We start from the raw sequence: 115,343 nt of genomic DNA, 5'->3' as shown, positions 1-115,343 counted from the left end.
GGAATTTCGCTTGGCTCGCCTTCAATCTGGCCGCGATCCGATGCGTCTCAACGATCCCGGTTGAACCTGGAAACGTCTTTCATTTCAGTCGAGGAAAAGAACATGAGCAGTAGTGTCCAGCCAATCCCAAAAGGTCGTGCAAGTCTGATTCCGCACATCGTGTGTGCCGGCGCTGCCGAGGCAATCGAGTTCTACAAGAAAGCGTTCGACGCGAAAGAACTCAGCCGCATGTCCTCTCCGGATGGTCGCCTGATGCACGCAGAACTGGAAATCGGCGGAAGCGTCGTATTCCTGGCGGATGACTTCCCGGAATACTGTAATGGGAAGTCAGAATCCCCTCTGTCACTGAAAGGAACTCCCGTCACGCTGCATCGCTACGTTCCCGACTGTGACGTGGCGATTGCCCAAGCGGAAAAAGCGGGGGCAACAGTCCTCATGCACCCAGAGAACATGTTCTGGGGCGACCGTTATGGTGTGATCGTCGATCCATTCGGGCACAAATGGTCACTGGCAACGCATCAGCAGGATCTCACCCCGGAACAAGTTCGTGCCGGAATGTTCGAGGCCTTCGCACAGGCACCTCAGGCGCCCGCTTCGACCTGATGTATCTCGCCGGGATATCTGAGAGAGGGCCGAGCGGATTTTGACTTGCTGCCGCAGGCTTTCCGCTCGTGCTCTTTCCAGTCCTGCATGCCTGCTGGTATTAATCAAAGGGGCATCGTTGGAATCACGGACAATTCACTGCATCCTGCGATCGACACGTGAATATGTGGCTCAGCCGTTTATGGTATTCTGAGGCCGCACCTTGTGTCACCGGTCCAGGAGTTCACGGCATGGCAGTTGGTAGTGATTTTACACGCGTTAAAGTGGGTGTCGTGGGGCTTGGTCGTTTTGGTCGACTCCACGCACTGACGCTGTCCGGATTAGCCGAAGCAGAACTGGTCGCTGTCGTGGCCCGTCGGCAGGAGCGTCTCGATCAGCTTCGCGGCGAGTTGCCCCAGGTACCAGGATGGCTTGATCTGGATCGCGCCATCGCCGAATCGGGGGCGGAGGCGTGGGTTGTCGCGTGTTCCACGAGCGAACATGTTTCAGTCACGAAGCGACTTTTACAAGCGGGGCGAACTGTTCTGCTGGAAAAGCCGATTTCATCAGATCTGTCAGAGGCGGAAAGCCTGATTCCTTACGTTAAGCCCAATTCTGCCAATTTAATGCTGGGGCACATTCTGCTCTTCAACAGCGAATTTCGGCAGCTGCGTGATGAAGTCCATCAGCGGGGGAAGCCGGCCTATATTGATAGCGTCCGTCATCGGCCCGCCTCGATCGTGAAAGATTTTCCGGGCGAGAACCCTCTGGTCGCAGCCATGATCCATGACTTGTACTCGGCTCAGGTACTGATGAATTCCGAGGAGCCGTCACGGTTTACGTGCCAGTTTCACCGAACTCCCGAAGGTGCCATTGATCTGGCATTGGCTCAATTGCAGTGGCCGAGTGGCACTCTGGCATCCATGGTCGCATCGTATCTCACCCCCGGTGGTATGGCGCCGCGAGGGTTTGATCGATTGGAAGTCTTTGGCAGCGGCTGGGTGGCGCGGATTTCCCCCAATCCCCGTCCCATTGAAGTCTGGGACGATCGGGCACACTGGCCGATGGCTCTGGAGATCCGAACTGATACCACAGGTCCGACGGGGATGATGGCAGAAGAACTGCGCTGTTTCTGTCGGGTTGCCGGCGGCAGAGAAGCCGTTCCTGCAGGAGCCACTTTTGAGGACGGGCTGCAGGTGCAGCGCTGGATGCACAATCTGGAAGCCGCGGGACTTTCTCGGGGGTGACTTCAGGTGGCACGTTGGCGACAGGAAAAGGTTTGAACACTTAAAAAAACACCGCATGAACTTTTGAAGGTTCATGCGGTGATGCTGAATCAGGCTGCTGAAACACCGCCACTTGGCGGTCGATCAGATCGAAATCCGATCAGGGATTCCAGTTCTGTGCATCGATCCATGTATCCGTGCGGAATGGAGAGGCGGGGAGACCGGCTCCGTTGGCCAGATTGGGTTCCGCAAGTTGGTGCCAGCCAAATCGAACCGCGACTGGTGTGGTCACTCCATCAGCGCTCACCACGACCGTTTCACCTTCGATCTTCGCAGTTGCTTTGACAAACTTCTTGTCGTCGCCAGCGATCGACCACCAGGAAAGTTCTTTCCCGTCCTGGGACTTCAAACCTGCTGCGTGCGCGAAGGTCACGATCGCTTTGTTGCCGTCAATCTTCACCGACTTGTAGAGTGGTCCCGAGAACTCAAGGTTCTGCTGACCATAGGTGTTGGCAAGAGCCCACAGCGACAGTCTCCGGCCGACTTCCTGCTTGTTGGGCGGATGAATGTCGTTCAGAGTTGTGATGTCGGTCAGAACCGCCATGCCAGTGTTCTTTACGGCCAAAGTTGCCGTTTGAGCTTCCCAGATTCCGGCCAGACGGGTTGGATCGCCGTCGTATTTAAACGGGGCAAGCTGTGCGAACAGGAACGGGAAATCGCGGTTACCCTCCTGATTCCAGACCGAGCGCCAGCCTTCGATCAAGGCTCGCTTCAAGTGATAGTACTGCATTCCCTGGCCATTGTTGGATTCACCTTGGTACCAGAGGAATCCACGAATCCCGAAGGGAGCGAGAGCGTGGATCATTCCGTTGTAGAGACCGGTGTACTGGTAGTTGCTGTTCAGGGGATGTCCTGGAGGGCCTTGTTGGACTGGTGGAACCGCCTCACCGGGCTTGGCTTCAGAAATCTGCTTGGTATAGGCCTTGATTGAGTTGGAGAAGTTAGCGAGCTGGTCGGCGTAGGCATTGACCATGTTCACCATGTCGTTTTTCTCAGCGGCCAGCTCAGGGATCGCGGTGTATCCGACAGGAGGAATCCATGGCTGAATTCGCGTCCCACCCCAGGCGGTCGTAATAAGACCGACAGGTACGTCGAGCTTCTGATGAATCTCGCGACCGAAGAAGTAGAGCACTGCGGACGAGCCAGCGACGGTTTCGGGAGAACATTCGACCCAGCGAGCGTTCACATGCTCAGAAGGTGTTCCAGCAGGAACAAGCGGAACGATGAACAGGCGGATCTTGGGAAACTTCGCATTGGCGATTTCCTGGACGCCATTGAGCGACGCACTGACAGGCCATTGCATGTTGGACTGGCCCGATCCGGCCCAGACTTCACCGATCAGGATGTTGGTGACCTTGATCTCATTCTTGCCTTTGACGGTCATTTCGAAAGGACCGCCGGCTGTCTTGATCGCAGGCAGCACCACCTTCCATTTCCCCGAGGCGTCTGCTTTGGTCGACTGACTGGCGTCGCCCAAGGTCACGGTCACTTCTTCGTTCGCAGCAGCCCAACCCCAGATCGGCAGAGGGATATCCTTCTGCAACACCATGTTGTTACTGATAATTTCCGGAAGCTGGACGTCCGCCCAACTGACTGAGGAACTCATCAGTAAGGCCACAATGGCCACCATCAGACGCGATCGCTCGTTCTTCATACTCAGTACTCTTCAGGTTTCGGTGGATGATTCGATGCCTGTTGCATCAGGATCGACGAATGGTAACGCAACCGTGTGGACTTTTTCAGTCATCGATCCTGAGAAATTTGAAAATGAAATTCGCAGTCGCAGGCGATTTTATGCGGTCGATTCGCACTGACGATTGCTCAATCGGACAAGACTGCTTCTCATCGACCACGTCAATGACCCTGGTTGACGTGGCCGGCCTGGTGGGAGCATTCGCTGCTCTCATTCCTTCATCGTTGTCTTTTAAAATCGATGAATCCAAGTTCGACATCGGTCCGAACCAGTTGGACTCGCAGTCTGCGACCGACATCCATTCCTTCCTGACCTGTGATCAGTCGGCCCTCGATCGGAGGGTGCAGGATTCTGACCCAGGTTTCCTTCTGATTTGCGCCAGTGACGATCGCGTCAAAGACAGAGCCAATCCGTGATTCCAGCAGGAGTGCCGCTGCGGATTTACGGACTTGTCGTTCAACCTTTTTGGCTGCGTCTTCTGCCTCGGTACAGCGTTCGGCCAATTGTTTCAGTTCTTCATCGCTATAGGGAACCGGACGCTGATCGAGTGCCGCCTTCAACAGTCGCTGCGTGATCACATCCGGGTATCGTCGATTCGGAGCGGTCGAGTGCGCGTAGTCACCGACCGCCAGTCCGAAGTGACCGGGAATGTGGCCATCGACGAGTTGGGCAGCATACTCACCCGGTCCCAGGAGCTTAATTACACTGAGTGATAAGTCGGGAAATGTGGTCGGATCAGTGGCTTGCGCCCAGACGAGGAAATCTTCCAGCGCTGTGGAACTGGGATCCCGGGGGAGGAGATGACCTGCCTCCGCGGCAAGATCGACAATCCTGTTCCATCGCTTCGGCTTGCTGACAACTCGACGAAGGGACGGAAACTGGTGTGCCTTCAGGAATCGGGCCACGACACCATTGGCAGCGATCATGAAGTTAGAGATGAGATCCTTCGCACGATTGCGGCGATCGAGCACCAGATCTTTTAACGTATCTCCCTCGAATACGGGCCGCGTCTGGATCGTTTCGAGGTCGAGAGCCCCGTACGCCTGCCGGACGGCCTTCAGTTGCTGTGCCATCTGGTCCTGAAGTCGAATGTTCTCATCAAGCCCGGGGACAGCCTGGACGGGAACGGGAAGTGGCCCGCTTCCGTCCAGCCATGCGGCAACGCTGTCATACGCGAGCTTCGCGTGATTTCGAACCGTGGCCCGATAGATGTCCGAGTTGCACAGTCGGCCATCGGAATCAAAATCCATCTCGACCACAATAGCCTGCCGGTCTTCGTGCAGGTTGAGTGACGTCAAGTCGGTCGATAGCCGCTCGGGCAACATGGGGAATATATGACCGACGGCATAGACAGATGTCGTATTCGCCTGGGCGTGCTCGTCAAGTGGAGATCCTGCTTTGACGAGCGCATCGACGTTGGCAATAGCGACCAGTACCTGAACTCCACCCTCAGGAGTTTGTTTCGCAAACGTCAGTTGGTCGAGGTCGCGCGAGTCGTCGTTGTCGATCGAACACCAGGTGAGATGACGCAGATCGCGAGTCGACTCGGTCTCGACCCCGGCGGGCCCCGGTATCGATTTCACTTCGTCGAGGACGCGCGGAGGAAATTCGGGCACCAACCCTCTTTCATGCATTATCCGATATGCAATCTGTCTGAGGCGGAAGCGATGCGGTCGAGCATCAACATGGGGCATAAGGATTTCCAATAAGCACTTTGCGCTAATAGCGAGTCTTGTTCTGATTCGAGAATTGGCGGTGAAACATTACCATACTGACATACCGCAGAATACGCGTGCGACTTGCGACAACCTCCGCGTGGACAAGTGGAACAGGTGATCACCCGGTCGGCGAGCCTGACCCGTGTAGATTGGCGTCAACTTGCTTCACCTTGTTATAGTCCCCTTCCCAGCCCCACGTCGGCACTCAAGGCCATCGGCGATGTCGGTTCCGCTTCGTGTGCGATGAGATCCTCAGTCATGCAGGTGGCACTTTCATTGTCACTACCGAAGAGGGGGAATCCGGTCACCCGTCAGTGCACCGTGCTGGACAGGTTTCGTGAAAATTGGCTTCCTTTCACAGTGATGACGCTTATGAAAATTGCTCTGAGTCTGTTGGCCGTCCTGCTGACTTCCACACTGGCCAACGCCGAAATCGGAATCATCTCGCCTCAGGAAGCATTGAGGTTGATTGAGTCGACCGAAGCCTCGAAGAGGCCGCTCGTGATCGATACGCGAGGGGGGTATAAGGACTACTTTCGCGGTCATCTCCCGACAGCTCACCATTTGAACTTTGACACGCTGCGGGGCACTGACAAGGGAGTTCCGGTCCAGTATCTGCCGGATGATCTCACGAAGGCATTGCTCGTCAGGGCAGGGGTTAATCGTGATCGTACTCATCTGATTTACGCGACCGGGGACAAGCTGCCAAACGATGAAATTCTGAGCGCAAGCATGGTCGCGTACGTCCTCGAGAAATTTGGTGTGAAAGACATTCGGATTGTGGACGGCGGTCTTCCCGCCTGGCAGCAGGCGAAACTGCCAGTCACGCAGGAATATTTCGGCAACCCGTCAGGTATTCTTCCTGAGAAGGGAGCCCCCGAAATTGGCGTGACTGTTGAGGAAATCTTGCGATTGAACAATCAGCCTGGAACGATTCTCGTCGACGCACGACCACCCAACGAGTACCTCGGCGATGACGACGTGTGGTTGCGAAAAGGACATATTCCCGGTGCCGTCAGTTTCCACTGGGCTCGTCTGATGGATTCCGACAACACTCATCAATTTCTGCCGTTCGAGAAGGTGAAATCGAACCTCGAAGCTGCAGGAGTCACCCCTGACAAGGACGTCATTGTCTATTGTGGAACCTCGCGTGAGGGAAGTCTGTTGCGGTTCTATCTGAAGCACGTTGCGAAGTACCCCCGTGTCCGGCTTTATGAGGGATCGTGGAAGGAGTATTCCTCGCTGAAGCACTTGGAAGCCGAGACTAAACCCAATCCGGTTCGTTGAGGTTCCTGTCGTGCTTATTCTGATTCTTGTACTGGCCGTTGGTTTCGTCGCTTTTACAAACGGGGCGAATGCCAATTTCAAGGGCGTTGCGTCGTTGTACGGTAGCGGTACAACGACCTTACGCACCGCGCTGTGGTGGGGAACGGCAACGACATTTGCCGGGTCCATCGCAGCCGCCTTTATTGCGGAAGGCTTGCTCAAAAAATTCAGCGGCCGGGGCATCGTTCCGGACACGTTAATCGAGTCGCCCGAGTTTCTTGCCGCCGTCGCTATCGGAGCGGCACTCACCAGCTTCTTCGCGACGCGACTGGGTTTCCCCGTCTCCACGACGCATGCACTGGTCGGAGCACTCATGGGAGCGGGACTGGCGGGAAACGGCACGGAAGTCCATTTCGAGGCCCTCGGAAAGAACTTTTTGTTTCCACTTTTTTTCAGTCCTGCTGTCGCAGCATCGCTGGGGGGAGTTTCGTATCTCATTTTAAAATGCCTCCGTCTCGCGCCCGATCATCGGACGCGAACCCTGGACGTCCTGCATTATCTCAGCGCCGGTGCAGCCAGCTTTGCGCGAGGACTCAACGATACGCCCAAAATGGCCGCACTGCTTTTGACCGTTCCTCATCTGGACATGCGCTGGGGCTATCTAGCGGTCGCAGTCATGATTGCGCTGGGAGGGTTGCTCGACGCGGACAAGGTGGCGGAAACGTTGGGGAAAAAGGTGACGGCTATGAATCCCGGTCAGGGCTTCGCTGCCTCGCTGGTCACTGCAGGCCTGGTCACGACAGCAAGTTTCCACAGCTTGCCGGTGAGTACGACGCATGTCAGTGTTGGGTCGTTGCTGGGGATCGGTGTCGTGACTCGACAGGCCCACTGGCGCAAGGTGGTGGAAATCCTTGTCGCCTGGGTCAGCACGGTCCCCTGCGGAGCCCTCCTCGCGGCTATTGCTTACTTGATGATCTCTCGCGTCTAGGCGAGCGGTGGGCAGACGTGCTTTTGTTTGTCTTTCGGCAGCGGCGTGTCGGTATGTTGTTATGCAGCTTTAAATCTATGTCCTTTTTTCTGCTTTCTTCTCGCAATAGAATTGCGTTCCGTGGCCACTTCAATTTCACCGGACAGGAAGAATGCAATGTCAGTCATCAATGCATGGGTCGGTAAGTCAGCAGGGCAGAAGTTCGTTCGCGAACAGATCGATATCGGCTCACTCGGGGCCGAAGAGGTTGAAGTTCAAGTCGAAAACTGTGGAATCTGTCATTCTGACCTCTCCGTATTGAATGATGAATGGGGGATGTCGCGATATCCGGCGATCCTGGGGCACGAAGTCATCGGTCGTGTCGTTGAAGTCGGTTCGGCGGCCAAAGGACTGAAAGTGGGGCAGCACGTTGGCATCGGCTGGAATGCCGGAAGCTGTCAGCACTGCCGATCATGCAAGTCGGGTTCACATCATCTTTGTGCACAAGCTCAGCCAACGATCATCGGCCACTATGGCGGTTTTGCGAGTCGAGTCCGGTCGCACTGGTCTTGGGCAATTCCCTTGCCGGAAGGGCTCGATTCAAAAGAAGCGGGCCCCTTACTCTGTGGTGGTATCACTGTCTTCAATCCCTTGGCGATGTATGCCAAGCCTACTTCTCGTGTCGGCGTGGTTGGCATTGGCGGGCTGGGGCATCTGGGACTGAAGTTTGCCAAGGCGTATGGTTGCCACGTGACGGCTTTCACATCCAATGAAAGCAAGTTCGACGAGGCCCGCGGATTCGGTGCCCACCAGGTGGTCTCCAGTCGCGACGCCGCTGGCATCCAGAAATTGGCCGGAACGCTCGATCTGCTGATCATCACGACCAACGTTCCTCTGGACTGGGACAGCCTTATCGGAACGTTGGGCCCGAATGGCCGGATGCATTTCGTGGGCGCCATCCAGCAACCGGTTCCTGTCTCGGCCATCCGGTTGATCTTCGGACAGCAGCAGGTTTCTGGCTCCCCTACAGGTTCGCCAGGGGCGATCGAAAATATGCTCGAGTTTGCGGCTCGCCATAGTATCACTCCGCAGACGGAACATTTCCCGATGGCCCAGATCAATGAAGCGTTCGACAGACTGAAAGCAGGTAAGGCGCGCTATCGCATCGTGCTGGACGCCGATTTCTGATGAATCGCTTTTTGATCAAGGTCGAGTTCCTTCACAGTGTTCCTTCGCAGCGTTGCATCGACGGAATCGTATTTTGGGCCTGCGAATTCCGACAGGGTGCATCGGGTAAACGCTCACACGAAGGCTCTAAAGCTTCGGAACTTGCATAGACGTTCGAGATATCGTTTCCCGGTTGTACCGCGCTCGTATAACCGCATCTGGCGAAGGATCTCACGGGGAATCGGCGACGGCTTCGGGCTTCGTTGATCTGCTCATCCGATTGGGGTGAACCCATTTGATGACAGTTGCATCGTGGACAGCCTGGATCGAAGTCCCCCCGCCTGTATTCCATTCAGACTCCAGTTTTACCCTGAACCGTAAGTGGCGAATCGCCGGCTGACGGCGTGGTGAGGATTTGCGCATTCCCTTGTTTTCGATAGAATTGAGTCTCTCTCATTAGTTGGACTGTCAATTGATCGAAGGCTCATGAACCGGGCCTGCGGCACTGCGAGAACACTCGAATGAACCGACCCAGGCATACCCGGAACCGCTGTCGTTTGCCTGCCGACTTTCGTTTGGCCCGCCCTGCATTGGTCGTCGGAATCCTCATCTTCACGCTTCGTGGTGCATTACTATTTGGCGCAGATGCAGAGTCCGAACAAGTCGATTTCGTTCGCGATATCCAACCAATCCTTGCTTCACGATGTGTTGATTGTCACGGCGAAAAGTCCTCTAAGAGCGGTCTTCGCCTGGATGTGAAATCGACTGCGCTGGCAGGAGGGGATTCCGGAACGGTCATCCTTCCAGGTGAGAGTTCCCGCAGCCAGTTGCTCGAGCGAATCCGCAGCACGGAGGCCGACCGGATGCCTCCGGAAGGTGACCCGCTTTCTCCGGCGGAAATTGAACTGATCCAACGCTGGATCGATCAGGGAGCAGCCTGGCCGGACGGCGTGGACAAGGCAAAACTGGCTGACAAGTACGACTGGTGGTCGCTGAAGCCGCTCGTCCGACCCGGGATTCCGTCCGCGGGCCAGCAGACCCGTTTCAGTTCGCCGATTGATGCGTTCATCGTCGCCCGGCTGCAGCAGAAAGGGCTGCAGCTTTCCCCTGAAGCAGATCGCCGTACACTGGCGCGACGCCTTTATTTTGATTTGACTGGGTTGCCTCCTGATCCCGACGAAGTGGATGCATTCGTTGCCGACACGGATCCGAACGCCTACGAAAATCTGGTGGACCGGTTGCTGGCTTCTCCGCACTACGGCGAACGCTGGGCTCGGCACTGGCTGGATGTCGTGCACTACGGTGATACCCATGGCTACGACAAAGACAAACCCCGACCCAATGCATGGCCTTATCGCGACTACGTCATTCGTGCATTCAATACGGATAAGCCGTATGCCCAGTTCATTCAAGAGCAGCTGGCTGGCGATATCCTGGCCCCGTTTGATGCCGATGCTGTGACAGCCACCGGTTTCATCGCCGCCGGACCGTGGGACTTTATCGGCCACGCCGAAGTCCCGGAAAGCAAAACCGACGGCATGATCGCGCGAATGCTCGATCGCGATGATATGGTCTCGAACGCGTGCAATACATTTCTCAGCCTGACAGTGCAGTGTGCCCGCTGTCATAACCACAAATTCGACCCTGTCGTGCAGGAAGACTATTATCGCCTGCAGGCGATTTTCGCGGCCCTCGATCGAGCCGACCGGGCGTACGACATTGATCCCCATGTCGCCGGAAAACGAACTGAACTTCAGGCTCGCCAAATTGCTGCGAGAACTCAGCTCCGTCAGCTGGAAGCGAATGTGAAGGAACTTGGCGGAGATGAACTGGAGCAGCTTAATGCACAGATTGCGACGGCGAGCCAACCAGCAATACATCCCCTCGCGGCTCAGTTCGGCTATCACAGTCAGATTGAATCGACTGCGGATCAATCCAAATGGGTTCAGGTTGATCTCGGGCAATCCGAATCGATCAATGAGGTACGAATCGTTGGCTGTCACGATGACTTCAATAACATCGGTGCGGGATTCGGCTTCCCGCTGCGACTGAAAATTGAAGTCAGTGATGACGAATCTTTTTCCGGGTCTGTCATCTGTGTTCGAGACCACACACAGGATGACCTGAAGAATCCAGGCGTCACACCGCTGCGAGTGACCTTCCCCGAAGTGCAGGGGCGATTCGTCCGGGTGACGGCGACACGGCTTGCAGAACGTCAGAATGACTTCATCTTTGCGCTGGCGGAATTGAGTGTCTTCGACGGGACGGGAGCCAATCTCGCTCAAGGCAAACCGGTGCGGGCACTCGATTCCATTGAAGCACCTCCTCGCTGGCAAAAATCCAATCTGGTCGATGGCTATTTTGTGGGTGTCGAGCCGTCGCACGAGAGTTCTCTGGCAGAACTCTCTCAACTCAGGGAAGAATTGCTGAAGAGTAAGATTGATTCGTTGATGCGGAAGCGACTCTCGGACGTTCAACAGGAAGTGGCTGAGACAACCTCCCAGCTTGCCACGCTGCCCGCACCGCATCAGGTGTATTCGGGGATGGTCTATTCGGGAAGCGGGACGTTTACGGGGACCGGACCGTCAGGCGGGAAGCCACGCCCGATCCACGTGCTGGCCCGTGGTGATGTTCGTAAACCCCTGAAAGAAGTCGTACCCGGAGTCGTCCCGCTTCGTCAGGATCAACCGGGAGAATTGGTCCTGCCCGAAGATCATTCCGAAGGTCAGCGGCGGGTGGCGTTCGCCCGGTGGATTACAGCGAATGAAAATCCGCTCACCTGGAGATCAATCGTCAATCGCCTTTGGCTCTATCATTTTGGACGGGGAATCGTCGATTCTCCCAATGATTTCGGACGCATGGGCCAGCTTCCTTCTCACCCGGAACTTCTTGACTGGCTGGCTGTCGAATTTCGGGATGGGGGACAGAGTTTCAAGCGATTGCATCGGCTCATCCTGTGTAGCGCCACGTATCGACAGAGCAGTGGACTTGATCAAGGGGACTCTCAGCCGACCTCTGCTACGCACCCCGGCGCTACGGAACCGGTGAACCCTGCGGCGGTGGATGCCAGCAACATCTACCTCTGGCGAATGAACCGGCGCCGACTGGAGGCGGAATCGGTTCGAGACGCGGTATTGCACATTTCGGGCAAGCTGAATCCTCATCTGGGGGGACCTGCCTTTCAGGACTTTGTCGTCGAAAAGCCCGAACATTCGCCTCACTATGAATATCAGCTTCATGATGCAGAAGATCCCAGGATTCATCGGCGTTCGGTTTACCGTTTTCTGGTTCGTTCCCAGCCCCAACCCTTCATGACGACACTGGATTGCGCCGATCCATCGATGAGTGTCGACAAACGGAACGAAACCGTCACCGCCCTTCAGGCACTTGCCATGTGGAACAACCGCCTGATGCTGACGATGGAAAAGTATATGGCACAACGCGTGGCCAGCGAGCAGCACGACCTGACAGGGCAGGTCCGGACGGCGTTTCGACTGGCACTTTCCCGTTCGCCAACTCCAACGGAACTCGACGAACTGGTCACCTATACGGAATCGCACGGATTGGACAGTCTCTGTCGCGTCCTCATGAATCTCAACGAGTTTGTTTTTATCGATTAACGCCGATCAAAATCAGGTCACTTTTTTCGATCATTCTCCAACACTCTGCGTCACAAGTTCGTAGTCACAGCGGAGGATGACTGATTGCGAAACACAATGACGCAACCGGACAACAGTCTTTCCGGACTGGAAGACGCCGCCAGTGCGACTCAAGAGTCGCGGCTGGTGGAAGAGGCGCGCCGTGGGAGTCAGTCCGCATTCGGTGAACTGGTTACTCGCTACGAAAGAAGGCTGATTCGGGTCATTTTGCAATTTGTCAAAAGTCAGGAACTGGCAGAAGACCTGGCTCAGGAATCCTTCCTGAAGGCCTATCAGCGATTGGCTCAGTTCGACCCCGCTCGGCGCTTCGGTCCGTGGTTGTTTCGAATCGGTGTGAATCAGACATTAGATTACCTCCGCCGGCGAAAGCGGCGCGGGTGGTGGTTGCTGTTTTCCGAGCGAGGGACGGAACGAGATCCCGATCCTGCCGTTGCTGATCCGCGGCAGCAGCTGGATCTCGAACAGGAAGTCGCTGCGATCCTGGATCAGATTCCGGAAAACTACCGGATCGTTCTGATGCTGCGAGAATTGCAAAACTTTTCCACTTCGGAAATTGCAACGATACTGGAACGTAAGGAAGCGACTGTCCGCTGGAGGTTGGCTGAGGCCCGCGCACTGTTTCACGACTTGTGGGTCAAACGACGGGACGGGCAGGGTGGAGATGCGAACGCTGCTGAAGGACTTCGCCCACCAGTGGAGGGCGGCATTCAGACGGTGAATCGCTCGGAAAAACAAGACAAATTTGACGGTAAAGAATTGCCAGGTGCATTCGATCCCCCTCCGAAATCCGGGGGGCAGAAACGACGAAAGGGTAAGGAATAATGGATTGTCGGCGTGCAAAAGAACTGCTTTCCCTTTGGGTAGGTCAGGACCTGCCTGATGCGGCGAGTAATGCCGATGTCGCCAGTCATTTAACGCAATGTCGGGATTGCGACCGGCACTTGAAGAGTTTGCAGGCGAGTATGGACGTGCTGCAGGCGTGTTCATCTCAGGCACGTGCTCCCGAATCCCGATCTGCCAGTCTGTGGCCGGGACTGGTCACAAAAATCTCTGACTGGGAAGGATCGCGTCGACGGGATCGTTTCAATGGTTGGGTCCCGGCGACCGTAATGAGTCTGGCCGTGATCCTGATGGTCGCTGTATCGATTCCTTCGATTCATCAGGTCTTCTTCGGCGAAGACGTCGCCGAGTATTCGATGCCTGATCGATTTCTCGATCCAGAATTTGACATGTTGCGAGATCCTGAAGGGACGATTTCCATCCAGAAAACGCATCAGGTCACGCCTGTCAACTACGAAAAAGAGTCCTGGTGAACACCTCCTCGATCGCGGGCGTCGAAAACGGGCCGCGATCACTTCGTTTCTACCGGTGCGGGAACTGATGTCCCACCGGTTCCCGCCTCTGAATGACCCCGCTCTTTCTCCTTCGCACGACAGCGTCAATACCCGTGCCTGTCTCCGTGACTCAGGGTTTTCGCTGCCTAATGAGAGGACCTGTTCCTCCGCCGCTCAACGGGGCAGCCAACTTTGAACCTCGTCGTTCCGCCGTTTGAATTCTTTCAAACGCGGTGTCGCTGGGCGACTGTTGTCGACAGAAATCAACCGACTCGCCTGGAGCGCGCCCAAACATTCCAACCCTGCTGTACCGCGCTGTCAGGAGAGGTGAACTTGCGATGCACCTCAAGGGGAACCTCACAACCCCAATTAACAACTCGTTCATCTTCGTGAGCATTGCTCGCCAGCGAAGTCCTCCATTCCACTGAGAACGCGGTAGAGGAGCACGATCGATTAACGTGGTATATATCCCGAAGAGCACTTTGAGCAGACGACGACACCATCAGCCCCCCGCAGCGACCTCGCGACGTTCTGGTTCCGGCTTCTGTGAAGGGGTGGGCGATGGAAACACGTTCCGCGGTGACAACGCATCGGCGGGACCTGGTTCTGGTGGTGCTTCAGGTTCATGTGGCATTTGAATGTAGGTGGGGTAAAGCAACCGCTTCGATTCCGCCAGCAGGAAGTCAACATTCATAAACGGATCCGGGCCGACATCGTGCCACCGGATCTTTCCATCCGCATCGATCAAGACCGTGGCGTGAAGAGGAGCTTCTTCGAAATCATCAAAGGCATGATAATTCTTGAAGGTTTCCAGTGAGCCATCGGAGAGAAGTTTGAACGGCATCTCCCCATCGGATTTGTAACGCTCCTGCGATTTCTTCAGGTTCACAACATTGTCTGAACTGATGGCAATCATCGAAATCCCGGCCGCCTCAAAATCCTTGTACTTGGGAGCGAATGCCTTCAGCTGTTCGGCACAGTGCAGGCAGCCATAGCCCAGGTAAAAAATGGCGATGAAGGGCTTACCTCGGAAGTCGGCCAGCGAATGGAGTTGTCCTTCCCCGTCGGGCAGAGTCCACGACGGTGCCGCACTTGGTTGCCATGTAAAGGGGCCAAGTGTCGTCAGGTCGGGCAATTCGGCGGCGTTCCGAGCGACGGGTAACTTCTGTCGCCAGTCAGTACCAAACCCGAACTCGTGGGCGATGGGCTGTAGGCGAGCGAAGGGAGGCAAGTCGAGATCGATCGCTCCGGAAATTGCACGGAGTGATTCAAATGTCTGCCGGGCCTCGTCTTTCATCCCCTGCCGCCACAGTAATTGAGTCAACGCCGCCAGAGGTCGGACCTGATTCTTGCTCTTTCCGACCCAGTCTCGCAGTCGCTTCAAGGCGGCTTCCGTTTTTCCGGCCAAGACCTCGATGTCCGCGAGATAGGCTTCGTCAACGTCGTGTGCTTTTGTCAGCCGTTCCAGACCAGCGGTATACTTCGCCTGTAAGACCATGATCAGTCCCTGCAGCTCGTCGACGGCTCGTTCGAGGATGCGCCGTCGCTCTGCAGTGGGTTGCATTGCCTCTTTCTTCTTCGCTTCGATGGCTTTGGCGTCGGCCCCTTCGAAGCGAGCCTTCGCGACCGCTTCATCGGCTGCCGTGTCTGCTTCATGTCGCAGTTTCTGCAGGCGTCGCTCGAGAATTGCCAATTGGATTCGGCCGTTCTCGACATCATCTTTTCGCAGATAAGCCCGCCCCAGGTGACGGAAATATTTGATCTGTTCTGTTTCGTCTTCGGTGGGGGGAAGTTTCTGTGTCTTCGCGTCAGCGATCAGTGCGTCCCACAGTTCGAACTGGGAATAGATCTGAAACAGTCTCATTCGTCCGAAGTGAGCACTCTTGCCGCCGGGAAAACTGTTGTATTTCGGATGCTGTGGCAGCTCGATGGTGTTGCGGGACAGCGTGATTGCATCATGCACCCGGCCGATGTACTGCAGGTTTCTGACGAGCCACTCATTGTTGTGGGCGAAGTTGTGAATCCGGTCGGGGAAGATCATGTCACGCATCATGTAGGCATGATCGGTGCGAGCCGACGCTTCCTGGTGCCAGACGGCGTCGAAATAGCGATTCAGCTCACTGAACGTGTGCCCGGACATGTGCCACATATGGGCAATCCCCGGTGCTGACAAGCCACACCGTTCCGCCGAGTTCACCGCCAGGGTTGCTTTATCATTGTCCCACAGATGAACCCGGTAGTGATGGACCGGGTGATAGGGATTCTCGGCCAGCACCTCTTTCAGAACGGCGTCAATTGCGAAAAAGCTCGCTGCCTCCAGATCCCCTTTGTTCTGCCACAGTGCCTGACCCAGCATCGCTTTGGCTTCCAGGTCATCCGGGTAGCGATAGATGATTTCCTCGATCGCGTGGACGTAATTCCTGGCACGGTCCTTCTTCTTTTTCTCGTCCCCGGCGTCAGCCTTGTACCAGGCGTCGAGGGCGTCGATGTAGCGCCGTTCGCGATCGGTCGCTTTCTCTTTCCGTTTGACGGCCTCGGCGATGAACCCTTTCGCACGGCTGGCATTGTTGGTGTTGGACAAAGCCATCCCGAAATAGGTCATCGCACAATCGGGATCGAGCATCGCCGCCTGCCGGAACGAGCGTTCGGCTTCGAAATACCAGAATCCGTGCAACTGCCCAATCCCCTGATTGAAGAACTGCTGCACGCGCGGCTGAGCCGTTGAAATGGGAAAGGTCACCCGACCGGTGGTCCCGAGTAGCGTTGCGGCCCGCCGGGGGCCTTCGTCGAAGGCTTCGCCGTGCATGGAGTGACCCGGAGCGGTGACATTTGCGGGGGCCAGAGCATCCGAGGGACCGGCCGATTCTGCATTCGACAGAGCGACGACTGCAAAAACGACGAACGCATTGATCGACATAGCGGACCCTCCTCAAACTGCACGAGCCTCTTGCTGATTTCTTCAGCGACTCCGCCGCCGATCACATCGGGAATCAATTGCACCAGGCGCGAAACAGAGGGGCGGAGATCGCTGTCCCAACCCGTCTCACGTTTCGGAGTCCCTCTCGGTGAAAGCCCCAGACGGCCAACCCGAACACGTCAAGAATACCTCGCACCGCTCTCGAATTGCCAGCCCCGGACCCGAATTGCGTGCTCTGCCAGGGGCTCTTTGGCAGGACAATTCGTACTATCCCGGATTTCTGAATCGAGTAGTCGAGAGGAAAGGCAAATCTTTTCCCGGCAACGATTTCAGAGTTGACTCACCTTTTCATCTGGGTTGTCTAGAGGAGGTCAAACGACAAGAACCCAGAACCGTCCTGAATTTGACCCCTGCAGAGGTGACCGCCAACGCATGATCCCTTCGCAACCGTTGTGAAAGCGACTTTTCAGCGATTGCTGGACCCCCCAGTTGCGGATCTTCGGCCTGCGGCTGACGTGGGGGAATACGCTGAGTCACCCTTTCCAGCTCACCTGCGATGGGAGGGGGAATTCGTCCGGTTCAGGGGCCGGAAAAAACGACCCGATCGTAGAAGTTTGCCAGGTCATTGAAAATCACAAGAAAACAGTGTGAACCTTGCGACAAACCCAAGTCTCGCTATACTGTCGCCCCGCTCCTCGCACAACACGAGGAACCCAGCCCAAGTGGCGGAACTGGCAGACGCGCTAGGTTGAGGGCCTAGTGGTAGCAATACCGTGCAGGTTCGATTCCTGTCTTGGGCATCTTGAAGACCCCTTCGCTGTAACACCTGTTGCAGCAAGGGGTTTTTTCATTTCTGAATCGATTCTTGCTACCTGTCGGGCTGGCACGACGGTGCTGCTCGAAACCAGCAATCGGTTCCAATCTGGAACCGAAACCAGGAGGGTAGCGCCATGGCAAGACCTCGATCGGCGATTCCCCAGCTTTGCATTGATAAATCAAGAAATCGCGCCTGCTGCAAAGTGAATGGGCGATTCGTCATCTTGGGGCCAGCGGGCTCAACCCAAGCTCGCAGCAGAACAACAGGGATACAGCATATTCTGTTGACTCAAAGAAGTTCTGGGCAAGCTGGATCTGAACACCAATACGTGGCTGTGTCTGGTCAGAAAGTTCGGCAGGCTGTTCTACAATGTGGCCGGTCGTCCGCAGACGATCGAGCTGACGCGCACCCGCATCGGCCAGCACCGACACTACGTTCGCCGCGAAACACGCGAAGTTTTCTCCTGACGCAGAAGTAATGCGCCACAGAGTTCTCGATTTGAAGCGATCGTTTCTAGCGGTCGCCGAAGTGCTTGCGCTGCAAGTGACTCGGGGCAGGCGAGCGTGAACTGCAACCGTAACAGCACGTAGGCTGCCATCAATTTGCGGAGTGCGCCTGGCGTCCGTTGACGTGCCAACGGTCGTAATCCTGAACGTTTCAGACTGATAGCATCCAGTATTCGGCTCTTGCCCCAAAAAAGCAGTGTCCCAATACTGTTCGGCACGAGAATTGATGTGGCTCGTCTGTATCCTGGATTCGTTCTTTCTGTAGCTGTTCACGCCCGGTCAATCCCGCGAAGCAAGGAGTTCGGCGCGACGTGAGACTAGTATTTAGTGGTTGTCGATTAGGATGTTTATATAGGCGCGCACCCGTTCTCATCGCGGAATGTAGTTCACGCGGAACGGATCTCTTATCAAAGACTCACGTCAGGAAGACGCGGTCTTAAGCTTATCGATGTGTCCTTGGATCTCATCGAAGTCGACCCAGCCGATCAGGTAAAAGCACAACAGCTCAAACGTCCGCTTGGTCGGCATGCGTCCGGTGTAAAGCAGAATCAAGAGGCAGGCGATGAGCGCGGAGTAAATCTGAATCTCGACACCTTGCTGTCGGGTACTCAGCAGGTGGCGGCAGCCCAGCAGGTGCTTGAACATGCGGAAGAAGAGCTCGATCGTCCAGCGAAGCTGATACATCTCTGCGATCAGTTCTGCGGGGACGTCCAGCAGATCCGTGGCGATTCTCAGGGTTCCATCGCTGCTGGGGGCTGTACTGGAGAACTTGCGTCCCCGGCGTCGACCGCGGCTGGTGTGAGCGGAGCAGCGGACGGAGATCAGCCTCAAGGTATGGTTGGTTCGTGTCTTCTTGTGTCGCAATTCGATGATTTGGTCAGCCTGAACTCCAGCAGCCGTCGCTTCGGGCGTGAGCGGTCGTTCTTCAATTGTCTCATACGCCAGCCTGTCACGGACTCGACAGACATAACTGCTTCCAGCGTTATGGATCTTATTCCAGAGTCGGAACGTCATGTAACCACGATCGATAACATAGCAGTGGTCTGGTTCGATTGTCCGCTCCAAAACTTTTCGTTCGTCCGCATCTCCCTTCGGGTTGGCTGAGGTGGCTTCAATCCGCTTCGGAAGACCACGCAGGATTTCAAAATGTGTATGCAGGCGATAGCCGCACGTTGGTTTCTCGGAACAGTTGGTGATCCAGGCGAGTCGGGCGATCCGTGCCAAGGTGGGAATCACTGAACCATCCACAGCGACCAGAGTCTTACCCAGCCCTCGGAAGCGCTCCGGGGCTGGTGCGTCGGGCAACTGGTCAGCCAACTCGCGAGCAATCTTTTTGAGCGGTTCAGGATCAAAGAGCTTCACCGATTCGGAGAGGGAGCCCAATGACGTTCGAGGGATCTTGAGTCTCTGCTGGATCTTCTTCAGCTGCGACACCTGCTGCAGGCCACGCAGCGAGTCGACGATGGGAGAATAGAACCAGAGCAGCACCAGCGTGCAATACTGGTCCATGTGCAGCTGTCGATTTCCCGCTGTATCCCGTGCGGTTCCAACCGCATGTAAACGCTTCAGGAAGGGCCTCAGCACCCGAAAGTACTTCAGACCATGAATATTCTTGGCCGAGATCTTCGGCGCTGGTTCGTCATCCGAGTCGGGAGCTTGCTCTTTTGGCATCCGGGCACGCTGACATGGCAGATAAACTGACCAAATGACGGGCAAAAATGCCCCTCTGGCATCTTGCAATCAGTATCTTGGCCATGCGCAAATGGCGTGCCGAACAGTATTGGCAGTGTCCCTATGCGGGCGACCCGCACTTTTCAGGGGAAAGCCTGGTCCCATGGGTGTAAGTGAAGTGACGCGACAAGTCACCACGCTACGGTGCACGCCAAATACTCACTGAGGACCATCCTGACAGCAATGGTAGGATCGAGGTCAACTCGATATCGGTAACGTCGTTCCTGGATTACTTCCCAACCGTTCACGGTAAAACGATCATGACCATCGCCAACGGCCCGCATGAATGCTCGACTTCCAATCTCTGGCCACCGTGACAGATTCGTCGACGGTGATTCAAAGTCCGCATATTCGTCGTCAGACATCAGACATAATGGCCGAAGTGTTAACATTTCCGGCTCCTCGAACATTGGATCGCAATTCTCGTAGGCTACATGTGCGCGTGCGAGTTTCATGATGACATTGGATGCACGTGGAATGTCGACTTCCCAAATTAGTGCCCCTTCGTGATTTGCTTTGCACTTTGCGCGGATTTGCGTAGCTAGAGCTGGCTTGCGTGACAAGATCTTCTTGATTTTTTCTCTATTAAGCTTCTCCGGTTCTGTTGTGCCGGAGATTACACATTCAATGCAACAAGCCAAGTATTCTTCGTCCAGTGAAAAGCTACTATTGCAAGACAAACACGCGTCGACCCCAGGGAGGCAGTCTGGATATGGTTCGTCCAGTAGGACTTTAGACGGAGCGTGGTCGAACGTCGCCGCTGCACACCCGCAGAACGCGCAAATACCTACGAAACGCTGATCGGAAAATAGTTTTCTTGGGTCCATTCAACTGTTCTCACGTGTCCCTAACAACTGCTGGCGAATTTAAGTTTGGGCGATAATCTCATTTGAAACCAGCTCGGCCATCTCTGGCAGAAATGTCTTGCAATGGTTGCAGAGTTCACTGCAAAACGCCGGGGAAATATCAATTTCGTCCATCGGGCAACTCAAGTTATCAATGCCAGTCTTGATGCGATCCCAGATGAACTTGCGAACCCGATCTTTTCTATCGTTCAGCTTCTGATCGTTTTTGTCGAGGTCGCCCTTTGACGGTCGGATATCGCCATTGTAGTGGACGATCATGTTTCGCACTTCGCGGATTTCGTCGAGAACTTTCCATGTCTGAGGCATCTCGACTTTATTTTTTTTCCAGAAAGCTTCGACTTTGGTTACATCTCTCAAAACCTTCAGTTCGTTCTCAAGAGCCTTTTGGTCCTTTATTGTTTTCTCCGCAAAGGTCTTCGCCAATTTGATCATTTCAAGTTCGAGTGCTGACCAAATCGCCACCAAAAAACCGCGATAAGCCAAGTCAGGCAAACGATTATTCGCCAGCCACATTGAAAAGCGCGATGCTTCGAATGCCGGTATGTTGTCTTCGTAAGATCCCGAACTGAACATTTCTGCAAATTGGTTAGCCGCATGATCGCCAGCTTGGTCAATGGAAGGTGCGATTTTCGTAATGCACTCTGCGATCCCATCGAATTCAAGGCCGACTGACCATTCGTAGGATTTAAGTTCTGAGGGGTTCATTCCCAACGATTCCTATATTGCCTGTTGACTGAAGACACGCGATGGCGCTTCCGTGTTCGATGAAATCCTACCACAACAGCCAGGGCGTGCCGCTCTTGGACTCTAAGAAGAAGCGTTACATGGCAAAGCCCGCTGCCGAAGGGGGCGGTGCAAGAACAACAGGGATACAGCATATTCTGTTCAGCATATTCTGTTGACGATTGCTACACAAGCTCGATAGCCTTGAAGTCGTTGGAGTGAATTGCTCGGGTTTTGCGATTGAATTGGAGGCGATTACATGGCTCGGTTAGCGCGTGCAGAGGTCTTTGCGCCTGACGAGGTGGCGGTTGTGCATGTGATGAACCGGGTTGTCCGGCGGTGCTTTCTATTGGGAACTGATTCCCTGACCGGCAAGAACTATGACCACCGGAAGGGGTGGATTGAAGATCTACTGAAACGCTATGCCGCCTGCTTCGGGATCGATCTACTGGGCTTTGCGATTCTTTCAAACCATTTTCATCTGATATTGCGGTCTCGGCCGGATGTGGTGGCGACCTGGAGTGATGAAGAAGTTGCTCGACGATGGTTACTCCTGTGTCCGATCCGGAAGGATGATCACGGGAATCCCTTGGAGCCGAATCAGGCCGAGTTGGATTTCATTCAGAACGATGACCGCAAGCTGGAACTTATCCGCTTGCGGTTGTCAGACATCGGCTGGTGGATGCGGTTGTTGTGTCAGACGGTAGCGATGCGCGCTAACCACGAAGATCAGGAGATCGGCCGATTTTGGCAAAGCCGTTTTCGGGCGGTGCGGTTACTGGACGAAGCTGCTCTCGTCGCGTGCGCCGCCTACGTCGACTTGAATCCGATTCGTGCGGCGATGGCCGACCGGCTGGAGACCAGCGACTACACCTCTGTGCAGCGCCGGCTTCAGGCTCAACAACCTCGGTCGGCCTCACGAGAGACCACCAAACCGAGCGATGCCTCAACAGCGGAGAAGAATCAATCCCGCAGTTCGGCCAGCAAGTCTGACGACACGACAAAAAAGCACCAGTCGTCAGTCGATCAATTTCTGGCGCCGCTGCCACTGAAAGAGCGGGATGGCAAGATAGGTCCGGTTGCAAACCGTACAGGAGCCCGCTGCAGTGACAAAGGCTTCTTGCCGATGACACAGGACGATTACCTGCGGTTACTCCGCTGGACGGCAAAGCAGCTTCCGCTTGATAAACGGTCCCGGTCATCACCTCAACTCAAAGAAGTTCTGGGCAAGCTGGATCTGAACACCAACACGTGGCTGTCACTGGTCAGAAAGTTCGGCAGGCTGTTCTACAACGTGGCCGGTCGTCCGCAGACGATCGAGCTGACGCGCACCCGCATCGGCCCGCACCGACACTACGTCCGCCGCGAAACACGCGAAGTTTTCTCCTGACGCAGAAGTATTGTGCCACAGAGTTCTCGATTTGAGGCGATCGTTTCTAGCGGTCGCCGAAGTGCTCGCGCTGCAAGTGACTCGGGGCAGGCGAGCGTGAACTGCAACCGTAACAACACGTAGGCCGCGACCAGTTTCTGGAGTGCACCTGGCGTCCGTTGACGTGCCAACGCTCGTAATCCTGACCGTTTCAGACGGATAGCATCCAGTATTCGGTTCTTGCCCCCGAAAAAGCAATGTCCCTATGAGCGTTTCCTGTGCTGGCGCACAGTGTCCCCCTTGTCCTTCTCCCCGACAAAGTCTTTACACCTATCAATCGACGCGCCAAAGTCGAGGCCCGACCGTTAACTACTGAACCCGCCCCTGTTTCCATTCCCCTTCGTTTCAGTTTCCCCTCTGGTGGGAAGGCCTATTCAAGTTTCCGAATCGATTCCAGCAATATTCGATCGAGTATTTTCGACTTTCCAATTTTCGCTCGCAGTAATGGTAAAGCTTCTCTCGCAGTTGGCCCAATGTTTCCGATTGCTTCAGCGGCAAACCATGTCGTGTCAACATCCGCACGTCCATTTTTGACAACATCCTTCAACTCTCCGAGAACTGGAGCACTCAATGGGCCCAAACGAGATAGCGCCCTCGCTGCCTCGCGAGACACGAAGTCATCCGGGGATTTCAGCAGCTCTGCAAGTGGGACTAGCACAATGCTCGCAGAGTTCCCAATTTCCCCCAGACCCACCACAGCATTCGTCGCTGCAAAACTATACTTGCTTTGGGCTATGACTAATAGCTCATTGGGGTAGCAAGCATTCAACGGATCTTCTTTGGCTGCTCGGACCAATTTCTTAATTCGTGCATGAACGAGCTGGCGTTTTATTGGTGAATCAACAACAAACACCAAAAGTAAAACTAGTGCACTGCCAACAATCAGCGCAACTAATGACAGTATTACACAAGTTCGACGGCTCATTTGTCAATCCGATTCGAATATGTTGACGAGTTTGTGCTATAGTCGTAGTGGATAGGGCGTCCTCCCTGACGGCCATATGAAGAACAACAGGGACTCAGCATATTCTGTTCGCGAAGAACTGCGTCGCTTTTTTTAAAATGTCACGTTCCATCCGTAGGAGCTCGACTTCGCGGCGCAGTCGCGCCAGTTCGGCTTCCTGGGCCGTCTGCTGGCCTTGACCGGGAAAGGCCTGCTCGCCTTGCGCAGCGAACTGTGCTTTTCACTTGTAGAGCAGCGTTTGACTGATACCCAGGCGGCGCGACACCTCGGCCACGGACAACTGTTGACTGCTGATCAGATTCAATGCCTCACGCTTAAACTCCGGCGTGTGCTTCCGACGTTCTCTCGACATACTCTGGACTCCTCTTGGGAAAGAATACTCGCTTTTCCTCGCGCCCACATTTCATGGGCAAGTCCAATGCGGTTTTTGAATGGTTGCGCCAAGGAGGTTTTGACGCGGGCATTCTCCAAAGATAATTTTGATTCGATGACTTTTTGGATAAAAGGTAGAACATAATGCGCACAGATCGGTGGGTTGGCGTGGTACTCATCTTGTGGGTTGTCTCAATAGGAATCTATGCTTTTCTGAATCAAGTCATGATGAGTGAGTTGAAACCGCATCAACAACCACCGTGGGCGAAGTCTTTTGGCGAATTCCTCGATTCATCGGGCCTTGCGCTACTAGGTGTGTTTGTCTGGTTGGCCGCTGCATTCTACGCATATGCTGGCGGACCCTTGACATTGCTTGTCATGGGTATTGTGTACATTTGGAGAATGTTCGGCCGCAATTGAAATGCGCACCATGTCGGTGGATGGCCTAGAGGCAGTTTCAAAACCGGTTCAAACATATCATTACGCAGGCGAGGTGGAAAAGCCTTCGAAGAGATGTGGGTAGTATTCTTGCCGGACAAGAAGCCTTCTTTGATAGCCTGGCCAACTGATCGTGCGTTCCACTTTCCAGCGACTCGCATATCTCCTCAGGCTTCGCCCGTCTTGTCGAGACGGCTTCTTCCGGCCTTTTCGGTGGGGTGTGATCTGCTCGATACCTCGCAGTTTGGGGGGGTCACGAACCCCATCCGCATCGGCAGCCATGTCGTACAAAACAGCCATATCGTACAGCAGCCTTTCCGGTCTCTGGCCAGCAACTTGAATGTCGACCATTGTCTCGATCGTGTTGCCTTCGGCGACCTGTGCAGAAATGGTGAACCCCGAGATGGGGACGCCGTTACCGTCCGTCATCAGCATGAGCTTCATTCCTTTGCCCTTCTTGGTCTTGCCAACCTCGGCGCCCTCTTTATTGCAGGCGAAAAGGCGCCATTCACCCATTGCCTGCGACCAGTTCAGCCGTTTCTGTCGATCAAGGGACTTCAGCAGACGCTCCCACGTTTTGACCATGATTCCTCTTTCCGTCCACTCCTTGAGCCTTCGCCAGCATGTTGCAGGAGAGGGGTATCGCTCTGGTAAATCTTGCTATCGTCCTCCGCTCTTCAGGACCCACAGAATTCCCTCCAGACAGGGTCGAGGCTCGACTCGTGGTCGGCCTCCCAGTGGGGATGGAAGAGGGTTCGCAAACAGATCTTTGATGGAATTCCACTGGGCATCATCGAGAAAAGGCTTTGGGACCGTCCTGGACCCTGTCGTATTCGGCCGCCGTCGTTGGGGCCACATGGACAGGGTAATTCGCATGTAAGGGACTCCTTTCTCCCTTACCGGTATGCAAATTGCCTGCCAGAGTCGTTATTGCAAAAATAGGGTTTTGAAACTGCCTCTAGTCGTTGCTACGCCTTCTGTGCCGACGCGCGAAGTTGCCCTGAACGACATCATCGAACGGCCGAGCGATGCGGTGACACGTGCCAAGCCCTGCGCACCATTTGAGGGGTCGAGCGTTGCGGACGATACCTCCAGCATGATTTTCGGCGTGAGTCCGCCTCACTAAGAATTCATCTCCCAAACTTCGTGACAGTGGCCATGCGCGATGACTCACAGACTTCCACTGTGCGTTGAGTCTGGTCGAAAAGTCTCACGAAGTCGTGAAAAGTTGCTGATGACGTTACACATGCATACGAACTTACCTGGTCAATCTTGTGGTACTGTGGGGTTTTGCCAGTTTTCGTCGAAGAAGCCTGCTTGTTGGCGTTCTTCAGGAAAATCGCCGGACCCCGGGTTCCAGTCCGCCGCATTGGCTGTCATCTTCATGACCCCCCAGTCCCCTAGTCGAGGGAAGAGCAGGTAATTGAGTGAGGCGAGTTCCCGTTCGTGGAAGCTATGGCCACTGTTGATGACCAGATAGCGATCACCGGCATCGGGTAGTGGGTTGGCAGTGATCAAGACTGGTGCATGGTCGGTGCTCGAGTAAGTTTGTCCGGCGATCTGAAGTTGGGTCGGGGTCCAAGTCAGCGGCAGGGAGGGGAGCGCCTGGCGAAGCAGCGAATTGCTGCCTGGATCACCGAACAGGATTAGATTCTTCGTCCGAAGATCGTCTGCCGTGATGTCGGTATCGTCCTTAATCGGAAGATCTCCTCGCATGTAGCGGTCCCACTCGTAACGAAATCTTCGTAAGCTGGCGTCACACCATGCTGCGACGGAAGGGTTCCAGCTTTTTCCGGTCCCTCGCACGCAAATGAAGGGAGTGGTGAAGGCGTCATCGATGGGCCCCTGAACACCAGGACGCTTCCCGGTCAGCACGACATCTTCGCGATTGCCATCACAATTCCAGCGACCAGCCGTCTTGGTAAGCATTAGCTTACGACTTTGGCCAACGGACGTGATTAAGGGCAATGCGATATCCTGACCGTCGATCCGCAGCGTAGACGCTGCGTCTTGAAGCATCGGGGGGCCAATCGCCAAACGACGCACGTTGAGCAGTTTGCTCACTTCGACAGAACCATCCGGGCTGGCGGTGGCTTGAACTTCTGTACGGCGATAGTGCTCGTCCAGCGCAAGAATCTCGAGCCAGTGGCAGCGAGAATACTTCAGCGTCCAGGTCACAAAACGGAGGTCAGGGAGGCCACTTCGACGTCCCGCATTGACAGCGATTTCAATCTGCCGCATCTGTTCACGGAACGTCACCGGATCCCGCACATGTCCCGTTAATGGCGAGATCAGATTTGTGAGCTGGAGCCCTTCGAGAGCGACCGCTTCGTTCATTCTGACATGAGTGAAGAAACCGGGGTCGAGGCCGCCAATTGCCGCGACTGTGGGGACGACTCCGATGTTGGCGGCGAAGTCGACCGAGTCCAGCATATGCAGTGTTCTCTCCTGCCACGGAGGTAAAGGATCGACTCTCACCCAATTCGGTGAAATCCCTTCGATTCGGGAAAGGGTATATGTATCAACGTAGCCCGCGTACGGGGCGATGGCGGCAAAATAACCCGGGCGTTTGAGCCCGAGATGCCACGTCCCCGAGGCCCCCATCGAAAAGCCACGCAGAACAATCCGGTTCCGGTCGATTCGGTAGTTTTGGCAGGCAGACTCGATTGCTTCAAAGACGTCACTTTCTCCGGCCCACCGGTAACCATTCTCGACGCGACCCAGGGGGAAAATTTCGATATATTTGTTTGTCGACGCTGTCGCAGTCTCGCTATCTCCTGCATCAAAATGTGCCTGAAGGCGAATTTCACTCATCCCGACCGGCTTCGAACTGCCATGCAACACGACGTCCAGTCGCATCGGCGTCGTCCCGTCGTCGCTCTCTGGAACAACGACGCCATAGGTTTGGACCGAGTCGTCGATAGCGGAGACGAACCCTCGCAGCACTCGTCCCTTTTTTGCCGCCCATGGCTCCTGGTTCGAATGCAGGAAATCCATGCGCTCTTCAGCGCGTTGAAGCCACTTCTTGATGGTTGAGACATCTTCAGCGGAAGCTGTTTCCGTTTCGTGTCGCAGTGCCTGAGAGACACCTTTTAGAAACAGCTCAGCATCGACGGTGCGATCACGGGCCTTCTTTCGCGAGTCAGGTGCCAGACCTTGCTGCAGGCGGGCGAGTTTCGTTTGAAGACGCTGCAGTTCTTGAACGATGAAAGTTCGGTCATCGGCGGGCAGTTCAGCAGGGAGTTTAAACGGTTGGTTCTGTCCGTACAGGCACGCTGCAGAGAGGATGAAAAGTATGCACGCCAGGGCGATGGCTCGGTAGGAATTGTGAGAAAAGAATTGAATTGCATGACTTCTCGGCGGGGCTGAAAAAGTTGTGGAGCGACGCTGCACGATGGACGTGGGCTGAGTGTGATCCGCCGTTTCGACGTCGTGGCGACTGAAGACCGGCTCTTTGTACGGTTTGCCAAATTCACTGAAACTCACTGTCAGGTTCCTTATCCCGTTCGATGATAAGTTCGTCGAGAAACCCGCGTTGCTTCTGAATCTGAGGAGTCGCCCAATTGACGATTCAGACTGCGTTAAACATTTTTGACGCGATACAGCCATGTCAGTCAGGCTGACAACGAGCAAAGATTGATGCAGCGCGCTGCGATTGGCCCAGGCAAAACTGAGAGGTTTGAGAGTGCGAGGGTGATCACGGCCCGATTTTAAGGTGACCTTTGAGGTATGTGTCGCGGATTTTGTGGAGTTCTTTCCAGATTTTGGCTTTTCTGGTTTGGGGTGAGACGCAGGCGAACAGGTAGTTGCGGTTGCCACTGGTCCAGGTTTGGATTTCGATGTTCAGCGTCTGGGGAGCGCGGGTGGCGAATGGTTCGACCCAAGTGAGTTTGCCCTGGTAGACGTGCGTGCCGGCCGGAAAGGATCCGTCCTCGGCCTTGTTGGCGTCCGGCTCCTCGTTCTCGAGGTCGAATGTGAACTTTTCCGGATCGACATCCGGACGTGCGCCGTTCAGAACGGCGGTGCACAGGCCGCGGTAATACTTCAGAAACTCGTCCTTGATCAGGTCGTCCTTCAGTTCCGGCTTCTTCTCGAGTTCGAATACGAACGCGTAGGTGAAAAAGGTGTCCGAGGAGGCCTTCATCATGCCCGGAGCGAACCGGATGTGCTCTTCCCCTTTGAGGGTCATTTCAGGAGCGAAGCCTGGCGGGAGGGAAATCGTTTCGCCACCCCATGAGTCCGGTGCAACCAGTTTGAACTCGGCCGATTCATCAGCGGCAAGCAGTGTTCCGACCAGGACGAGACTGAGTGCCAGGTAACGCAGCATGGAAGATTCCTCGGGACGGGTTCGATCTCATCGACTCATGGTGAGGATATGTGATCTCGGATCTCATGTCATGTGCCGACTCGCTACGTGGCGCACTACCCTGGAAGTGGGGCAGAAGGATTTTTTCCTCAGTGCTGCATTTTCCGAGAAGTGTCATCGAGGCTGAGCTATTGCGTCAGCCCGTTCGGCAACTCGGTCAGGTCGTGATAACCGATGATCTGGACGACATCCGAGAGTTCGTTGTTCAGGCGACGTAAATGGCCGAGGCTGACTCGACGGGAGTGATCATCATCTGCTCGAGCGGCAGCCAGTGCAGAGACGGGGTGGTCATCGGTGGTGAGTTCTGCCCGCAGGTAGTAGGCGTCACCCGCATGGAGCATCCACTGCTTGTCCTGCCTGATCGCGACGCCACAGTGGCCAGCAGTGTGGCCGAAGAGAGGGACCAGCAGGACCTCGCTCGAAAACCCGAGAGGAACAGATCGAGCGGAGAGTCCCAACCAGTCGTGTTGACTCTGCGAGACTGGTTGCCAGCGGGGAGAATGTGCGAATTGAGTTGGGACATACCGGAGTGACCCTGATTGCACATTCGCCAGCTCTTCCTCCGCGAGATGCACGGTGGCATGCGGAAAATCAGCAAGGCCCCCCGCATGGTCCGGGTCACAATGAGTCAGGATAATGTGACGCACATCGTTGGGGGAGAACCCAAATCTCTCAATGCGCCGTACGGCGGTGTCGTGCTCGTTGAACTGAAATCCCGCCATCTCGATCAACGGTTGGCCAAGTCGTTCGAGCGGACTTTGAACGTCGAGCAGTCCGATGCCCGTGTCAACGAGAGCCAGTCCGTTCGGGTCTTCCAGTAACAGGCAGTGACAGACGACGGTTGGATAGTTGGCGACGAGGAGTGTGCCGCAATTGAGATGGTGAATTCGGATCATCTGACTCACTCGAAAGATGTTGAGTAAGGCTGTGTTAAACACTACTCGGAAGAACAAGAAGCCCCATGGCCTCGACGGTCGTGGAAGATCGTGGCTCAGGCACGACAATAACTACCGGTCATCGCACCAGGAGCATTGCTTACGGCAGGCGAGTCCGCTTGTCAAACGGCTGCGGGAGAAATGAATCGGAGCAGATCGATCGGTTAGTGATGCGGTCAGCCATGCCGGGGTTCCGAATGTTAGACGTGTCTTCGGGTGGTGGGTAAGGGGGATGGGGACACTGCATATCCTGTTCTCTTCGCTACGCTGTCGCCCTCCAGAAGATCGAGGACGATTCGATAACGGATCTTCAATTGTCCGTTACGGCATCTCCGCATGTTCTTAAGGATTCGCCGCTTGTCATGACAACTCGAGCTATGAATAACTCCTTCATTGGGAACCCCTCCTCGAATAATTGGTTCCAAACCAAGCCCAATTATACCCTTGGAGCGATTCCACTTATCAATTACTGACCGAGCATATTCGCGCACGGTGATTTGTCAGTCAGTCACCGCCATCGCTGCTTTCGGAGTTGCCAACGGTTACCTTACGACACTCGCACACATACGAAATGAATTCGTTTCTCCACCAATACTCTGTGCTTGCGTTGTAAACCATTTTAATGCTACAACGCGAATTCTCCTTAAAGAGATCGCACTCCCAACAATCGTGCCCGTAAACCGGACACCCGAACCCAACAACAGAAGGGGGAGACACTGAGATCGCGTATCTACAGTCCACTCCAGATTGAGTATCTGACCAGAGGTACGGTAAGTAAATGCGGTTAACTATGTGATCCCAATGCAGCTGCCCTAAATCCGTAAGAAGCAAGAACGGGCTCTGATTCCTGTCGAATTCGAGTTCAGAGACTCTCGCTGTAGTTAACTTTCCATCAATTAATTTAAACCAATAGACTTTACTAAGATCTGCTGCTGTTGCTGGGCGAATAAAGCCACGATCAGTTAGAGGCAGTTTCAAAACCGGTTCAAGCATATCATTACGCAGGCGAGGTGGAAAAAGCCTTCGAAGAGATGTGGGTAGTATTCATGCCGGACAAGAAGCCTTCTTTGATAGCCTAGCCAACTGATCGTGCGTTCCACTTTCCAGCGACTCGCATATCTCTTCAGGCTTCGCCCGTCTTGTCGAGACGGCTTCTTCCGGCCTTTTCGGTGGGGTGTGATTTGCTCAATGCCTCTCAGTTTGAGCGTATCACGAATCCAATCGGCATCAGCCGCTTTATCGTACAGCAGCCTCTCGGGTTTCTGGCCAGCAACTTGAATGTCGACCAGCGTCTCGATCGTGTTGACTTCGGCGACCTGTGCAGAAATGGTGAACCCCGAGATGGGGACGCCGTTACCGTCCGTCATCAGCATGAGTTTCGTTCCTTTACCTTTCTTGGTCTTACCAACCTCGGCGCCCCCTTTTTTGCAGGCGAAAAGGTGCCATCACCCATTGCCTGCGACCAGTTCAGCTGTTTCTGTCGATCAAGGGACTTCAGGAGACGTTCCCACGTTTTGACCATGATTCCTCTCTCCGTCCACTCCTTGAGCCTTCGCCAGCATGTTGCAGGAGACGGGTATCGCTCTGGTAAATCTTGCCATCGTCCTCCGCTCTTCAGGACCCACAAAATTCCTTCCAGACAGGGTCGAGGCTCGACTCGTGGTCGGCCTCCCAGTGGGGATGGAAGAGGGTTTGCAAACAGATCTTTGATGGAATTCCACTGGGCATCATCAAGAAAAGGCTTCGGGACCGTCCTGGACCCTGTCGTATTCGGCCGCCGTCGCTGGGGCCACATGGACAGGGTAATTCGCATGTAAGGGACTCCTTTCTCCCTTACCGGTATGCAAATTGCCTGCCAGAATCGTTATTGCAATAAAGGGGTTTTGAAACTGCCTCTAGGCTTCTCACAGCAGTGATGGCATCATCCTTAGTAATGCTTGACACAGACAGATCCACTGCACAATTGCTTTTTTTAAAGACATCTCCTTCGCCGGTCGAGACCCTATCATATGCCTCCAAAAGATCTTCTGTAGTAACCATTTCGCATGCGATCACCACCAATGTAGCATATTGCAGTGGACTAAGATTGCTCAAATGTAAATAGACGCTCATGCGGAATGCATATTCATCACCTTGCTCTGCACCATAGATGAAGACAGGATTCATGGTGTCAGTGGGCGCCCAAACAATACCAGTGAAGGGCGCTTCAAAAGGTACCAGTTGAAGACAAAGGGGCTTTTGTTGTCTCGTGACTCATTTTCTTCACAGAAAACGAGTGCATGGGGACGCAATGGCTTATCAACTGGGCATGGACAAGATCTTATCTATTCAGCAGTTACACGCGAGCGGGATGTCGGAGCGTGGAATCGCATTGGCTCTGGAAGTTTCTCGAAACGCTGTTCGGCGTCATTTGTCGGAAATCGGGGCAAACGATACCAAAGCGCCCACCGGCAAAGCGCCCACCGGGTCGGAAGGTTCAAACGATACCACGGCGCCCACCGGGTCGGACGAGCCGGCCAATCACGTTGCAGAGGGCGTTTCCCGGAGCCGTTGCGAGCCCTTTCGTGATGTCGTTTTGTCGAAGCTGGAGCAGGGTCTGGACGCTCAGCGGATCTATCAGGATTTGGTGGAAGAAAACGGCTTTGAAGGAAAATACTGGTCGGTCCGTCGCTTTGTGAAGCGTCTGGGAACGTCACGGGAATTGCCGTTTCGGCGAATCGAAGTCGATCCGGGCTGGGAGCTTCAGGTCGACTTTGGAGCGGGTCGCCCGTGCCCTGATCACACAGGAACGTTACGCAAGACCCATGTCTTTCGGGCGGTCCTCAGCTATTCGCGAAAGGGCTATACAGAAGCGGTGACGCGTTTGACCACCGAGAGCTTCATACGCAGTTTGGAGAATGCGTTTTGGAGACTGGGAGGTGTTCCGAAAACCGTCGTCTTCGATAACGCCAAATGTGTCGTGCTGAAGGCCGACTGGTACGATCCGGAACTGCATCCCAAGATCAACGAGTTCTGCAAACACTACGGCTTCGTGCTACTGCCCACCCGACCAGCGACACCTCGGCATAAGGGGAAGGTCGAACGCGGCGTGGACTATGTGCAAGAGAATGCCTTGAAGGGAAGAACCTTTGAAAGCCTGGCACAGCAGAATAGCCACTTGGATCATTGGGAGAAGACGGTCGCCGATACGCGGATTCATGGAACGACGAAGAAACACGTCGGAGTGGCCTTCGAGAGTACCGAGAAGCCTTGTTTAAAACCGCTTCCGAAAGATCGATTCCCGTTTTATCACGAGGAACAGCGCAAAGTTTCTCGCGACGGTCACATTGCGATTGAACGGGCCTATTACTCGGTTCCACCGGAGTACCTGGGTCACGATGTCTGGGTCCGCTGGAATAGTCAGACGGTTCGGATCCTGAATCAACGCATGGAAAGCATCACGGTCCACTGCACGAAACCAGCTGGCCGATTCAGCACATTGAACGAACACATCCATCCTTCGAAGACTCACATGATCGAGCGCGGGCTCGAATATACGCTACGAAAAGTGCGATTTTTAGGGCCTCACGCAGCGCGTTGGGCGGAAGCCACGATTGAGGCTCGCGGTATTCCCGCAGCTCGAGTCCTTCAGGGATTGTTGAGTCTCACGAAGAAATATCAGACGGAACAAATCGATCGAGCGTGCGACACGGCCTGGCGCAGCCAGGCGTTCAACTATCGCGTGATCAAGCGGCTGCTGGAGAACCAAACAGCCGCCCAACAGCAGACCATGGAGTTCGTGGGCGACCATCCGATCATCCGATCGGTGTCGGAGTACAGCGATTTTATTCAACGTTCCCTTCACGGAGACTAAGATGATGTCTGATGGTTTAACAAACATGCTCAAGAAGCTTCGACTATCGGGATTGGGCGATTCCCTGGAAATTCGATTGCATGAGGCCTCGAGTCGTGGCCTCACGCACCGCGAGTTCTTAGAGTTGATCCTTCAAGATGAATTACTCGTGCGGGATGGCCGACAGATCTCACGCCGAATCACGTCAGCCTGTTTTCGTGATGTGAAGCGGTTGGAAGATTTTGATTTTGGTTTCAATTCCTCGATCAAAAAGAACCGAATCTTCGATCTGGCGACCTGCCACTTCATTCGAGACAAACGTGATGTACTCTGGCTCGGACCTCCTGGGACAGGGAAGAGCCATCTCTGCCAATCGATTGGTGTCGCTGCGATCCGATCCGGCTTTACAGTGTACTACCGCTCGATCTTTGACACGGTCCGCGACTTCCTTCACGACGAGGCGATGGAGGGCCACGAACGGATCCTGCAGCGATACCTCAAGCCCGATCTGTTGATCGTTGATGACATGGGAATGAAGCAGTTGCCGAAGCGATCCGGCGAGTACCTCTTCGAGATCATCATGCGCCGCCACGAACTTCGTTCGACCATGATGACGAGCAATCGCCCCTTGGATGATTGGGGCAAGTTGATCGGTGATGTCCCCAGCGCCACGGCCATTCTTGACCGCTTCCTTCATCGCGCGGAGATCGTGCAAATCACCGGCAAAAGTTATCGATTAGAGAATTCTGAAAAAGGTTCAAAAAGTACCAAAGCGCCCACCGGGTCCAAGACCGAAGAATAAGAGGGCAAACGGAACCATTTCAGACAGAACCACTCAAAATGGTATCGTTTGAGGCGCCCACGACTGGTATCGTTTCAAGCGCCCATCGACACATGGCGAATACTTCCAAGAGGCTGATTGGAGGGGATCCACAGGGGTAACCGTTCACGGCCTGTGACGGCCGTGTTCAGTGTTTGTCGAAAAGCGATGGTGCTTGTTGACCAGAGAGACTTGCTTCGACAGCCTGTGTGAGCCACTCATAGACGGATCGTTTCTGCAGGCGGCAGGTTTCCGAAACGGTCAGCATTCGTTCGATGAAGCGACTGCCCTTTTCGCTCTGCGTTCCGAACGAGAGCTTTCTGTAGATGACTGCGGGCCGCAGTGCGCGCTCCGCGACGTTATTGGTCGGTTCGATGCCTTCGACTTCAGTAAAGGTCCACAGCCACTTGTGGTGATTGGACAACTCGCGGCACGGTCCGACCAAACGCTTGTTCCCGCTGGAGACTCCGCGAAGCAATAGGCTGTTGACCTTTTTGCGGAGGGGCCGCACCTGAGTTTGAAAGGTCTTCCACGAAATGGAACCCGACTGATACTTGTGCCAGATCAGGAACATGTGATCGACCCGTCGCATTAAGTCATGGCCGAGACGTTTGACCTGGTGGTCGTGATGATCGATCAGCGACTGGAAGTCTCGCTTCAAATGAGCCCAGCACCATTGGAGCCGCTCCGCTTGCTAGTACATCTTTGCCCGGTCGCAGTTGATGATCCCTTTGAACTGATCGCCGAGAAGTTTTGGCAGCGCCGTTGCCGCTCGGCTGGCGAAGATGGCAAACACGGCGAACGTCGAAGAGACCGCCGTCCACAACCAGGCTTTCTGATTGGCCTGTTTCGTCGGAGACTCGTCCATGTTCAACTGTTTTTCGTTCGCCAACAACGCCTTCAGGTCCTCGTACGGCCGTTCGAGAGCCTGTGACACGCGGTTCTGCATTTTCACGGTGGCTGCTGGACAGCATGGCATGTTGAGCAGATCCGAAAGAAACAGGGCCGCACGGCGTTTACTCTGTCGGAAGTGCCCCATCAACAATCCCGTGAATGCGAGCAGCTTTGGACCAAACTGGCCGCTTGGCACACCCGCAGGCAATGCGGCACATGTGCTCGTTCCGCAGCGGCGGCATGTCCGTCGATGTCGCTGGTATTCCCAAATCATCGGTTCGATCTTCGGCAGTTCCCAGACTTGATGGCGAATTGGTTCCGAGTCGGTTCCGTCAAGGTCTTCACCGCAACGTCGGCAGCTTTCGGGAAGCAGCGGAATGACTTCCTCACAACGTTCGATCGGAACAAGCTCGCGAACAACACGCTTGTGTCCTGATTGACCACCCCGCTTTTTCTTCGACTTTGGTCTCGGCTTCGGCGTGGGCCTGGCATGCGGATGCTGAGTCGACGGAGGAATCGATGAATTCTGAGGAGACAGTCGATTTACTTGCGATTTCAGATCATCAATCTCCGCTTGCATTCTCGCAATTTGAGCCTGTTGAGCGTCAATCGTCGACAGCAGTCCCGCAACAAACGCTCGCACTGCGGGCGTCATCTCGGCTAAAAGCTCAGCAGGTATCTCGGGCGTCGGATTCATGAGAATGGTGTCTCAAATTCTCAACTTCCTGGAAAGAGCAATCCCGCCCCGTGAACGGTTACCCACAGGGACACAGCATATTCTGTTGATAATTGCTACACAAGCTCGATAGCCTTGAAGTCGTTGGAGTGAATTGCTCGGGTTTTGCGTTTGATTCGGAGGCGATTACATGGCTCGGTTAGCGCGTGCGGAAGTTTTCTCGCCCGATGAAGTCGCGATCGTGCATGTGATGAACCGGGTTGTCCGGCGGTGCTTTCTCTTGGGGACTGATTCCCTGACCGGCAAGAACTATGACCACCGGAAGGGGTGGATTGAAAATCTACTGAAACGCTATGCCGCCTGCTTTGGGATCGATCTGCTGGGCTTTGCGATTCTCTCGAACCACTTTCACCTGATCCTGCGGTCTCGTCCGGATGTGGTGGCGACTTGGGATAATGCGGAAGTCGCCCGACGGTGGTTGCTCCTCTGTCCGATCCGGAAGGATGACTGCGGGAACCCGCTGGAGCCGAATCAGGCCGAGTTGGATTTCATCCAGAACGATGCCCGCAAGCGGGAGCTGATTCGCCTGAGGTTGTCCGACATTGGCTGGTGGATGCGGCTGTTGTGTCAGACGGTGGCGATGCGCGCCAACCACGAAGACCGGGAGATCGGCCGATTCTGGCAGAACCGATTTCGGGAGGTGCGCCTTCTCGACGAAGCGGCCCTCGTCGCCTGTGCTGCTTATGTTGACCTGAACCCGATTCGCGCGGCGATGGCGGATCGACTGGAGACCAGTGACTACACCTCTGTGCAGCGCCGGCTTCAGGCTCAACAACCTCGGTCGGCCTCACGAGAGACCACCAAACCGAGCGATGCCTCCACAGCGGAGAAGAATCAATCCCGCTGTTCGGCCAGCAAGCCCGGCGACACGCCAAAAGAACACCCGTCGTCAGTCGACCAATTTCTGGCACGGTTACCGCTGGAAGAGCGGGAAGGGAAGACAGGTCCGGTTGCAAACCGTACAGGAGCCCGTTGCAGCGACAAAGGCTTCTTGCCGATGACACAGGAGGATTACCTGCGGTTACTCCGCTGGACGGCGAAGCAGCTGCCGCGTGAACAACGGAGCCGAACATCGCCTCAGCTCAAAGAGGTTCTGGGCAAGCTGGATCTGAACACCAACACGTGGTTGTCACTGGTCAGAAAGTTCGGCAGGCTGTTCTACAATGTCGCCGGTCGTCCGCAGACGATCGAGCTGACGCGCAGCCGCATCGGCCAGCACCGACACTACGTTCGCCGCGAAACTCGCGAAGTCTTCTCCTGACGCAGGAGATTCCTCGAATCCAGTCGTCGCCGAACAGCGATCGTCTCTGCCAGGTTGAGAGAGATCTGTGCAGCACAAGTCTCTGCGCAGAAGAGACCATACCCATTGCGCGAAAGCAGTGTGATGATCCACTTTCAGGGCACTGACGGGAGCACCTTAATTTCAAGGCGGTGACAATCACAATGAGCCCTTCAGCCCGTGGAAATACTCGGGTCCCTCCGCGCCTCGGTCTCACCGATTTGAATGACTTTGAGTGAGTTTGGTCCGCAGATTTCGCGGATTTTCGCAGATGAAATTCTGTTCTTGGAATTTGCGACAACTGCGGATGTTGTCATTGGCTTGAGGAGTGGCAATGGATGCGTGTCACTCGCCCAAGAACGGCAGTGTCCCCATGGGCCTGTGCCCCGGATATGATCTGGTTGCGGTTCGGCATATGTTCGAACGGTCGGCCCTTCAGGCCTGGTGATGTTTCGTCGAATCACATCCCAGCCCGATGGGCTGGGCTATGGGAATGGATGGCCCTTTGGGCCGGATGTGGACATGGGGGCTGGAACACAGCACGGGGGCTGGAGCACAGTCTACTCTGTTGCGCTCGATGCGGTTCAGCGTTTGATTCTGATGCCTGAAAGGCATCCACAAGCCAGCCCAGGGCAGAGCGTCGCGGCAAAGCCGCAAGCGCCGCCCTGGGTCAGGGGCTGTGTGTCTGGGGCAAGGTCTTTCATTTCGAACGTCTTGTTTCGTGGGATTCGGTGGCGTTCATTTTGAATGGTGATTGTGCCCTTAACAGGGCGGAGGAGGCGCTACTCATCACCTACTCAGGGCGGCGCTTTGCGGCTTCGCCGCGGCGCTCTGCCCTGGATTGATATCTGATGGCCGTTCAGGCCGGGGACGGGGAGGCCGCATAGATCCTGTACTCCGCGGTTGTACCGGATTTCATGTTTTGCCTGGATCGCTGCCCATCTCTGAAAGAGGTCACGTGTTGCGGGGAGACTGGTTCCGGTCGGGGTGGGCTGATTGGCTTCGCGATGAATCGGTTGTTTGTTCCAAAGGTTTGGATACTTGGACTCGCCGGATTGCTGTCTGTTGCTGACACTGCTTCTGCTCGAAGATCCGCTGTCAGCGGGTGAGCAACGCCGAGACAGAGCTCCAGCGGTCTGGAGTCTGCGCGCGAAGGATTTAGATCCGCACCTTGGTCAATGAGTTCAAAGGATTTTTTGCGCAGGAAAACGGTGATAAGACGGCACAGGGGAACAACACCCACCTGTCGGAATCTGAGGCGGCAATGAGAGGGGGGTGGAAAGGCTGATGTACTGTGGTGACATTTCGTTGGATTTTGAGTGGACGAGATGAAGCGATGGGACGCCGCAGGTATGAACGCCACGGTCACCTGCAGAGGAGTCATGGTGACGAGGGGAACGGGGTGGCCAACTGGCCAAACCTTGGCCAGTCGGCTGGCCAGTCCCATGTAATTATGGTTAAACGGTTTGAGTGCTTTGAGGGGGACTGGCCCGGCTGGCCAACGTTTTTCGAGATGTGGCTGACCATCCCCTTCAGGTCATCGGGAACAGATTTGGGAAGTCGGCACCCTGAGACGGAGCACGGACCAAGCACAAGATCGGTTGGTGCAGGGGGCCCCCGAAGGGGGGGGACTCTTATCTCGGCTTTATACGGAGCCGGAGATTGAGTCGATTGACGTTTCGCTCTTTGACAATTCGTAAAGTGTGGAAAAAACGGAGCAGGCACCTCAAATCAGACGAGTTCTTCGGTGAATTCAGGTGAGCCCGGAGCCAGTCCCCGTTTTTCAACAGGCTGCTACGGCTCACGGTTCCGGTCATCACGGTCTGTAGAGAACTTGCTTCTTCGAGATTCGCAACATGCCAGGTAAAAAAGGGTCGAGCCACGTTCGCGGGAACGTGGCTCGACGGAATCATCAGTTGATCTTCGGTTGTGGCTTCCTTTTCTGACTCGGTCGTGCCGTTGTCAGAGGACCGGGAAGTTGCACTTCACGTGAAATCAGTCTTCGTAGTGAACCACGACGTGTTTTCCGACAGAGCGGACGGACACGGAGTACTTGCCGAAGTCATAACGGAGTCGGCTGCCGTCGCGGGAAACCTTCACGCGCTGTGGGTCACAGGGGGGGACGCAGATCTGGACGTTGACGCAGGTTTTGCAGCAGGCGTCTCGGTTACAGGGATCGGGGACCTGAACGATCATGGGGACCGCACCCGGAGCGATGTTCCGGACTGCGCGGTAGCGGACGTTCTGGTAGATCTCGGCGTTCGGGGCGGCCAGCATGAAGGCAGGTTCGCTCACAACCGAGGCTGGAGTCCCATACTGAACGGTGCCGGGGATCGGGTAGTTACCGGTGGCCGGTGCCGAGTAGGGGCTGGGGGTATAGTTGCTGGAACGGTTTGGGGCGTAGGCCGGTGGGACGGTCTGATTGAACTCAGGGTCCGGAACGGGCGTCAGCGGTTCAGGCATGGGGATGCCGCCCGACTGTCCCAGTACCGACGGGGCCAGTGAAAACGGGAAGGCCCCTCGCACGGACCGGCTCTCGCCAGCACTTACGACGGTCGCGGCGAGCGCGACTCCAAGGCTACACAACAGCGCACGATTCATTGTTCTACTCCTTACTCAAAATTCAGCGGATCACCGAGCTGCGGCGGTTCTCAGTACGAGTCAATAAGTTCAACACTCTGTATTCAACTCTCCTTCAATGGCCAGTTTCATTGAAGGATTCAGGATGCCTCGCGAAATACGATTAGTGAGTTCAGGTGGGCTACGCAAGAGGTGCGGCCTGTTCGACGTCCCGCATCAGGCGATGCCAACGCGTTCAAATTCCGACTTCTTTGCATCCTACGACAGCCATTCCTGTCTCGAAAATCGTTCAGTTCGTTCATTCTGTCAGGCTGCAAGTTGTAGTCCAGCAAGGTGAAGCGAGTATCCATCGAAGTTGGCCGATTCACCTGCGGTGATTGCAGGAGTTGACGCTGGTAATCATAATACCGGCGTGTTACACGAGAGAAAATTTTACTTTTGTTCGCAGGAATCTGGCAGAACTTGAGCCGGCCTTCGACGAGGATTCCGTCATGTGGCGTTTTCGAAACATTGCCAGCCCGCAGGGATCGTGGGGGTGGCAATCGCGTGGAGTCTCCGCCATCGCTTTGACCGCGATTTTGAGTCTTGTCATCGGACAGGTGGCCCTGTCTCAGGGTGGCTCGAAGGAGAAGTCAGCGAACGTCCGAGTTGACGCGAAGGGGCGGAAGTTCGTCAACAAGATCCCGTATGACGTCTTCTTCGACGATCCTCTGGATCTGGTTCGGAGCAATTCGAGTCCCGTTGCTCCCAAGTCCGATGCTGGTGCGTCGGACCCGGCACCGAAAACGGGTTCACCCCCTTCGGCGCCCGCAAACTCTGGCACCCCTGCGGCCATCACGGCGTCAGGCAGTCTGGAGTGGGGAAAACTGATTCCCATCGAAGAACTTCAAGGCGAAGTGAAAGCCGTTCGAAACAGCCTGACGAAATCGATGTCGAATCAGGGGAGTTACAACTCCAACTTTCAGGAAATCGCGATCGACGGATCGGAACTGGCCGCCCTTGCGGGAATTATGCAGAGTCACCCCGAATCAGTGACGTGGAAGGATAAGGCGCATTTCGTGCGCGAGTTCGCCGGCCAACTGAGCACGTCTGCGGCGGGACTGGGTAAAGAAAATTTCGAAAAGACACGATCGGCGTTTCAGCGGCTGACGTCCGTACTGGACGGTTCGATTCCGCCTGACGCGGGTGAAGTTCCGTCAGCCCGGGAATTCAGTGAGGTGGCTTCTCGCAAACGCTTGATGAAACGGATTGAGCGGGCCAAGAACTTCCTGAAGCAGGACGTCAACAGCGAAGCCAAGTTCAAGAGCTTGTCCGATCAAATCCGGCGGGAAGCTTCTCTCCTCACGGCATTGGGAACAGTCATTACCACGACCGGGTACGATTACACGGGTGAGGACGAGTACCAGCAGCATGCCAGAACATTGATCGACGGCGGGCGGGAGGCCTTCTCTGCCAGTCAGGAAGAAGCTTACGATCGTTTTCAGGAGGCAGTCGACAAAGTCAATAAGTCTTGTACTGACTGCCATGCGTCGTACGGGAACGGGTAAGGCGGTGTCGGCGTCCCCTGCTGTGCGATCCAGCGCGTGTCGGGCGGTTCGGCGCCGAAACAGGCGTTTTCACTGTTCGCGAGTCGGTTTGAAATCGTTACCCTCAGTCGATCAACTCGAACCACGTTTCTGTGAGCACAGGTGACGACTCGTCTTGAATATCTTCGTGATCGACACATCACCGAATCAACAAGAGTAAGGACTACTATGAAATCCGCGATGCGGTTTCCTTTGCTGACAGGGATGGCCTTGGCGCTATGCGTCTCGGTTGCGGTTCTGAGAGCTGATGTGATCGAGTTGAAAACTGGTCACAAGGTGGAAGGGGATGTCCTGAAGCAACAAGCGGAAACGCTGTACGTCGATATCGGGGTGGACGTCATCAAGATTCCGCTGAGCCAGATCAAGTCGCGGGTGGCGGCCGGTGAATCGGCCAACGTGCCCGAACAGGTTCATAAGCACCGGCTCTATCGAACGGCTCAACTTCCCCGCCGCAGCATCAAAGAGCTGACGGAGAAATTTGGAGAAGGGGTGGTCCTGGTCCAGACGCCGGGGGGGCTTGGTTCTGGTTTTATCGTCAACGAGAACGGATTCTGCGTCACGAACTATCACGTGATTGAACGTGAGACCCGGATTGCGACGACCATCTTTCATCGTGAGAAAGACGGGTCGTTCAATCGGCGGCGGATTGATGACGTGCGGATTGTCGCTTTAAACCCATTTTTCGACCTGGCACTGCTGCAAATCCCGGTGCAGAAGGATCTGGCCTTCAAGCCAACATTTCTTGCGGAAGATGATGATTTGCAGGAAGGAGAAGAGGTTTTCGCCATCGGCAATCCTCTCGGGCTGGAACGGTCCGTTTCACAGGGAATCATCGGGACCAAGAATCGAAACTTTCGGGGTCAGGTCTATATCCAGACGACTGCAGAGATTAACCCGGGGAATAGTGGAGGTCCGCTGTTCAACTCTCGCGGCGAAGTCATCGGGGTCACGAATATGAAGCTGTTATTTGCTGAAGGTCTGGGCTTTGCCATTCCGACGCCTTACGTAAAACTGTTTCTGGACAATCATGAAGCCTTTGCATTCGATCGCAACAATCCCAACACGGGCTTTCGCTATCTCGATGCACCTCATCGCAAGGTGGCCGGCGAGCCAAAGGAATCAGAGTAGTCTGAAACCGGCTCTCGCTGGCGAGGGTCATCAATTCTGTCACAAATTCTCTCTTCGCATGTTGTTGACTTCAGACGAACTTGCGAAGATGAGACAGCCTGTATCGAGAATGGGTTTCGTGGGATGAAAGTCCAGAGTAAGCCTGTCAGGATGACTGCACACGGCGACTTTGGCTATTAAAACTCTGTAAGGGATTGGACTTTTCATGAATCGACTATGGTTCCGCTCGATCGCACTAGGGCTAGTTTTCGCCCAGGCCATTGCCTTCGCGTCAGTTTGCCGGGCGATTGATTCTGCTCCGGGCGAAAGGCTGCTTCCCAAAGATACGTTGCTGTTCTTCTCGATTGCCGACGTCCCTGAATTCGGAAAGCAATGGGAAAAGTCGTCGATGGGTCAGTTGCTTCGCGACCCTCAGATGGCCCCATTCCTGGAAGACGTTCATCGGAAGATTGATGAAGCTTCAGGCGAGATGGAAAAAGAGGTTGGGGTATCGATCAAGGATCTGACCGAGTTGCCTCAGGGCGAAGTCACATTCGCAATGTTTGAGACACCGGCTCGCAAACTGGGGTTTGTCCTGTTGCTTGAATACGGCAGCCAGCAGGCGACCATCGACAAGCTTCTCAAGAAAATGGACGAGGCACTGGAGAAGGAAGAAGCCGAACACGCCACCGAAGAATTTGAGCGTGTCAACATTCATGTTTATACCCTGAAGAACCCCGAGCCAGATAATCCCTTCAAGACGATCACGTACTTTGCTGATAAGTCGTTTCTGGTTTTCAGCAATGATAAGGACGCTCTGAAATCGGTGCTGGAACGCTGGGAAGGGGACAGCGAGGAAGTTCTTGCTCAGAACAACGAGTACAAGTACATCCAGTCTCAGTGCAGCGGTGACCGGGCCGATTCGCTGATCAAGTGGTATCTGAACCCGTTCGGCCTGATTCAGACCGGTATTACTGCCGCACAGGCGACATTTCCCCAGGCCGGTTTGGCGGGTGCGTTTCTACCCATGTTCGGGGTCAATACGCTGACGGGCTGGGGCGGGAGTGTCAACTTTGAAGATTCCGACTTAGCCGGTGTGGCCTCCACCTACATCTATACCGGCGAAAAGCCGACCGGGTTGCTGGGCTTGTTCCAGTTCCCCGCAGCACAACTTGTTCCGCCAAACTGGGTCCCGGCCGACATTGGGTCCTATTCGGCTGGAAACTGGAATGTGAATGAGGCTTACCGATCGATCGAAACGCTGGTTGATCAGTTCCAGGGCCGCGGAGCGACCGCTCGATTCCTTGATTCGGTGGCGGAAAAGGGGCCGATGATTCACCCCAAGAAAGACCTGCTCGATCATCTCGACGGCAAGATCCATATCCTGCAGTCTGAGACAAAAGAGAGCGAAGACGACGATGGGGCACCGACTCCGATGATTCTGGCCGGATTTGGTCTGAAGGATGCCGGCAAGATGAAGAAGACGCTCGCCGCGGCAGTCAAGGCGGGTGATTCCAACATCGAATCTCGTGAGTTCAATGGCGAGATCATTTACGAAATTTCGCCACCGAATAGCGATCAACCTGTTTCGATCGCGATCACAGAGGGGCAACTGGTCGTCACCAACGACACCCCACTGCTGGAAGGAATGATGCGAGGTCAGGCGAGCCGCACGACGTTGGTCGATTCGGCCGATTACAAGCAGGTGTCCAAACACTTCCCCGCAAAAGCATCCATGATTTCGTTTCAGCGGACCGAAGCGCAGTTCAAAACCTACTACAACATGCTCAAAAACTCGGACAATGTTCTGGAAGGGATTGATGTCTCGAAGTTGCCTCCCTTCGAAGTCATCGCCAAGTATTTCCCACCAAGTGGCGGTTACACCGTCCCCGATGCCCGTGGAGCAAAGTCTGTGACCTTCTCACTGAAGCAAGCTGACTAACCTGACGAATTTGCAATGAAAATTGGAAAGCCCGAGACAGGTATCGGGCTTTCTTTTTTTTAACGTCGTCGTCATTGTCTCGTCTCAGCGGCCTGATGCTGGTTGAGGACTCACAGCGAGCAACCCAGTCAGATCGAGGTCGTGCAGGAGCGAGGTCGCACGTGTCACTGGTGACCGATAAATCCGAAACCAAGTCTTCCAGTCCCGCCCGATCCGAACCCGCTGCGGCACCGGATACCGTGAGCGTTGCCGATGCGGCACTTGCGACGAAACGGTTTGTTTTTGTGGATGGACTGCGGGGGCTGGCGGCCATGGGGATCGTACTTTTCCACATCTGGTGGTACGAACCCCCGCCGTATCCCTGGTTGGATTCAATTCACTGGATCGTAGACGCCACATTCATTCGGATCCGAGCAGGTGTGCAAGTGCTGCTCGTCATCAGCGGATTTGTGATCGCTTACACGTGCAGGAAGACCTGGGTCACACCGCGCGAGGTCAGTCTGTTCACCCTCCGCCGGTTGATCCGACTCGTTCCGGCTTACTGGTTCACGCTGGGGTGCGTGGTGCTGGTCAATCTTGTCTGCGACGCCGCGGGGGATTTCGCGTCCCCGTATGAAGGGGAACTCACGATCGCGCGTGTCTCGGCTCATCTGACCTTTCTTCAGGACATTCTGGGGCATGAGGCGCTTAGTGCGGGGATCTGGACGATCTGTATTGAGATGCAATTCTACGTGGTCGCAATTCTGGGGTGGGGGATTGCTCAGCATTTTTTCCCGCGCCCCGTTCCGTCGGAGCCGCGTCCCTCGGCCTTTGCCCTGCTGGCGGTGTTTGCGCCACTTGGCTTCGCCTCACTCTTCTACTGGAGAATGCTGGAAAGTACGACGCCGTGGGTCATTCATTTCACTTGGATGTTTTTTCTGGGGATGGCCACCTGGTGGACACTGGATCGAAGTCTTCCCAGATTCTGTTACGGCATCATCGTCGGAATCGCACTTGTCGAACTGGCCTTCGATGATGAGTGGTGGTACGAGAACAGCGTCGCCCTGCTGACGTCGATTTCAATTTTTGTAGCGGGCTCGTTTGATCGACTTCATTGCTGGCTTAACTGGCCGTGGCTGCAGTATCTGGGCCGGATTTCCTACAGTCTTTACCTGATCCATTTCCCTGTCTGCCACCTGGTGATCACCATGGCGTGGAAGTTGTTCGACGATCAGCCCACCTCGAATCAGGCATCGGCGATACTCCTGTCAGCTCTTGGACTCAGTCTCGTCGCAGCTCATGCGCTTTACACATTCGTCGAAGCTCCCAGCCTGAGACTTTCCGCGATTTTGAAACGCACAGCGACGTGATCGTGCGACTCATTCACTTCCTCAGGATTCGCTTCTTCAAGATGGGTGAAGATCGCCAAAGCTGAATTAATCGTCATAATTGGTCGGATGTTCAGATGCAGGGCCCCATTTTGAAAGGAAAATCGGGGTCGCTTAATCAAGAATCGCACCAACCATCGAGAAACTTCGATAGGAAAAGTTCTGACGGCGGCATAAACTCATGTTCATTTGTCAGAAGCGGTTAGCAACTTCAGAAGGCTCGTCAGATGCAGAGTGCTGCTACGTGCTCAAAACAGCTTGAGGGCGGAATTCAGATTCAGGGACTGCAGTTTGGAGAACTTGAATCAGCCCGCCGTGAGTTCGAGAGATATCTCAAAGATCTGAACCTCCACCAGCATGTCACGACGGTGAATGATCCCAGGTCGCTTGGGGGGCTGCTGGGATTCCATCTGCGGCAAGGCGAGTCAGTCAACCTGGCTCCGTCTGGTGACACATCGCAGCTTTGCCAGAAGTTGCATCTCGACACGGTTACGAATCCGGTCGATCTCGAACGGGAAATTGTGCTGGCGATGCTGCTTTGTCCAGTTCCGTTTCAATTCCCGAGCCTGGACGAACTGATGTCGTCCATACGCATTCGCAAGAACATCGTGATGGCAGCGCGCAAAACGTCGCTCTCGTTCGCGACTGACGTTGCGGAGCGACCTGCAGAGTATTGGACGTATGATGAGGACCATGGATTCATCCTGCGCCCCGGTGTGTCATTGATTGCCGCTTTGCAGAAGACGACTCAACCAGAGGTCTCAGGAGTCCGTTATACATTCTCGTGTCGGCGAGCCGCAGAGTATATCTGCCTGCTGGCAATGACGACCGAAGCAAAACTAACGCATCCGGAGCTGTATCAGGATCTGCATCGACAAGCGGAAAAACGTGCGGTCAAAGGGGCGGAGTTCGAGCGAATCTTTCTGCGGAGAATCGGTTCTCCCAGCAATCCTCTGCCCGTGAAATTTTTCGTTCCTGGTGATCGGACCTGGTTCCGCAATCCTGACCGGGAATCGTCTGAAGTGACCGGGTACGAAGGGAGCTGGACCTTTTACTTAGGGAACGGACTCTTCGCGGATTTCTGGCGTCCCGGACTGGTTTACACTCTCACTACGAAATGTCTGTCGATCTATCATTGGCGCAACTCGACCTACCGTGACCAGAACGGCGAATTGCAAATCGACGAATCTCGTGTCGAAAGTCAGGTCGATGCGACGCTCGCCGACCCCGTCGCCACGGCAAAAATTCTGGACGAGATGCTGCAACTCCATGAACCGATGGACGTCTTCAGCGGGGGCTGTGTTGAACCTCATCGCGAATACGCTCGACTGATCTGCCGGGGAACTTGTGACCTCGTATTGCCGGACGTTCATCGTTCGGATGACGACTGCAGTTCATTCCGCTCCTGAGAAGGCGAGAGTGCGACCGGGGGCGAGTGAGATCTCAGAATTTGCTTCCTCGACGGATTACGGTCCGTTCTAATCCTGGTGGCGTACACATGCTGTGTGGCCGCTCCGCAAAAGGACTTGGAACGCCCCTTTCAGTCGAGGATTCTCTCATGGATGCTTCTTCCTACCGTGCCACTACGCCCTCACACATTTGGCTGTGCCACTTCCTTGAGATGGAACTGCAGAACGCGGAACTCGTCTCGCTCCGGAGAAATGGTCAAGCTGGCTTAGATGCGTTGAAGGGGGATTTGCGCTACGCGAATGCTCTCGCACTATTGGACGCATTGAGTGCTGAGCAACAGGATCGCGCCAATTTCATGATGGCAGCCAACGATGTCAAGCAGAGTTGACATGTGGCAATAACGCACGGTCGGAACTCACGATCGCATCTACGGTTGGGTGCCGAAATGACAGTTTTGGAACACGCGGGCGATAACCTATACACAGGAAACAGCTTCTGAAATTCAGTTTGGCCTAGCAAGAAATTTGAGAATCCATTAGACGACTGCCACAAAGGTGATTTTTCGTCTATCAATCTCTTCTCGACTGAGGCCATGATCAATGAGCGGTGACACCAGTACGCTAGCCGGGGGCGCGCAAAGTGACGCCGTAGATAACAACAAATGGAAAGACGGGCTGGAATGGTCAGCCGTGCTCTGGATCGGGTTTCTGCACCTGGGAGCGTTGCTGGCGCCGTTCTACTTCTCGTGGGTCGGACTGACGTTATTTGCATTCCTGAGCTGGGTGACTGGCAGTCTGGGAATCTGCATCGGTTTCCATCGTCTGCTCACCCATTCCAGCTTTGAGACATACCGGCCGATTCGCTGGTTCTTCGCACTCTGCGGGACGCTGGCCGGGGAAGGCCCCCCAATCATGTGGGTGGCAGCCCATCGAAAGCACCACCGTTTCAGTGATCAGGAGCATGATCCCCACTCGCCTCGTGACGGCGCCTGGTGGAGCCACATGAACTGGATGTTCCCGCGGCACGGATCACAGCACTGGGCTCAACTCTATCGCCAATATGCTCCGGACCTGATGAAGGACCGATCGCTGCGGCTGCTGGATCGAGGTTTCCTCTGGATTCATCTCGGCCTGGGAATCATCATGTTCGGTGCTGGTCTGCTGATCTGGGATCTGAACACAGCGATTTCTCTTGTTGCCTGGGGCATGTTCGCCCGGCTGGTCTACATGCTGCATGTCACCTGGGCTGTGAACTCGGCTTCGCACATGTGGGGATATCGCACTTACCAGACACGTGACAACAGTCGAAATCTGTGGTGGGTCGGGATCCTTGCCTGGGGCGAAGGGTGGCACAACAACCATCACGCGTTTCCTCGCGTTGCCTGCCATGGACACCGCTGGTGGGAAATCGACATGAGCTACGCAATTGTCGGTATGATGAAACGGACTGGATTGGCGTGGAATGTTGTGAAACGCCCAGCCATCTCTCATGAGGCAGTATCGACGGTGCAATTCGACATCGAAAATGAACTGGTCGTCGATGAAGCCGTAAAACGAATCTCGGCTTGAACCGGTAACGCCTGAGAGACACGCCCTCACCAGCGTCCTGAGGATCGGCTGGCTGATCCGTCGAGCGGGCTGAACAGCTCCTTTGTGCTGGAAGCCTCACGTGGTCGTCCCAGATCGCGGGACGACATCGCTTGGCAGACACGTTGTCCAGGTGCCGCGATTACTTTTCTCGAACAACGCGGAAGCTCGAGCCGTAGTCGCGACCCGACGGCAATTCACTATGCCTTCGGGCACATCGCAGGTGAAAGGGGGCATCGTAGAACCCGCCCCCTCGCAGGACATGCGTTTCCCCTTCCACGGGACCGAGCGGGTCTTCGGTTGGTGAATCTTCGTAGTAGTTCTGCTCGAAATAGTCCGAGCACCATTCCCAGCCGTTTCCGTGCATGTCGTACAGACCGAAGTTGTTCGGCTGGAACCGTCCGATGGGGGCTGTCCAGACGAACTTGTCGTCTCCCGACACGAAACGGGAACGCACGTCCGCATCGGTCGTCCCTGGATAGAAGAATTTCAACCGACTGTTGTCGGCGCTATTGGCGTGCTTTACGAGTTCTTCCGGGTTATCCCCGAAGGAATATTGAGACGAGGTTCCAGCCCGACAGGCGTATTCCCATTCAGCCTCGGTCGGAAGCCGGTACAGGTGCCCTTCTTTCGCCGTCAACCAGTCACAAAAGGCGACCGCGTCGTCCCAAGTGACATAAATCACAGGATGGTTGAGTTCGATTTTCCAGGCGATCGGATCCCAAGGGCGGAATCGCAACGACTCAATGAGGTTGCCCTCTTTGTCGAATCCCCAACTGGGGTTTCCATCGATTTCCGCGTCAATTTTGTATTTGGAATCGTGATAGAACTTCAGGAACTGGTTGAGCGTTACTTCGTACTGCCCCATGTAGAACGGCTTGGTGATCTTCACCTTGTGTCGGGGAAGTTCGGCCATCATCCAGGTGCGATCACAGTCGGGGAATTTACGGAGCGTTTCTTCGATATCTGCTTCCGCCCCCATTTCGAACTCGCCGGCGGGGATTTCGACCAGTTTCATATTGATCGAATTGGAGATGACGTTTTTGTCTGGCGCCTGAGCCGTAAGTTCAGTCGACACAAACAAGCAGGCGATTGTCGCGAGCACCCCGGTAGCTCCGCGTCTCAGATGATTCCGCATGTGCGGCGACCTTCCAAATGAAGTACCAATACAATTTGACAGCAGTTCCAGCGAGGACGCCGAATTGTCTCGCCGCTGAGGATGGCGTCAATGGGCAGAAACTTTCGGCCGCTCAGTATCCGACTTCGTCTCAACGAGTACAATTTCCAGCCGAAAGCCTGCACGACTCTGGTCAGAAAGTCCACCGTTCCTCATTTATCGTCAGCACGCGAACTTATGTCGCTTTTGCATCCCGCATTATTGTTTGGATTGGGACTGGCTGCAATTCCCATCGTGCTTCATCTCCTGTTGCGCGCCAAACCCAAACGGCTGATTTTTCCTGCATTGCGACTCATTCAACAGAATCGTCGACAGAACGTCCGTCGGTTGCAATTGCGACATCTCTGGCTGCTTTTGTTGCGAGTGCTCGTCATTGCGATGATCGTCTTCGCACTGACGCGCCCCTCTCTCCCGCCCGCCAACTACGGCTTGATCTGGCGCGAGTGGCTCACGTTGCTGCTGGTAGCCGGACTGGCACTGACGACGTACTTTGCGGTCCTGCATCGCTGGAAGGGCCGGAACTGGTCGCGGAATGAGTGGCTGACTCGGCGTACCTTCCTGCGAGGTGGCCTTGGTACCGCCGTGGTCCTGGGGTTGCTGCTGGGGGTCGGCGTCCCCTACGCGCGGCGAGTTTCAGCCGAAATCAAAGATCCGGTGCCGAAAGTCGCCGATCAGCTTCCCGTGGCCGCGGTCTTACTCTTCGACAATAGCCCGAGTATGAGCTATCGACAGGGGAACCAGAGCCGACTGCAGGCGGCTCAGCAAATTGCGTGCGATCATCTGAGTCGACTTCCCTCAGGAAGCAAGGTAGCTGTGACGACATCTCATGACACAACGGCGCCCGCTTTCTCGCTTGACCTTCAGGCGGCTCGGAGCCGAATCGATGCCACGGAAATCAAGACGACCTCTCTGTCGTTAAACGAGCGTCTGAGAACCGCGCTGCTGGGGCAGGAGGACGACCGACGTCGCATCACGGGAGAACAGTCGTCCCTTCCCGCAGATAAACGGCAGGATCGATATCTGAGAGAGATTTACCTGTTCACGGATCTGACCCGTTCCGCGTGGCGCGAGGAAACTTCGACTGCGTTGCTGGACGAACTGGAACGGCTCAAGACGGTCGCTGTGTATCTGATCGATGTGGGTGAGCCGACGCCGTCCAATGCGGGAATCACCGGGGTGAGGCTGTCCCGCGAAACGGTTCCCGCCGGGGGCCCCCTGCGACTGGAGGTCATGCTGTCCGCCGTCGGGGCCGTGAAGTCCGATCTGACAGTTGAGTTTCTGGTGGGAGGTCCTGACGGGAAGCTGCTGAAGCGGGGTCAACAGTCCGCCCAACTCGAAAAAGGTGTCGAACGGCAACTGACGTTTGAGATTCCCCAGGTTGCTCCCCCCTATCAGCAGGGCGAGCTCCGTATCGTGGGATCTGATCCGTTGGCCATCGATGACATGGCGAGTTTCACCGTCCGAACGCTGCCCCCTCTGAAGGTGCTTGTCGTCGCTGGATCCAAAGATGCGGCATTCTACTGGCAGTCTGCGCTCGACTACGTTGCGTCTGCCCGCATCAGTGACTTTCGGACAGAGTTTCGTCCGGTCAGTCAGCTCGGCGGCATCGATTTCAAAACCTTTGACGTGATTTTTCTGATCAACCTGCCGTCACCGGATCAGGCACTGTGGAAGCGGTTCCAGAGTTATGTCGACGCCGGCGGGGGATTGGGAGTGTTTCTGGGAGCTCCCAGTTCTGTATTGAGTACTCGCCCCGGTTCCAACCAGATCGATCCAGTTTCATATAACACTTCGGAAGCGCAGAGTCTGCTTCCGGCAAAGCTTGTGGCCGTGACGACTGCGGGGGCCAAGCCTCATTACATGGACTTGCGGCAGACGCAGCACGTACTGCTGAAGCGGTTGGAAGAAACAGGAGTATTCGCCGAATTCGGTTCGATGGAAATTCGCCGTTACTGGAGGGTTGATCCTCACGGTGCTGCGGTGACGGTGGCGCGGTTGGATGGGCAGCAGGGATCACCCGTGTTGTTGGAACGACGCGTGGGCCGCGGCCGGGTGATGCTCATGTCGACCTCCATAGATAACGAGCAGTGGAATGATCTCGTCGGGACGGCGTTCTCGTTTGTGTTTGCCGACCAGTTGACTCAGTATCTGGCTCAGCAGGCTTCGTTCCGGTCGAATTTTGTCGTCGGTGACGAAGTTGCTCTTCCCTTGGAACGGGATCAATCTCCCCAGAAAATCGTCGTCCGCATGCCCGACTTCAAGCAGCGAACAGAGGATGCGACGGCAACAGCAGGGATCTTGAATCTGAAGGATCTGACCACGATTGGTTCCTACCAGGTTGATTCTGCCGCAGGGCAGCCCGACTTTCACAGTGGATTCAGCATCCGCCTGCCGGCCAGCGAAAGCGATTTGCGACGGCTGGAAACGAACGATCTGGACTCAATGCTCGGACAAGGGCGTTACGCGGTCAGCCGCGATCCTCTGAGTCTCGTTCGCACAGTCGCCACCGGACGCATGGGGCAGGAAATGTACAGCTTTGTTGTAGGATTGCTGGTCGCTGTTTTTGCGTTGGAACAGTTCACGGCTACGTATTTCTATCGAACGGATGAAGTCTGACGAGGGAGACAGGGGCCTCAAAGCGGGTTTCCCTGTTCCGCGACGCGGACGACAACTTGATAAGGGGAACGGAACTGGTGCTCCATTCGAGCTTGGCTGTGTCTGATGGACAATGCGGCAGTTGAGATGGCTGAGAAGACCCAATAGCAGACTGAAATGCAATTCCTGCCGGAGTTGATACGGAATCCCCAATGGCCTCAGTCTTAACGGCGACAATTGCGACAATCGATCTTGCTCGCAACTTTTTTTGCGACTATCACCCGTTTCTCCCGTAATTCAAACTCATGTCAAACTTTCGGCAGTCCACCGGAGCCCCTGTCGGGAACGTCGGTCGAGCGGTTCTGCTCGCCATGGCGCTCGCCCTGTCAATCGGTTTTGGTGCCGCCATTCTGCTGGATCCCGATCCCCGAGGTTTCGGGACTCATCAGCAGTTTGGGCTGCCTCCATGCACATTTCGACTGTTATTTGGTGTCCCATGTCCCGGCTGTGGAATGACAACCTGTTTTTCTCACTTCGTCAGAGGTCAGTTCGCGGGTGCGGTTCGCGCCAATGTGGCCGGAACCGTGCTGGCCATGGTCTGCGCGTTACTGATTCCCTGGTCAGTCTGGAGCGCTGTTCGAAGCCGTCTCTGGATGGTGGATGAACCGGTCACTGTGGTCAGTGTGTTGATGCTAACGGTTGGCGGTCTGACGGTTGTGGTATGGATTGCCCGCCTGCTTCCGCTGATCTGAGAATGCTCTGTTCAGGGCAAGTTCAAATAGACAACGGGCATTTGCCCTGCAGGAAATCTGTAATCAACGGATCTCGCTTCGGGAACGAAGTCATTCGGCGAAGGATCGCAAATGATGAATGAAATCTCGTCCTCTCCAGATCGGCGCGAAGCCCTGAAACGGCTCTGTCTGATCGGCGCAGCAGGCTCGCTTGTTTCCGTCGCAGGTTGTTCGAAACTGCTGCTCGGCGGCGGCAAGATTCTGTTCGGTGATCCCAAGATCACTTCCGAATTCACGACCCTCACACGGATCGACCTCAGCAAAGGCGAACATACGGTCGCGGTGGTCTGTTCGACTCCCGAGTCAGTCGAGTCCAACGCATCGGCACTGAAGCTCGATGTGATCGACGGCGTTTCCCGGCGACTCAAGCTGAATGGCGTCAAGATCATCAATCCCGACCGGGTTGCCGACTGGGTGGAAGCCAATGGCGGCATCGGTTCCGATCTGACGCAATTGGCACAGGACTTCGAAACGGATTACATCGCCTGGATTGATATTCAATCGTTCGGACTGCGTGAACCCAACAGTCAGAACCTGCTGCGGGGCCAGACGACGGGATTCATTCGTGTTGCGAAAGTCGAAGATGTGAGTGGATGGCGACGGCCCATGATGGCGTACACACGTGAGTTCGCTCTGACCTACCCGCAGCATCAGCCAATCTCTGAGACCGGTCGATCCATCATCGTATTTCACAAGGAATATGTGGCGCGACTGTGCGATATGCTCGCCGAACGATTCTACAACCACCGACCCGGGAAGAGCTTCTAATTGGGGGGGGCTTCAAAGTCGTGCGAACTTTGACTTCTTCTTTGGGTTCGGAGTGCCAGGCTCACAGCACCGGTGGATCAATCGCTTTTCAGACTGCGACACATTTCGAATTGATATCAAACCCGTCAACACAAACGCCATGAACAAACTGGAATCGCCGTGCACGTCAGTGCTCGGGAGTGGTCCGACGAGTTTTCTCTCAGACCACTCAATCGTTCGGTCCCCCGAAAATCGGGGATCGAAGAAACACGATCATTACCGCACGGTCATTTAGTAACTCAAAGGCAACCTTATGCGAGCGATCCTCAATCGATTACCGACGTTGGTGGCTGCACTACTGCTGTGTTGTGCCGTCAGTGGCTGTAATTACTTCGTTGTCTTCGGTTACCTGCTTGGCGGTCCTCCCTCGATCGAACCGAAGTTTGATGAAGAAACAAAGGAAAGCATGACCGACAAGGATGTCCGCGTGGCGGTCGTCTGCTTTGCCCCCAATGACATCAAATACAGCTTTGAAAGCATCGATCACGAGGTGGCTCAGTACGTGTCGTGGCAGTTGCACGCCCACAAGATCAAGGTCGTTCCCCCCGATCTCGTGAAAGGCTGGCTGGAAGAGAACAAGGATTGGGATAAGCCCGAGGAAATCGGAGCCGCTTTCAAGACGACCTACGTCATCTACATCGATCTCAACGAGTTTACGCTGTACGAAGAAGGGAGTCCTAACCTGTATCGCGGACGGGCCGAATGCATCGTCAACGTCTGGAAGATGGACGAAGACGACCACGCAGAACAGATCTTCAGCGCGGAAAAGACTTCAAAGTACCCCGTGCATCAGCCGGTCAGTTCCAGCGACAAGACTTACATGACGTTCAAAGGTGAATACCTGACACGTCTGAGTGATGAAATCGGTCGATTCTTCTACGAATACTACGTCGCCGATGAAATCGCGACAGCTGGCGGTTGATCGACTGACCCGACCACACATCAGGTACCGAGAAAGCAGCCAGGGAAGTTTTCCCGGGCTGCTTTTTATTGCGCCTGAACGACGGCGACTTTGCGGTGCCGAACGCAACAGAAGATCGGTCGTTTCACCGAGAACGGGCCTCACCGACCCGTCGGGTTGCTTGCGGGGATGGCCATCATCTCACGGGCAAATTCATCTAGCAGTTTCAGTGTTGCATCCCGCTTCTCACGGCGAAGCCACGTGCCGTAAGAAACTCGAACCGCAGGGGCAGGGAGTGGCTTCGCCCACGCCAATCCGTCTCCGCTGATCATCACTGTGGTCTTGTCCGCGAGAGCCCTCGCACGCAATTGAACTTCTGCTTTTCCCTTTGAGCAGGTCACCAGCACATACTCATCGCTGATGACACCCGATTTTTCTCGTTTCCATTCCGACTTCGACAGATGTTCCACGAACGAGTCGGCCGCTTTGGGGGGCGAGATACCGGGTAGATCATACGTGATCTGTTTTTGATCGGCGTCAAATTTGACATTCGTTGCTTCTTTCGGGACCGGGATATCCGCCGCTTCAAAAAGCGTCTGCGCCGAGGTGGAAGCTTCGCCGGACTGTTCCTTCAATTGCCATGAGTTTCTTTCCGCATCGCCAACGATGACTCGCGTTTGTCCTGCGGAGAGCGACTTAAGACGCACAATCACTTCCTGCTGCCCACGCACATAAGGCAGCCATGCCCTGTCTTCCTCTTTCGCTCTGCCTGTCAGCCGCTTCAACCATCCCTCTCGAGCCATTTCGCGGTCATAGAATTCGATCGATTGATCCAGGTTCATGGTGGTAGTGGCGACCATCTGCAAGTCGGTGGATGAATCAAATTCGATCCAGCCAGCATCAGGAGGGATCGGCAATGACTTGGGCGTGACCGAAACATTCATCTGAACGGCCAACTGGTCGGGCGCATCAGCAGAGTATCCAATCATCAGCGAGAGCGTACTTCCACGATTGAGCAATGAGTACAGGCGCAAGTCCGGTTGCTCAAGACTGGAGGCGTTCAACCGATTGAAGGGAGTCCATCCCTGCTCGTGCAATTTTTTGAGCAACTCGACTTCCAGCTCGGTCATATCCGCTTTGGAGCGGTACGAAACGAAAGAGAACGAATTCCAGTCACTCGGGGAAGGGATTGCTGAGACCCGCGGCAGTGTGCGAACGTCGAAGTGACCCGCAAAATGCAGATTGACCGACAATGCCCCCTCCGGTCCGGGTACCTGTCCCGGTTGAAACGCGACGGAAAGTCGACAGTGATCTTTGGTAAAGCTGAGTCCCGGCTGTGTCTCGTTCGCCTCAGTCGACTCCGTCCAGCCGAACAGGGGTAGTACGTATCGGTAAAACTGCTCGACTTCTTCCTGGGAAGCGGTGACCTGATAAGCGGCGATTCCAAAGTCGCTCCATTGAGGTATGCTGCCGGGAAAGCGGGGGAAGGATCGGATATCGATGACATTCTGCAACTGAGCGGATGAGGCAGGGGTTTGGCTGTCCGCCGAGATTACCGCGACTTCAGGAAGCGAAAACGGTTCAATTTTCAATATCGTTGCCGACTCGTTCGTTCCCCAGATGCGAACTCGACCGGTCTCAGACGCAACAATCAGTGCACCTGCGGGATGCCATTTCAAATCTGCCGTCCTGCTACCAGTCGCGTCCAGGACCTGCACCGTCTGACCTGTGATGGCGTCGAAAATCCGCACGGTCGAGTCCTGGTCCACGACAGCAAGTTGTTTCCCATCGGCCGAAAACGCGATCACACGTGGCGCCGGGTCGTGCAGGACCAGCGGCGAACGTTCTTCTTTGTCGATCTCCCAGAAATGAGTTTTCGAGTCGGCGTCAGCGAATGCGACAATTTTTCTGTCCGGCGATAGGCCGAATGAGGAGTGAACAACCGGGCCTGTTGTGAGCAGAGATTTCCGCTCGCCGCTGGGAATGTCCCAGAGGCTGACTTCGCTTCCGGCAATGGCGAGCAAGTCATCGGTGACGAAGCCAAGGGCCGACAGCTGGCGATCACTGACTTTCAGTTTTTTGACGCTTTTCCCCGTGGCAGTCTCCCAGAGCCGCACTTCGCCATCGTAACTGGTTGTGGCAACCCTCTGCGACGAGGGAGATACTGCCAGTTGCATTAACCGTCCCTCATGTGCGCGGATCGCGGTCGTCTCGGATTGTTCGACGAGCTTCCAGATGCGGAGCATCCCTTTGTGATCCCCGGCGGCGAGGAAAGATCCGTCCGGTGAAATCGCTGCAGAATGGATTGGGCGATTCCCCTCTTCTCCTTTGACCTCGGCGAGCAGATCAATTGTCGGCTCGGTTTCTGATGTGTTCCAAAGGGTCAGCTTTGCTCCTCCAACGGCGAATCGGCTGCCGTCGGGGCTGAGGGCGATGCATTGGACAAGGGGATCCCCAAAACCGTCTCGACACGCAAGCAGACGAAAGGGTGTGCGCTGAACGTTACCCCAGCGTGCGATTTGATCGGCGGAAGGGGGGTGAAAAGCCTTCCTTTGCGTGGCTGCCGTGGCCGCACTCGACCCCGCGACGGGGAGACTGTGGACTTCCGATCCAGACGCCTCAGGTGTTCCTTCGGCGACTTCGTTTTCCTGTTTGGTTAAGGGATCAGGCCCGACTCGCCCCGATCGTTCTTCTTTACTGTTCTCAGCCGTCCCGACAGGAGTGGAACTGGGGGAATCGTTACCCGTGCTGGCCGTTGTTGGGACAGACGCCGGTGCATCCGCTTGAGTTTCGCTCTTGCGTACTTCGGCGGATTGAGAGGCGGGCGCAGCTCCCTGCGGCGCTTCTGTACTGCAGCCCGTCACTCCGAGTACTACACCAGAGAGTCCCAACAGACTCAGCAGAACGGCCGCCGGCTGGAGAACGAGAAAGTCGCATACACGCATCGCAAAACGCCCCTCACCACGGAATACCACAGACGGCCCCCTCCGAACCATTACTGGTTACGTGCAGGCGACGCCTGTCTTACTTGGACGCGACCACATACAACAAGGTGGTCGAGCTGATCACCCTATCGAAGTTCGATGAAATCTTACTTCGGTTGCGAAGCAGATTCTTCTCAGTATGGCTGTCAAACGAAGGGGTTACGTTGCTTATCGAGACATCCTGCGGGGGTTGTCGACAAGAATGCGCGTGAGATGCTGGCTTTGACGAGTGGTGGAACTGTTCCGAGAACGTCACCTGCTCGTACGATGAGGGCCTATTGGACCCAGGAGAGGATCTTAAGTCGAAGACTGACCCTGAATGGATGAGTGAGTCGGGAGTGGAACAAAAGACAATGACTCAGTGTATTCAACCGTGTCATTGTCTTTGAGTGGTGCTCGGGTGGGTTACCGTCGTGCTTACTTGTTTCCGAGCTTCGTCGGTTGAGCTTTGAGCGGCGGCAGTTCGAAGTCGAACTGGCCCCCTTCGGACGGGACTGTGACTTCACAGGCTGGTGCTTTCCCCGTTTCAAATTCGGGTGCTACGAATTGGACTGCGCCCAGTTCGTTGGGATGCTTCGGATCCTGCTCATCCGATTGGTCAGGTGCGGGGGACCCGTCCGGCATCTGATAGAGCGAAAACATGACTTTGTACTCGCCCGGTTCCAGTCCGGGCTTTCCTTTGAAGAATTCGATCTTGTATTTCCCCTCGGCGTCTGTCACTGCCTCGCGGCTGTTCAGGTTGGTGCCGGGCTTCGGGACGAATCGAACCAGTCCTCCTTCGAACGGTTCATCTCCCGCGGTGACCACACCGCTCACGGGGGCGAGTTTCGGGCCAGCGGAACCGCCGCACCCAATGGTAAAGACGAGGCTGGCCATACAAGTCCAACGTACGGCCAAGGTTAACGGTGTCATTTCCGACTTCTCTCTCGTGGCAGGTCATCGCCTGCAAGGACTGAAAAAAAGGCCGGCCGAAATAGATTGCTATTCAGCCGGCCCAGATCGACGTCACCCACTTTCAATACCGGTCCCAATAGAGAGACGAGCATCTTTTGTGGTACTTCGTTCTAATTAGAATTCGCCGACCACATTGCCATCGTCGAGGACGGCAAGGTTACGTGTCAGCCAGAAGTCCATGTTCTCGCTCAGGAATCGGACCGAACCATCACCGAATAGAGCCTGAACGCCACCAATGTGCTGGCTGAACGGTTCGTCGTTAGGGCCGCAATTGTTGGTGGTCCAGGGACAGTTAGCTGGCCCGCCGCGTGGCATCTTGTTGTTATTGATCAGAGGACCACGGTTGGCTGGCGGACCGGAAATGCCGGAACCGCTATCTGGATCGGCCCAGCGTCCAGGAACGGACGAGGGAGCACCCCCTGCTGTTCCGCTGGTCTGTGTGGTGTCGGTTCCGGGATAGATATTGTTACCCGTTCCCCCAAACACGGCTCCCAAGGCGTAGCTGGTGGAGTAGACCGTTTCCGTACGACCGTTGGCTTCGATGATCGCCATCGTGTTGCTGAGACCGTCGGTACATTCCGAAATCTTATTGTGGAAACCGAGCAGTGAGTCCTTTTCCCAGGTCTGCTTACACTGTGGTCCCGGACAGGCGGTTGAGTTGCCACGCAGGTTGCTGTCGGTCACGTCGGAATAGGCGATCGGCATATAGTCTGTCAGCCCATATCCGAACGGGTCAGCCTGTGTCGACCCGTTACTGGGGCAGAGGAACGCCCCAATCTTGGTGCTGGCCAAGGTCTTGTTCACGGAGTTTGCAGAGTTCGTGTAGTGCAGATTGAGGTTCATCGCGTTGTAGACGGTCGACTGATCGATGAACGGCAACATCTGCGTGAAAGTCGAGGCGGGGGTAAATGACCGGAAATTGGCGCTGGTAAAGACAGTGAATTCGCCGGACGAAGGGAAGCACTGGAACGTGGATTCATAGTTGTGACATGCCAGACCCATTTGCTTGAGGTTGTTCTTGCATTGGGTGCGGCGAGCAGCTTCACGAGCCTGCTGAACGGCGGGCAACAGCAGTGCGATCAGGACGGCGATGATGGCGATGACAACAAGCAACTCGATCAGAGTGAAGCCAGCCTGCTTCGTCCGTCGACCAGACGGTGCGCATCGAGCATACGACTCAGACATCAAACGAGGCATTCAAAAAACTCCATAGGTACATTCGGATAAAACACAATCGCAATCGGCGAATGATCGTTCCCATGACTGTGTGACTGGTCACCCTGAGTCCCTCTCGAGGCGCTTCGTCCGTTCAGTCGCGATACGTGACAGTTCTGATTCCTGCTTCAAAGATCGCCGTAACGCGTGTTCATTGGTGGTCAGTCAGTCAATTGCGTGCGGCAGCTTATTCCTGCAAAAAGAAAGCTCGATGAATGAACTGTGAATAATTGAAGAATTGTGGTTTCCGTAGTGTTTCTTCGTTTGGAGCCTGTATTGACGATCTCGTCACTCGCAGACAGCTACTGATCTTCATGGCTTTTTCACAATCTCGGGCGGTGTCTCTACTGCCGCTTGGAAGCAAGAGTTATGCTCATCGGAGTGTTCGAGTTGGTTCAAAGAGAGCGGAAATTGTCGAGGGAGCAGTCGGAAGATGCTGGGGAAGCTCATCTTCGGAGGGCAGTCATGGCTGATCGTGTCCATGGGACTCTTTCTGTTGGGACTCATCCTCGTCATCTGGCGGTATGCACAGGGCAGTACAGACGGGGTGACTCGCTGGCTAGCGCCCTTATGCAAAATCATGGGACTCCTGCTGCTCGCGGTCTGTCTGCTTGATCCCCTCTGGAATGGTCAGCGGGTTCGACCTGGCGCAAATCTGTTCGTCGTTCTGGCAGACGACAGTCAAAGCCTCACCATGCGCGATCCCGGTGCGAGCACCACTCGGGGGGAGCAACTGAAGCGTCTGCTCAACGTCGAGCAGGAAGGCTGGCAGGTCCGTCTCGGACAGGATTTTGACTTACGGCGGTATCAGTTCAATTCCCGTCTGCAAGGCGTTCCGGATTTCTCGGGACTGGATTTCCAAGGCTCGCAAACGAGTCTGGTTGCCGTCCTCAATGGGCTCAAAGAACGTTTTCGCGACCGGCCTCTCGCGGGAGTCCTTCTGTTTACCGACGGAGTGGCGACCGATGCGAACGACCTGAACCTTGATCTTGGCGGATTGCCCCCTGTCTACCCTGTCGCGCTGGGGATGCCCTCGCTGTCAAAGGCGATTCCAGACCTGTCCGTGTCGCATTTAACTCTCAGCGAGACGGCGTTCGAAGATGCGCCGATCACGATACAGGCCGATGTGACGTCAACCGCGATGCCGACCGCCAAGGTCACTGCGGAAGTCATTGACGAAGGGGGAATCGTCGTCCAGCAGCAGACACAGGCCATCTCCAATGACTCGGGAACTCTTCCGTTTCGGTTTCAGATCCGACCGACAAAATCGGGCGTCTCGTTCTATGAAGTCCGGGTTCGAAAAGAAGATGAAGCAGGCAAAGGTCGCACTGGAACTCCTGCAAAAGAGGAGGGGGCTGCCCAGGATCTGCTCGTACCTCTCGAAGACGCGTCCTCGATCGAGCCGACACTGGCCAATAATCGCCGTCTGATCGCCGTCGATCGTGGCAGTACGAAGTACCGGATTCTTTATCTGTGCGGTCGACCCAACTGGGAATACAAGTACCTGAAACGGGCGATTGATTCGGACGAACAGATCCAACTGACGGGTGTCATTCGGATCGCTCGCAAAGAGCCGAAATTTGACTGGCGCAGCAAGGCGGGTGAAGTCAGTAATCCGCTGTTCCGTGGCTTTGAAGGAAAAACAGAAGAAACAGAGCGGTACGATCAACCGGTTCTTGTAAGGCTGAATACAAAAACCCCCGAAGAACTTGCCGATGGATTTCCCAAGACTCTCGAGGAATTGTATGAGTTTCACGCCGTCGTGATTGATGACCTTGAAGCCGAGTTTTTTTCTCCTGACCAACTGTCACTGCTGGAACGGTTCGTCAGTGAGCGCGGGGGGGGGCTGCTGATGCTCGGAGGAGCCGAGTCGTTCAGACAGGGGGGATATGAGCGGACTCCGGTCGGTCGGATGTTGCCGATCTCGCTGACGCAATCTTCCGCCGCCACAACGTCGACCGGCTATCGTCTGTCGCTGACTCGCGAAGGTTGGCTGCAACCCTGGGCGCGACTTCGATCGACTGAAACAGAAGAGCAACAGCGACTGCTGGAACTGCCCAACTTCCTCACGCTCAATCGCGGCGGAAACGTCAAGCCAGGTGCCACGGTGATTGCAGAGGCTGTCGATGCGTCAGGTCAGCAGCTTCCCGGGCTGATCGTTCAACCGTTCGGACGAGGTCGCAGTGCAGCGATGATGCTGGGTGATCTGTGGAGGTGGCAACTCGACCGTACAAATGATCAACGCGAGAAAGATGATCTGGGGAAGGCGTGGCGACAGACAGTGCGCTGGCTGATTGCTGACGTGCCCGAGCGGGTGGAACTTCGGCCCGTTCCCAAGGCCGATCTCGGTGTCCCGCTGATGCGGCTTGAAGCTCGAATTCGCACGAAAGAATTTCTGCCACAGGACAATGCTTCCGTGACGGTCACCGTGAAGTTGCCCGACGGTACCGTCGCGTCTCAACCGGGTGAACCTTCGCTGCAGGAACCGGGATTGTACGAGGCGACCTTCGCCGCAAGGCTCGCAGGCCGGTATCGAGCGGAAGTCGAAGTCATTGACCAGGAGGGGGAACGGCTGGCGCGAGCGGAAACGGGGTGGGCCGTTGACCCGTCGGCCGACGAATTCGCACAAGTCACACCCAATGTCGCATTTTTGAAGCGAATCGCCGAACGGACGTCGGGTGAAGTCGTCCCTCTGGATGGACTTGAACGGTTCGTGGCATCGCTGGCGGGCCGTAAGGCACCGCTGACGGAAGCCTACACGATCCCCTTATGGCACCAGCCCTGGATGCTGGGGCTGATCGTCGCCTGTTTGTGTGCGGAATGGGGGCTGCGACGATGGAAAGGACTGCCCTGATGGAGAACTCATTCGGTCATATCGTCTCAATTGTGAAGACAACCGCGGCAAGGTTGCTCCCATTCCAATGGCTGCTCATGATCGCCCACGTTCGGTCGTCAGCGTACCGTATGGATTTCTGCACTGCGGCCCTGACGGGAATGTTGTTCCTGACGCTGTCGACAACGGAAAAAGTGTGGGCGCAATCGACTGAGAACGTCCAGCCACACTCTCCTCCACAGTCTCTGATTGTCGTGATCGGTGCCTCTGGAACACCTCAGTTCGAGATCTCGTTCTACCAGTGGTCCGAACGCTGGGTGGCTGCTGCCAGGGAAACGGGGGTCTCGGTGACCGTGATCGGCCGGCATCGAGGGGAAGTGGCGAATGAGGTCTCCGACTACGACCGCCTTCGCGATGCGATCCACAAAGAGAACAATGATTCACAGAGCGAACTGTGGATTGTCCTGATTGGCCACGGAACGTTTGACCGACGCGCGGCAAAGTTCAATTTGCGTGGGCCGGATCTTTCGGCGGATGAACTGAATGAGTGGCTGAAACCGATTCGCCGACCCATTGCGATCATCAACTGTGCCTCCGCCAGCGGTGCATTCATTCCCGTCCTGGCCAGCCCTAACCGAATTGTGGTGGCGGCCACGAAATCGGGAACCGAGGTGAATTTTTCCCGCTTCGGTGATTACATGTCGCAAGCCATCGCAGATCCCGCGGCGGACCTCGACAAAGACAATCAAACCTCTCTGTGGGAGGCATTTCTGATGGCGTCTCGACGGACGGCCGAGTATTACGATTCGGACGGACGGATTGCCACCGAACATGCGTTGCTCGACGACAACGGAGACGGCAACGGCGTGCGTGCAGACCAGTTCCGTGGTCTGAGCGCGATCGTAAAACCCAGCGAAGCACCGCCGCAGGACGGACGACGGGCCCACCAGTGGCACCTTGTCCCCAACTCACTTGATTCCGCGTTGCCTCCGGAAGTGAAGGCGGAGCGGAACAGACTTGAGCTGGCGGTTGAGCAACTCAGGGACCGGAAGGGCGACTTGCCCCGGGATGACTACCTCGCGGAACTCGAACGACTGTTGGTGGAACTGGCCGAACTGAATGAGCGACAAGAAAACAACGGTTCGCAGTAATGTCGCGTCCGGTGACAGAGCCGTCTCTCGGAACAGGTTTCACGACAAGACGTTCGTCGTTTTGAAGCGAATCAACTCGTGAGATCCGAGCCTCGATATTGACGACTCACGAGTCTTGTGGCCCACCCGATTCGTATCCTGTGAGTCATTTGCGCATCGGACTGTCCGCGCTCGCTGGGGGCGATGACAAAACTTAGGGAGTTGTCAGGTAGACGAACAGCTTTCCGTCTTTGGACCAAGTCTGGTTGATATTGTTTCGGTTTCGCGGCTGCTTGACGTACCGCCGGGCTGGCTCGTCGCCATCAACCGGGATTTCGAAAATCTGTTCGCGCCGGCCGGGAGCCGCAAACCTTGGGAACATGATTCGTTTCCCGTCGGGATGCCATGCCAAATTCGTCCGCACATCTTTGCCACTGCACCGCACACGAAGTGCGGGGCCGTCCTCCATGATCGATGCGATACAGACGTCGATTGTTCCATCCGCTTTTCGAGCTTTGAAACAGACTCGCTCAGAGTCCGGGGACCAGACGAAGTTCCATTCAATGTACGAATATTCAAATTTATTAGAGTCAAAGAGCATTCGCTTTTCGTGCGTCTTGTGGTTGAGCAGGACCAGGTTCCCTCCCTTGGTATAGGCTGTATATTTTCCGTCCGGCGAGAAACAGATCGACCAGCCTCGCGAATCGATCAGCTCTTCGTCATCTTCGATCGCTTCGACGTTACGGATGTAGACCCCGCCAGAGTATTTGGAGTATCCGATTCGGCGGCCGTCGGCCGACCAATGAGGAAGGCATCCCGATCCCAGGTCGAGCACTTCATCAGATGCCAGATTGATCAAAAGCACGTGCGCTGCGGCGTCATTCTGGCCCTCTTTTGAACCATCCACGGCCAGCCACTTCCCATCTGGAGACAACTGAGGCGACCCAATGTTCGGATACTCAGGGATCGTCACAAGCAGGACGCTTCCTTCGGAATTTTCAACTCGAAGTTCTCGTTGTCGATCCGAAGTGTTGCTTGTCTCGAATTCGAATTCATCAAGTGAGAGTAAACGGTCGTGATTCGTATCCAGCCGCTGGAAGTACTCCGCACACAGTGCTGTCAGGACGATTCCTGAATCGTAGCGGAATTCTTCAAAACTCAGCTTGCCATCTTCATTCTTGTCTCTAGCCTGATTCCAGATCACCAGCAGATTATTAACGGGGCTGAACTGGAACTCAGATAAAGAAAGCGAACCATCCCGGTTGTCATCGAAGGCGGGGATCAGGAAATTCGCTACGGGAAATCGCTCTGCGGGCAGCAGTTCCAATTCGTCCACTGAAAGCACGCCGTTGAAGTCCTGGTCACAATTCAGAAAGACTGTGACGGGGTCCGTCGAGTGATTGCTCTTCGAGAATTCCTCAAGATCAAACTGCCCATCGTGATTTTTGTCGATGAGGTCAAACCAGATCTCTCGATCAGCGAACCCTGGACCGAGCACATTGAAGTAGTCGGCTTTGCTGACCATTCCGTTCTCGTCTTTCTTCAAACCGCGGAACATGATCCAGTCCAGAATTCTGCCGGTGTTCGACCGGAGCTGAATACCGTTCGGTGTACAAACCCCGAATGCGATATCGAGAACTCGTGCCACTTCATCGCGAGAAATAAACTGATCCCGATCTAAATCCCAATCGACGAACGTCGTGGAGTTCATTCCTCGCACTAAGGATGCAGGAGTCCCCTTCGTAAATTCGGCGCTGCTGAGTCGGTCGTCTGAATCCGTATCCCACTGGTTCCATTGATGGAGAAGCAATTCCCTTTTTTCCGCCGACAATTGAATGATAGGATCCGGAGTCATCCCACGCTGTTGATCCGCCTGTCCGAAGGGGACCGTCACGAACTCGCTCAGGTTCAAACGTCCATCGCGATCAAAGTCAAATATGCGAAAATTACGTTGAAGTACCTTCTTGTCCGCACCACCACCGGAAACAAATTCTTCCTCTGAGAGTGCTGCATTCTGATCTCGGTCTCGCTTTCGAAATTCACCAGCCCGGGGATGGTCGTCATTCGCGATGAGTGAGGGGTCAGGCTGGAAGACCTGCGCGCAACAGTGACGCGGCGCCTCACTGAAAGCGAATAAGAGCGCGAACAAAAGTGTGAAACTCAAACAACCTCGATAGTTCACAGCGAATGGCGACGTCAGAAAGTCCAATGGCTGTACTCGACCGTATCGCATCACGCTGCCACTTCCGTTCATGTTCTATCCCTGCTGGAAAACGATGATTCTGACTGAACGCAGGATTGGAAGATATCGCCGCACGTAGTAATTAGATAGCCTGGTGGTGTTCGAGGGAATAGTGAGATGAACTTGAGGGATTATATGAGAAGTTGAATGCGCTAATCCCACCTTATAAGTAGCGCCATTATCTCTGAATGGTCTACTATTGGGATTTTGTTCGATTAAATCACCGTTGCACAAGTCATTCAGAGGCATGAACGGGGAAAAGGATGATCGCCTTGCGGACGATGATTGAGAACGGAGCGAATGGCTTGTTGTTCTTGAGGGGCCCCGCCTACGGATGCTTCCGGGCCGGTCGATGCGAAGAGGCCTCAAACGTGGCGACGCGAAAGTACCTATGGGGCTGATTCGTATCAGGTGATTTAGCGGGATCCCCACCCGAAAATTCGAGCACGAATTGATTTTGGCTTTAGAGACTCAATTTCACGCCGTCGATCGTGGCTGCGGCGAACGGATGCTGATTCCGCTGGACGGGATTCTTCGGTGTTGGAAACGACACGAATCGTCGAACGTCGTCCGTCTGCCGAAGGGGCATCGGGGACGGGGGCATCGTCATCGTTGTTCGTATCGGGTTCGGGCGGAACGTCGTCGATACTCTCTTCCAGGGTCGGCAATTGAATCTTGTCGTAGTCGATCGCGGGGGGCTTGTCCCGAAGATCCTTTGGACGTTTCAAATCAAACTTTTCTTCTGCGGGCTTTTCTGACATGGGGTAACGTTCACCGTTCTCGCCTGGGCGAGTCTCCGCCGCATAGCATGAATCGACGAAGAAGCGTCCCAGCGGGCCAATCGAGCCGTAGCGTTCTTCGTAGAACGTCACTCCGTGGGTTTCCAGAATGGTTCCACTCTGCCGTTCCAGTGTGGCCAGCGTCGTGTTGTAGTTCGCGAGTGAATTGGCTTCGTTGGAGATGGCGTTCCCCCAGTCCGTCACCGCTTGCAGCACGTTGATCAGAATTCCGTTCCCGGTTCGGTACTTGGCAAGTTGATAATCGAGGTTCGTCTTGGCCGCTTCGCGGACCTCGCGGTAAGCAAGATAAAGCTCGTAATACTGGTCGAGACTACGGATGTTCGTGGCCAGAATATGAGCCGCGTTGTGCAGGCCCTGGTGAAGGTTAATCCGGTCGCGGGCAATGATCAGTTCCCGTTGCCGCAGGGTGGCGCGGGCCTGACGCAGGCCCAGCGGAACAGAAAAATTGACCCCCAGTGTCCAGTCCGTATGCTCCCCGGCCCCCGTCCGAATCGGAGGTCCGGCGGGCGTGGTTCCTTCCAGCCCGTTCCAGCGGTACAGGGCGACTCCGTCTAACTGAGGCAACGCCGAGTTCCTGGCGAGAGTAATCTGCTGCTCGTCTGCTTCGATGATCAGTTTCATCTCAACCAGATCAGGCCTGCGCTCGGCGGCGATCTCGAGAAGTTTCGACCAGTCAGGATGGAATCGTTCGTCCGTGGGGGGCGTGTGCGGAATGAGCTGCTTGCCATCCGACGGAGGCATCCCGATGAGGTTTCGCAGTGCATCTTCGCGTTGAATCATGTTGGCGCGCGATGTGACCAGGTTGGCTCGCGTGTTCGCCAGTGTCACCTGCACCTGAGACAAGTCGGCTCGATTAACGATGCCCAGCTTCATCTGAGTCTTGATGTAGCGCACCGTCTCTTCCAGTTGTTCGATCTGTTGTTCCTTGGACCAGACGTCGGTTCGGGCGGCGACCAAGGTCCAGTACCCTTCGATGACGCCACGCACCATCTCCTGAACGGAATCTTTCAGCACGAAGAAGGAAAGCTCGGTGTTGATTCGCGAAATGACAATCGGAGCCATGTTGGCTTGGATGCCTGCCCCCCGAAGCAGTGGCTGCGTGTAGCTGAGGACCGTATTGGTATCCGATTGCGGGTTCAGCGGGCTGAATTGAGGCCGAAATCGGCGATCATTGACGTTCCAGCCAATTCCCGCAGTTCCCCCTAACGCATTCAGTTTCGTGAGGTTCGTCGAATTGGCGAATCCATCCGTGATGTAGCCGTTCAGCAGCGTCTGTGTCGGATCGACAGGGTCGAAAACGGCCTGAGGATTTTCCAGATGAGTAAATGCACTCTCGGAGGAGAGGACTGGATCGAACCGGGCGTTGTTCTGGTCGATCGTGGTGTTGGTGATGGCGGCGTCGTAAATCGTCTGGCCGCTCGATGTTGCTGTGGCGCCAGTCAGAATGCGCACAACATCGGTTCGGTTCAAGGAAAACCGAATAACGTCATCCAGTGAAATGGGACAGGGTTCCAGCTCTTCTGTCGTGGAGACGGTCGGCGGGGGAGGAGAATCATAGATGCGATATTTGGCAAGCTGGGAAGGATCTCGCACCTGGATTGACCGTTGTCCCGGCATGATTGTCGGAAAAAGGTGCTGCGCCGGGGCAGACTTTGCGGATAAGGCAAAGCTCGACGCCACGACTGCGATCAGCCAGTATCGATGATTGGACTGCATACCGAAGCACTCGCATCAAACGACGAAATCTCTGGTAGTTCATCGTCTGCCGAAGAGGCGCGAAGCGAGGGTTATTCATCAAGTCCGGACTGTAACACTTGTAACGCCTGGCGAAAGTCTGTCGTGTCGCAAACGATGCCCCCATCGCGCAGCACGACGACCCGTTTGGCATTTTTTGCCACATTAGCGTCGTGGGTCACGAGAATGACGGTGATTCCCGCAGTTTCGTTCAGCTCACGGAACAGCGTGATGACTTCGCGGCTGGTTTTGGAGTCGAGGTTCCCGGTAGGCTCGTCCCCCATCAGGATCGCAGGCTCGTTCACCAGAGCGCGAGCGATCGCCACCCGCTGCTGCTGTCCTCCGGAAAGCTGACTCGGGTGATGGTCCAGCCGACTGGCCAGTCCGACCAGCGACAATTTCTCAATGGCACGACGATGGCGTTCGGCGGCCGAAAATCCTTTGGCATACAGAAGAGGCAGTTCAACGTTTTCCAAGGCCGAGGTGCGATTGAGCAGGTTAAAGTTCTGGAAAACGAACCCAATTCGCTGATTCCGAATTCGCGCCCGGTCATCATTGGACATCGTGGCGATCTCTTCCCCTGCCAGCTTGTAACTCCCCGAGGTAGGCCGATCGAGACACCCCAGGGTGTTCATGAGAGTACTTTTGCCCGACCCGGAAGGCCCGATCAAGGCGACATACTCACCCTGCTCAATCGTCAGCTGCGCATCCTTCAACGCATGAACCTGGACTTCACCCAGGTTATAGACCTTGCAGACATCCCGAATCTCAATCAACGCCACGTCAAAAACCTTTGATTCGTTCTGGGCCCAAGCCCACAGAGTTAAAGAGTATCAAGCTGCACAAAGTCAGGAGTGCCGGGTGCGCAGGGGACGGTCTAAACGATATTGGCATCGACGAGTCTCGTGAACCAGTCGCCGAGACATTGACACATCCACGTGAGTGTCCATACGCCAACGCCCGCCGACGGAACAGCCATTCCACCGCAAAGCCACCCAACCGGTCAACTCACGCAGCCTGACGGATGCGGGAAAGGCTGGTGACGTGCGATTCGATCTGTGATCGGAAGCAGTCGTCTGATTCTCGAAAACCGACTCAGAGCGTAGGGTCGCTCCAGCCGTCGTCGATGGCGTAGGCTTCGACTTCGAAGGGGTTGTCGAGGTAGGCGTTGCCGCCCCGCCATTGGATCCAGAAACTGGCCATGATGTAGGCAGGAATGAAGAATGGCCCCCAGCGTTCGTACTGATGGACGTGGACACGTTCGTGGCGGCGAGTGCGGTACAGGGTTTCTTTGTCACAACCGAGAACGACGTGACCCAGGGTGATCGCCGCGATGGGACCGCAGATCCAGAACGGCCGCTGGAGTAGTGCCGTCAGGCGACCCCCGTAAGCTTCGAGCACTCCGTCCACATATTGAACTTTGCCCCCCGTAGCCAGCGCATAAGGAACAAACAGCAGTCCCACAAAGCTGCCGGGAAACGCCCAGACATACAGAAATGGTGACCACCATCGCCTCACAGAGAGACTCCTTGACATCGAACAGGCCGATCTGGAGTGAGTCAGCCTATCATTCTATCTCGTAGCGAGGGACAAGCAGAAGCGACGCTGAAAACCATCGCGTTATTCTGCAAGAACGCCACGTCGTGTCGATCGAATTTCCGTGACTGGTCTATTTGTTCCTTAACATTGAATCCGAGCCGGCCGGGTAAAGCGACGACGAATTGGTCTGGCCACGTTCTTCGCTCATCGTTGACCTGCAAAGACGAACGGCCCGTCACCGGAAATGGGCGACAGGCCGTCGAAGTCGAACGAAAAATCTGAGAGTGGAGCGGAGGGGAGTCGAACCCCCGACCTCTGCATTGCGAACGCAGCGCTCTCCCAACTGAGCTACCGCCCCCACTGACGGCACTGTACGTCGTCGGCGAGGAATGTAGCAGAAACGATTTGGACTGCAAAAGCCATCCAGCAGATTCTTGAGGAATCGGGCGACTCGTGGTGAGGTGACGATGGTCATCCGGGGGGAATCGCCGTGGCGACGGCAGACCAGATGTCGAGTGACGCGGCGCAGTTGGTGGTCTTGTAGATGGGGCAGGGACAGACTGCGTGGATTTCCTGTTGTGGAGAGGCTGAAAGCAGCCGTGAAGCGCGGCGGCAAGGTTGCTCGCATTTGCAATCGCGAGTATCGTTCTGTTTTACTCGTTTCAACAGCGGGACTTTCGGACAATTGTGACCGGCATCAGGCCGCCGCGTGCGGGTTTGGTGTCCGGGTTACGTTGATTTGCAAAGCCTTCCGCGCGGAAACAACCGGCAAAATAGAGTCAGAAAGTTCAGGAACATGAGTGTGACGGAACGAGTTGTGATCATCGGATCCGGACCAGCCGGATGGTCGGCGGCAATCTACGCGGCGCGAGCGAATCTCGAACCGCTTGTTTTTGAAGGCGCGATCACAGACGAAAACCGGATCCGCGGGACATTGCCGCTGGGCCAGCTTTCCATGACGACCGAAGTCGAAAACTATCCCGGGTTCCCTGCGGGCGACCTGAGTCCTTATCTCAAGTCATCGCTTCCCGAAGCGAATGTCCCCTTCCGTGATCCTCACATGACCGGGGTCACCGGTCCTGAACTGATGGAACTGATGCGGCAGCAGGCGAAGAACTTCGGCACGCGGATCGTCACTGATGACGTCGTGTCAGTCGATCTTTCCAAGCGTCCCTTCACGTTGAAGACCCTGGAAGGCCAGGAATATACCGCTCATTCGCTGATCATCGCGACAGGAGCCCGCGCAAACTATCTGGGCCTCCCTTCGGAAGATCTCTACAAGAACCGCGGAGTTTCGGCTTGTGCCGTCTGCGATGGGGCCTTGCCACGCTTCCGCAACAAGTCGCTGGTCGTGGTCGGGGGCGGTGACAGCGCCATGGAAGAAGCCACCTATCTGACCAAATTCGCTTCGACGGTGTACCTCGTTCACCGCCGGGGAGAGTTCCGTGCCAGCAAGATTATGGCTCAACGCGTTCTCGAGAACCCCAAGATTACGGTGAAATGGTTCACCACCGTCGAAGAGGTGCTGGGAGACGAGAAGAAGGGTGTGACGGGCGTTCGTCTCAAAAACCTGCAAACGTCGGAGACAGAAGTTCTGGAGGCAGGGGGGATGTTCTGTGCCATCGGACATACTCCCAACACCGACTTCCTCGCGAAGCAGGTAAAAACCGACGACAAAGGTTACATCGTGTATTCGCTCCCCTTCCGCACGAACACCAGCGTGGAGGGCGTCTTTGCTGCAGGCGACGTTGCCGACAGTTACTACCGTCAGGCGATTACGTCGGCGGGCACGGGATGTATGGCGGCACTCGACGCAGAACGATTCCTTGCGACGCAAGGGGTACACTAGAGTCGGTTCTCCGGTGCTCACAAGTGGTGCCGGAGGAGGGAAGACTCCATGCCCGATCCGCAGAGAGTTGCATGTCACGAGTCACGCCGGCCGACGCCGATCTGTGTTTTCCACGGCGGCCGGACAGCCGGCTCAGTGCCCGGACCCAATGCTGCTCTCTCTCTGCTGCCTCGATTTGAGGCCACTGTGGATGATCGTTTACAGGTAAGGTTAAGGCCGCGTTCGCGAAAACGTTAATGGAAAGTGATTGCTCATGTTGACAGAAGCAGGTTGTCGGGCACGTCGCGCTCAGCTTTGGAAAAGCGTTCCTTCCGCCGTGGAGTGGCTGTTGATTGCTGATCCGCGCCATGTGCTGTATCTGACCAACTTCTGGATTCATCCGAATACCTTTTCGTCAGGCGAGCGTTGCTGGTTATTGCTGGAACGTGAAGGAAAAGCGACGCTGCTCGGCGACAACTTCTCGTTGCGGAGTCGCGCTGCGGATCCTTTCATTGACGACGAAGTGATGGTGCAGTGGTACGACCATCAGCATTCGGTCATCAACCGTGACCATGCTTTGCTGAAGGCCGCCGAACAGATCGCCGACCGTCTTTACGGCCGCAACGGAGTGGTCGAGGCAGAGTGGCTCGCCGTCGGTGCTTTCGAACTGCTGGGGCTCGACCATGAGCAGCATTCGGTCAAGCGAGAAGCGAAGGATCTCCACAAACCGGGCGCCGTGGATTTGGGAACAACACTCCGTGCTTTACGACGTCAGAAGCATCCCGACGAAGTCGCTGTACTGAAGGAGTGTATGCGCGCCGGGGAAGCGGGGATGAAGCGATTGCGAGAGATTGTCCGGCCTGGGATTTCTGAGTTCGAAATCTTCTGCGAGGTTCAGAAAGCAGCGACCGAAGCGGCGGGACGTCCTGCCACAATTTACGGAGACTTCCGCGCAGCGTCTGCGTCGCAGCCCAAGGTCGGCGGCTTGCCGACGAATCACAAGCTGGAAAATGGTGAAATGTTCACTCTGGACTACTCGGTGGTTCTGGAGGGGTATCGATCCGACTTCACGAACTGCCTGACAGTCGGTAAGCCCAACGCCGAGCAGCAGCGACTGTTTGATCTGGTTTCTGCCGCGCAGCGGAACGGTGAAACGGTCTTGAAGGCAGGGACGCGAGCGAGTGCTGTCTTCAACGCGGTCAATCAGCCGATTCTTGAGGCTGGTCTTGCGGACAAGTTCGCTCACCATGCCGGGCACGGGATTGGACTTGCCCATCCGGAAGCACCGATTCTGGTTCCTCAGGGGGATGATGTACTGGTGGCAGGCGATGTGGTGACGCTGGAGCCAGGGCTTTACGTTGATGGAATCGGCGGGATCCGTATCGAGCACAACTATCTGATCACAGACACCGGCTACGAACGATTAAGCCAGCATGAGATTTCACTGACCTAGGGAAGTGCAATGTCAGTCCCTCTGATCCGGTTCGACTGCGTGTCAAAACAGTTTCACGCGGTGAAGGCGCTGAGCAGCGTCAGCTTTGATGTTCGACAGGGTGAGTTCCATGCCCTTTGTGGCGAGAATGGTGCTGGTAAAAGCACCCTCATGAAGATCCTGTCGGGCGTCATTGGGGATTACGAAGGACAGATTGAACTGGCGGGAAAGCCCCTCCGGCTGCGGGGGACGCGCGATGCCGAGGAACTGGGGATCAACATTATCCACCAGGAATTAAATCTGGTGGGGGAACTCTCGGTCGCTGCCAATATCTTTCTGGGACGGGAACTGCGGACGGGCCTGGGGTTCATTGACGACCGTGAAATGGAACGCCAGTCGGCGCGGATCTTTCAGCAACTCGATTGTCGAATCGATCCTCAAGCGTTGGTTGGATCACTGCGGATCGGTGACCAGCAGTTGGTCGAAATTGCCAAGGCGTTGTCGCAAGGCCTGACGAATCGCCCTGCGGTAGCCTCGGCAGCGCGGCCAGCAGAAAAGAACGATCCGAAAGCTCAATCGCCAAGCGATCACGCTTCTGAGGCCACTCCACGAGACTCATTTCCGGAGGATACGGCACATTCCCCGATTCTGATTATGGATGAGCCGACAAGTGCCCTCACCGAGTCAGAAGTCGAGCGACTGTTTCGGATCATTGGGCGTCTGCAGAGTCAGGGCGTCACGATCGTCTACATCTCGCATAAAATGGACGAGATCTTTCAGCATGCCGACCGCATCACGATCCTGCGTGATGGCCAGGTTGTGAAGACGCTTGATCGTACCGCCACTCATCCTCGCGAGGTCACGCATTTGATGGTCGGTCGGGCGATTGAAGCGAGCGATGTCGGAAAGAATCGGACGGCAGGAGACGATGTCCTGCGTGTCGAGAATCTTTCACTCCCCTGGCGAGGACACGTCAGGCAATGGCGACTCAAGGACGTGAATCTGTCGGTGCGGCGAGGTGAAGTCCTGGGCGTCGCAGGTCTGATGGGGGCTGGCCGGACCGAACTGCTGGAATGCCTGTTCGGGGCGAGCAGTGAATCGCCTCAGGGACGGATCGTGCTCGACGGGCGCGACGTTCAGTTCTCGCACCCGGACGAAGCTTTGTCCGCAGGAATCAGTCTGGTCACTGAAGATCGAAAGCGCTACGGCATCTTTACCGAGCTGACGGTGCGTGATCATATTACCTTGTCGTCGCTGGACGATGTTGCGGCGATGGGTTTTGTGGGACAGGCCGCAGAAAGAAAGGCCGCGGACGATTCGATTTCGGCACTGAGGGTCAAAACCGCAGGGCGCGAAGCGTCGATCATGAGTCTGAGCGGGGGCAACCAGCAGAAGTGCATCATTGCCCGAGCACTGAGGACCCGACCGAAGTTGCTGCTGCTGGACGACCCGACGCGCGGGATCGACGTCGGTGCGAAGGCCGAGATCTATCGACTGATTGATGAGCTCTGTGGACAGGGGCTGGCCATTATCATCACATCGAGTGAATTGCCCGAACTGATCACGGTCAGTGATCGTATCCTCGTGTTGTGCGAGGGACGCGTGACTGCGGAGTTCTCCCGGGGGCAGTTCACGGAACAAAAACTGATGGAAGCAGCCACCGCATTGGCAACGTGAGCGGTCTGCTGGCTTCTCCACCCTCAAGCAATCCGCAGCACCGTTCGGCTGTGATTCCATCTTCTACGGGGCATTTGCGCGACTCGACTCCTCCGCGGCTTCCAGTTTACGTCGGAGCGGATCAAGCTCAGAATTTGCCGGTTCCAATGAAAAACGCTGCATGAAGTTGAGTTCATGCAGCGTTCAGAGAATCAGTCACCGGCACAGAGCTGTCCGGGAATCAGGATTCGACGACGAGTCGGAACGAATCACCCAGCAGGTTGACCAGTTTGCCGACGAAGCGGGCGGCGTCGGCCCCGTTGATCACGCGGTGATCGTACGAGAGTGACAGCGGCAGCATCAGGCGTTCGACAACTTCGCCGTTGCGGAGCTGCAACTGCTTCTGGCTGCGGGACATTCCCAGAATGGCGACTTCTGGATAGTTGACGATCGGAGTAAAGGCGGTACCACCGATACCACCGAGGTTCGTGATGGTGAACGTGCCACCCTGCATCTCGCTGACCTGGAGCTTACGATCACGGGCTTTGCCTGCGATTTCTGTCAGTTCTGCTGCGAGCTGCAGGACGGTCTTCTTGTCCACGTCGCGGATGACAGGGACAACCAGACCGTTCGGCGTGTCGACAGCAACACCGATGTGGTAGTACTTCTTCAGAACGAGTTCCGCCTTGGCGGAGTCGTAGCTGGCGTTGAACGCAGGGAATTCTTTCAAGCAGGCGACGACCGCTTTCAGTGCGAGGGCCGTCATGGTCACTTTGGGTGAACCCTTCGGGGCCGATTCGACGAAGTGCTTGCGTGCGGATTCGGTTTCGGTGATATCCGCGAGGTCATGCTGGGTGACATGCGGAATAATCTGCCATGCGAGACTGAGATTGTTCGCGACGGTTTTCTGCAGCTTGGTGTACGGCTGACGTTCGGTCGGACCAAACGGGGCGAAATCAGGCAGTGGTGGTTCCACAAGCCCGCGTCCACCACCCGAACCGCTCCCAGCCACAGCACGGGCCACGTCTTCGAGTGTGATTCGGCCGCCGGAGCCGGTGCCGGTGATTTGTTCCAGGTTCAGTCCGAGTTCTCGGGCCAGTCGGCGAGTCGCGGGACCGGCGGGGAACGGGATGTCACGCCGCGTTGAAGGTGTACTCGTCTTTGATGAGACGGCCTTGGCGATGGCGGCTTTGTCGCCACCGTTTCGGTTGGCGGCACTGGAGGACGCTGCACCCTGATCGGTCTGGAGGACCGAGGCCAGCTCGTTGGCCACGCTCGGCTTTGCCGAAGCGGAGGTCGATCCTGTTGGAGTGGTTCCCTTGGAGTCGAGGGTCAGGACGGCCTGTCCCGGCTTCACGGTGTCTCCCTTTTTCACCAGAATCTTGGTGACGGTACCTGCATGCGGACAAGGCAGTTCCATGACTGCTTTTTCCGTTTCCAGCTCCATCACGATCTGGCCCGCTTCGATTGTGTCGCCGACAGCGACGATCACAGAGGCAACATCGGCACTCTTGATGCCGTCACCCAATAGTTGTTGTTCGACTTTGAATTCGATGGTCATCGGAAGTCTCGTGATCTCTATAAGTGGGGCGGTGCCCATGACAACGTATTTCAGACATCTGGCGCACAAAGGTCATGTGCACTTCAAAAAATTTAGCAACCGGGCGTTCTGTGGATTTCAGCATTGAGCGGGATGAAGCGTCCCAACCTGCTGAGCCCGTCGAAGCGGGCTCAGCAAGGGGTGTCTCACTCAATCCGATCAAGCGATGGCGGGGTCGATCTTATCAGGATCTACTCCCAGGTCTTTCAGAACCTGGGGCAGTTTCTTGGCATCGAACTGACCTTCGCGGCTGAGTGCGACCAGGGTGGTGTAGACCACACACTCAGCATCGATTTCGAAGTGCCGTCGCAGCGTAACGCGAGTGTCGCTGCGGCCGAATCCGTCAGTGCCCAGGACGATATACTGTCCCGGCATGTAGGGCCGAATCTGTTCCGCGACCAGTTGAACGTTGTCGCTCGAAGAGATGAATGGACCCTTGAGACCTGCCAGCGTCTGTTCCAGGTAACTGGCCTTAGGCTTCTGATCGGGATGCAGGCGATTCCAGCGTGCGGCTGCCTGGGCATCTCGTTTCAGCTCGTTGTAACTGGTCACGCTCCAGACGTCGGCTTCGACACCGTAGTTCTCTGCGAGAATTTTCTGGGCTCGAATGACGTCGCGGAGGATCGGGCCACTTCCGAGAAGCTGCGGCCGAGTGGCTCGCTTCTTGGCAGGGACCGCGGGATCCAGCGGGTAGAGACCCTTGACGATGCCAGTCTCGACGCCTTTCGGCATCGCGTCAGGCATCTGATAGGACTCGTTGTAAACCGACAGATAGTAGAGGATGTCTTCCCCTTCGGCGTACATCCGTCGGAGACCATCCTGAACGATGACGGCCAGTTCATAACCGTAGGCTGGATCGTAGGCGAGCAGGTTTGGAACAGTCGATGCGATCAGTTGGCTGTGACCGTCTTCGTGTTGCAATCCTTCGCCGTTGAGCGTCGTGCGACCCGAAGTTCCACCGCAGAGGAAGCCTTTGCAGCGTGAGTCTGCTGCCAGCCAGATCAGATCGCCGACTCGCTGGAAGCCGAACATCGAGTAATAGGTGTAAAAGGGAACCATGTTCAGGCCAATATTGGCGTAAGCCGTTCCTGCGGCGACAAACGAGGCCATTGCTCCGGCTTCGTTGATCCCTTCCATCAGCACCTGGCCTGTGGTCGATTCCTTGTACGACATGGCCGAGCCGGCATCGACAGGGGTGTAAAGCTGTCCCTTGCTGGAATAAATTCCGTAAGTCTGGAACAAGCCTTCCATCCCGAAGGTACGGGCTTCGTCGGGAATGATGGGAACGATCCGCTTGCCGATGTTCTTATCTCGCATCAGCACGCGAAGAATGGTTCCCAGAACCCCGGTCGTGGAACGATCCTTGCCGGCGTCGCTCATCGTTTCGACAAAGGTCGCGACATCGGGAATGGCCAGGCGATCTTTGGTCGGAGTCCGTGCGGGCAGGTATCCACCGAGCTTTTTGCGATGATCGTGCAGGTACTTCATCTCGGGACTGTCTGCCGGTGGTCGGTAGAAGATCGCGGACTTTGCCTGCTCATCGGTAAACGGCAGCTCGAACCGATCTCGCATCGCCAGCAGTGAGGCTTCTGCGAGTCCCTTGGTATTGTGAGCGGTGTTCTTGCCTTCCGCTTCACTACCGAGACCGAAACCTTTGATGGTATGGGCGAGGACAACGGTCGGAGCACCCTTGAATTCGACGGCTGCTCGCAGGCCGTTGTAGACCTTCAAGGCGTCATGTCCACCGCGTCGCATATTACGAATCTGCTCGTCGGTCAGGTTTTCGACCAGCTTCAACAGCTCAGGATGCCGTCCGAAGAAGTCTTTGCGAATAAATTCGCCCGACTCGACGCTGTACTTCTGGAATTGTCCGTCGACAACTTCGGCGAGTGCCTTGGCAAGCAGGCCCTTCTCGTCGGCTTCGAACAGTGCGTCCCATTCGCTTCCCCAGACAATCTTGATGACGTTCCAGCCCGCTCCGCGGAAGATTCCTTCGAGTTCCTGAATGATCTTGCCGTTGCTGCGGACGGGACCGTCGAGTCGCTGCAGGTTACAGTTGACGACCCACGTCAGATTGTCGAGCTTTTCCCGCGAGGCCATCGAGATTGCGCCGAGGGTTTCTGGTTCGTCGATTTCACCGTCGCCAATAAAGGACCAGACGCGTGATTTTGATGTCTCAAGCAGATTTCTGTGCTGAACGTAGCGCAGGAAACGGGCGTGATAGATCGAGCAGATCGGGCCGAGACCCATGGATACCGTAGGGAACTGCCAGAAATCGGGCATCAGCCACGGATGTGGGTAAGATGAAAGCCCCTGGCCGCGAGGAAGTTCTCGGCGGAAGTTGTTCAGGTTTTCTTCGGTGAGGCGTCCTTCCACGAAGGCCCGAGCGTACATCCCAGGTGATGAGTGTCCCTGGAAGTAGACCATGTCGCCCGTGTGGTCGGCGGTGGGGGCATGGAAGAAGTGGTTGAATCCGACTTCGACGAGAACGGCCGAGGATGCGAACGTCGAGATGTGTCCGCCGACGCCGGAACCGTTCTGATTGCCTCGCACGACCATCGCCATGGCGTTCCAGCGGATGATGCTCCGCAGTCGTCGCTCGATATCTCGGTCGCCAGGGAAGGGATGTTCCGCTTCCGGCGGGATTGTATTGACATAAGGGGTCGTCAGTGCCGGCACAACGGGGACGTTTTGTGCCTGGGCTCGTGAATAGAGCTGCGTGAGGAGCTGACTCAGCGCTTCCGGCCCATAGCGATGCAGCAGGTCGTCAACCGACTCCAGCCATTCGTCCATTTCCTGTGGATCGATGGCTGGTACGGTAACGTCTGACACCTCATCCGTGGGATTTGCAACGTCAGCCGCCTGTGGGGATTCCGTTCGTCGAACTGCGGGAGCAGCTTGTAGTGTGCTTGCCATTTTCTACGCCAACCTCGTCTTATTTCAGGCTCGCCGATCAAGAGCGGGCGAATCACTTTCACCAGTAACTCAACAATATCGTTCAGCCGGATAACTGATCCGCGGGTTATCGCTCAAACCCATACGACACCGCATCGTAGCAGGTCATTCCGGGTCTGCACAGATTGCCGTGACAGTTCCAACCCTCTCTATTTGGTCCGTAACGTATTCAAGCAGAAACCGGATCATCATGCCAACCGCAAATTTCGCCGCAGTCTGGAGTAATGACCGTTTCCGCGGCGGAAATGGGCGGCGGCAGACGTGTCCGATGTTGAGTCGACTGTCTTTGAAACGAGCAATGAGTGCCACAGTGGTTCGCTGTGCTGTTCCGATACGTGTGCGGACGAGAGAACTCGAACCGCGAAATACTGAAAATTATTCAGAAAACCTGTCGCGATGGGGGCCGTCGGGGGGACCTGTGCAATGCGAGCCAGCCGGCGCGATTGGTCCGATTCCCGAATCGCGGTAATGGCCTTGAAAAGAGCGATCCGGATTGAACGATGATCGCCGGATCGAAAAGTCGTGCGTTCCGCATGGTCCACAAGATTGGATCGGAACCTTTGAGGGAGGCGTGAATCGGCAGGCGATTGTGGAATTCCGAAATCCAATGACAGACGCCTCCTTCCGACCTTGGGGCGAAAGGAGGCGTCTACGTCGCTGGCTTGTCTTGAGACTCGACCCTCCCGCTCTGGATTCAGGCGAACAGAGGACCACGCGGTCGACTACTTGAAGACGGTTCGCTTCCCACTGAACTTTTTCAGCTTTTCCAGATCGATATCGATCCCCAGACCCGGAGTGGTTGGAATTTCCAGGAAGCCTTCCGCATCGATCCGGAAGGGACTGGTCGGAAGCTCTTCGATATAAGCACAGGGGGTCAGGTACTCGACATACCGTGCCACGGGGATCGCCGCCGAGAACTGCAAGTCGGCTGCGAGGCCGACAGCGGTATTCCAGCCATGCGGGACGACGGTCACATTGTGATCGAAGGCCAACGCCGCAATCCGGCGAGATTCCGTCAGACCGCCGTTCTTGGTGACGTCTGGCTGGATGATGTCGACGGCGCGTCGTTCCAGCCATGGAGCGAACGATTGGCGTCGCGTGAGGACTTCGCCCCCGGCGATCGGCACGGGCGAAACACGTGTCAGTTCAATAAATCCTTCGATGTCATCGGGTGGCAGAGGTTCCTCGAACCAGGTGATATCGTAGTCGGCGAGCATGATGGCGGTTTCACGGGCCCAGTTGGTTCCGTGCGGCCAGAATTGTTCGCTTCCCCCCGCATCAACCATCAGCTCAACATGTTCGCCGACGGTATCACGCGCGGTCTGGACAAGCTTTTCGTCAAACTTGCGGCTGCGGCGTCCGAAGGGCCGCCAGCCCATCTTGATCGCTTTGAATCCACGTTCAACAACGCTTTGCAACGTTGTCTTCAGTGCCTCGGGTTCGTCGAACAGAATGGAGCCGTAGGGCTTGATCCGCTGACGGTAATTACCGCCGAGCAGGCGTGAGACCGGCTGGCCACAGGCTTTGCCCATGATGTCCCACAAGGCGATATCGAGACCGCTGATGGCGTGTTCGACGGATCCCCCGCGTCCCTGCCAGAAACTGGACTGGCGCAGCAGCTCGGAAACGCGTTCTGGCTCGACGGCCGATTGACCTTTCAGGAGGGGCCACAAAAGTGCGACGGCTCCTTCAACCAGCGTGCCGGAGGTAAAACAGCTTCCCCATCCGTACAGCCCTTCGTCGGTTTTGACCTGCACCAGCGTGTGGAGATTTTCCTGCGGTTCATGACCTTGCGGCCATCCACCATCAACCGTCGCACCCGTCAGTGGAACAACTTCAACTTCTACAATCTTCATTGAACTACTTTTTATCATCGAGGTTAAACTTCATCCCCGCACGGAGGACGTGCACTGATAGATTCCGCACCGCTGCGGCTGCTCCCTGGGTCAGTTCTTCACGACTGGCCCGGCGACCGTCAATGACAGTCACATTATTGCTTCCAATCACTTCGAATTCGCGGCCGCGCACGATGGCGGCCGTTTCTTCGTCGATACCAATTCCCAGCAGGTCCGGGTGATCAATAGTCGCCAGAGCCAAACGATTGAATCGGCCCTTTTGCAGGAAGTGCTGATCGATGATGACATCGGGCCACAGACCGAGGCCATTCATCAAGTACGGGGCGGTGCCTACTTTCAGGCTGTCCAGGTCAGATCGACCGCCGATCATCACCTTGGACATCACCGCCGCTCCTGCGCTGGTGCCAGCCACAACCGCTCCTTCTCGATAGCGACGTTGTACCACTTCTTTCAGGCCGGTTCCCTGCAGGGAATTCATGAAGACTCCCTGAAGCCCGCCCGGAATCCAGATCAGGTCCGCATTATTCAGGATTCTCCGGGCAAGGGCCGGCTTTCGGGAGTCGATCAAGTCGACCTGCTGCGCGTTTGTTTCTTGCCACAACTCGACCGAATCAGGACCATTCTCGGGATTTGCATCGGCGATGATGGCCACGCGGGCTTCTTCACCACCCGCGAGTTCAAGAGTTTTCTCACGGATTTCTGCAGTCGTGAAGCCCCCCCCGATGACGACGAGCGTCCCGAGTGGTTCTTTGTCATTGGCGGTCATGACACCGGGAGCCGCGAGCAGCAGTCCCAACAGGAATGTCCACCTCATGCACCGCCTCCTGCAAGTTCCGAACTCTTTACCTCGATCCGGTCACCACCACCGCAATTTCAACGACACATCTCAATCAACCTGAAGCCTGATTCTGCGGCGATTCACCGAACAGGCCATCAAGGCAACTACAGCACCGTGACGACCATTCAGTTGCTGCAATTACGGATGCCTCGATCAATCGTTCGTTCCGCTCCGGCGGGGTCCCCCACGATTGGGTCGCAGGGGGCAGTCGTCGAGGGGTAGATCGCACGCCGCTTCTGCAGTGACTCAGGAGATCTCGACAAGCTTTCCGTTGTTTCGAGCCGATTTTAGACACGCGTCGAGGACTTGTTGTGTCTTCAGTGCGATGTCTGGCCAGCTTTCGTCGATTTTGCCTGACAGCACAAGCTGCGAGAAGTTGCGGAACAGGTTGGTTTCCTGAGAATTCACCCATCCGTCGCTGTATTCGGGAATCGCAACGCGACGAGTGTGGTCTTCCATGTGGAAGTCGCAGCTCTTCTGATTCAGTCCGGCATTTGTCACTGTGAACGCGACTTCGTTGCTGAAATAGGGAACAACAAAGTCCCTGACTTCGACGTAGCCTTTCGTTCCGCCCACGTTCGCCCATTGCTGAGTTTCCGTCAGGAACGAACAGTAGAAGCTGGCAGAGACCCCGTCTGCGAAGAAGAGTTCACCCGAGAACTCGCTGGGAACAGGGCTGCCGCTGTCGGCTCGTTGAGCTTCCGTCAGCATTCTTCCACTGACTCGCTGTGGCATCAGGTAGTTCATGACCCAGAGTGTGAATCGGATGTTGTACCAGCCGAGATCGCCCAGGCACCCCAGGGGCTCGAGTTCGCCGCTCACTCGGATATTGTTCTGAACGAAGTCGTCATTCGCTGTAAAGCTGAAGTGGCTGGCGATCCGTTTCAATTTTCCAATGCTGCTGCCGTCGTTGAACGTCTCCCGAAGTTTGTTCAGCCGCTGGCTGTGCATGAACATTACGCCGTCCATGAACTGGACCTTGTTTTTCTTGCAGGCGGCGAGCATCTCCTCGACTTCCGCCGAATCGATACCGACAGGCTTTTCCGCCAGTACGTGCTTTCCGGCTTCGGCTGCGCGGATGACCCATTCCTTGCGGAGGCCAGTCGGATTGGGGATATAAACGGCGTCGATGTCTGGCCGCTGGAGAAGTTCTTCATAGCTTCCCAGCGCAACGGGCTTCGGAGTTGCCGGTGAGTGGGCACTGCATTCGTCGATGAACTGCTGTGCTTTTTCGACTGATCGACTGGCGACTGCGGTGACAACGGCGTTTTCCGCGTTGTAGATGGCGCGCCAGTTTTTTCGAGCGATATTGGCAGCAGAAAGAATGCCCCAACGACAGACACGACTACTCATGATGCTGACTCCTGTACTCCGGCAGTTTCCGATGATCGGTGCGTAGGATAGCAACCCGTGGCAGTCTTGTGGATGATACAACCCCAGCATTCAGATGAATGCGGAATCGGCGCAGTGGAGGTACGGCCGATGTTCGCCAGGAAGCTGTGTGCCAGGAAAGAGTCGAACCGGAAAAGGTGTCACGTACAATGTATGATCTGATCGGTGATTTGCACGGTCACGCGGATGAACTGGAGCAACTGCTGCATCGACTGGGGTATCGGCAAATCTATGGCGTTTATCGCCATCCTGAGCGAAAAGTGCTGTTTCTCGGTGATTTCATTGACCGTGGACCGAAGATTCGTGAGGTGCTGCAGATCGTCCGGTCAATGGTCGAAGACGATGCGGCGCTGGCGGTGATGGGAAACCACGAGTGGAACGCACTCGCCTATCACACAGAAGATCCCGAGTCTCCCGGCGAATTCCTCAGGCGGCATACGCCAGGAAATGTGCAGCAGATCAGTCGCACGGTGGATCAACTGAGTCCCGCTGAACTTTCATCATACCTCGAATGGTTTCGGACGTTGCCGATGTGGCTCGACCTGGAGGGCCTGAGAGCGATTCACGCGTGCTGGGACGATTCTGCGATTGCGGTGGTGCAATCGGCACTGGCTGAGTCTGGCGGCGTGACAACGGACTTCCTGAAGCCGGCCTCGACGACCGGTGCGGAACTCTATTACGCCGTCGAAGTCATTTTGAAAGGGAAGGAGGCCGCCCTGCCCGACGGGGTCTCATTCCTGGACAAGGATGGTTCTTCGCGCGTGCATGTCCGGACACGCTGGTACCTGTCGCCGGTTGGCCACACGTATCACTCGTATGCCTTCGAAACTGCGGGACTGGACTGCCACCATCCTCTGGAAAACACCACGATCGCGCAATCCATGCCTTATCCGACAACGGCAAAGCCCGTGTTCATCGGCCACTACTGGCTGCCGCACAAGCAGCCTCAGATCCTGACAGACAATGTCGCCTGCCTGGATTTCAGCGTGGCTAAAGGGGGATTCCTCTGTGCATACCGGTGGGATGGCGAAGAGAAGCTGAGTAACTCCAATTTCGTTCGCGTCGATGTGGAGGAGTGAGCCTCCACACAAACGCGATCCGAACTTAATCCTCCGCTCGGCCATCATCACTCATTTTCACGATGAGCGGGTCGAATCGCGCGACCGTTTCCACCAGATCCTGCTGATCCTGCATCACGTCAAGGATATTCTTGTAGGCGTAGGGGACTTCGTCTGCTCCTGCGGACAGAACCCGCACACCTTTGTTCTCCAGATCTCGCTGGACGGCTCGCCAAGAGTATTTCTCACGTGCTGCGGTGCGACTCATGCGACGGCCCGCGCCATGCGAAGCGGAATTCAGACTCGCCGGATTCCCTTTACCACGGACAACAAATGCCGGATCAGCCATGGAACCGGGGATGACTCCCAATACACCTTCCCCCGCGGGGGTGGCTCCTTTACGGTGCACCACGACGTCGCGCCCGTTGTGGTTCTCGATCCACGCGAAGTTGTGGTGATTTTCGACGCCAGCAATGATCTTTCCACCCACGATGAGTGAAACAAGTCGGTGGATGACGTCGTGGTTCGCAGCGGCGTATTTCCCCATTAACGTCATCGCAGCCCAGTACTCCTGACCTGCTTCACTGTCGAGGTCCAGCCATGCCAGCCGACCGAAGTCGACGTATTGGCGAGGCAATAGAGCTCGAGCGATGTTGCTGTAGGTATCGCAAACGGACGCACCGGTTCCGCGGCTTCCGCTATGGCTGAGCAGGGCAACGTACTCCCCTTTTTCCAGTCCTAACTGTTCGTCTCGTTGCTCAAGTGTGAGTCGTCCAAATTCCACAAAATGATTTCCGGACCCGGATGTTCCGAGCTGCTTCCACGCCTTGTCCCGGTTTTCGCGCGTCACTCGAGAAACCGTCCAGTCAGCGTCCATGACCGCGTGCTGCTGAGGCCGCTCGTGGACGGATCCAATTCCAAATCGTGTCCCTTTATCGAGGGCATTCTTGAAGCGATAGAAATTGGCGTCCAATTCCGTTGTCGGAATATCGAGGATCGACAGCTTCATGCGGCACGCGATATCCACCCCGACGGCATAAGGGACCACGGCATTTTCCAGTGCCAGAACCCCCCCAATCGGCAGCCCGTAACCCAAGTGCGCGTCAGGCATGATGGCGGCGCCGACCGCCATGGGGAGTGCACATGACTGACGCATCTGTGCGTGGCATGCCGCATCGATTTCCCGTCCCCAGACTTGATATTCAATGGGGGCGGGGCGAGTGAAATTCGCGTGCTCGATGATTTCCCGGGCGAGCCGACCGAAGTACGGATGTGCGACGAAATCCGATGGCTCCGCCAGCACGCTGCTGATCAACTTCTTGATTTCCCGCCCGCGCAGCGCGTCTTCCTGCACGGCACGTTGAATTCCTTCAATGGCCGCGCCGATGCAGAGGTCAGAGACCCCAAGTTTGCGAAGTTGTGTTGTGTTCATTGCGAGTACTCCCTGATGACGGGTTCGAGACACGACTCGACCGCATCTGGTTACGATAAATTCGTGCGACTTTTCACGACCAGTCAAAAATGTTCAGACCGTCGTCGAATGGTCCCTTGCTAAAAGCTGTTTGAAAATGCTGCTTCAAGTTCGAACGAACTACGCGGCTGTCGATGGATCATTACCGCGATCTTCATTCGTTCGGGTTGGATTAACGGGATTGCGACAGTGAAACATCTCAAGACTGAGAATTCCTTAAAATTCCGTATCTCATCCTGACGTATCAAGCGTTGCCTCTCGGTCTGCGTACGGATAGTTTATGGCGGATCGTGATCATCTTCGAATCATTCTCATCTCAGGATGTACACCGAATGCGGATTGGCCGTCTCACCCCTTCGTTCCCTGACCCCAGCCCAGATTTGATCCGCACAAACAATTTTAGCAAGATTTGGCGGAAGAGTTTTGCGCATTGTGCCCTTGTATTTGTCTCCCTTTTCTTGTTTTCCAGCGGTCTTAACGCCCAGGATGCGACTCATGCAGCGGTGGGGGAAACGGCACATGACGAAGCAACGGAAACCGCTCATCCTGAGGGAGCGGCAGCGACCCATTCAGGCGGCAGCGAAGCCACTCTGGTACTGCCCGATCTCAATGGGGCGAGGTTTCTTTTCAATTCGGTCGGCGGACGAGACCTGCTGTGGCTGGGACTGATCGTCTCCGTGGGAGGGATCGTTTTCGGTCTGGCTGCCTCGTCTCAGCTCAAGAATCTTCCCGTGCATTCGTCGATGCGAGAGGTTTCTGAGCTGATTTACGCAACCTGCAAAACCTATCTTCAGACTCAAGGGAAGTTTCTCTTCACTCTGTGGCTGTTCATTGGGGCGGTCATCATCGTTTACTTCCGTTACGTGGAAATGCTGGAGTGGTCAAAAGTCGCGACCATTCTGGGCTTCAGCGTGATCGGAATTCTCGGAAGCTACGGGGTCGCCTGGTTCGGAATTCGCGTCAATACGTATGCCAATTCACGGACGGCCTTTGCCAGTTTGACCGGCGCTGCGTTCCCTTGCTATGCGATTCCGCTGAAGGCAGGCATCAGTATCGGCATGCTGCTGATCAGCGTTGAACTGCTGCTGATGCTGATCATTTTGATGTTTATTCCCGGCAATTACGCGGGCCCCTGTTTCATCGGCTTTGCCATCGGCGAATCGCTGGGTGCTGCAGCACTTCGCGTCGCGGGCGGGATCTTCACCAAGATCGCCGATATCGGCGCTGACCTGATGAAGATCGTATTCAAAATTAAAGAAGACGACGCAAGAAACCCTGGTGTGATCGCTGACTGCACTGGCGACAACGCGGGTGATTCAGTGGGACCTTCGGCCGACGGATTTGAAACCTATGGTGTGACGGGAGTGGCACTGATCACCTTCATCCTGTTGGCGGTGAAGGATCCGACAGTGCAGATCCAGCTTCTGGTCTGGATCTTCATGATGCGTGTGATGATGGTCGTCGCATCCGGGTTGTCCTACTTCATCAACGAACAGCGAGCTGCCAGGAAGTATTCTTCGCTTCCCAGCTTCAACTTTGAAGATCCCCTCACTTCGCTGGTGTGGCTCACCTCTCTGATCTCCGTCGCACTCACCTTCATTGTGTCGGCGGTGCTGATCCCTTCCCTGGGTGGTGATACGACTTTGTGGTGGAAGCTGTCCATCATCATCACCTGTGGTACGCTGGCAGGAGCGATCATTCCCGAAATCGTCAAGGTCTTTACTTCAACCGAATCGGCCCACGTGAAGGAAGTTGTAACGTCGTCAGGTCAGGGAGGTGCGTCGCTGAATATCCTGTCGGGTCTGGTCGCGGGGAATTTCAGTGCATACTGGCTGGGGATGGTCATCCTTGCCCTGATGACCACTGCGTATCTGATTAGCCTGCGAATCGGTGAGCAGATGATGCTGGCCCCCGCCGTTTTTGCCTTCGGTCTGGTCGCGTTCGGCTTTTTAGGGATGGGGCCCGTGACCATTGCCGTCGATAGTTATGGACCGGTGACTGACAACGCTCAGTCTGTATTCGAACTCTCGACAATCGAGTCGTTGCCTGGGATTTCTCAGGACTTGGAAGCAGACTTTAAGTTCATTCCCGACTTTGAGCGTGCCAAGGAGAATCTCGAGAAGAATGACGGGGCGGGCAACACGTTCAAAGCGACTGCGAAGCCCGTGTTGATCGGCACTGCAGTGGTTGGGGCGACGACCATGATCTTTTCGATCGTACTCAGCCTGACCAATGGGCTTCAACCCGAGTTGCTGGTCAATCTGTCAATACTGTACCCACCTTTCCTTCTCGGTCTGATTGCGGGCGGAGCTGTAATTTACTGGTTTACGGGTGCATCAATTCAAGCAGTCACGACCGGTGCGTACCGCGCTGTAGAGTTCATCAAGCGGAAGATCAAACTCGACGACAGTGTTAAGAAGGCTTCGGTAGAGGATAGTAAAAAGGTCGTCGAGATTTGTACGAAATACGCTCAAGAGGGGATGTTCAATATCTTCATGACGGTCTTCTTCTCAACTCTCGCATTTGCTTTTATAGAACCGTACTTCTTCATTGGATACCTGGTTTCGATTGCGCTTTTCGGGCTGTATCAGGCCATCTTCATGGCCAATGCCGGGGGAGCCTGGGATAACGCCAAGAAACTCGTCGAAACCGAACTCAAGGCCAAAGGGACAGAACTGCATGACGCTTGTGTCGTGGGGGATACCGTCGGCGATCCGTTCAAAGACACCTCGTCAGTTGCCCTGAATCCGATCATTAAGTTCACGACTTTATTCGGTCTGCTGGCCGTTCCTCTAGGCGTGTCGATGAACGCGCAACTCGGCAGCGTGGTAACGACCCTCATCTCGTTGACACTGCTTGCCATTTCGATGGCGTTTGTGTATCGCTCGTTCTATGGAATGCGGATCCACGTCGGTGAACCGATCGAAGAGTAACTTGCAGATCGCATTGGATGAGCGACGGGGGCTGGATTGGTTAAGATCATCCAGCCGGCGGCGGATGTAGAGACGGTCGCAAGGGAGGTTGGCGCAGTCGAAATTCTGAATTTCTGTTGAAATGATTTTTCATTGATTGCTGATCGCCTTAAATCGAGTTGATTCCATGTCCGCCGCATCGTCTGAAATTCCGTTACCCTCCCCTTATGTGCGAGGTCCGCTCTGGTTCACTCTCCAGATGATCCTGCAGAATTTTTTCTGCTTCTGGCTTGGATACCGTGCAACTGGCTATCACGCATTGGAAAAAGAGAGTGGCGCGCTCATTCTGGCGAACCACCAGAGCTTTCTCGATCCCCTGCTGGTAGGACTGCCACTGCATCGTCCCATCGGTTTTCTGGCTCGGGAAACGTTGTTCAAAGTTCCCGTCGTGGGGTTCATCCTGCGAAAAACGCATGTGATGGCGATCAACCAGGAAGCACCGAGTTCCACGAGCTTGCGAGAGACCGTTCGGGCTCTGCAGCATGGCTTCCTCGTGGGAATTTTTCCCGAAGGGACAAGAACTTACGACGGTAATCTGAGTGCATTCAAACCTGGATTTGCTGCGGTGATCCGCCGGGCAAAGCGACCGATTTATCCGGTCGGGATTGCAGGTGCCTATCAGGCGCTACCTATTAAATCCTGGTTCATTAAGCCGACGCGAGTTCGTGTGGTGTTCGGCAAACCGATCACAGTCGAGGAGCTTGAACCGTTTACGCAGCGCGGACAAGATGCCGCACTTGTTGCCCTGGTGCGTGAGCGCATTACGGCCTGCTGCGAGGCGGCCGAAGGATGGCGCAAGACGGGGCAGCCACCGAAATCGCTCCCTTAATCTCCGTCGGCGAATGCGTTCAACTTTCAACTTTCAACTTTCAACTTTCGACTTCGATCTGAGAACCAGAGGATAGCGCGGTTTCGAATGCGATCGTCGAACCTCGGTTTTCTGCGCTCCCTCGATTCTGGTGGATCGGTCGGACGGTCGTCACAACCAAGTCGCCGCAAAATCAATGGCGTACTGGTTGATCATCAGAGTCAGTTCGTGGACGGCTCGTTCAGCGATGCACGCACATGGCTAAGTTTTCAAGACACGCGGCGATGATGCTTTGAATTTCAGCCCGTGCACGAATCTAACCACGTCGATGAGTCAGCTGCTCGATCTTGCCGGTCGTGCTGGTTAGGGAAAATTTACCACAATTCGACTCGCGTCACCCGGCACCCGTTGCCGAACAAACCATTAGGCTTGTTTACGCAGACATTGGTTTAAGCGCCTGCTGGAAGGGGGCTCTCCAATGTGCAAGTCTTGCCCAGTGTCCTCAGTTTTTCTATCTGACTAGATCGCGATGGAAGACTGCAGATATCACGAGGGGGGTATGACGAGGTCGCTGCGGATGGGCGGGGTTCCTCATCTTGACTGGATTGCCTGTTCTCGATACGTTCGCAGCGCGCAGGAATCATTTCGACGGGGGCTGTCGCGGAAGGAGCGTCGCGGTATGGAGCACCGGTTGCTGCCGAGTTAGACCGCTTGGACTCGAGAAAGTATCACACGCTCCGTTGCTTGGAAGCGGGCAAAAGAGCGATCGGTCCACTGAAGCAAGGCAAGGACGCCGATGGCTGGATTTCATACACACATCACCGTCAGCACTCTCGTTGGAGCAGGCTATGCCTACTTCGGAGCGACGGCCCTGGAACTGCCCATCTCGACTTGCCTGATTGGCGGAGGACTCTGTTCCATCTCGGGGATGATGCCCGATCTCGACAGCGATCGAGCGGTTCCCGCGCGCGAGACACTCAGTTTCCTCGCCGCAGTGGCTCCGATGCTGCTGTTCTATCGGTTCGAGTACGAAGGACTTCCCACAGAGCACATTCTGCTGTTCGGTGCACCGCTCTATCTGCTGATCCGATTTGGATTCGGCGAAATGTTGAAGGTGACGGTCCACCGGGGAATGTTTCATAGTATTCCGGCGGCTTTCATCGCGGGGCTGATCGCCTATCTCATCTGCGATACCGGGATCAGTCTCGGACGCGAGTTCAAAGGCTTCGGAGCGGTCATCGGGTATCTAGTCCACTTGATTCTCGATGAGATGTGGGCGGTCGAGGTCCGCACGGGCCGAATTCGCTTCAAGAAATCATTTGGAACGGCCCTAAAACTGTTCGGCAATGTGGGAAGTGCGAACTCAGCCACGTGGGCACTCTTGATTGGTCTGACGATTTTTGCGGCCAATGATCAGGGGCAGCCCGACATTGTGGCTCCGTTCCGGTACGAGGATCCGCAAAAGCTGGTTCCGACGGACACCCCTTTCTATTCCACACAAGCGATTCGAAACGTGAGTGCGCCGCGAAGTTCCCTGATCTTCCGTCAGTCTTCGCAGCCACATCGGGATCAAAGACCTCACCGGGATATTGGATATTAACGGCAGCCTATGGAGCGGGCATCGCAATGACGGCGCTTCCGGGCAGGCCATTGGAGCGATCAGAATCGCCTTCGTCGTGGACGATTAGTCGAGAGCAAGGATTGAGATCATGACGGGATTGGGCGGGGTCACAGTATACGACGGGGTGATGGCGCTAATAGTCTTATTCACCACGGTGCATGGCTTCTGGAAAGGAGCCACATGGCAGATCGCGCCCATTATGTCCCTTGTTCTGGGCTATATGGTCGCAATGCCCATGTCCGTGACGATGGCTCACTACTTTGGTGATCCTCCGCAGAACCGGTTGTTTGCTCTGGTCACGATCTATATCGCCGTCTCAATGGTGGTGTATCTGCTGGTGCGATCCTTCCGTGAAGGGATTGAACGAGCGAAGCTGACGGAACTCGACCGGCACCTCGGGGCGTTGCTGGGGGCCCTGAAAGGGGTTCTGCTGACGCTTTCCATCACCGTAATCCTGATTATCTATTCGACGGTCGCCCGAGACCTGATCCTCAAGTCCGAGAGCAGTACGATCGCCGCGAAGATCATCAACGCCGTCTATCCAATCCTCCCCAAGGCGATGCATCAGATTTTGCGGCCTTATCTGCGTCAGTTGGACAACGAATTGCCGCTCGACCTGAATGTTGATGATGACGGCCAATTGAACAATACGCTTCTGCCGGAGCGTCGTATGTCGTTGACTCCGACAAGTTCGGCGACCGGTACATCGACCGGTTCGGGACGCTCAAGCTTTGATGATTTCCTGCCCGATTCACGCACTCGGGATGAGGGCGACGACGATGACGACTTGTATGGGCTGCCTCCGGCCCGTACACCGCGTCGCTCAATCGTGCCTGTCGAAGAATACGATTCACGAAGTATTCGTGAGGCGGCAACGCGTACCGACCGTCGCCCCGCGAGTCAGTATGACTATGACTTCGTTGAACCCCCTCCGCGCGGGCAGCGACCCCTGGTGCCCACACCGGCCGATGCGGATGACGACGATCCGTTCCTTCCGAAACGGCGCTAACCCAGCCTATTCTTAATTGCTCCGGGCGGTTCACGACGTGAACCGCCCGGAGCAATTTTTTCGTGCCTGGCCACGACCAGGAGCAACGCATGGTCGCGCGCTATTGAAGTGTCCTCGATTTCGTCTGCGGAAGTACTCGGCGATTTAACCGACCAGGCCTGCACGGAGTGCAAGGCATTTTCTTTGCGCACTGTGCAGTCTGGGTTGGCTCTGATCGACGCGTGCAGACGAATTCGAGTGGAGAGTCTACTCAGCGATCGTTGGTCTCTGCGATGGATCGCTGAGCCGACGAGGTTAAGCCCCGGTATCGTAAAACTGCCCTCCAGCACGTAGCGCGAGCATGTGCCGATGTCTACAGCGCGAGTACGGGCGGCGGCGAGCCACAGCGGCTCGCCTGCTACAAGGCAGCTCTCTTTGCGGGCCGTTCTGAGCCCGAAGGGGGTTAGTATTTCCAGATAGCCAAATGGCCGGGCGCAGAGATTTGATCCCGCTGGGCCGCGACACACGTTCGAATGTAGCGGTTGTAACGAATTGGTCGACGGCGAAAGAAATACGCAAGTTGCCATTATCAAACGATTTGGGCAGAAATTTCGGTCGAGCAGGAATTATCGGCCTCGTTGAGTTTGATCGTGGGGTAATCCTGTCTAAATCTACGTGTTGCCCGCGTGCAACACTGCTACGCGACTTCTATACTGTATGACTTCAGATTGGCGCACCCACGAATCAGGGCATGTAGATTTCGAAATGCATCACACTTCACAGGTACCGCTCGGGAGCTGGTCTGCGGCCGGCGGTTCAATAGCGATCGACTCCACGTCAGTTTTGGAGGCGGTAAGTGATCTTGATTCGCCACTGATGATCGTCAACACGGTCCAGGGACTCGGTCTCGCCCGTGGCGGTGACGCCCAGTTCGGCTCGAACGCTTCCAACCCCCAATCGTATCCCATCCTGGGAATCGTGCCTCCCGTTCGGATGGAGATGCTGGGCGATGCCACGTTCCGGCAGGACCATGGGCTCCGTTTCAACTATGTCTCCGGCGCGATGGCTGCGGGAATCGGGTCGGCTGAGATCGCAGAAGAAATGTCCCGGCACGGTATGCTCGGAATTTTTGGCTCTGCGGGACTGGGACTCGCGCGGGTCGAAGAAGCCATTGATCGGTTGATTCCCGCCAGCAGACAGACTGTGGGAGCCAGCGACCACCACTCAACTGGCACGACTCAGCGAGTCGGCTTCAATCTCATTCACAGTCCAAACGATCAGGGGTTGGAGAGGGCTGTCGTGGATCTGTATCTGCGGCGGGCCGTCCGACTGGTCGAAGCCTCGGCGTTTCTGGACCTGACGCCCCACGTGGTCCGTTATCGCCTGCATGGGATTCATCGTCGTCCCGACGGCACGATCCACACACCCAATCGTATTATCGCGAAGGTGTCACGAATCGAAGTGGGCTCGAAGTTCTTCGCTCCCGCTCCCGCCAGGATCCTGTCGCAGCTTGTTGAACGAGGTGAGCTGACGGCTGAGCAGGCATTGCTCGCCGAATCGGTTCCGGTCGCTCAGGACATGACAGCAGAAGCCGATTCCGGTGGGCACACTGATAACCGGCCGGCGCTGACGCTGCTTCCAACCATTCTGGCTCTCCGTGACCGGGCTGCGGCGACTTACCGGTTCTCCCAGCCGCTGCGCGTGGGGGCAGCAGGGGGAATCGCCACTCCCGCGTCGGCCGCTGCCGCATTCGCGATGGGGGCAGCCTACATCCTGGTGGGGTCGGTGCAGCAGGCCTGCGTCGAATCAGGAACCTGCGATTCTGTTCGTCAGATGCTGGCGGAAGCAGAGCAGGCGGATGTGACGATGTGTCCCTGTGCAGACATGTTCGAGATGGGGGTCAAAGTGCAGGTCCTGAAGCGAGGAACCATGTTCCCCATGCGGGCTGCCAAGCTTTACGAAGTCTACCGGGTGTTTAAAGGGATCAACGAGATTCCAGCGGGCGAACGGGAATGGCTCGAGAAGAATCTGTTTCGAATAACTCTGGAAGAAGTCTGGCGGCAGACCGTCGACTATTTCAGCACCCGCGATCCGGCCCAGATTGAAAAAGGGGAGCGTGATCCCAAGCATCAGATGGCGCTTATTTTCCGGTGGTATCTGGGGCAGTCCTCGCGATGGGCGAACTCGGGTGAGCCGTCCCGGAAGCTTGACTATCAAATCTGGTGTGGGCCCGCAATGGGGGCGTTCAATGAATGGACTCGTGGAACATTCCTGGCTAAACCGGCGAATCGAAAAGTGGCGACCGTTGCCTGCAATTTACTTTACGGGGCGGCGGTCATGCAGCGATTGACCATGCTACGAACTCAGGGTTTTGGGGTTCCTCCCGAGGCTGCCCGCGTCGAACCGCAAAGTCCTGAAGTGCTTCGATCGCGTTTCGGATTTTGAGGCGAGGCTGAAAACCTCGCTCTTCACTGCATCTCATTTCCTTCTGGTCTGACAGGTCTTATGAATCGTCAACAATCCCCGAATGAGCCCTCTGCCACTCAGCCGCCTCTCGCGATTGTGGGAATCAGTGCCCTGTTTCCCAAGGCTGCCAGTTCTGAGGAGTTCTGGTCAAATATCCGTCGTGGAGTAGACGCCATTACCGAGGTTCCTGCCTCGCACTGGAGCCCCGATGAGTATTTCGATTCAAACCAGAAGACACCCGACATGACGTACGCGCGACGCGGCGGCTTCCTGTCGCCTCTGGCGTTCGATCCACTGGAGTTCGGTATCTCTCCTAACAATCTTGAGGCGATCGATACAAGTCAGTTATTGGGGATGGTGGGGGCCAAGCGAGCACTGGAAGATGCTGGTTACGGCGCGGGGCGCAAGTTTGACCGGTCTCGGGTGGGATGCATTCTGGGTGTCACGGGAACACTGGAAATGGTGATTCCTCTTGGTGCTCGACTCGGTCACCCTCGGTGGCGTAAGGCGCTCAAAGACGCGGGCGTCGCTGATGACGTGGCCAATGACGTTGTTGAACGGATTTCCCAGAGCTACGTCCCGTGGCAGGAAAACTCGTTCCCGGGTCTGCTGGGCAATGTCGTTGCCGGACGAATTGCAAACCGGCTGGACCTGCACGGAACCAACTGCGTGGTCGATGCTGCGTGCGCCAGTTCGCTGTCTGCCATTCACCTTGCCGCGTTGGAACTGTGGACGGGGCGAAGCGATATGGTGGTCACTGGAGGGATCGACACCTTCAATGACATCTTTATGTTCATGTGCTTCAGCAAGACCCCTGCATTGTCGCCGACGGGTGATTCGAAACCCTTTTCAGACGAGGCAGACGGGACGATTCTGGGTGAAGGGGTGGGCATGGTCGTGCTGAAGCGACTGGCCGACGCCCAGCGGGATGGGGACCGGGTCTATGCCGTTCTGAAAGGGATCGGAACGTCGAGCGATGGAGCGGGGAGTGCCGTCTACGCGCCCAAAGCAGAAGGACAGATTCGTTGTCTCAAGGACGCCTATCGCGTTGCAGGGGTCTCGCCCGACACGATCGAACTGGTGGAAGCACACGGGACGGGAACGAAAGTCGGCGATGCAACCGAGGTCACCGGCCTGATCGACGTCTTTAAGTCGTCAGGACGACAGGGGACCTGGTGCGCCGTGGGGTCCGTCAAGTCGCAGATCGGGCACACTAAGGCGGCCGCAGGTGCCGCTGGGGTGCTGAAAGCGGTTCTGGCGCTGCGTCATCGAGTGCTTCCTCCAACAATCAAGGTCAATCGCCCTCCCGCAGCCATGCTGGAACCCGGTTGCCCGTTTTATGTGAACACAGAAGCCCGGCCGTGGTTGAAATCAGACAAGCATCCCCGCCGTGCCGGTGTCAGTGCGTTCGGCTTTGGGGGAAGCAACTTCCACTGTGTTCTGGAAGAATCGCCGCAGCAATCGGACGAGGCAGAATGGGACGGCGATGTGCAGGTAATTGCCCTCTCTGCCCCCAGCGTCAATGACCTGCTGGGTGAAGTCCGTACGAAGATGGGATCTCTGGACGGATCGGACTGGCGGCAGGTTCGAGGACTGGGTGCCGCGAGTCGAAGTCAATTCCGGGCGACCGATCCACATCGAATTCTGTTTGTCGTCGAACGAGACAAGACGGACCTGAAAGGGGTTCTCGCCAGTGCGCAGACCATGTTTGAGCGTGCACCCGAGAAAGCGAACTGGTCCACCCCGGACGGCGTCCATTACGGTCGTGGTGCCGCGGCCGGAAAGCTGGGAATGCTTTTCCCCGGCCAGGGGTCTCAATACGTCGGGATGCTGCGAGAACTCGCTTGTCGTTTCCCCGTTATGCTGGATGTGCTCGCCGAGGCGAATGAAGTCTTCGCGAATGCTGTGACGCGGAATGATCAGGCCCCCCCGGACGAACGTCTGACGGATCTGATCTATCCGTATCCCGCGTTTTCGCCCGAGGGGCGTTCGCGGCAAGACAGCGTGCTGCGGTCGACGCAAATCGCTCAGCCTGCGATTGGAGCAGTCAGCCTGGCGGCGCTGGCAGTACTGGACCAGTTTGGTGTTCATCCGGAAGCGGTGGCAGGACACAGTTATGGTGAGCTGACCGCGCTGTGCGCATCGCAACGGTTCGGATCCCGTGCGCTTTATCGGTTGTCCATGCTTCGCGGAACGTTGATGGCAGCGGCCCAGGAAGTGGATGGTGGTATGCTGGCGCTGGGGGCGCCACTAACCCAGATCGAGGCGGCGCTCAAAGAACTTTCGGTCGATCTTGTCGTGGCCAATCACAACAGTCCGACTCAGGTCGTCCTGTCCGGTCGCGTTCCCGAAATCGAGCGAGCCACGGAACTCTTCGCTCGTCGAAATATCCGGGGCAAGAAGTTGTCGGTCGCTGCGGCCTTCCATAGTCCGCTGGTGGCGTCTGCCAGCCGAGCATTCCGACCTGTTCTGGATGAAGTCGAGTTCGCGCCGTCTCGCATGCCGGTATATGCAAACAGTACTGCTGCTGAATACCCCGCAGATCCGAATGCCGCGCGGGATTTGCTCGCGGCCCAGCTCGCCCGGCCGGTTAACTTTGTCAGCGAAGTGGAACGGATGCACGCCGACGGGGTCCGCACGTTCCTGGAAGTAGGTCCCGGTGGGGTGCTTACGGGACTGGTGAATTCCATCCTGCAGGGGCGTGAGTACCGTGCCGTCGCAATCGATTCTTCCGGTGGTAAGAGAAGTGGTGTCGTCGACCTGGCCAACGCACTGGCGCAGGTCTCCTCCGTCGGGCACTCCGTTCGGTGGGACCGCTGGGATCCGAACGGCAAAGCCGCATCCGCTCAGACTGAGTCGCGGCGAATGACCGTTCCGATTACCGGTGCCAACTACGTCAAACCACGCGCACCAATTCCGCCCCGAGCGACGGCTGCCTCTGGGGAAACCCCACGACAGCCTGAACAGCCACCACACAAGGATTCCAAGGGATCGGCCACGATCGCTCCGCTGCCAGCGGTGGAAGCGCCGACCTTGCCGCAGCCGACTCCGCAGGCCATCGTCGCGCCTCGCGCGGCAGCCCCCAGCGTACCGAGCCCGGTCCCCGCTGCGGCTCCCGTTTCATCCATGTCCTCTGAAGTCAGTCCGCCGATGAAGTCCACTCGCCCCGCCATTGCAGAGAATCTGTCCAGCGTCGCCAGAAAGTCGCGTGACGCGAGTTCGCTGGCGACGATTCAGCAGTTGCTCGAAGCGATGCAACGGATTCAGACGGAAACCACCCGGTTGCATCAGCAGTTTCTGGAAGGCCAGGAAATTGCGTTCAAGACATTCGAGCGTTTGGCGCTGGGACAGGTCGGCGGTGAGATGGCGTCAAAACAGGCACCGAATTCTCCGCGTCCCGCTGACACCCGTGCTCCCCTGATTCCGACGCGCGCGGAACAGTTGACGAGGGAAGCATCGGCGACGGCCTCGGTTCAGCCACCCGAGGCTCGCACCGTCACGTCCGAACCTCGACCAGCGAAAGTCGAATTGCCATTGCCCGCTGCGGCTTCCCTGCCGCCAGCCGTGCCGCCGGCTTTTGCGGCTCAGCCGAAGAGCGTGACTCCGCCCGTCGGCCAACCGTCGGTCAGTGCATCCGTAGCGGCTCAGTCCGCCCCGGCTCAGCAGTTTAAGGCCGCACCTGAAGCGAAGTCTGTTCCCGTTTCCGCCCCAGTGAACGAACCTGCTGCTCGTTCTCAATCTAATGAAGTGATCTCTCGACTCGGGTCAACGGTCCTCGCGGTTGTTTCCGAGAAGACGGGATATCCGACGGAAATGCTGAATCTGGAGATGAGTCTGGATCACGATCTGGGCATCGATTCGATCAAACGAGTCGAGATCCTGGCAACGCTCCAGGAGCGACTGACCGACCTGCCCTCGTTTCAGCCGGATGAACTCGGGGCACTGCACACACTTCGCGATGTTGTGATTCTTGCTGAAGCGAGAACGTCATCCGCTCTTCCAACCTCACCCGCAGTGGGGCAGCCGCCCACGGTTCCGATGCAGGAACTGGCCCCGGTCGAAACTCCCTTGCCACAGTCCCGATTGATCGAGTCCAGCGGCTCGGACCTCGCATCCCCGTTGGGACAGACAGTCCTGGAAATCGTGTCGGAAAAGACCGGCTATCCGACCGAGATGCTGAATCTCGATATGAGCCTCGATCATGATCTGGGGATCGACTCCATCAAACGAGTTGAAATCCTGTCAGCCCTTCAAGAACGCGTCCCCGATTTGCCCGCATTTCAGTCTGATGAACTGGGGGCGCTGCACACGCTCCGCGACGTCGTCGGACTCGCTCAATCCCGTTCGGCCGGGGAGAAACCGCACGTCGCCGTGATCGAGCCGCACGCTGGACCGATTGAGGCTGCTGTGCCGCAGACCCCCAATGTGAGTTCAGCCGTGTCGGCACCCGCACCGGCGGCTTCGTCCTCTGGATCGCTGTTGGGGCCGGTTGTGCTGGCCATCGTATCAGAGAAGACTGGCTATCCCACCGAGATGCTGAATCTCGAAATGAGCCTTGATCATGACCTCGGAATCGACTCGATCAAGCGAGTTGAGATCCTGTCGGCGCTGCAGGAGCGGATCCCTGATCTACCCGCATTCCAGCCCGACGAACTGGGGGCGCTGCACACGCTGAAGGACGTGGTGACTCTGGCCGAAAACCGGTCAGGGGGGAGCGGCATCCCGTCCGCTGCCGTTGCGGAAAAAGCCTGTGAACAGTCTGAAACCGAGTCCGTTCCGGCGACTGCGGTCTCGCCAGGAAACGCGATAAATTTACTATTGGGACCCGTCGTGCTCGAGGTGGTCTCGGAGAAGACGGGCTACCCGGCCGAAATGCTCAACCTGGATATGAGTCTCGACCATGATCTGGGTATCGACTCAATCAAGCGAGTCGAGATCCTTTCGGCGCTGCAGGAACGGGTCCCAAATCTTCCCGCGTTTCAGCCGGAAGAACTTGGAGCACTCCATACTCTGCGGGACGTGGTGACGTTGGCGGACGCTCGCACGAACTCATCACGCGGAACTGCGCCCGAGACCACGGGGCCTGTCGGCGCAACTGCTTCTTCTGTGAATGTGACTCCACCGGCCACTCAGAAAAGGCCCGCATCAGAGAAACAGGGATCATTAGAACTTGCACCGATCGTGCTGGCTGTCGTCTCAGAGAAGACCGGGTACCCGAGCGAGATGCTCAATCTGGAGATGAGTCTGGACCATGACCTGGGGATCGACTCGATCAAGCGAGTTGAAATTCTTTCTGCTCTGCAGGAACGGGTACTGGATCTCCCCGCGTTTCAGCCGGACGAACTTGGCTCACTCCATACCCTGCGGGATGTGGTCACACTCGCCGATGCGCGGACTAAAGGAGCATCTGTCAGTGCGGCTTCTGCAGACGTGACAGTCACCCCTGCGAATTCGATTGCCGCACCGGTGGAACCTCTGACTTCGGTGAAGAACGAATCCGCATCGCTGTGGCCGATTGTGCTGGAAGTCGTTTCGGAAAAGACGGGTTATCCGACCGAGATGCTGCATCTCACGATGAGCCTCGATCATGATCTGGGAATCGATTCGATCAAACGCGTCGAAATTCTTTCGGCAGTTCAGGAACGAGTTCCCGATCTTCCCGCGTTTCAGCCGGACGAGTTAGGGGCGTTGCAAACGCTGCATGATATCGTGAGCCTGGCGGAAGCACGGGTCGCAGCGAGCAGTACCGCTGTGGCGACCCTGTCGCCTGTATCCCATGCCGCAGTGAACGCTTCCGCTGTTGTCCAGGTCGTGCCCTCTCCAGCCCCGGCCCCGGTGACCGAACGTCCCTTGGCTGAACGCCAGCTTGTGCCAAGTCCCCGGATTCAGCGCAGCGTCGTCCGACCTGTTGCTCTGGCGGCCGCGTCCGCACGACAAAAGCTCAAGCTGATGTCAGGGGGCGAAGTCTGGGTGACAAATGATGGGTCTGACCTGGCGGCGAAGGTCGCCAGCGAACTGGCGCAACAGGGATTTCGAACGCGCCTAATTGAGCTGGACAATTCCGTGCTTCCCGAAGTGCCTGAAACTCTGGCGGGGCTGGTGGTGATTGCGTCTGCGGGAGGGACAACAGACAACCAGTTATGGTCCGCTGTCCGCTGGCTGCAGCAAGTTGGCCCCGTTCTGCGTCGGAACAGCCGTCATGCAGCGACGTTTCTGGTGACGGTTTCTCGCCTTGATGGACGTTTCGGTTTCGCAGGTTCGCGGCCACTGCAGAACCCCGTCTCCGGCGGACTGGCGGGACTCGCCAAGTGCGTCGCACGCGAGTGGCCCGACGTTGTTGCCCGAGCGTTTGACCTCAGTCATGACTGGTCTTCAAATCAGGTGGCCGCCGCGATGCTCGTCGCCGAACTGGTTCACGAGGGACCCGTCGAAGTGGGGATCACTCCCAGCGGTCTCTTTTCATTGAAGATTGCCGAGCAGACGCTGACCGGCGTCCTGCAGAATCCTCCGATTGACCGCGGTGATCTGGTTGTGATCAGTGGGGGGGCCCGCGGTGTGACTGCGGAAGCGGCCTTCGCGATGGCGCAAGCCTGGAAGCCCCGTATTGCCATTCTCGGTCGGAGTCCTGAACCTGCTCCCGAGCCGGAATGGCTGGCTCGCCTGACGACGGAAGCCGAAATTCGTCAGGCGGTGATTGCTCGCGCTGTTCCCGGTTCAACTCCGAAGGTCATCGGACATCAGGTCCAGCAGATTGTGGCGAGTCGTGAGATCGCACAGCAGTTGCACCGGCTTGCTTCGGTGGGCATCTCTGCGGCGTACTACTCGGTCGATGTGCGCGATGAACAGGCTGTGAAGAAGATCCTGTCACAACTGGAACGTGAGCACGGGCCTGTGCGCGGAATCATTCACGGAGCCGGCGTGCTGGCCGATCAGAAGATCGAAGACAAGACGAAAGAACAGTTTGACCGGGTCTATGGCACCAAGATTGATGGACTGAACGCGTTGTTGAAGGGGGTTGATCCCGAAGAGCTGAAGTTGCTCTGTCTCTTTTCGTCGTACACCGCCCGCTTCGGTCGCGTCGGTCAGCTCGACTATGGAATCGCAAACGAAGTCCTCAACAAGCAGGCCCGGCAGTTCGCGATTCAACATCCGCAGTGTCGAGTGGCGTCGTTCAACTGGGGGCCGTGGGACGGTGGAATGGTTCAGGGGGGGCTGAAGAAGCTGTTCGCCTCAGAGGGAGTTGGTCTGATCCCCCTGCGGGACGGTGCTGAAGCACTCGTGTTCGAGTTCCAGCAGGCGACGAGTCTCCCTGTCGAAGTCCTGATTCTCGCTCCCGTTGAAGAAGGCGCTGCTGCTGCACAGAAATCCGCGACACGGGCTGATCCAGCTCAGGCTCCCGCTTTGAACGGTGTCTCTCCTACCGGCGGGAACGCTTCCCGGAAGGGACAGGATGTCGTCGCCCCTCCACAGTCGTTCACGACGGATTCTCCTGCGGAGATGAAGATCGATTTTGAGCGTGAGCTGGACCTGTCGAAGTATTCCTTTCTCGAATCACATGCACTCGGCGGAAAAGCTGTGTTCCCCGTAGCAATGATTCTCGAGTGGCTGGCCCATGCGGCCATCCATCGAAACCCGGGACTGGAACTCCGCGGATTCAGTGACTTCCGCGTCTACCAGGGGATTCGACTGGGGGCACACCAGAAGTACTCCATCAAAGCGCTCTCCGGAAAAGCGGTGCGACGGGGTGATGTGTTTGTGGTGCCGGTTCAGTTGCTCGGCGAACGTGACGGACGCGAAGTGCTGCACGCGGGTGCGAATGTCGTTCTGGCGGCATCCTATCCCGCCGCTCCCGGAACAACGCCGCCACTGGAAGGGGCAGGATACCCCATGAATCTGACAGACGCGTACGAGCGGAGACTGTTCCACGGTCCTATGCTGCGGGGGCTGCAGACAATCGAGGCCTGTTCGGAGCAGGGGATCACTGTGACGACCCGGACGGCTCCCGCGCCGTGGTCGTGGATGACTGATCCTGTTCGCGGCAGTTGGCTGGCCGATCCGCTGGTGATTGACGGGGCGCTGCAGGCGATCATCCTCTGGTCGCAGGAATTTCGTGGGAAGCCCTGCCTGCCCTGCGCCGTGAAGAATTACCAGCAGTTCCGGCGCACATTCCCTAAGGATGGCGTTCGAATTGTGATCCGAATGCACGAGGCCGCCGCGCAACTGGTTCGCTGTGACGTCGATTTTGTCGATCTGGATGGAGTTCTAGTTGCTCGCATGGAAGGTTGTGAAAGTGTCGCGGATGCATCGCTGACATCTGCTTTTGCAAATAACCGACCGGAATAGGAACGCAAATTGATCTGCCATTTCCTCATTCGTCGTATTGGCCTTCCCGCAATCGCATATCTGCTTGTGGGATCGCTGGTGTGTGCTGCCGAGACTACCAAAGGGCTCTCCGATATCTCGCTGGTCGATGTGGATTACCACATCCAAGGGGAATACGTCGGTTCGGCCCCACTGGGTGGATACTGTCAGCCGGTCGGATTGCAGGTGGTGGCACGCGGGGCAGGGGAGTTTGACGCGCTGCTCTATCGCGGAGGATTGCCGGGAAATGGCTACAATGGCAGCCCAACTTTGAAGTTGACTGGAACATGGGCGGGGAACCGGGTCGTGCTGGGGGGAGAAGACCTCGTTATCGACCTGCAGACCGGCTACGCGGGGGTCGTGAAGAACACGGCGGGGCAGCGATTGAGCTATCTGCAGCCGATCAAAAGAGTGAGTGCCACTCAGGGAGCCTGTCCACCACCCCATGCGATTGTTCTATTTGACGGAACTCATACTGACAGGTGGAACAAGGCGACGGTGACCCCCGACGGACTGCTGGAGATTGGCTGCGAAACAAAAGAGACGTATCAGAACTTCACGCTGCACGCCGAATTTCGCACCCCCTACATGCCCCATGCTCGTGGCCAGAATCGAGGGAACAGCGGCTTCTACCTGCAGAAACGCTACGAAGTTCAGGTGCTGGATTCCTTCGGTTTGCAACCGCAGTTCAATGACTGCGGTTCGCTCTACCGGTTCAAAGCTCCCGACCTTAACATGAGCTTTCCCCCGCTACGCTGGCAGACCTATGACATCAATTTCTGCGCCCCTCGCTTTTCCAGTGACGGACAGAAACTCTGCAAAGCCCGCATCACGGTCCGACACAACGGCGTCGTCATCCACAACCAGTTAGAGCTTGAGAATAAGACCGGGGGAGGCAGTGTCGAAGGCCCGAATCCACTCCCGATCCTGTTACAGAATCATGGCAACCCGGTGCAATTCCGAAATATCTGGCTGATCGATCACGACCGGCCTGTACTGACCTGGAGACAACGATGAGTTCGGCTGTAGAAGCTGTCCCCGCCAAGCCCGCATCCGGCCGGCTCGCGTCTCTGGATGCCTATCGCGGCTTTGTGATGATCTGTCTGGCTGCGAACGGGTTTGGTCTGGCCGCGGCGGCTCGAAACTTCCCGGACTGTTCGATCTTCCAGGCAATCGGTTATCAGTTCGAGCACGTCGCCTGGGTGGGATGTGCCTTCTGGGACCTGATTCAGCCCTCGTTCATGTTTCTCGTGGGCGTGGCGGTCCCCTACTCGCTGACGCGACGTGAAGCTCAAGGTGAATCCAGTGGCAAACTGGTGACTCATGTTCTAATTCGTTCGCTGGTTCTGATTCTCTTGGGGATCTTTCTGTCATCGGGCGGCCAACCTGTCACGAACTTCACGTTCATGAACGTGCTGACGCAGATTGGTTTGGGATATCCGTTCCTGTTTCTGCTGAGAAACCGGGGTCTGGCGATTCAAGTTGCGGCTGCGGTACTGGTACTGGTCGCATATTGGGCCTGGTTTGCACTGACCCCAGTGAAACCCGTAGACGATCCCAAAGACATTCATCTGCCGGAGAATTGGACACTGCTCACCGGGTTTGAAGCTCATTGGCAAAAAAACGCCAATCCGGCAGCTACGTTCGATCGCTGGTTCTTGAATATCTTTCCTCCCGCAAAAGATCCTGCCCGGGAAGCACCCACGACGGTGACGGGAACTGAAGGGGAGACGGACGAAGGGGCGAGTGGTGAATCGGCAATCGAGCCAGCCCGGCCGGGATTGTTGGGACAGATCGGGGCTGTCTTGCGGCGGCTGGTCACGCGTCCGGAACCCTATGTGTTCAACAGCGGCGGCTATCAGACACTGAATTTCATCCCTTCGTTTGTCACGATGTTGATTGGACTGATGACGGGCGAGTTCATCAGACGCAATTCGGGTCAACACGCCAGAGTCTTCAAGGCCCTGCTGACGGGGGGGCTGGTACTGTGCGCACTGGGGTGGGGAATTCACGCGTTGGGTGTCTGCCCGCTGGTCAAACGGATCTGGACGCCAAGCTGGACATTGTTCAGTTCGGGTCTGACGCTGCTCATGCTATCGGGCTTTTACGGCATCATTGATGGTCTCGGCTGGAAAGCCTGGTCATTTCCGCTAGTTGTTGCCGGAATGAACTCCATGGTCCTTTATCTGTCGGGGCAATTGCTGCGCGGCTGGACAGCCGATTTGCTGAAGCGGCATATCAATGACGATCTGTTCAACATCTTCGGTGAAAAGTACGCTCCGATTGTGCAGGCCAATCTGGTGCTGCTCTGTTTCTGGTTGTTCGTTTACTGGCTGTACCGGCAACGCGTTTTCATCAGGGTTTGAACTGTCGAATCGCGCCACGCTCTCATCAAAGATTCCGAAATGTATGACGTTCTGCTGAAGGGGGCCCGTGTCGTCGACCCTTCCCAAGAGTTAGACGGCTGCTTCGATGTTGCGATTCTGGGAGGCCGAATTGCGGCTCTCTTAGATCCGGCGTCAACGCCCCTCGAATCGGCTGCGGCCATTCGGGTCGTGGATGTCCGGGGGAAGATCGTCGTCCCCGGCTTGATCGACTTTCATGTCCACGTCTTTCCCGGGGTAAGTCACTTCGGTATCGATCCTGATCCGACCTGTCTGGCACGCGGAGTCACCACGGTTCTTGATTTCGGAACTGCAGGGGGACTGATTTTTGATGGCTTTCGCCAGTTTGTAATTGATGAAGCCCAGACGCGCGTGCTGGCATTACTACACATCGCAGGTCAGGGTTTGATCGGAAGCGTGGGCAGCCCTCCTCTGCTCGGGGAACTGCACGACCTTCGATACTGTGACCTCGATACCCTTGAACGGACGTACTCGAAGCATCGCGACGTGATTCTGGGGGTCAAGATCCGCTGCACTGCGGATCTGGCCGAAGGGGGACGCAATGAGGCGGGTGGACTGGAAATGGCCCGAAAGGGGGCCGACCTGCTGAACCTGCCGCTGGTCATTCACAGCCCGAACTCCAGCCTGTCCATCGAGCATGTGCTTGACCGCATGAAACCAGGCGATGTCCTAACCCATTGTTACCACGGTAAGGATTGCGGTCTGGTTGATCAGAAACTGAAAATTCCTGCTACGATTCGCGATAAGCTGCAGTCGGGTGTGCTGCTGGACGTGGGGCACGGCTTTTCCAGTTTCAATTTCAGCGTTGCTCGAAGTCTGCTGGATCAGGAAGTGCTTCCCGATTTCATCAGTAGTGACATTCACTTCTACAATCTGCACGGTCCCGTGTATGACCTGTTGACGACGATGGACAAGTTTCTGCATCTGGGGATGCCGCTGGCCGAGGTCATCCGGCGGACGACGCAGACACCGGCAAAATTCCTGGGACGTCAGGATGATCTGGGGACGCTGAAGCCCGGTGCCATCGCTGACATCACTGTGCTGGAACTTCAGGAAGGGGAATTTGTACTCGAAGATTCCGAGGGGAACCGTGAAATCGGACGCCACCGACTGGATGCGACGCATGTGTTCCGATCGGGCAGACAGATTGGCGTGCTTCCGAAACCGTCGCCAGCAGTCGCTCGGGCTTGAGTCGGAGATTGTCTGCAGGGGATCCGGGCAGACTGATCGAGCCTGCCCGGCTGTCAAATTGCCAGACCCTTCACGGGGTGCCGGAGTCGCATTCTCTTGATAAGGTGCTTGGGGCCGCCTGTCGCGTTGCAAACGGATGGGGTTCAGGTAATCTTTTCCTCGAATGCCATCGCGCGGACCACTGTGAAAACCTGATCAGAACTGTTCTTCTCGTACTCGTGACTCGCATTCCACTGACCGAACGCCACTTTCCGAATTGCTGCGACATATCTCTGGCTTCAATGCCGGACTGCAGCTGATAACTTCGTCCGATACCAACTGGATCACCATGTCGATTCCTTCGCTGTCATTCGCTACCCAGATCGCCGATGTTACGACTTTTACGAATGCGGAGTTTCTTCAAGCGATCGAATGGGATCGGAACGCATCCGACGCAGTGAAAGAGGCGGCACGCCGGGGCTCTGTGGCGGCCTTTACGAAGGCTTGGCACGCCAATCGCCGGGTGACAGGGGCAGGTCCCCGAGCCAGTGCAGGATACGGTGAAAAATCCATGTGGTCGCGACAGGCCTACCCCGAAGAGTCGGGACTGGTCGCGATCATCTCGCGTGCTGCTGGATTGCCCGCGAAGCGGGCTGGTAATTCTGCACGCCGCCCCGTCAACAAACCGGCCGCGACCTGGCAGCAGACTGTGCAGCCTGTCGTCGGCGAACTGATTGACGCGATCTCGTCTGAGGAAACGCGGCCACTAGCTCTGCTGGCGGCGCTGGAACTGCTGGATCAATCGGGCCATCGTCTTCAAGGAGAGCAGTTCTTCACACTGTGGCGAGCGACCTTGACGGAACTGATGAACTGGCCCGCGGCGAACCTTTCCGATCCAACGATTCCGCCCGACGTGCTGCTGGTGGAAAATGGAGAAATCCCCTTCGTTGGGGGGCTGGTGTTCCGTGACGTGGCCAATTCCGTCAATCTGACCAAATCCGGCCGCAAGCAATTGTCGAAGGAACTGGTCGAGCGCACCGACACGGATGGGACTCCGCATGCTGATATCATTTCCCGGCTTTCGCTCTGGCTGGCTCCGCTGATTCGGTCCACCCTCGCCAGTGAGCGATTTGGAGTGACATTGTGGTCCGATGATCAACGGCAGCTACTGGGTAACGTCGTCGATCGCGCGATTGTGCTTTGTCGGCCTGATGGACGTGGGGCTCTCGCAAACGGTTTAGGTCTTGATTCACTGCCGGTGGTCAGTGCCGCGGCAGGGCTGTTCGGACTGAGTCTGGTCCATTCGACAGGGGCTTACCTGCAGGCTGTGCAGCGTGCGATTGCGGGGAAACCGCAAAAGAGAAGTCGCAGCGAGATTGCCACGATGCCCTCCAGCCAGTCGGATTGGGCTCGTTTCGCCGTGCTCAGAAGTGACTGGAGCGTCAATGCAGACAGTGTTGCCATCACGCACCATCGGTCGCTTCCGCAACTGGACGTCACGGCGCTGGGGCGTCCCTTCATTCATGGTGACTGGGCGCTGAAGCTGAAGATCGGCGATGCGGATATCGAACTGGCGGATGAGTGGTCCTGCGTCTGCTGGCAGTCCGATCCTGATGCCGACTTTATCGAACTGCAGATGTCCGGCCCCGGACGCCTCAGCGTTGAACGACTTGTGATGTTATCCCGAAAGGAGCGGTTTCTGTTCATCGCTGATTCTGTGAGCGGGATTCCGATCCTGAACTCGGGATCACGAGGCCGCCCGGCCGGTTCTGATATCAGGCTTCCCGGCAACCGAACACCCGCAGGGACGCGACAACGAATTGAGTATGAATCGCGACTGCCGTTGTGTGAAGGAATGGTCGCAACCTGTGCGGGACCGACCCGAGAAGGGAAGATTTCAGGTTCCCGATTCAAGGCACGTGTCTTTCCTCTGGGGATTCCTCAGGACCGGGTGCTCAGCACTCCCCACGAGTTTTCTGTCGAAGGGAATGATCTGGTTCTGAAGCACGTCGCGGAAGGGGAAGGGTTGTTCGCGCCGCTGCTGTTCGTCTGGCATCCGGAACGGACTCGTGTCGATGCGACATGGCGGACTCTGACCGTTACTGAAGACGGCCGCGTTGTGGGACCGGATGCAGGGGTCGGTTATCGTCTGAAGCTGGGGGATTTCCAGCTGATGATCTCGCGGAATCTCAAAAAGACCGGTTATGCTCGTGCCTGCCTGGGGCATCATACGTTCAATGAAACGGTTGTTGGAAAGTTCGATTCGAACGGGGACATTGAACCCATTCTGATGGTTGAGTAGCAACGACTCGAACAACTCTTTGTTTCTCTAATATGCAAGAATGCGTTGGGGCCCACGGACCTGTGCGCAACGGTCAACTTGCGCAGTGAGGGTGATCAACGAATAGGGATGCTTGCGCAGAGCCCGGGTTCTCGATACGCTGCTGCTATTGCCACTCGATGTAGACTATGAAACGCGTTATTGGACGAGAACCATTCGGTCTCGTCGCTCGAGATAAGTCCTCTTTCGACGCCGTCACTGCTTCTTTTCGTTACATGGACGTGATTTCGGGAACTTTCTGTCTCCTCTTCCGTCTGTATTCGTCATCACAGACCCATCGAACGCAAGAACAACACACATTTTCCCGCACGGGACATGAACCCGGTTTTCGGACGAGGGAAGTTCCGGGACGATCAGGCTTCAGTCCAACGGCATGCCAGTCGGAGATCACCAGTCGAGGTGCGTTCGCCGCGAACTCACCTCGCATCCGCTTACCTCTTCTATGACAGGTGCAATCATGCGATTTCGCGTCGTTTATGGAGTTCTGGCGATGGCCTGGATATCGACTGCACTTGGAGGTGAAATCGACTTCGTTGAAGATTTTGTTTTTGCGAAGGACCGTGCCGAGGTTCTTAAGCAATTGATTCCCGGGACGGAAGACCACAGTTATTACAGCGCTTTGCATGCGATTCAGACCGAGCAGTATAAGGGGGTTGAACAGATACTGACCGAGTGGGTCAAGCGGCACGGTGAGACACAGCGAGTCTGGGAGATCCGGACACGGCTGGCTCTGGCTACCTATGATAAAAATCCCGAGAAGTCGCTCGAATACCTCCGAAATCGACTGGGGATTCACTACTTCCACCAGAAGGAAGAACTCAACGCCGAACCGAACCTCCCCTCGTCCCTTGATCCCGGACAGATTTCACGCGAGGCCTTCATTAATCGCGCGAACGCCGTCACGACAGACAATACCGAACTCTTTGAAGAATCCGCTCTGGATTGGCTTGTGGGGTATGAACTTGGTGCGAACCATCGTCGCAGCCTGCTATCACGTCTCACACGACCCGATTATCCCAAACTGGTGAAACAGGTCATTGATGACCTGAACCAGGACGATTCAGGGGGCTTTGGTTCGCTGGCGATTCACCGCCAGATGCTGCTTCCTCAACTGGAAGAGATCGTTAAAGCCAAGCCGGAATTATTGAATCAGCAACAGTTTGTGCAGGCCTATCTCACCAAGCTGCAGCCTACGGCTGACGAAGACTGGCAACGTGATCCCAAGCTCCGGGCGGCCTACCTCGAACGGCTGACACGCTTTGCGGATCGGCTTTCCCCCGTTCACAACACCCTGAAGGCGCACGTACTTTACTATCGACTGGTGCTCGATCGACAAAACGGGGAGTATCGGAAAGACCGGTTCATTGAGTATCTCAAGTTGCCTCGACGTGTTGGTTACCTTTCCCGGCGGATGGCAGAATCCGATGCAGTGAAGAGATTCGCCGGCGATCTGACGAATAACTATGCGGGTGTCACCCTGCTGCCACCCATCGGAAATGATGAGCCTCTTGTTCGCAGCTACCTGCTGCATCTTTTGCAGGGTGAAGCCAGTACAAAAGAATTCGAGCCCTACATTAACGATGTCTATCTGAAGCAATTGTTTGCCGAAGTGAAAATCGTCAATGGACTCGGCAACGCGGAGCAGTGGTCTGCTCTCTTGCCCGCCGCTCAATTCCAATCGCTCAAAGAGCGAGTTGACCTCGATTTCGCTGTGACGAACAAAACACAGTTTGCACCGGACGAGCCTGTCAAGCTCGAACTGTTCATCAAGAACGTGAATACGTTGATCGTGAAAGTCTTCGAGATCAACACACAGGCCTACTACCGCCAGAATCAGAAAGAGGTCGACACAGACATCAGTCTCGACGGACTGGTTGCGCATGTCGAGCAAACACATCACTTTGATGAATCACCGCTTCGCCGCGTCCCCCGAAAGTTTGAATTTCCCCAGCTTGATCAGCCCGGCGTCTATATCGTCGATTTCATTGGGAACGGTCGCAGCAGCCGGGCGTTGATTCGAAAAGGGCGCCTGCGTCATCTTGTTCGGACGATCCCTGAAGGACAACTTTTTACGATTCTTGATGACAAGAACGATCAGGTCAAAGACGCGACGTTGTGGCTCTCCGGGCATGAATATCGGCCCGGTTCGTCGGGAGAGATTCTGGTTCCGTTCAGTTCGGAATCCACTCGCCAGGCCATCGTCCTGACTCACAATGGCTTGGCGTCGCTCGATCACTTTCAGCACGCAGCGGAAAACTATTCGCTCGTGGCGGAATTTTATGTTGATCGGGAATCCCTGCTGAAAAACAAGAAAGCAGAATTGGTAGTCCGTGCCGGACTCACGCTGAACGGAACACGGATCTCGGTCAATCGTCTGAAAGACGTGAAGCTGAACATTACCTCCGTTGACCTGGATGGGATTTCGTCCTCGAAAGAAATCGCCGAGTTCAAGCTGTTCGAAGATCGCGATTCGACCCACGAATTCCCGGTCCCGGCTCGACTGGCCTCCTTGACGTTTTTAATGACAGCGAAAACAAAACGTCAGAGCGACGGAGGTGGCGAAGTCGACCTGAATGCCACGGATAATTTTACCCTGAATGGCGTCGACAACACTGACAAGATTCAGCAATTGCATCTGGCACGATTCGATGACGACTATGTGCTGGAATTACGAGGTAAGACGGGAGAGGCGCGGGCATCGAGGCCCGTGCTCGTCACGCTGAAGCATCGCGACTTCCGACAAGCTCACTCTGTCTCGTTAAAAACGGATGCGGGCGGTCGAATCCAGTTGGGACGCCTTCAGGACATCGTGGATATCTCGGCCACGGTGGGCGAAAACGAGTCGCAGGCATGGCGCGTCGCAGAGGACGCACACACTTATCGTCAGTCGGTGCACAGTCAGGTCGGGGAGACGATTTCGCTGCCGTATCTTCCACGGACGGCTTCGGCACGGCTTAATCAAGGTCAGGACAAAGCCCTGGCGCCGACACGGGATGAACTTTCGTTGCTGGAAGTTCGAAGTGATGTCTTTTCGATCGACCGCTTCGAGAACCTGTCGATCCAGGATGGAATGCTGCGGATTAAAGACCTTCCCGCAGGTGACTTTGATTTGTTTCTGAAGGGGACCGGAAACCGCATCCGGCTTCGTGTTGCCGATGGACCGAGTCGACACGGTTACGTCCTGGGGCGGCAGCGTCAGTTGGAATTGCCCCCCGGCGCTCCTGTCCAGATTGCGTCGATTAGTCCCGTCGAATCAGGACTGAGGATCCACGTCACGAACGCAACTCCACTGACTCGCGTTCACGTGTACGCAACACGGTACCTGCCCGAATACGGGGTCTATGCAAAGTTGAGCCGGGTGCGCTGGGCAGAACCGTATCTCATCCAGCAGAGCCATGCCGACTCGGCCTTCCTGACCGGGCGTAACATCGGGGACGAGTATCGCTACATCATCGACCGACGATACGCGTCCAAATTTCCCGGCAATACCCTCGACCGTCCGTCGTTGCTGCTGAATCCCTGGGCCATTCGTGAAACTCAAACGGGAACACAATTGGCGGTTGCAGGAGATGACTTTGCTGCCGCAGGGCCTCCCCCTGCAAGTGCCATGGCACGCGACGAATCGACGCAGAATATCACTACGCCACAAACCCCTCACCGGACGAATCTGGACTTTCTGGCGACCGGCAGCGCGGTTCTGCTTAATCTAGCTCCAAATGAGAATGGACTGATTGAGATCGAACAGGAACTGCTTGGACCCCATCAGCATATTCACGTTGTTGCTGTGGATCCGATCAACACCACGTTCCGCAGTATCAGTCTGCCCGAGAAAAAGGTGAACTTCCGGGACCTGCGACTGGCATCGGGTCTGGATGCCAAGGGGCATTTTACCCAGCAGAAGCAGATTTCGACCCTCGCATCCGGTCAAACCTTCGTCCTGTCCGATGTCACGACATCCCGATTTGAGGCTTACGACAGTCTCAAACGCGTTCTCAGACTCTATGCAACTCTGAATAACGATCCGAAGCTCAATGAATTCTCCTTTCTGCTGGACTGGCCAACGCTGAGTCAGGAGGAACGTCGGAAGCATTATTCCCAGTACGCGTGTCACGAACTGTCATTCTTTCTGTCCAGAAAAGACCCCGAATTCTTCCGGGATGTCATTCGACCTTACTTGGCCAATAAAAAAGATAAGACGTTCCTTGACCAGTATCTCCTGGATCAGGATTTGGGTGAATTTCTTGAACCCTGGAAGTTCGCACAGCTCAACGTGGCTGAACGAGTCCTGTTGGCGCAACGAATCCAGGAGCAGCGAGCAAGTACCGCCCGACATATTCGTGAACTTTACGCGTTACTGCCCCCCAATCCGGATCACTCCGTGAGACTTTTTGAGACGGCCGTCAGGCGAAGTTCGCTCGAACTCGGCGATGCGTTCGGCGTGAAGCAAACGGAAGACCAACTCCGCATTGAACTCCACTTCTCGAACGGATTAGGGGGATCCCTCAACGAGGGTGCGATGGGCGGCGCCGGTGGCATGGCCCTGGGCATGGGCATGGGGGGGGGAGCTGAGGCCCGGTCGGATCTAAAATCTGAAAAGTTAAAAGCGGGAGCCTTGTTCAAGCGACGACATGGAGGTAGCTGGGCGGACGCCGACAGGAAAAAGGACGAGGCGAAAGACTCGCCAGTGGATGAACTCAAGGAGAACTTTGGCCGCAGCCCGGCATTTCCACTCCCGTATCTGCGCGATGCGGAGGCCTTCGACGTCGACGATGTTCGTCAGTTGTATCGGAAGCTGGAGAAGACGAAGGAGTGGGCCGAGAACAATTACCATCGTCTGCTGATCCAACAGCAAACTGCGGGGCTTGTCTCTGTCAATGGCTTCTGGAATGACTATGCGAACCATGATCCAGCGGCTCCGTTTTTGTCGAGGCATCTGGCAGAGGCGTCACGCAACTTTACGGAAATGCTGTTCGCCCTTGCAGTGCTCGATCTACCGTTTGATTCCCCCGACCATCAAACGGAGTTCGATGGTCCACGCATGACGCTGACGTCTCAAGGCCCGATGGTCATATTCCACGAAGAGATTCGACCTGTTGCTGCTGCCGATGGGACGACCAAGGTCCTCGTCAGCCAGAATTTCTTCCGTCATGGCGATCGCCTGCGGATGGAAGGTGGCGAGCAGTTTGACAAGTTTATTCAGGATGAGTTTCTGACTCAGGTGGTCTACGGGTGCCAGGTGGTGCTGACAAATCCGACGTCGACTCGGCAGAAACTGAGCGTCCTTTTGCAGATTCCGGGCGGCTCGATCCCGGTTTCGAATGGACAACCCACCAGGACCGTGCTGGTCGATCTTGAACCATTCCACACGCGGACGCTCGACTACTATTTTTACTTTCCTGTCGCCGGTCAGTTTCAACACTTCCCGGTCCATGTTGCCCGGAACGAAGTGCTGATCGCTTCTGCTGAACCCATCCTCTTTAACGTGGTCGAAAAGCCAACGAGGATTGATACGGGGTCGTGGGACTATATTTCTCAATATGCCTCGCAG

The 115,343-nt window shown here is 56.0% G+C and carries 68 protein-coding genes, 2 tRNA genes and 1 pseudogene (1 of these 71 cut by a window edge); 41 read left to right on the top strand and 30 right to left on the bottom strand.

Annotated features, from left to right (window positions below; all coding sequences use genetic code 11):
* Nucleotides 1-102: 102 nt before the first annotated feature.
* Both ACGY09_RS04420 and ACGY09_RS04415 read left to right on the top strand, forming a co-directional pair.
* Complete coding sequence (locus tag ACGY09_RS04420) at nucleotides 103-603, top strand: VOC family protein (RefSeq protein ID WP_373651396.1); 501 nt, start codon at nucleotides 103-105, stop codon at nucleotides 601-603.
* 230 nt (nucleotides 604-833) lie between these two features.
* Nucleotides 834-1,829 carry a Gfo/Idh/MocA family protein gene (locus ACGY09_RS04415; protein WP_373651397.1) on the top strand — a complete coding sequence of 332 codons (996 nt, stop codon included), beginning with the start codon at nucleotides 834-836 and terminating at the stop codon, nucleotides 1,827-1,829.
* A gap of 139 nt (nucleotides 1,830-1,968) precedes the next feature.
* On the opposite strand, the gene ACGY09_RS04410 is transcribed toward ACGY09_RS04415, so the two are convergent.
* Both ACGY09_RS04410 and ACGY09_RS04405 read right to left on the bottom strand, forming a co-directional pair.
* A complete protein-coding gene (locus tag ACGY09_RS04410) occupies nucleotides 1,969-3,522 on the bottom strand; it encodes a sialate O-acetylesterase (RefSeq protein WP_397570607.1) in 1,554 nt (517 codons plus the stop codon).
* Nucleotides 3,523-3,779: 257 nt separating this feature from the next.
* Nucleotides 3,780-5,177: an RNB domain-containing ribonuclease gene (locus ACGY09_RS04405; protein WP_397570606.1), complete on the bottom strand. Its 1,398-nt coding sequence runs from the start codon at nucleotides 5,175-5,177 to the stop codon at nucleotides 3,780-3,782.
* 474 nt (nucleotides 5,178-5,651) lie between these two features.
* Here ACGY09_RS04405 and ACGY09_RS04400 point away from each other — a divergent pair, with 474 nt between their 5' ends.
* From ACGY09_RS04400 to ACGY09_RS04375, 6 genes are all read left to right on the top strand, one after another.
* Nucleotides 5,652-6,566, top strand: coding sequence for a sulfurtransferase (locus tag ACGY09_RS04400; protein WP_397570605.1), 915 nt, complete (start codon nucleotides 5,652-5,654; stop codon nucleotides 6,564-6,566).
* A 10-nt stretch (nucleotides 6,567-6,576) separates the two neighbouring features.
* The gene (locus tag ACGY09_RS04395; protein WP_397570604.1) at nucleotides 6,577-7,533 is read left to right on the top strand and encodes an anion permease; all 957 of its coding nucleotides are present in this window, start codon (nucleotides 6,577-6,579) and stop codon (nucleotides 7,531-7,533) included.
* A gap of 156 nt (nucleotides 7,534-7,689) precedes the next feature.
* Complete coding sequence (locus ACGY09_RS04390) at nucleotides 7,690-8,700, top strand: NAD(P)-dependent alcohol dehydrogenase (RefSeq protein ID WP_397570603.1); 1,011 nt, start codon at nucleotides 7,690-7,692, stop codon at nucleotides 8,698-8,700.
* Nucleotides 8,701-9,200: 500 nt separating this feature from the next.
* A complete protein-coding gene (locus tag ACGY09_RS04385) occupies nucleotides 9,201-12,299 on the top strand; it encodes a DUF1549 domain-containing protein (protein WP_397570602.1) in 3,099 nt (1,032 codons plus the stop codon).
* 84 nt (nucleotides 12,300-12,383) lie between these two features.
* Nucleotides 12,384-13,160 carry an RNA polymerase sigma factor gene (locus tag ACGY09_RS04380; RefSeq protein WP_397570601.1) on the top strand — a complete coding sequence of 259 codons (777 nt, stop codon included), beginning with the start codon at nucleotides 12,384-12,386 and terminating at the stop codon, nucleotides 13,158-13,160.
* A complete protein-coding gene (locus ACGY09_RS04375; protein WP_397570600.1) occupies nucleotides 13,160-13,651 on the top strand; it encodes an anti-sigma factor family protein in 492 nt (163 codons plus the stop codon). Before ACGY09_RS04380 ends, ACGY09_RS04375 begins: the two co-directional genes overlap by 1 nt.
* A gap of 523 nt (nucleotides 13,652-14,174) precedes the next feature.
* Here ACGY09_RS04375 and ACGY09_RS04370 read toward each other — a convergent pair.
* Nucleotides 14,175-16,589 carry a redoxin domain-containing protein gene (locus tag ACGY09_RS04370; protein ID WP_397570599.1) on the bottom strand — a complete coding sequence of 805 codons (2,415 nt, stop codon included), beginning with the start codon at nucleotides 16,587-16,589 and terminating at the stop codon, nucleotides 14,175-14,177.
* 716 nt (nucleotides 16,590-17,305) lie between these two features.
* Between ACGY09_RS04370 and ACGY09_RS04365 the strand changes: the two genes are divergently transcribed.
* A tRNA-Leu gene (locus ACGY09_RS04365) sits at nucleotides 17,306-17,389 on the top strand.
* Nucleotides 17,390-18,332: 943 nt separating this feature from the next.
* Here ACGY09_RS04365 and ACGY09_RS04360 read toward each other — a convergent pair.
* Together ACGY09_RS04360 and ACGY09_RS04355 are read right to left on the bottom strand one after the other, a co-directional pair.
* Nucleotides 18,333-19,583, bottom strand: coding sequence for an IS4 family transposase (locus ACGY09_RS04360; protein ID WP_397569312.1), 1,251 nt, complete (start codon nucleotides 19,581-19,583; stop codon nucleotides 18,333-18,335).
* A gap of 926 nt (nucleotides 19,584-20,509) precedes the next feature.
* Nucleotides 20,510-21,214, bottom strand: coding sequence for a hypothetical protein (locus ACGY09_RS04355; protein ID WP_397570598.1), 705 nt, complete (start codon nucleotides 21,212-21,214; stop codon nucleotides 20,510-20,512).
* A gap of 277 nt (nucleotides 21,215-21,491) precedes the next feature.
* Between ACGY09_RS04355 and ACGY09_RS04350 the strand changes: the two genes are divergently transcribed.
* Nucleotides 21,492-22,622 (top strand): transposase, encoded by a 1,131-nt coding sequence (locus tag ACGY09_RS04350; RefSeq protein WP_397570597.1) that lies wholly within the window; start codon nucleotides 21,492-21,494, stop codon nucleotides 22,620-22,622.
* Nucleotides 22,623-23,031: 409 nt separating this feature from the next.
* On the opposite strand, the gene ACGY09_RS04345 is transcribed toward ACGY09_RS04350, so the two are convergent.
* The 8 genes from ACGY09_RS04345 to ACGY09_RS04310 form a co-directional block, all read right to left on the bottom strand.
* Nucleotides 23,032-23,586: a HEAT repeat domain-containing protein gene (locus ACGY09_RS04345; protein ID WP_397570596.1), complete on the bottom strand. Its 555-nt coding sequence runs from the start codon at nucleotides 23,584-23,586 to the stop codon at nucleotides 23,032-23,034.
* Between the two features lie 259 nt (nucleotides 23,587-23,845).
* Nucleotides 23,846-23,977, bottom strand: coding sequence for a transposase (locus ACGY09_RS04340; protein WP_397570595.1), 132 nt, complete (start codon nucleotides 23,975-23,977; stop codon nucleotides 23,846-23,848).
* 500 nt (nucleotides 23,978-24,477) lie between these two features.
* Nucleotides 24,478-25,020, bottom strand: coding sequence for a transposase (locus tag ACGY09_RS04335; protein WP_397570594.1), 543 nt, complete (start codon nucleotides 25,018-25,020; stop codon nucleotides 24,478-24,480).
* 681 nt (nucleotides 25,021-25,701) lie between these two features.
* Nucleotides 25,702-27,921, bottom strand: a complete 2,220-nt coding sequence (locus tag ACGY09_RS04330; protein WP_397570593.1) for a hypothetical protein — start codon at nucleotides 27,919-27,921, stop codon at nucleotides 25,702-25,704.
* Between the two features lie 211 nt (nucleotides 27,922-28,132).
* A complete protein-coding gene (locus ACGY09_RS04325) occupies nucleotides 28,133-28,762 on the bottom strand; it encodes a hypothetical protein (protein WP_397570592.1) in 630 nt (209 codons plus the stop codon).
* A gap of 167 nt (nucleotides 28,763-28,929) precedes the next feature.
* Complete coding sequence (locus ACGY09_RS04320; RefSeq protein ID WP_397570591.1) at nucleotides 28,930-29,697, bottom strand: MBL fold metallo-hydrolase; 768 nt, start codon at nucleotides 29,695-29,697, stop codon at nucleotides 28,930-28,932.
* A gap of 1,013 nt (nucleotides 29,698-30,710) precedes the next feature.
* A complete protein-coding gene (locus tag ACGY09_RS04315) occupies nucleotides 30,711-31,109 on the bottom strand; it encodes a transposase (protein WP_397568160.1) in 399 nt (132 codons plus the stop codon).
* Complete coding sequence (locus ACGY09_RS04310; RefSeq protein WP_397571847.1) at nucleotides 31,103-31,531, bottom strand: transposase; 429 nt, start codon at nucleotides 31,529-31,531, stop codon at nucleotides 31,103-31,105. Before ACGY09_RS04310 ends, ACGY09_RS04315 begins: the two co-directional genes overlap by 7 nt.
* A 495-nt stretch (nucleotides 31,532-32,026) precedes the next feature.
* On the opposite strand from ACGY09_RS04310, the gene istA reads away from it, so the two are divergent.
* On the top strand, nucleotides 32,027-33,589 hold the full coding sequence (istA, locus tag ACGY09_RS04305; RefSeq protein WP_397568068.1) for an IS21 family transposase: 1,563 nt from the start codon (nucleotides 32,027-32,029) through the stop codon (nucleotides 33,587-33,589).
* Between the two features lies 1 nt (nucleotide 33,590).
* Nucleotides 33,591-34,370: an IS21-like element helper ATPase IstB gene (gene istB / locus ACGY09_RS04300; protein ID WP_397568067.1), complete on the top strand. Its 780-nt coding sequence runs from the start codon at nucleotides 33,591-33,593 to the stop codon at nucleotides 34,368-34,370.
* A gap of 166 nt (nucleotides 34,371-34,536) precedes the next feature.
* Here the strand turns inward: istB and tnpC are convergent.
* Nucleotides 34,537-35,937 (bottom strand): annotated as a pseudogene (gene tnpC, locus ACGY09_RS04295) (IS66 family transposase).
* A 211-nt stretch (nucleotides 35,938-36,148) separates the two neighbouring features.
* On the opposite strand from tnpC, the gene ACGY09_RS04290 reads away from it, so the two are divergent.
* Nucleotides 36,149-37,279: a transposase gene (locus ACGY09_RS04290; RefSeq protein ID WP_397570590.1), complete on the top strand. Its 1,131-nt coding sequence runs from the start codon at nucleotides 36,149-36,151 to the stop codon at nucleotides 37,277-37,279.
* A gap of 2,013 nt (nucleotides 37,280-39,292) precedes the next feature.
* On the opposite strand, the gene ACGY09_RS04285 is transcribed toward ACGY09_RS04290, so the two are convergent.
* Complete coding sequence (locus ACGY09_RS04285) at nucleotides 39,293-39,898, bottom strand: hypothetical protein (RefSeq protein WP_397570589.1); 606 nt, start codon at nucleotides 39,896-39,898, stop codon at nucleotides 39,293-39,295.
* A 470-nt stretch (nucleotides 39,899-40,368) separates the two neighbouring features.
* Between ACGY09_RS04285 and ACGY09_RS04280 the strand changes: the two genes are divergently transcribed.
* From ACGY09_RS04280 to ACGY09_RS04250, 7 genes are all read left to right on the top strand, one after another.
* Nucleotides 40,369-41,424, top strand: a complete 1,056-nt coding sequence (locus ACGY09_RS04280; RefSeq protein WP_397570588.1) for a hypothetical protein — start codon at nucleotides 40,369-40,371, stop codon at nucleotides 41,422-41,424.
* Nucleotides 41,425-41,643: 219 nt separating this feature from the next.
* Nucleotides 41,644-42,591 carry a S1C family serine protease gene (locus tag ACGY09_RS04275; protein WP_373651427.1) on the top strand — a complete coding sequence of 316 codons (948 nt, stop codon included), beginning with the start codon at nucleotides 41,644-41,646 and terminating at the stop codon, nucleotides 42,589-42,591.
* Nucleotides 42,592-42,796: 205 nt separating this feature from the next.
* Entirely contained in the window at nucleotides 42,797-44,512 is a 1,716-nt protein-coding gene (locus ACGY09_RS04270) for a hypothetical protein (RefSeq protein ID WP_373651428.1), read from the top strand.
* Nucleotides 44,513-44,673: 161 nt separating this feature from the next.
* Complete coding sequence (locus ACGY09_RS04265) at nucleotides 44,674-45,861, top strand: acyltransferase family protein (RefSeq protein WP_397570587.1); 1,188 nt, start codon at nucleotides 44,674-44,676, stop codon at nucleotides 45,859-45,861.
* 245 nt (nucleotides 45,862-46,106) lie between these two features.
* Nucleotides 46,107-47,288, top strand: coding sequence for a hypothetical protein (locus ACGY09_RS04260; RefSeq protein WP_373651430.1), 1,182 nt, complete (start codon nucleotides 46,107-46,109; stop codon nucleotides 47,286-47,288).
* 149 nt (nucleotides 47,289-47,437) lie between these two features.
* Nucleotides 47,438-47,677: a hypothetical protein gene (locus ACGY09_RS04255; protein WP_373651431.1), complete on the top strand. Its 240-nt coding sequence runs from the start codon at nucleotides 47,438-47,440 to the stop codon at nucleotides 47,675-47,677.
* 211 nt (nucleotides 47,678-47,888) lie between these two features.
* Complete coding sequence (locus tag ACGY09_RS04250) at nucleotides 47,889-48,857, top strand: acyl-CoA desaturase (protein WP_397570586.1); 969 nt, start codon at nucleotides 47,889-47,891, stop codon at nucleotides 48,855-48,857.
* A gap of 160 nt (nucleotides 48,858-49,017) precedes the next feature.
* On the opposite strand, the gene ACGY09_RS04245 is transcribed toward ACGY09_RS04250, so the two are convergent.
* Complete coding sequence (locus ACGY09_RS04245; RefSeq protein WP_397570585.1) at nucleotides 49,018-50,013, bottom strand: formylglycine-generating enzyme family protein; 996 nt, start codon at nucleotides 50,011-50,013, stop codon at nucleotides 49,018-49,020.
* A 90-nt stretch (nucleotides 50,014-50,103) separates the two neighbouring features.
* On the opposite strand from ACGY09_RS04245, the gene ACGY09_RS04240 reads away from it, so the two are divergent.
* From ACGY09_RS04240 to ACGY09_RS04225, 4 genes are all read left to right on the top strand, one after another.
* Nucleotides 50,104-52,668, top strand: coding sequence for a BatA domain-containing protein (locus ACGY09_RS04240; RefSeq protein ID WP_397570584.1), 2,565 nt, complete (start codon nucleotides 50,104-50,106; stop codon nucleotides 52,666-52,668).
* A gap of 284 nt (nucleotides 52,669-52,952) precedes the next feature.
* Nucleotides 52,953-53,399 (top strand): DUF2752 domain-containing protein, encoded by a 447-nt coding sequence (locus ACGY09_RS04235; protein WP_373651435.1) that lies wholly within the window; start codon nucleotides 52,953-52,955, stop codon nucleotides 53,397-53,399.
* Nucleotides 53,400-53,510: 111 nt separating this feature from the next.
* Nucleotides 53,511-54,206, top strand: a complete 696-nt coding sequence (locus tag ACGY09_RS04230; RefSeq protein WP_373651436.1) for a hypothetical protein — start codon at nucleotides 53,511-53,513, stop codon at nucleotides 54,204-54,206.
* 292 nt (nucleotides 54,207-54,498) lie between these two features.
* The gene (locus tag ACGY09_RS04225; RefSeq protein ID WP_397570583.1) at nucleotides 54,499-55,167 is read left to right on the top strand and encodes a hypothetical protein; all 669 of its coding nucleotides are present in this window, start codon (nucleotides 54,499-54,501) and stop codon (nucleotides 55,165-55,167) included.
* A gap of 140 nt (nucleotides 55,168-55,307) precedes the next feature.
* On the opposite strand, the gene ACGY09_RS04220 is transcribed toward ACGY09_RS04225, so the two are convergent.
* The 3 genes from ACGY09_RS04220 to ACGY09_RS04210 all read right to left on the bottom strand — a co-directional run bounded on the left by ACGY09_RS04220 (nucleotide 55,308) and on the right by ACGY09_RS04210 (nucleotide 60,281).
* Nucleotides 55,308-58,091 (bottom strand): hypothetical protein, encoded by a 2,784-nt coding sequence (locus ACGY09_RS04220; RefSeq protein WP_397570582.1) that lies wholly within the window; start codon nucleotides 58,089-58,091, stop codon nucleotides 55,308-55,310.
* Between the two features lie 456 nt (nucleotides 58,092-58,547).
* Complete coding sequence (locus tag ACGY09_RS04215) at nucleotides 58,548-59,042, bottom strand: carboxypeptidase-like regulatory domain-containing protein (protein ID WP_397570581.1); 495 nt, start codon at nucleotides 59,040-59,042, stop codon at nucleotides 58,548-58,550.
* 156 nt (nucleotides 59,043-59,198) lie between these two features.
* Nucleotides 59,199-60,281, bottom strand: a complete 1,083-nt coding sequence (locus ACGY09_RS04210) for a DUF1559 domain-containing protein (protein ID WP_397570580.1) — start codon at nucleotides 60,279-60,281, stop codon at nucleotides 59,199-59,201.
* A 451-nt stretch (nucleotides 60,282-60,732) separates the two neighbouring features.
* On the opposite strand from ACGY09_RS04210, the gene ACGY09_RS04205 reads away from it, so the two are divergent.
* Both ACGY09_RS04205 and ACGY09_RS04200 read left to right on the top strand, forming a co-directional pair.
* Nucleotides 60,733-63,153 carry a glutamine amidotransferase gene (locus ACGY09_RS04205; RefSeq protein WP_397570579.1) on the top strand — a complete coding sequence of 807 codons (2,421 nt, stop codon included), beginning with the start codon at nucleotides 60,733-60,735 and terminating at the stop codon, nucleotides 63,151-63,153.
* On the top strand, nucleotides 63,153-64,283 hold the full coding sequence (locus ACGY09_RS04200; RefSeq protein WP_397570578.1) for a hypothetical protein: 1,131 nt from the start codon (nucleotides 63,153-63,155) through the stop codon (nucleotides 64,281-64,283). The genes ACGY09_RS04205 and ACGY09_RS04200 overlap by 1 nt, the downstream gene beginning before the upstream one ends.
* 193 nt (nucleotides 64,284-64,476) lie before the next feature.
* On the opposite strand, the gene ACGY09_RS04195 is transcribed toward ACGY09_RS04200, so the two are convergent.
* The 5 genes from ACGY09_RS04195 to ACGY09_RS04175 all read right to left on the bottom strand — a co-directional run bounded on the left by ACGY09_RS04195 (nucleotide 64,477) and on the right by ACGY09_RS04175 (nucleotide 70,935).
* A complete protein-coding gene (locus ACGY09_RS04195) occupies nucleotides 64,477-66,516 on the bottom strand; it encodes an EF-hand domain-containing protein (RefSeq protein WP_397570577.1) in 2,040 nt (679 codons plus the stop codon).
* A 404-nt stretch (nucleotides 66,517-66,920) separates the two neighbouring features.
* Nucleotides 66,921-69,020, bottom strand: coding sequence for a TolC family protein (locus tag ACGY09_RS04190; RefSeq protein WP_397570576.1), 2,100 nt, complete (start codon nucleotides 69,018-69,020; stop codon nucleotides 66,921-66,923).
* A gap of 71 nt (nucleotides 69,021-69,091) precedes the next feature.
* A complete protein-coding gene (locus ACGY09_RS04185) occupies nucleotides 69,092-69,814 on the bottom strand; it encodes an ABC transporter ATP-binding protein (RefSeq protein WP_397571846.1) in 723 nt (240 codons plus the stop codon).
* Nucleotides 69,815-70,133: 319 nt separating this feature from the next.
* Entirely contained in the window at nucleotides 70,134-70,556 is a 423-nt protein-coding gene (locus tag ACGY09_RS04180) for a hypothetical protein (RefSeq protein ID WP_397570575.1), read from the bottom strand.
* A 306-nt stretch (nucleotides 70,557-70,862) separates the two neighbouring features.
* Nucleotides 70,863-70,935 (bottom strand) — tRNA-Ala (locus ACGY09_RS04175).
* 438 nt (nucleotides 70,936-71,373) lie between these two features.
* On the opposite strand from ACGY09_RS04175, the gene ACGY09_RS04170 reads away from it, so the two are divergent.
* The 3 genes from ACGY09_RS04170 to ACGY09_RS04160 all read left to right on the top strand — a co-directional run bounded on the left by ACGY09_RS04170 (nucleotide 71,374) and on the right by ACGY09_RS04160 (nucleotide 75,514).
* Nucleotides 71,374-72,426, top strand: coding sequence for an NAD(P)/FAD-dependent oxidoreductase (locus ACGY09_RS04170; protein ID WP_397570574.1), 1,053 nt, complete (start codon nucleotides 71,374-71,376; stop codon nucleotides 72,424-72,426).
* Between the two features lie 253 nt (nucleotides 72,427-72,679).
* A complete protein-coding gene (locus tag ACGY09_RS04165) occupies nucleotides 72,680-73,858 on the top strand; it encodes a M24 family metallopeptidase (RefSeq protein WP_397570573.1) in 1,179 nt (392 codons plus the stop codon).
* A 9-nt stretch (nucleotides 73,859-73,867) separates the two neighbouring features.
* Nucleotides 73,868-75,514: a sugar ABC transporter ATP-binding protein gene (locus tag ACGY09_RS04160; protein WP_397570572.1), complete on the top strand. Its 1,647-nt coding sequence runs from the start codon at nucleotides 73,868-73,870 to the stop codon at nucleotides 75,512-75,514.
* Nucleotides 75,515-75,734: 220 nt separating this feature from the next.
* On the opposite strand, the gene ACGY09_RS04155 is transcribed toward ACGY09_RS04160, so the two are convergent.
* The 5 genes from ACGY09_RS04155 to ACGY09_RS04135 all read right to left on the bottom strand — a co-directional run bounded on the left by ACGY09_RS04155 (nucleotide 75,735) and on the right by ACGY09_RS04135 (nucleotide 84,095).
* A complete protein-coding gene (locus ACGY09_RS04155; RefSeq protein WP_397570571.1) occupies nucleotides 75,735-77,054 on the bottom strand; it encodes a 2-oxo acid dehydrogenase subunit E2 in 1,320 nt (439 codons plus the stop codon).
* Between the two features lie 198 nt (nucleotides 77,055-77,252).
* The gene (gene aceE / locus ACGY09_RS04150) at nucleotides 77,253-80,009 is read right to left on the bottom strand and encodes a pyruvate dehydrogenase (acetyl-transferring), homodimeric type (RefSeq protein ID WP_397570570.1); all 2,757 of its coding nucleotides are present in this window, start codon (nucleotides 80,007-80,009) and stop codon (nucleotides 77,253-77,255) included.
* Between the two features lie 761 nt (nucleotides 80,010-80,770).
* Complete coding sequence (locus tag ACGY09_RS04145; protein WP_397570569.1) at nucleotides 80,771-81,904, bottom strand: mandelate racemase/muconate lactonizing enzyme family protein; 1,134 nt, start codon at nucleotides 81,902-81,904, stop codon at nucleotides 80,771-80,773.
* A gap of 4 nt (nucleotides 81,905-81,908) precedes the next feature.
* Entirely contained in the window at nucleotides 81,909-82,718 is an 810-nt protein-coding gene (locus ACGY09_RS04140) for a cyanophycinase (RefSeq protein ID WP_373651452.1), read from the bottom strand.
* Nucleotides 82,719-82,988: 270 nt separating this feature from the next.
* Nucleotides 82,989-84,095 carry a Gfo/Idh/MocA family protein gene (locus tag ACGY09_RS04135; protein WP_397570568.1) on the bottom strand — a complete coding sequence of 369 codons (1,107 nt, stop codon included), beginning with the start codon at nucleotides 84,093-84,095 and terminating at the stop codon, nucleotides 82,989-82,991.
* 188 nt (nucleotides 84,096-84,283) lie between these two features.
* Between ACGY09_RS04135 and ACGY09_RS04130 the strand changes: the two genes are divergently transcribed.
* Nucleotides 84,284-85,213, top strand: a complete 930-nt coding sequence (locus ACGY09_RS04130; RefSeq protein ID WP_397570567.1) for a metallophosphoesterase — start codon at nucleotides 84,284-84,286, stop codon at nucleotides 85,211-85,213.
* Nucleotides 85,214-85,238: 25 nt separating this feature from the next.
* Here the strand turns inward: ACGY09_RS04130 and ACGY09_RS04125 are convergent, their stop codons facing one another.
* Nucleotides 85,239-86,624, bottom strand: a complete 1,386-nt coding sequence (locus ACGY09_RS04125) for an RtcB family protein (RefSeq protein ID WP_397570566.1) — start codon at nucleotides 86,622-86,624, stop codon at nucleotides 85,239-85,241.
* 542 nt (nucleotides 86,625-87,166) lie between these two features.
* Between ACGY09_RS04125 and ACGY09_RS04120 the strand changes: the two genes are divergently transcribed.
* The 11 genes from ACGY09_RS04120 to ACGY09_RS04070 all read left to right on the top strand — a co-directional run.
* On the top strand, nucleotides 87,167-89,596 hold the full coding sequence (locus tag ACGY09_RS04120; RefSeq protein ID WP_397571845.1) for a sodium-translocating pyrophosphatase: 2,430 nt from the start codon (nucleotides 87,167-87,169) through the stop codon (nucleotides 89,594-89,596).
* Nucleotides 89,597-89,762: 166 nt separating this feature from the next.
* A complete protein-coding gene (locus ACGY09_RS04115) occupies nucleotides 89,763-90,464 on the top strand; it encodes a lysophospholipid acyltransferase family protein (RefSeq protein WP_397570565.1) in 702 nt (233 codons plus the stop codon).
* A gap of 775 nt (nucleotides 90,465-91,239) precedes the next feature.
* Nucleotides 91,240-92,043 carry a metal-dependent hydrolase gene (locus tag ACGY09_RS04110; RefSeq protein ID WP_373651458.1) on the top strand — a complete coding sequence of 268 codons (804 nt, stop codon included), beginning with the start codon at nucleotides 91,240-91,242 and terminating at the stop codon, nucleotides 92,041-92,043.
* Between the two features lie 109 nt (nucleotides 92,044-92,152).
* Nucleotides 92,153-93,073: a CvpA family protein gene (locus ACGY09_RS04105; RefSeq protein ID WP_397570564.1), complete on the top strand. Its 921-nt coding sequence runs from the start codon at nucleotides 92,153-92,155 to the stop codon at nucleotides 93,071-93,073.
* A gap of 744 nt (nucleotides 93,074-93,817) precedes the next feature.
* Complete coding sequence (locus ACGY09_RS04100; protein ID WP_397570563.1) at nucleotides 93,818-95,497, top strand: PfaD family polyunsaturated fatty acid/polyketide biosynthesis protein; 1,680 nt, start codon at nucleotides 93,818-93,820, stop codon at nucleotides 95,495-95,497.
* A 60-nt stretch (nucleotides 95,498-95,557) separates the two neighbouring features.
* Nucleotides 95,558-103,861 carry an SDR family NAD(P)-dependent oxidoreductase gene (locus tag ACGY09_RS04095; protein ID WP_397570562.1) on the top strand — a complete coding sequence of 2,768 codons (8,304 nt, stop codon included), beginning with the start codon at nucleotides 95,558-95,560 and terminating at the stop codon, nucleotides 103,859-103,861.
* A gap of 9 nt (nucleotides 103,862-103,870) precedes the next feature.
* Nucleotides 103,871-104,896, top strand: coding sequence for a DUF1080 domain-containing protein (locus tag ACGY09_RS04090; protein WP_397570561.1), 1,026 nt, complete (start codon nucleotides 103,871-103,873; stop codon nucleotides 104,894-104,896).
* Nucleotides 104,893-106,245, top strand: coding sequence for an acyltransferase family protein (locus ACGY09_RS04085; protein WP_397570560.1), 1,353 nt, complete (start codon nucleotides 104,893-104,895; stop codon nucleotides 106,243-106,245). Before ACGY09_RS04090 ends, ACGY09_RS04085 begins: the two co-directional genes overlap by 4 nt.
* 39 nt (nucleotides 106,246-106,284) lie before the next feature.
* Nucleotides 106,285-107,475: an amidohydrolase/deacetylase family metallohydrolase gene (locus tag ACGY09_RS04080; RefSeq protein WP_397570559.1), complete on the top strand. Its 1,191-nt coding sequence runs from the start codon at nucleotides 106,285-106,287 to the stop codon at nucleotides 107,473-107,475.
* 328 nt (nucleotides 107,476-107,803) lie between these two features.
* Nucleotides 107,804-109,756 carry a hypothetical protein gene (locus ACGY09_RS04075; protein ID WP_397570558.1) on the top strand — a complete coding sequence of 651 codons (1,953 nt, stop codon included), beginning with the start codon at nucleotides 107,804-107,806 and terminating at the stop codon, nucleotides 109,754-109,756.
* 496 nt (nucleotides 109,757-110,252) lie between these two features.
* Nucleotides 110,253-115,343: the 5' portion of a hypothetical protein gene (locus ACGY09_RS04070; RefSeq protein ID WP_397570557.1), read on the top strand. It continues 1,338 nt past the right edge of the window; 5,091 of the gene's 6,429 nt are visible here — the first part of the coding sequence; it begins with the start codon at nucleotides 110,253-110,255; its stop codon lies off the right edge, out of view.

Source organism: Schlesneria sphaerica (assembly GCF_044336245.1).
In the GTDB taxonomy this organism is placed as follows: Bacteria; Planctomycetota; Planctomycetia; order Planctomycetales; family Planctomycetaceae; genus Schlesneria; species Schlesneria sphaerica.
The sequence above is the reverse complement of the archived record's forward strand: the minus strand, read 5'-3'. Positions and strand labels throughout refer to the sequence as shown.

What these genes read in the sequence shown, in the direction of transcription:
- ACGY09_RS04325 (WP_397570592.1), bottom strand. Translation starts at nt 28,762, where the DNA reads ATGCTGCGTTACCTGGCACTCAGTCTCGTCCTGGTCGGAACACTGCTT.
- ACGY09_RS04130 (WP_397570567.1), top strand. Translation starts at nt 84,284, where the DNA reads ATGTATGATCTGATCGGTGATTTGCACGGTCACGCGGATGAACTGGAG.
- ACGY09_RS04200 (WP_397570578.1), top strand. Translation starts at nt 63,153, where the DNA reads ATGGAGAACTCATTCGGTCATATCGTCTCAATTGTGAAGACAACCGCG.
- ACGY09_RS04140 (WP_373651452.1), bottom strand. Translation starts at nt 82,718, where the DNA reads ATGAGGTGGACATTCCTGTTGGGACTGCTGCTCGCGGCTCCCGGTGTC.
- ACGY09_RS04235 (WP_373651435.1), top strand. Translation starts at nt 52,953, where the DNA reads ATGTCAAACTTTCGGCAGTCCACCGGAGCCCCTGTCGGGAACGTCGGT.
- ACGY09_RS04240 (WP_397570584.1), top strand. Translation starts at nt 50,104, where the DNA reads ATGGGCAGAAACTTTCGGCCGCTCAGTATCCGACTTCGTCTCAACGAG.
- ACGY09_RS04095 (WP_397570562.1), top strand. Translation starts at nt 95,558, where the DNA reads ATGAATCGTCAACAATCCCCGAATGAGCCCTCTGCCACTCAGCCGCCT.
- ACGY09_RS04315 (WP_397568160.1), bottom strand. Translation starts at nt 31,109, where the DNA reads ATGCTGATGACGGACGGTAACGGCGTCCCCATCTCGGGGTTCACCATT.
- ACGY09_RS04195 (WP_397570577.1), bottom strand. Translation starts at nt 66,516, where the DNA reads ATGAACGGAAGTGGCAGCGTGATGCGATACGGTCGAGTACAGCCATTG.
- ACGY09_RS04220 (WP_397570582.1), bottom strand. Translation starts at nt 58,091, where the DNA reads ATGCGTGTATGCGACTTTCTCGTTCTCCAGCCGGCGGCCGTTCTGCTG.
- istA (WP_397568068.1), top strand. Translation starts at nt 32,027, where the DNA reads ATGGCTTATCAACTGGGCATGGACAAGATCTTATCTATTCAGCAGTTA.
- ACGY09_RS04225 (WP_397570583.1), top strand. Translation starts at nt 54,499, where the DNA reads ATGCGAGCGATCCTCAATCGATTACCGACGTTGGTGGCTGCACTACTG.
- ACGY09_RS04105 (WP_397570564.1), top strand. Translation starts at nt 92,153, where the DNA reads ATGACGGGATTGGGCGGGGTCACAGTATACGACGGGGTGATGGCGCTA.
- ACGY09_RS04230 (WP_373651436.1), top strand. Translation starts at nt 53,511, where the DNA reads ATGATGAATGAAATCTCGTCCTCTCCAGATCGGCGCGAAGCCCTGAAA.
- ACGY09_RS04250 (WP_397570586.1), top strand. Translation starts at nt 47,889, where the DNA reads ATGAGCGGTGACACCAGTACGCTAGCCGGGGGCGCGCAAAGTGACGCC.
- ACGY09_RS04270 (WP_373651428.1), top strand. Translation starts at nt 42,797, where the DNA reads ATGAATCGACTATGGTTCCGCTCGATCGCACTAGGGCTAGTTTTCGCC.
- ACGY09_RS04255 (WP_373651431.1), top strand. Translation starts at nt 47,438, where the DNA reads ATGGATGCTTCTTCCTACCGTGCCACTACGCCCTCACACATTTGGCTG.
- ACGY09_RS04280 (WP_397570588.1), top strand. Translation starts at nt 40,369, where the DNA reads ATGTGGCGTTTTCGAAACATTGCCAGCCCGCAGGGATCGTGGGGGTGG.
- ACGY09_RS04290 (WP_397570590.1), top strand. Translation starts at nt 36,149, where the DNA reads ATGGCTCGGTTAGCGCGTGCGGAAGTTTTCTCGCCCGATGAAGTCGCG.
- ACGY09_RS04135 (WP_397570568.1), bottom strand. Translation starts at nt 84,095, where the DNA reads ATGAGTAGTCGTGTCTGTCGTTGGGGCATTCTTTCTGCTGCCAATATC.
- ACGY09_RS04410 (WP_397570607.1), bottom strand. Translation starts at nt 3,522, where the DNA reads ATGAAGAACGAGCGATCGCGTCTGATGGTGGCCATTGTGGCCTTACTG.
- ACGY09_RS04355 (WP_397570598.1), bottom strand. Translation starts at nt 21,214, where the DNA reads ATGAACCCCTCAGAACTTAAATCCTACGAATGGTCAGTCGGCCTTGAA.
- ACGY09_RS04170 (WP_397570574.1), top strand. Translation starts at nt 71,374, where the DNA reads ATGAGTGTGACGGAACGAGTTGTGATCATCGGATCCGGACCAGCCGGA.
- ACGY09_RS04205 (WP_397570579.1), top strand. Translation starts at nt 60,733, where the DNA reads ATGCTGGGGAAGCTCATCTTCGGAGGGCAGTCATGGCTGATCGTGTCC.
- ACGY09_RS04215 (WP_397570581.1), bottom strand. Translation starts at nt 59,042, where the DNA reads ATGACACCGTTAACCTTGGCCGTACGTTGGACTTGTATGGCCAGCCTC.
- ACGY09_RS04335 (WP_397570594.1), bottom strand. Translation starts at nt 25,020, where the DNA reads ATGGTCAAAACGTGGGAGCGTCTGCTGAAGTCCCTTGATCGACAGAAA.
- ACGY09_RS04115 (WP_397570565.1), top strand. Translation starts at nt 89,763, where the DNA reads ATGTCCGCCGCATCGTCTGAAATTCCGTTACCCTCCCCTTATGTGCGA.
- aceE (WP_397570570.1), bottom strand. Translation starts at nt 80,009, where the DNA reads ATGGCAAGCACACTACAAGCTGCTCCCGCAGTTCGACGAACGGAATCC.
- ACGY09_RS04420 (WP_373651396.1), top strand. Translation starts at nt 103, where the DNA reads ATGAGCAGTAGTGTCCAGCCAATCCCAAAAGGTCGTGCAAGTCTGATT.
- ACGY09_RS04260 (WP_373651430.1), top strand. Translation starts at nt 46,107, where the DNA reads ATGCAGAGTGCTGCTACGTGCTCAAAACAGCTTGAGGGCGGAATTCAG.
- ACGY09_RS04100 (WP_397570563.1), top strand. Translation starts at nt 93,818, where the DNA reads ATGCATCACACTTCACAGGTACCGCTCGGGAGCTGGTCTGCGGCCGGC.
- ACGY09_RS04370 (WP_397570599.1), bottom strand. Translation starts at nt 16,589, where the DNA reads ATGTCGATCAATGCGTTCGTCGTTTTTGCAGTCGTCGCTCTGTCGAAT.
- ACGY09_RS04385 (WP_397570602.1), top strand. Translation starts at nt 9,201, where the DNA reads ATGAACCGACCCAGGCATACCCGGAACCGCTGTCGTTTGCCTGCCGAC.
- ACGY09_RS04345 (WP_397570596.1), bottom strand. Translation starts at nt 23,586, where the DNA reads ATGAGCCGTCGAACTTGTGTAATACTGTCATTAGTTGCGCTGATTGTT.
- ACGY09_RS04080 (WP_397570559.1), top strand. Translation starts at nt 106,285, where the DNA reads ATGTATGACGTTCTGCTGAAGGGGGCCCGTGTCGTCGACCCTTCCCAA.
- ACGY09_RS04190 (WP_397570576.1), bottom strand. Translation starts at nt 69,020, where the DNA reads ATGCAGTCCAATCATCGATACTGGCTGATCGCAGTCGTGGCGTCGAGC.
- ACGY09_RS04165 (WP_397570573.1), top strand. Translation starts at nt 72,680, where the DNA reads ATGTTGACAGAAGCAGGTTGTCGGGCACGTCGCGCTCAGCTTTGGAAA.
- ACGY09_RS04145 (WP_397570569.1), bottom strand. Translation starts at nt 81,904, where the DNA reads ATGAAGATTGTAGAAGTTGAAGTTGTTCCACTGACGGGTGCGACGGTT.
- ACGY09_RS04075 (WP_397570558.1), top strand. Translation starts at nt 107,804, where the DNA reads ATGTCGATTCCTTCGCTGTCATTCGCTACCCAGATCGCCGATGTTACG.
- ACGY09_RS04160 (WP_397570572.1), top strand. Translation starts at nt 73,868, where the DNA reads ATGTCAGTCCCTCTGATCCGGTTCGACTGCGTGTCAAAACAGTTTCAC.
- ACGY09_RS04310 (WP_397571847.1), bottom strand. Translation starts at nt 31,531, where the DNA reads ATGTGGCCCCAGCGACGGCGGCCGAATACGACAGGGTCCAGGACGGTC.
- istB (WP_397568067.1), top strand. Translation starts at nt 33,591, where the DNA reads ATGATGTCTGATGGTTTAACAAACATGCTCAAGAAGCTTCGACTATCG.
- ACGY09_RS04375 (WP_397570600.1), top strand. Translation starts at nt 13,160, where the DNA reads ATGGATTGTCGGCGTGCAAAAGAACTGCTTTCCCTTTGGGTAGGTCAG.
- ACGY09_RS04400 (WP_397570605.1), top strand. Translation starts at nt 5,652, where the DNA reads ATGAAAATTGCTCTGAGTCTGTTGGCCGTCCTGCTGACTTCCACACTG.
- ACGY09_RS04085 (WP_397570560.1), top strand. Translation starts at nt 104,893, where the DNA reads ATGAGTTCGGCTGTAGAAGCTGTCCCCGCCAAGCCCGCATCCGGCCGG.
- ACGY09_RS04275 (WP_373651427.1), top strand. Translation starts at nt 41,644, where the DNA reads ATGCGGTTTCCTTTGCTGACAGGGATGGCCTTGGCGCTATGCGTCTCG.
- ACGY09_RS04110 (WP_373651458.1), top strand. Translation starts at nt 91,240, where the DNA reads ATGGCTGGATTTCATACACACATCACCGTCAGCACTCTCGTTGGAGCA.
- ACGY09_RS04320 (WP_397570591.1), bottom strand. Translation starts at nt 29,697, where the DNA reads ATGATCCGAATTCACCATCTCAATTGCGGCACACTCCTCGTCGCCAAC.
- ACGY09_RS04360 (WP_397569312.1), bottom strand. Translation starts at nt 19,583, where the DNA reads ATGCCAAAAGAGCAAGCTCCCGACTCGGATGACGAACCAGCGCCGAAG.
- ACGY09_RS04245 (WP_397570585.1), bottom strand. Translation starts at nt 50,013, where the DNA reads ATGCGGAATCATCTGAGACGCGGAGCTACCGGGGTGCTCGCGACAATC.
- ACGY09_RS04415 (WP_373651397.1), top strand. Translation starts at nt 834, where the DNA reads ATGGCAGTTGGTAGTGATTTTACACGCGTTAAAGTGGGTGTCGTGGGG.
- ACGY09_RS04340 (WP_397570595.1), bottom strand. Translation starts at nt 23,977, where the DNA reads ATGTCGAGAGAACGTCGGAAGCACACGCCGGAGTTTAAGCGTGAGGCA.
- ACGY09_RS04285 (WP_397570589.1), bottom strand. Translation starts at nt 39,898, where the DNA reads ATGAATCGTGCGCTGTTGTGTAGCCTTGGAGTCGCGCTCGCCGCGACC.
- ACGY09_RS04125 (WP_397570566.1), bottom strand. Translation starts at nt 86,624, where the DNA reads ATGAACACAACACAACTTCGCAAACTTGGGGTCTCTGACCTCTGCATC.
- ACGY09_RS04155 (WP_397570571.1), bottom strand. Translation starts at nt 77,054, where the DNA reads ATGACCATCGAATTCAAAGTCGAACAACAACTATTGGGTGACGGCATC.
- ACGY09_RS04210 (WP_397570580.1), bottom strand. Translation starts at nt 60,281, where the DNA reads ATGCCTCGTTTGATGTCTGAGTCGTATGCTCGATGCGCACCGTCTGGT.
- ACGY09_RS04350 (WP_397570597.1), top strand. Translation starts at nt 21,492, where the DNA reads ATGGCTCGGTTAGCGCGTGCAGAGGTCTTTGCGCCTGACGAGGTGGCG.
- ACGY09_RS04390 (WP_397570603.1), top strand. Translation starts at nt 7,690, where the DNA reads ATGTCAGTCATCAATGCATGGGTCGGTAAGTCAGCAGGGCAGAAGTTC.